The 108,345-nt window shown below is 65.1% G+C and carries 119 protein-coding genes and 1 tRNA gene (2 of these 120 only partly in view); 50 read left to right on the forward strand and 70 right to left on the reverse strand.

What is annotated here, in order from left to right:
- Positions 1 to 867 carry the 3' portion of a hemolysin family protein gene (locus AC2YJX_RS21730; RefSeq protein WP_055395363.1) on the forward strand. Its footprint begins 459 nt before the window's first position, so only the last 867 of its 1,326 coding nucleotides appear in the window; the start codon falls outside the window, past its left edge; its stop codon occupies positions 865 to 867.
- A 75-nt stretch (positions 868 to 942) separates the two neighbouring features.
- Here AC2YJX_RS21730 and AC2YJX_RS21735 read toward each other — a convergent pair whose 3' ends face one another.
- The 6 genes from AC2YJX_RS21735 to AC2YJX_RS21760 form a co-directional block, all read right to left on the reverse strand.
- Positions 943 to 2,277, reverse strand: coding sequence for an FIST signal transduction protein (locus AC2YJX_RS21735; protein ID WP_218301484.1), 1,335 nt, complete (start codon positions 2,275 to 2,277; stop codon positions 943 to 945).
- A gap of 78 nt (positions 2,278 to 2,355) precedes the next feature.
- Positions 2,356 to 3,228, reverse strand: a complete 873-nt coding sequence (locus AC2YJX_RS21740; RefSeq protein ID WP_218301483.1) for a PhaM family polyhydroxyalkanoate granule multifunctional regulatory protein — start codon at positions 3,226 to 3,228, stop codon at positions 2,356 to 2,358.
- Positions 3,229 to 3,315: 87 nt separating this feature from the next.
- The gene (locus tag AC2YJX_RS21745; RefSeq protein WP_055395359.1) at positions 3,316 to 3,813 is read right to left on the reverse strand and encodes a copper chaperone PCu(A)C; all 498 of its coding nucleotides are present in this window, start codon (positions 3,811 to 3,813) and stop codon (positions 3,316 to 3,318) included.
- An 81-nt stretch (positions 3,814 to 3,894) separates the two neighbouring features.
- Positions 3,895 to 4,455, reverse strand: a complete 561-nt coding sequence (locus AC2YJX_RS21750; RefSeq protein ID WP_199731276.1) for a YcnI family copper-binding membrane protein — start codon at positions 4,453 to 4,455, stop codon at positions 3,895 to 3,897.
- 14 nt (positions 4,456 to 4,469) lie between these two features.
- Positions 4,470 to 6,785 carry a TonB-dependent receptor gene (locus AC2YJX_RS21755; RefSeq protein ID WP_487257253.1) on the reverse strand — a complete coding sequence of 772 codons (2,316 nt, stop codon included), beginning with the start codon at positions 6,783 to 6,785 and terminating at the stop codon, positions 4,470 to 4,472.
- A gap of 80 nt (positions 6,786 to 6,865) precedes the next feature.
- Complete coding sequence (locus AC2YJX_RS21760; protein ID WP_055395352.1) at positions 6,866 to 7,231, reverse strand: DUF2946 family protein; 366 nt, start codon at positions 7,229 to 7,231, stop codon at positions 6,866 to 6,868.
- A 122-nt stretch (positions 7,232 to 7,353) separates the two neighbouring features.
- On the opposite strand from AC2YJX_RS21760, the gene AC2YJX_RS21765 reads away from it, so the two are divergent.
- From AC2YJX_RS21765 to AC2YJX_RS21785, 5 genes are all read left to right on the forward strand, one after another.
- Positions 7,354 to 8,001 carry a glutathione S-transferase gene (locus AC2YJX_RS21765; protein WP_055395350.1) on the forward strand — a complete coding sequence of 216 codons (648 nt, stop codon included), beginning with the start codon at positions 7,354 to 7,356 and terminating at the stop codon, positions 7,999 to 8,001.
- A gap of 117 nt (positions 8,002 to 8,118) precedes the next feature.
- On the forward strand, positions 8,119 to 8,490 hold the full coding sequence (locus AC2YJX_RS21770; protein ID WP_055395348.1) for a TraR/DksA family transcriptional regulator: 372 nt from the start codon (positions 8,119 to 8,121) through the stop codon (positions 8,488 to 8,490).
- A 71-nt stretch (positions 8,491 to 8,561) separates the two neighbouring features.
- Positions 8,562 to 8,936 carry a hypothetical protein gene (locus AC2YJX_RS21775; protein ID WP_055395346.1) on the forward strand — a complete coding sequence of 125 codons (375 nt, stop codon included), beginning with the start codon at positions 8,562 to 8,564 and terminating at the stop codon, positions 8,934 to 8,936.
- Positions 8,937 to 8,988: 52 nt separating this feature from the next.
- Complete coding sequence (locus AC2YJX_RS21780; RefSeq protein ID WP_055395344.1) at positions 8,989 to 9,402, forward strand: VOC family protein; 414 nt, start codon at positions 8,989 to 8,991, stop codon at positions 9,400 to 9,402.
- Positions 9,399 to 9,992, forward strand: coding sequence for a MarC family protein (locus AC2YJX_RS21785; RefSeq protein WP_055395343.1), 594 nt, complete (start codon positions 9,399 to 9,401; stop codon positions 9,990 to 9,992). The genes AC2YJX_RS21780 and AC2YJX_RS21785 overlap by 4 nt, the downstream gene beginning before the upstream one ends.
- A gap of 97 nt (positions 9,993 to 10,089) precedes the next feature.
- On the opposite strand, the gene AC2YJX_RS21790 is transcribed toward AC2YJX_RS21785, so the two are convergent.
- Positions 10,090 to 10,635, reverse strand: coding sequence for an Rrf2 family transcriptional regulator (locus AC2YJX_RS21790; RefSeq protein WP_055395341.1), 546 nt, complete (start codon positions 10,633 to 10,635; stop codon positions 10,090 to 10,092).
- A gap of 151 nt (positions 10,636 to 10,786) precedes the next feature.
- On the opposite strand from AC2YJX_RS21790, the gene nhaR reads away from it, so the two are divergent.
- A complete protein-coding gene (nhaR, locus tag AC2YJX_RS21795; RefSeq protein ID WP_055395375.1) occupies positions 10,787 to 11,683 on the forward strand; it encodes a transcriptional activator NhaR in 897 nt (298 codons plus the stop codon).
- A 365-nt stretch (positions 11,684 to 12,048) separates the two neighbouring features.
- Here the strand turns inward: nhaR and AC2YJX_RS21800 are convergent.
- The 25 genes from AC2YJX_RS21800 to AC2YJX_RS21920 all read right to left on the reverse strand — a co-directional run bounded on the left by AC2YJX_RS21800 (position 12,049) and on the right by AC2YJX_RS21920 (position 28,985).
- A tRNA-Met gene (locus AC2YJX_RS21800) sits at positions 12,049 to 12,125 on the reverse strand.
- A gap of 22 nt (positions 12,126 to 12,147) precedes the next feature.
- On the reverse strand, positions 12,148 to 12,540 hold the full coding sequence (rplQ, locus tag AC2YJX_RS21805; RefSeq protein WP_008906513.1) for a 50S ribosomal protein L17: 393 nt from the start codon (positions 12,538 to 12,540) through the stop codon (positions 12,148 to 12,150).
- Between the two features lie 87 nt (positions 12,541 to 12,627).
- On the reverse strand, positions 12,628 to 13,620 hold the full coding sequence (locus AC2YJX_RS21810; protein WP_008906514.1) for a DNA-directed RNA polymerase subunit alpha: 993 nt from the start codon (positions 13,618 to 13,620) through the stop codon (positions 12,628 to 12,630).
- 112 nt (positions 13,621 to 13,732) lie between these two features.
- On the reverse strand, positions 13,733 to 14,356 hold the full coding sequence (rpsD, locus tag AC2YJX_RS21815) for a 30S ribosomal protein S4 (RefSeq protein WP_055395681.1): 624 nt from the start codon (positions 14,354 to 14,356) through the stop codon (positions 13,733 to 13,735).
- Positions 14,357 to 14,446: 90 nt separating this feature from the next.
- Entirely contained in the window at positions 14,447 to 14,851 is a 405-nt protein-coding gene (gene rpsK / locus AC2YJX_RS21820; RefSeq protein WP_005793662.1) for a 30S ribosomal protein S11, read from the reverse strand.
- Between the two features lie 16 nt (positions 14,852 to 14,867).
- A complete protein-coding gene (gene rpsM, locus AC2YJX_RS21825) occupies positions 14,868 to 15,233 on the reverse strand; it encodes a 30S ribosomal protein S13 (protein ID WP_008906516.1) in 366 nt (121 codons plus the stop codon).
- 23 nt (positions 15,234 to 15,256) lie between these two features.
- Complete coding sequence (gene rpmJ / locus AC2YJX_RS21830) at positions 15,257 to 15,370, reverse strand: 50S ribosomal protein L36 (protein WP_005793651.1); 114 nt, start codon at positions 15,368 to 15,370, stop codon at positions 15,257 to 15,259.
- 145 nt (positions 15,371 to 15,515) lie between these two features.
- Positions 15,516 to 16,835, reverse strand: a complete 1,320-nt coding sequence (gene secY / locus AC2YJX_RS21835; protein WP_055395679.1) for a preprotein translocase subunit SecY — start codon at positions 16,833 to 16,835, stop codon at positions 15,516 to 15,518.
- Between the two features lie 24 nt (positions 16,836 to 16,859).
- Positions 16,860 to 17,291, reverse strand: coding sequence for a 50S ribosomal protein L15 (gene rplO, locus AC2YJX_RS21840; protein ID WP_055395677.1), 432 nt, complete (start codon positions 17,289 to 17,291; stop codon positions 16,860 to 16,862).
- 10 nt (positions 17,292 to 17,301) lie between these two features.
- A complete protein-coding gene (gene rpmD, locus AC2YJX_RS21845; protein WP_007861725.1) occupies positions 17,302 to 17,484 on the reverse strand; it encodes a 50S ribosomal protein L30 in 183 nt (60 codons plus the stop codon).
- 14 nt (positions 17,485 to 17,498) lie between these two features.
- Positions 17,499 to 18,017: a 30S ribosomal protein S5 gene (gene rpsE, locus AC2YJX_RS21850; protein WP_008906520.1), complete on the reverse strand. Its 519-nt coding sequence runs from the start codon at positions 18,015 to 18,017 to the stop codon at positions 17,499 to 17,501.
- A gap of 17 nt (positions 18,018 to 18,034) precedes the next feature.
- On the reverse strand, positions 18,035 to 18,400 hold the full coding sequence (rplR, locus tag AC2YJX_RS21855) for a 50S ribosomal protein L18 (RefSeq protein ID WP_005793639.1): 366 nt from the start codon (positions 18,398 to 18,400) through the stop codon (positions 18,035 to 18,037).
- Between the two features lie 11 nt (positions 18,401 to 18,411).
- A complete protein-coding gene (rplF, locus tag AC2YJX_RS21860) occupies positions 18,412 to 18,945 on the reverse strand; it encodes a 50S ribosomal protein L6 (protein WP_055395675.1) in 534 nt (177 codons plus the stop codon).
- 25 nt (positions 18,946 to 18,970) lie between these two features.
- Entirely contained in the window at positions 18,971 to 19,366 is a 396-nt protein-coding gene (gene rpsH / locus AC2YJX_RS21865; protein WP_008906523.1) for a 30S ribosomal protein S8, read from the reverse strand.
- 20 nt (positions 19,367 to 19,386) lie between these two features.
- Positions 19,387 to 19,692 (reverse strand): 30S ribosomal protein S14, encoded by a 306-nt coding sequence (gene rpsN / locus AC2YJX_RS21870; RefSeq protein WP_007861712.1) that lies wholly within the window; start codon positions 19,690 to 19,692, stop codon positions 19,387 to 19,389.
- Positions 19,693 to 19,700: 8 nt separating this feature from the next.
- Positions 19,701 to 20,240 carry a 50S ribosomal protein L5 gene (gene rplE, locus AC2YJX_RS21875; protein WP_055395671.1) on the reverse strand — a complete coding sequence of 180 codons (540 nt, stop codon included), beginning with the start codon at positions 20,238 to 20,240 and terminating at the stop codon, positions 19,701 to 19,703.
- A 9-nt stretch (positions 20,241 to 20,249) separates the two neighbouring features.
- Positions 20,250 to 20,570 carry a 50S ribosomal protein L24 gene (gene rplX / locus AC2YJX_RS21880; protein WP_055395669.1) on the reverse strand — a complete coding sequence of 107 codons (321 nt, stop codon included), beginning with the start codon at positions 20,568 to 20,570 and terminating at the stop codon, positions 20,250 to 20,252.
- 9 nt (positions 20,571 to 20,579) lie between these two features.
- Positions 20,580 to 20,948 (reverse strand): 50S ribosomal protein L14, encoded by a 369-nt coding sequence (gene rplN, locus AC2YJX_RS21885; protein ID WP_007861702.1) that lies wholly within the window; start codon positions 20,946 to 20,948, stop codon positions 20,580 to 20,582.
- 195 nt (positions 20,949 to 21,143) lie between these two features.
- Positions 21,144 to 22,736 (reverse strand): glycerol-3-phosphate dehydrogenase/oxidase, encoded by a 1,593-nt coding sequence (locus AC2YJX_RS21890; protein ID WP_487257254.1) that lies wholly within the window; start codon positions 22,734 to 22,736, stop codon positions 21,144 to 21,146.
- Between the two features lie 191 nt (positions 22,737 to 22,927).
- Entirely contained in the window at positions 22,928 to 24,661 is a 1,734-nt protein-coding gene (locus tag AC2YJX_RS21895) for an ABC transporter substrate-binding protein (protein WP_121508363.1), read from the reverse strand.
- A gap of 135 nt (positions 24,662 to 24,796) precedes the next feature.
- Positions 24,797 to 25,105 carry a DUF2160 domain-containing protein gene (locus tag AC2YJX_RS21900; protein WP_063462377.1) on the reverse strand — a complete coding sequence of 103 codons (309 nt, stop codon included), beginning with the start codon at positions 25,103 to 25,105 and terminating at the stop codon, positions 24,797 to 24,799.
- Positions 25,106 to 25,117: 12 nt separating this feature from the next.
- Positions 25,118 to 25,930 carry a carbohydrate ABC transporter permease gene (locus tag AC2YJX_RS21905; RefSeq protein ID WP_055395662.1) on the reverse strand — a complete coding sequence of 271 codons (813 nt, stop codon included), beginning with the start codon at positions 25,928 to 25,930 and terminating at the stop codon, positions 25,118 to 25,120.
- On the reverse strand, positions 25,923 to 26,819 hold the full coding sequence (locus tag AC2YJX_RS21910; RefSeq protein ID WP_100408926.1) for a carbohydrate ABC transporter permease: 897 nt from the start codon (positions 26,817 to 26,819) through the stop codon (positions 25,923 to 25,925). Before AC2YJX_RS21910 ends, AC2YJX_RS21905 begins: the two co-directional genes overlap by 8 nt.
- A complete protein-coding gene (locus AC2YJX_RS21915; protein WP_487257255.1) occupies positions 26,816 to 27,892 on the reverse strand; it encodes an ABC transporter ATP-binding protein in 1,077 nt (358 codons plus the stop codon). The genes AC2YJX_RS21910 and AC2YJX_RS21915 overlap by 4 nt, the downstream gene beginning before the upstream one ends.
- 1 nt (position 27,893) lies before the next feature.
- Positions 27,894 to 28,985 carry an ABC transporter ATP-binding protein gene (locus AC2YJX_RS21920; protein WP_218301478.1) on the reverse strand — a complete coding sequence of 364 codons (1,092 nt, stop codon included), beginning with the start codon at positions 28,983 to 28,985 and terminating at the stop codon, positions 27,894 to 27,896.
- A 191-nt stretch (positions 28,986 to 29,176) separates the two neighbouring features.
- On the opposite strand from AC2YJX_RS21920, the gene AC2YJX_RS21925 reads away from it, so the two are divergent.
- The 4 genes from AC2YJX_RS21925 to AC2YJX_RS21940 all read left to right on the forward strand — a co-directional run bounded on the left by AC2YJX_RS21925 (position 29,177) and on the right by AC2YJX_RS21940 (position 33,310).
- Positions 29,177 to 29,941 carry a DeoR/GlpR family DNA-binding transcription regulator gene (locus tag AC2YJX_RS21925; RefSeq protein WP_121422908.1) on the forward strand — a complete coding sequence of 255 codons (765 nt, stop codon included), beginning with the start codon at positions 29,177 to 29,179 and terminating at the stop codon, positions 29,939 to 29,941.
- Between the two features lie 160 nt (positions 29,942 to 30,101).
- Positions 30,102 to 31,595: a glycerol kinase GlpK gene (gene glpK, locus AC2YJX_RS21930; RefSeq protein WP_487257256.1), complete on the forward strand. Its 1,494-nt coding sequence runs from the start codon at positions 30,102 to 30,104 to the stop codon at positions 31,593 to 31,595.
- 191 nt (positions 31,596 to 31,786) lie between these two features.
- A complete protein-coding gene (proC, locus tag AC2YJX_RS21935; RefSeq protein ID WP_218301476.1) occupies positions 31,787 to 32,632 on the forward strand; it encodes a pyrroline-5-carboxylate reductase in 846 nt (281 codons plus the stop codon).
- 30 nt (positions 32,633 to 32,662) lie between these two features.
- Complete coding sequence (locus tag AC2YJX_RS21940; protein WP_487257257.1) at positions 32,663 to 33,310, forward strand: AraC family transcriptional regulator; 648 nt, start codon at positions 32,663 to 32,665, stop codon at positions 33,308 to 33,310.
- Here AC2YJX_RS21940 and AC2YJX_RS21945 read toward each other — a convergent pair.
- A complete protein-coding gene (locus tag AC2YJX_RS21945) occupies positions 33,285 to 33,653 on the reverse strand; it encodes a DUF1801 domain-containing protein (RefSeq protein WP_218301474.1) in 369 nt (122 codons plus the stop codon). The two genes, AC2YJX_RS21940 and AC2YJX_RS21945, sit on opposite strands and share 26 nt — an antisense overlap.
- 140 nt (positions 33,654 to 33,793) lie before the next feature.
- Positions 33,794 to 34,690: a 4-hydroxybenzoate octaprenyltransferase gene (gene ubiA, locus AC2YJX_RS21950; protein WP_487257258.1), complete on the reverse strand. Its 897-nt coding sequence runs from the start codon at positions 34,688 to 34,690 to the stop codon at positions 33,794 to 33,796.
- A 195-nt stretch (positions 34,691 to 34,885) separates the two neighbouring features.
- Here ubiA and AC2YJX_RS21955 point away from each other — a divergent pair, with 195 nt between their 5' ends.
- Genes AC2YJX_RS21955 through AC2YJX_RS21970 form a run of 4 tightly spaced genes read left to right on the forward strand, consistent with a single transcriptional unit; the run spans position 34,886 to position 40,971 of the window.
- Positions 34,886 to 38,329 (forward strand): response regulator, encoded by a 3,444-nt coding sequence (locus tag AC2YJX_RS21955; RefSeq protein WP_487257259.1) that lies wholly within the window; start codon positions 34,886 to 34,888, stop codon positions 38,327 to 38,329.
- 8 nt (positions 38,330 to 38,337) lie between these two features.
- A complete protein-coding gene (locus tag AC2YJX_RS21960) occupies positions 38,338 to 39,174 on the forward strand; it encodes a CheR family methyltransferase (RefSeq protein ID WP_487257260.1) in 837 nt (278 codons plus the stop codon).
- Complete coding sequence (locus AC2YJX_RS21965) at positions 39,171 to 39,794, forward strand: chemotaxis protein CheB (protein ID WP_056065346.1); 624 nt, start codon at positions 39,171 to 39,173, stop codon at positions 39,792 to 39,794. Before AC2YJX_RS21960 ends, AC2YJX_RS21965 begins: the two co-directional genes overlap by 4 nt.
- Before the next feature lie 52 nt (positions 39,795 to 39,846).
- Positions 39,847 to 40,971 (forward strand): hybrid sensor histidine kinase/response regulator, encoded by a 1,125-nt coding sequence (locus AC2YJX_RS21970; RefSeq protein WP_487257261.1) that lies wholly within the window; start codon positions 39,847 to 39,849, stop codon positions 40,969 to 40,971.
- Positions 40,972 to 41,068: 97 nt separating this feature from the next.
- On the opposite strand, the gene AC2YJX_RS21975 is transcribed toward AC2YJX_RS21970, so the two are convergent.
- From AC2YJX_RS21975 to recG, 4 genes are all read right to left on the reverse strand, one after another.
- Entirely contained in the window at positions 41,069 to 41,437 is a 369-nt protein-coding gene (locus tag AC2YJX_RS21975; protein WP_055395642.1) for a response regulator, read from the reverse strand.
- 170 nt (positions 41,438 to 41,607) lie between these two features.
- Positions 41,608 to 42,108 (reverse strand): Dps family protein, encoded by a 501-nt coding sequence (locus tag AC2YJX_RS21980; RefSeq protein WP_055395640.1) that lies wholly within the window; start codon positions 42,106 to 42,108, stop codon positions 41,608 to 41,610.
- Positions 42,109 to 42,287: 179 nt separating this feature from the next.
- Entirely contained in the window at positions 42,288 to 43,253 is a 966-nt protein-coding gene (locus AC2YJX_RS21985; protein WP_121421399.1) for a LysR substrate-binding domain-containing protein, read from the reverse strand.
- Positions 43,254 to 43,274: 21 nt separating this feature from the next.
- Positions 43,275 to 45,431, reverse strand: a complete 2,157-nt coding sequence (gene recG, locus AC2YJX_RS21990) for an ATP-dependent DNA helicase RecG (RefSeq protein WP_487257262.1) — start codon at positions 45,429 to 45,431, stop codon at positions 43,275 to 43,277.
- A gap of 103 nt (positions 45,432 to 45,534) precedes the next feature.
- On the opposite strand from recG, the gene AC2YJX_RS21995 reads away from it, so the two are divergent.
- From AC2YJX_RS21995 to AC2YJX_RS22010, 4 genes are all read left to right on the forward strand, one after another.
- Positions 45,535 to 46,815 carry a cyclic di-GMP phosphodiesterase gene (locus AC2YJX_RS21995; RefSeq protein WP_055395633.1) on the forward strand — a complete coding sequence of 427 codons (1,281 nt, stop codon included), beginning with the start codon at positions 45,535 to 45,537 and terminating at the stop codon, positions 46,813 to 46,815.
- A 4-nt stretch (positions 46,816 to 46,819) separates the two neighbouring features.
- A complete protein-coding gene (locus tag AC2YJX_RS22000) occupies positions 46,820 to 47,776 on the forward strand; it encodes a 1-phosphofructokinase family hexose kinase (RefSeq protein ID WP_487257263.1) in 957 nt (318 codons plus the stop codon).
- A gap of 90 nt (positions 47,777 to 47,866) precedes the next feature.
- Positions 47,867 to 49,012 carry a tRNA preQ1(34) S-adenosylmethionine ribosyltransferase-isomerase QueA gene (gene queA, locus AC2YJX_RS22005; protein WP_487257264.1) on the forward strand — a complete coding sequence of 382 codons (1,146 nt, stop codon included), beginning with the start codon at positions 47,867 to 47,869 and terminating at the stop codon, positions 49,010 to 49,012.
- Complete coding sequence (locus tag AC2YJX_RS22010; RefSeq protein WP_487257265.1) at positions 49,009 to 49,914, forward strand: DMT family transporter; 906 nt, start codon at positions 49,009 to 49,011, stop codon at positions 49,912 to 49,914. The genes queA and AC2YJX_RS22010 overlap by 4 nt, the downstream gene beginning before the upstream one ends.
- Positions 49,915 to 49,941: 27 nt before the next feature.
- On the opposite strand, the gene AC2YJX_RS22015 is transcribed toward AC2YJX_RS22010, so the two are convergent.
- The 3 genes from AC2YJX_RS22015 to AC2YJX_RS22025 all read right to left on the reverse strand — a co-directional run bounded on the left by AC2YJX_RS22015 (position 49,942) and on the right by AC2YJX_RS22025 (position 51,535).
- On the reverse strand, positions 49,942 to 50,556 hold the full coding sequence (locus AC2YJX_RS22015) for a hypothetical protein (RefSeq protein WP_487257266.1): 615 nt from the start codon (positions 50,554 to 50,556) through the stop codon (positions 49,942 to 49,944).
- An 85-nt stretch (positions 50,557 to 50,641) separates the two neighbouring features.
- The gene (locus AC2YJX_RS22020) at positions 50,642 to 50,911 is read right to left on the reverse strand and encodes a helix-turn-helix domain-containing protein (RefSeq protein ID WP_055395624.1); all 270 of its coding nucleotides are present in this window, start codon (positions 50,909 to 50,911) and stop codon (positions 50,642 to 50,644) included.
- 24 nt (positions 50,912 to 50,935) lie between these two features.
- Complete coding sequence (locus tag AC2YJX_RS22025; protein WP_121508346.1) at positions 50,936 to 51,535, reverse strand: DUF2975 domain-containing protein; 600 nt, start codon at positions 51,533 to 51,535, stop codon at positions 50,936 to 50,938.
- 59 nt (positions 51,536 to 51,594) lie between these two features.
- Between AC2YJX_RS22025 and AC2YJX_RS22030 the strand changes: the two genes are divergently transcribed.
- Complete coding sequence (locus tag AC2YJX_RS22030; RefSeq protein ID WP_487257267.1) at positions 51,595 to 52,233, forward strand: hypothetical protein; 639 nt, start codon at positions 51,595 to 51,597, stop codon at positions 52,231 to 52,233.
- A 29-nt stretch (positions 52,234 to 52,262) separates the two neighbouring features.
- Here the strand turns inward: AC2YJX_RS22030 and AC2YJX_RS22035 are convergent, their stop codons facing one another.
- Entirely contained in the window at positions 52,263 to 53,864 is a 1,602-nt protein-coding gene (locus tag AC2YJX_RS22035) for a gamma-glutamyltransferase family protein (protein ID WP_487257268.1), read from the reverse strand.
- A gap of 163 nt (positions 53,865 to 54,027) precedes the next feature.
- Positions 54,028 to 55,011 (reverse strand): Bug family tripartite tricarboxylate transporter substrate binding protein, encoded by a 984-nt coding sequence (locus tag AC2YJX_RS22040; protein WP_487257269.1) that lies wholly within the window; start codon positions 55,009 to 55,011, stop codon positions 54,028 to 54,030.
- Between the two features lie 151 nt (positions 55,012 to 55,162).
- On the opposite strand from AC2YJX_RS22040, the gene AC2YJX_RS22045 reads away from it, so the two are divergent.
- Entirely contained in the window at positions 55,163 to 56,074 is a 912-nt protein-coding gene (locus AC2YJX_RS22045; RefSeq protein ID WP_487257270.1) for a LysR family transcriptional regulator, read from the forward strand.
- Between the two features lie 128 nt (positions 56,075 to 56,202).
- Here AC2YJX_RS22045 and AC2YJX_RS22050 read toward each other — a convergent pair whose 3' ends face one another.
- The 9 genes from AC2YJX_RS22050 to trpE all read right to left on the reverse strand — a co-directional run bounded on the left by AC2YJX_RS22050 (position 56,203) and on the right by trpE (position 62,617).
- Positions 56,203 to 56,919 carry a uracil-DNA glycosylase gene (locus AC2YJX_RS22050; RefSeq protein ID WP_487257271.1) on the reverse strand — a complete coding sequence of 239 codons (717 nt, stop codon included), beginning with the start codon at positions 56,917 to 56,919 and terminating at the stop codon, positions 56,203 to 56,205.
- 70 nt (positions 56,920 to 56,989) lie between these two features.
- Positions 56,990 to 57,793 carry an indole-3-glycerol phosphate synthase TrpC gene (gene trpC, locus AC2YJX_RS22055; protein WP_056065300.1) on the reverse strand — a complete coding sequence of 268 codons (804 nt, stop codon included), beginning with the start codon at positions 57,791 to 57,793 and terminating at the stop codon, positions 56,990 to 56,992.
- A complete protein-coding gene (locus tag AC2YJX_RS22060) occupies positions 57,783 to 57,947 on the reverse strand; it encodes a hypothetical protein (protein ID WP_176887327.1) in 165 nt (54 codons plus the stop codon). Before AC2YJX_RS22060 ends, trpC begins: the two co-directional genes overlap by 11 nt.
- Positions 57,948 to 57,954: 7 nt before the next feature.
- Positions 57,955 to 58,992 carry an anthranilate phosphoribosyltransferase gene (gene trpD / locus AC2YJX_RS22065; protein WP_055395612.1) on the reverse strand — a complete coding sequence of 346 codons (1,038 nt, stop codon included), beginning with the start codon at positions 58,990 to 58,992 and terminating at the stop codon, positions 57,955 to 57,957.
- Positions 58,993 to 59,015: 23 nt separating this feature from the next.
- Positions 59,016 to 59,681: a LysE family translocator gene (locus AC2YJX_RS22070; RefSeq protein ID WP_487257272.1), complete on the reverse strand. Its 666-nt coding sequence runs from the start codon at positions 59,679 to 59,681 to the stop codon at positions 59,016 to 59,018.
- Positions 59,682 to 59,689: 8 nt separating this feature from the next.
- Complete coding sequence (locus AC2YJX_RS22075; protein ID WP_487257273.1) at positions 59,690 to 60,196, reverse strand: DinB family protein; 507 nt, start codon at positions 60,194 to 60,196, stop codon at positions 59,690 to 59,692.
- Positions 60,193 to 60,777 (reverse strand): aminodeoxychorismate/anthranilate synthase component II, encoded by a 585-nt coding sequence (locus AC2YJX_RS22080; RefSeq protein WP_487257274.1) that lies wholly within the window; start codon positions 60,775 to 60,777, stop codon positions 60,193 to 60,195. Before AC2YJX_RS22080 ends, AC2YJX_RS22075 begins: the two co-directional genes overlap by 4 nt.
- Positions 60,774 to 61,121 (reverse strand): chorismate mutase, encoded by a 348-nt coding sequence (locus tag AC2YJX_RS22085; RefSeq protein ID WP_176887331.1) that lies wholly within the window; start codon positions 61,119 to 61,121, stop codon positions 60,774 to 60,776. Before AC2YJX_RS22085 ends, AC2YJX_RS22080 begins: the two co-directional genes overlap by 4 nt.
- Positions 61,118 to 62,617, reverse strand: a complete 1,500-nt coding sequence (gene trpE / locus AC2YJX_RS22090; RefSeq protein ID WP_487257275.1) for an anthranilate synthase component I — start codon at positions 62,615 to 62,617, stop codon at positions 61,118 to 61,120. The genes AC2YJX_RS22085 and trpE overlap by 4 nt, the downstream gene beginning before the upstream one ends.
- A gap of 361 nt (positions 62,618 to 62,978) precedes the next feature.
- On the opposite strand from trpE, the gene AC2YJX_RS22095 reads away from it, so the two are divergent.
- A complete protein-coding gene (locus tag AC2YJX_RS22095) occupies positions 62,979 to 63,566 on the forward strand; it encodes a chalcone isomerase family protein (RefSeq protein WP_055395601.1) in 588 nt (195 codons plus the stop codon).
- Between the two features lie 261 nt (positions 63,567 to 63,827).
- On the forward strand, positions 63,828 to 65,477 hold the full coding sequence (locus tag AC2YJX_RS22100; RefSeq protein WP_121421415.1) for a methyl-accepting chemotaxis protein: 1,650 nt from the start codon (positions 63,828 to 63,830) through the stop codon (positions 65,475 to 65,477).
- 7 nt (positions 65,478 to 65,484) lie between these two features.
- Here the strand turns inward: AC2YJX_RS22100 and gph are convergent, their stop codons facing one another.
- From gph to AC2YJX_RS22115, 3 genes are all read right to left on the reverse strand, one after another.
- Complete coding sequence (gene gph, locus AC2YJX_RS22105) at positions 65,485 to 66,195, reverse strand: phosphoglycolate phosphatase (protein ID WP_487257276.1); 711 nt, start codon at positions 66,193 to 66,195, stop codon at positions 65,485 to 65,487.
- 80 nt (positions 66,196 to 66,275) lie between these two features.
- The gene (locus AC2YJX_RS22110) at positions 66,276 to 67,799 is read right to left on the reverse strand and encodes a hypothetical protein (RefSeq protein WP_487257277.1); all 1,524 of its coding nucleotides are present in this window, start codon (positions 67,797 to 67,799) and stop codon (positions 66,276 to 66,278) included.
- Between the two features lie 2 nt (positions 67,800 to 67,801).
- On the reverse strand, positions 67,802 to 69,160 hold the full coding sequence (locus AC2YJX_RS22115; RefSeq protein ID WP_487257278.1) for an SPFH domain-containing protein: 1,359 nt from the start codon (positions 69,158 to 69,160) through the stop codon (positions 67,802 to 67,804).
- A gap of 229 nt (positions 69,161 to 69,389) precedes the next feature.
- On the opposite strand from AC2YJX_RS22115, the gene AC2YJX_RS22120 reads away from it, so the two are divergent.
- The 3 genes from AC2YJX_RS22120 to AC2YJX_RS22130 all read left to right on the forward strand — a co-directional run bounded on the left by AC2YJX_RS22120 (position 69,390) and on the right by AC2YJX_RS22130 (position 72,735).
- On the forward strand, positions 69,390 to 70,088 hold the full coding sequence (locus AC2YJX_RS22120; protein WP_487257279.1) for a response regulator transcription factor: 699 nt from the start codon (positions 69,390 to 69,392) through the stop codon (positions 70,086 to 70,088).
- A 29-nt stretch (positions 70,089 to 70,117) separates the two neighbouring features.
- Positions 70,118 to 72,214 (forward strand): sensor histidine kinase, encoded by a 2,097-nt coding sequence (locus tag AC2YJX_RS22125; protein ID WP_487257316.1) that lies wholly within the window; start codon positions 70,118 to 70,120, stop codon positions 72,212 to 72,214.
- A gap of 128 nt (positions 72,215 to 72,342) precedes the next feature.
- A complete protein-coding gene (locus AC2YJX_RS22130) occupies positions 72,343 to 72,735 on the forward strand; it encodes a hypothetical protein (protein ID WP_218301452.1) in 393 nt (130 codons plus the stop codon).
- Between the two features lie 68 nt (positions 72,736 to 72,803).
- On the opposite strand, the gene rpe is transcribed toward AC2YJX_RS22130, so the two are convergent.
- Entirely contained in the window at positions 72,804 to 73,484 is a 681-nt protein-coding gene (gene rpe, locus AC2YJX_RS22135) for a ribulose-phosphate 3-epimerase (protein ID WP_487257280.1), read from the reverse strand.
- An 88-nt stretch (positions 73,485 to 73,572) separates the two neighbouring features.
- On the opposite strand from rpe, the gene apaG reads away from it, so the two are divergent.
- The 4 genes from apaG to AC2YJX_RS22155 all read left to right on the forward strand — a co-directional run bounded on the left by apaG (position 73,573) and on the right by AC2YJX_RS22155 (position 78,696).
- Positions 73,573 to 73,980 carry a Co2+/Mg2+ efflux protein ApaG gene (apaG, locus tag AC2YJX_RS22140; protein ID WP_121421421.1) on the forward strand — a complete coding sequence of 136 codons (408 nt, stop codon included), beginning with the start codon at positions 73,573 to 73,575 and terminating at the stop codon, positions 73,978 to 73,980.
- 165 nt (positions 73,981 to 74,145) lie between these two features.
- Positions 74,146 to 76,161: a site-specific recombinase gene (locus tag AC2YJX_RS22145; protein WP_487257281.1), complete on the forward strand. Its 2,016-nt coding sequence runs from the start codon at positions 74,146 to 74,148 to the stop codon at positions 76,159 to 76,161.
- 161 nt (positions 76,162 to 76,322) lie between these two features.
- Positions 76,323 to 77,582: a cation:proton antiporter gene (locus tag AC2YJX_RS22150; RefSeq protein WP_121421423.1), complete on the forward strand. Its 1,260-nt coding sequence runs from the start codon at positions 76,323 to 76,325 to the stop codon at positions 77,580 to 77,582.
- Entirely contained in the window at positions 77,572 to 78,696 is a 1,125-nt protein-coding gene (locus AC2YJX_RS22155; protein WP_055395579.1) for a YbdK family carboxylate-amine ligase, read from the forward strand. Before AC2YJX_RS22150 ends, AC2YJX_RS22155 begins: the two co-directional genes overlap by 11 nt.
- Before the next feature lie 21 nt (positions 78,697 to 78,717).
- On the opposite strand, the gene AC2YJX_RS22160 is transcribed toward AC2YJX_RS22155, so the two are convergent.
- Together AC2YJX_RS22160 and AC2YJX_RS22165 are read right to left on the reverse strand one after the other, a co-directional pair.
- Positions 78,718 to 79,116, reverse strand: coding sequence for a tautomerase family protein (locus tag AC2YJX_RS22160; protein ID WP_121508331.1), 399 nt, complete (start codon positions 79,114 to 79,116; stop codon positions 78,718 to 78,720).
- Positions 79,098 to 79,322, reverse strand: coding sequence for a hypothetical protein (locus AC2YJX_RS22165; RefSeq protein ID WP_487257282.1), 225 nt, complete (start codon positions 79,320 to 79,322; stop codon positions 79,098 to 79,100). The genes AC2YJX_RS22160 and AC2YJX_RS22165 overlap by 19 nt, the downstream gene beginning before the upstream one ends.
- 163 nt (positions 79,323 to 79,485) lie before the next feature.
- Between AC2YJX_RS22165 and AC2YJX_RS22170 the strand changes: the two genes are divergently transcribed.
- The 5 genes from AC2YJX_RS22170 (at position 79,486) to AC2YJX_RS22190 (ending at position 82,917) form a co-directional block, all read left to right on the forward strand.
- Positions 79,486 to 80,394, forward strand: a complete 909-nt coding sequence (locus AC2YJX_RS22170; protein WP_487257283.1) for a LysR family transcriptional regulator — start codon at positions 79,486 to 79,488, stop codon at positions 80,392 to 80,394.
- A gap of 45 nt (positions 80,395 to 80,439) precedes the next feature.
- Complete coding sequence (gene thiL, locus AC2YJX_RS22175; protein ID WP_487257284.1) at positions 80,440 to 81,423, forward strand: thiamine-phosphate kinase; 984 nt, start codon at positions 80,440 to 80,442, stop codon at positions 81,421 to 81,423.
- A 126-nt stretch (positions 81,424 to 81,549) separates the two neighbouring features.
- Positions 81,550 to 81,753: a YgaP family membrane protein gene (locus AC2YJX_RS22180; RefSeq protein ID WP_010466405.1), complete on the forward strand. Its 204-nt coding sequence runs from the start codon at positions 81,550 to 81,552 to the stop codon at positions 81,751 to 81,753.
- Between the two features lie 174 nt (positions 81,754 to 81,927).
- Positions 81,928 to 82,464 (forward strand): RNA polymerase sigma factor, encoded by a 537-nt coding sequence (locus AC2YJX_RS22185; RefSeq protein WP_121508328.1) that lies wholly within the window; start codon positions 81,928 to 81,930, stop codon positions 82,462 to 82,464.
- A gap of 99 nt (positions 82,465 to 82,563) precedes the next feature.
- Complete coding sequence (locus tag AC2YJX_RS22190) at positions 82,564 to 82,917, forward strand: hypothetical protein (protein WP_487257285.1); 354 nt, start codon at positions 82,564 to 82,566, stop codon at positions 82,915 to 82,917.
- 36 nt (positions 82,918 to 82,953) lie between these two features.
- Here the strand turns inward: AC2YJX_RS22190 and AC2YJX_RS22195 are convergent, their stop codons facing one another.
- Positions 82,954 to 83,103, reverse strand: coding sequence for a hypothetical protein (locus AC2YJX_RS22195; protein WP_487257286.1), 150 nt, complete (start codon positions 83,101 to 83,103; stop codon positions 82,954 to 82,956).
- On the opposite strand from AC2YJX_RS22195, the gene AC2YJX_RS22200 reads away from it, so the two are divergent.
- A complete protein-coding gene (locus tag AC2YJX_RS22200) occupies positions 83,098 to 83,241 on the forward strand; it encodes a hypothetical protein (RefSeq protein WP_487257287.1) in 144 nt (47 codons plus the stop codon). The two genes, AC2YJX_RS22195 and AC2YJX_RS22200, sit on opposite strands and share 6 nt — an antisense overlap.
- Positions 83,242 to 83,377: 136 nt before the next feature.
- Here the strand turns inward: AC2YJX_RS22200 and AC2YJX_RS22205 are convergent, their stop codons facing one another.
- The 3 genes from AC2YJX_RS22205 to AC2YJX_RS22215 form a co-directional block, all read right to left on the reverse strand.
- Positions 83,378 to 84,718 (reverse strand): ferredoxin reductase family protein, encoded by a 1,341-nt coding sequence (locus tag AC2YJX_RS22205; protein WP_487257288.1) that lies wholly within the window; start codon positions 84,716 to 84,718, stop codon positions 83,378 to 83,380.
- Between the two features lie 128 nt (positions 84,719 to 84,846).
- Positions 84,847 to 86,028, reverse strand: coding sequence for an Acg family FMN-binding oxidoreductase (locus tag AC2YJX_RS22210; protein ID WP_487257289.1), 1,182 nt, complete (start codon positions 86,026 to 86,028; stop codon positions 84,847 to 84,849).
- Positions 86,029 to 86,060: 32 nt separating this feature from the next.
- Complete coding sequence (locus tag AC2YJX_RS22215; protein WP_487257290.1) at positions 86,061 to 87,101, reverse strand: NAD-dependent epimerase/dehydratase family protein; 1,041 nt, start codon at positions 87,099 to 87,101, stop codon at positions 86,061 to 86,063.
- 142 nt (positions 87,102 to 87,243) lie between these two features.
- Between AC2YJX_RS22215 and AC2YJX_RS22220 the strand changes: the two genes are divergently transcribed.
- Positions 87,244 to 88,128 (forward strand): LysR family transcriptional regulator, encoded by an 885-nt coding sequence (locus AC2YJX_RS22220; RefSeq protein WP_055395561.1) that lies wholly within the window; start codon positions 87,244 to 87,246, stop codon positions 88,126 to 88,128.
- 21 nt (positions 88,129 to 88,149) lie between these two features.
- Here AC2YJX_RS22220 and AC2YJX_RS22225 read toward each other — a convergent pair whose 3' ends face one another.
- The gene (locus tag AC2YJX_RS22225) at positions 88,150 to 89,094 is read right to left on the reverse strand and encodes a LysR family transcriptional regulator (RefSeq protein ID WP_218301443.1); all 945 of its coding nucleotides are present in this window, start codon (positions 89,092 to 89,094) and stop codon (positions 88,150 to 88,152) included.
- Between the two features lie 119 nt (positions 89,095 to 89,213).
- Between AC2YJX_RS22225 and AC2YJX_RS22230 the strand changes: the two genes are divergently transcribed.
- The 9 genes from AC2YJX_RS22230 (at position 89,214) to AC2YJX_RS22270 (ending at position 97,227) form a co-directional block, all read left to right on the forward strand.
- Positions 89,214 to 89,630 (forward strand): tautomerase family protein, encoded by a 417-nt coding sequence (locus AC2YJX_RS22230; protein WP_218301442.1) that lies wholly within the window; start codon positions 89,214 to 89,216, stop codon positions 89,628 to 89,630.
- A gap of 83 nt (positions 89,631 to 89,713) precedes the next feature.
- A complete protein-coding gene (gloA, locus tag AC2YJX_RS22235; protein WP_487257291.1) occupies positions 89,714 to 90,154 on the forward strand; it encodes a lactoylglutathione lyase in 441 nt (146 codons plus the stop codon).
- A gap of 104 nt (positions 90,155 to 90,258) precedes the next feature.
- A complete protein-coding gene (locus AC2YJX_RS22240; protein ID WP_487257292.1) occupies positions 90,259 to 91,926 on the forward strand; it encodes a DUF4139 domain-containing protein in 1,668 nt (555 codons plus the stop codon).
- Positions 91,927 to 92,015: 89 nt separating this feature from the next.
- Complete coding sequence (locus tag AC2YJX_RS22245) at positions 92,016 to 92,492, forward strand: universal stress protein (RefSeq protein ID WP_487257293.1); 477 nt, start codon at positions 92,016 to 92,018, stop codon at positions 92,490 to 92,492.
- Positions 92,493 to 92,510: 18 nt separating this feature from the next.
- Complete coding sequence (locus tag AC2YJX_RS22250) at positions 92,511 to 93,038, forward strand: phosphatidylglycerophosphatase A family protein (protein ID WP_487257294.1); 528 nt, start codon at positions 92,511 to 92,513, stop codon at positions 93,036 to 93,038.
- Positions 93,035 to 93,562 (forward strand): CinA family protein, encoded by a 528-nt coding sequence (locus tag AC2YJX_RS22255; RefSeq protein ID WP_487257295.1) that lies wholly within the window; start codon positions 93,035 to 93,037, stop codon positions 93,560 to 93,562. The genes AC2YJX_RS22250 and AC2YJX_RS22255 overlap by 4 nt, the downstream gene beginning before the upstream one ends.
- An 80-nt stretch (positions 93,563 to 93,642) precedes the next feature.
- Entirely contained in the window at positions 93,643 to 94,545 is a 903-nt protein-coding gene (locus tag AC2YJX_RS22260) for an alpha/beta fold hydrolase (protein ID WP_487257296.1), read from the forward strand.
- 218 nt (positions 94,546 to 94,763) lie between these two features.
- The gene (locus AC2YJX_RS22265) at positions 94,764 to 96,653 is read left to right on the forward strand and encodes a patatin-like phospholipase family protein (protein ID WP_487257297.1); all 1,890 of its coding nucleotides are present in this window, start codon (positions 94,764 to 94,766) and stop codon (positions 96,651 to 96,653) included.
- Between the two features lie 85 nt (positions 96,654 to 96,738).
- On the forward strand, positions 96,739 to 97,227 hold the full coding sequence (locus AC2YJX_RS22270; RefSeq protein WP_487257298.1) for a nuclear transport factor 2 family protein: 489 nt from the start codon (positions 96,739 to 96,741) through the stop codon (positions 97,225 to 97,227).
- A gap of 517 nt (positions 97,228 to 97,744) precedes the next feature.
- On the opposite strand, the gene AC2YJX_RS22275 is transcribed toward AC2YJX_RS22270, so the two are convergent.
- The 4 genes from AC2YJX_RS22275 to AC2YJX_RS22290 form a co-directional block, all read right to left on the reverse strand.
- Entirely contained in the window at positions 97,745 to 98,167 is a 423-nt protein-coding gene (locus tag AC2YJX_RS22275; RefSeq protein ID WP_487257299.1) for a hypothetical protein, read from the reverse strand.
- A 428-nt stretch (positions 98,168 to 98,595) separates the two neighbouring features.
- Complete coding sequence (locus AC2YJX_RS22280; protein ID WP_487257317.1) at positions 98,596 to 98,676, reverse strand: SEC-C metal-binding domain-containing protein; 81 nt, start codon at positions 98,674 to 98,676, stop codon at positions 98,596 to 98,598.
- A 110-nt stretch (positions 98,677 to 98,786) separates the two neighbouring features.
- Positions 98,787 to 100,316 (reverse strand): SulP family inorganic anion transporter, encoded by a 1,530-nt coding sequence (locus AC2YJX_RS22285; protein WP_487257300.1) that lies wholly within the window; start codon positions 100,314 to 100,316, stop codon positions 98,787 to 98,789.
- 130 nt (positions 100,317 to 100,446) lie between these two features.
- Positions 100,447 to 101,304: a UPF0149 family protein gene (locus tag AC2YJX_RS22290; RefSeq protein ID WP_487257301.1), complete on the reverse strand. Its 858-nt coding sequence runs from the start codon at positions 101,302 to 101,304 to the stop codon at positions 100,447 to 100,449.
- Positions 101,305 to 101,519: 215 nt separating this feature from the next.
- Between AC2YJX_RS22290 and AC2YJX_RS22295 the strand changes: the two genes are divergently transcribed.
- The 4 genes from AC2YJX_RS22295 to AC2YJX_RS22310 all read left to right on the forward strand — a co-directional run bounded on the left by AC2YJX_RS22295 (position 101,520) and on the right by AC2YJX_RS22310 (position 106,576).
- Complete coding sequence (locus tag AC2YJX_RS22295) at positions 101,520 to 103,262, forward strand: FMN-binding glutamate synthase family protein (protein ID WP_487257302.1); 1,743 nt, start codon at positions 101,520 to 101,522, stop codon at positions 103,260 to 103,262.
- 8 nt (positions 103,263 to 103,270) lie between these two features.
- The gene (locus tag AC2YJX_RS22300; protein ID WP_487257303.1) at positions 103,271 to 104,092 is read left to right on the forward strand and encodes a BUD32 family EKC/KEOPS complex subunit; all 822 of its coding nucleotides are present in this window, start codon (positions 103,271 to 103,273) and stop codon (positions 104,090 to 104,092) included.
- 102 nt (positions 104,093 to 104,194) lie between these two features.
- Entirely contained in the window at positions 104,195 to 106,057 is a 1,863-nt protein-coding gene (locus AC2YJX_RS22305) for an ABC transporter ATP-binding protein/permease (protein WP_487257304.1), read from the forward strand.
- Positions 106,058 to 106,147: 90 nt separating this feature from the next.
- Entirely contained in the window at positions 106,148 to 106,576 is a 429-nt protein-coding gene (locus tag AC2YJX_RS22310; protein ID WP_487257305.1) for a GNAT family N-acetyltransferase, read from the forward strand.
- Positions 106,577 to 106,642: 66 nt separating this feature from the next.
- Here AC2YJX_RS22310 and AC2YJX_RS22315 read toward each other — a convergent pair whose 3' ends face one another.
- The 3 genes from AC2YJX_RS22315 to AC2YJX_RS22325 all read right to left on the reverse strand — a co-directional run.
- Positions 106,643 to 106,873 carry a hypothetical protein gene (locus AC2YJX_RS22315; protein WP_147433794.1) on the reverse strand — a complete coding sequence of 77 codons (231 nt, stop codon included), beginning with the start codon at positions 106,871 to 106,873 and terminating at the stop codon, positions 106,643 to 106,645.
- A gap of 307 nt (positions 106,874 to 107,180) precedes the next feature.
- On the reverse strand, positions 107,181 to 107,666 hold the full coding sequence (locus AC2YJX_RS22320; RefSeq protein WP_436130686.1) for a putative toxin-antitoxin system toxin component, PIN family: 486 nt from the start codon (positions 107,664 to 107,666) through the stop codon (positions 107,181 to 107,183).
- Positions 107,656 to 108,345 carry the 3' portion of a THUMP domain-containing class I SAM-dependent RNA methyltransferase gene (locus AC2YJX_RS22325; RefSeq protein ID WP_487257306.1) on the reverse strand. Its footprint extends 603 nt past the window's final position, so the window shows 690 of its 1,293 coding nt (coding positions 604-1,293); its start codon lies beyond the right edge, outside the window; it ends in the stop codon at positions 107,656 to 107,658. Before AC2YJX_RS22325 ends, AC2YJX_RS22320 begins: the two co-directional genes overlap by 11 nt.

A 108,345-nucleotide genomic window follows, 5' to 3' on the forward strand; every position in this document is an offset into this window, starting at 1 on the left:
TCCACCTCCACGCGCACGCTGCTGCGCCTGATGGGTGTGAAGGAAACCAGCGGCAGCCCGGTGACCGAAGAAGAGATCCACGCCATGCTGGTGGAGGGCACCACTGCGGGCGTGATCGAATCGCACGAGCACACCATGGTGCGCAATGTGTTCCGGCTGGACGACCGTCAGATCGGCTCGCTGATGGTGCCGCGTGGTGATGTGGTGTGTCTGGATATGGATGCGTCGTTTGAAGACAACCTCAAATGCATCGAGGAATCCGACCACGCACGCTTTCCGGTGGTGCGCGGCGGCATGGACAACATCCTGGGCGTGATCAACGCGCGCCAGTGGCTGTCGCGCACGCTGCGCGACAAGGCGCGCGGCGGCCTGGCCGACCAGCCGCTGCAGACAGCGCTGTATGTGCCCGAAACCATCACGGGCATGGAGCTGCTGGACAACTTCCGCCTGTCGGACGTCCACATGGCGTTTGTCATCGACGAATACGGCGAGGTGCAGGGCATCGTCACGCTGCAGGACCTGATCGAGGCCATCACCGGCGAGTTTCAGCCGCGCGACCCGGAGACCTCCTGGGCGCTGCAGCGCGAGGACGGCAGCTGGCTGCTGGACGGCCACATTCCCGTGCCCGAGCTGAAAGACCGCCTGAACCTGGATGCCGTGCCCGAGGAGGAACGCGGCCGCTACCACACGCTGAGCGGCATGATCATGCTGCTGACTGGCCGCCTGCCCAAGGTGACCGACACCGTGCAGTGGGAGGACTGGAAGCTGGAAGTGGTGGACATGGATGGCAAGACCATCGACAAGATCCTGGCCACGCGCCTGACCCCCGAGGAAAAGGCCGAAGCAGACGACAACGGCGCGGGCTGACCTGGCCCCTCCATGGAGCACCGTCTCCGCCAGGGCCCGCCCTGGCGTTCCCTGCGGGCAAAGCGGCTCAGCCGCTCAGCGGGCGTTCGGGTCGTCGTCAACGAAAACGGTGAGCACCCCGGTGTAACCATACAAGTGGTGGTGCGCAATTTCCCCACCGGCAAAGAACCCGGCCAGCGGCACGTCACCCAGCGCGTGGCGCACGATCTGCAGCTCGGCGCTGGGCCCGCCAAAATGCGGGCCGCCGCGGCCCGAGCAGCTCACATAGATAGCCCCACAGATTCGCCGCCCTGCCTGGGGCGCCGCGCTGGCGCCTGAGGCGCTGTTGGCAGCGGCCATCTCGCCATCCGCGCTGGACGACGACACCAGCGACGCGGGCTCCAGCTCTTCGGGCGAGAGTTCTTCGCGAATCTCGGCGCAGATGCGCATGAGGTCGGCACGCGCCGCTGCCACGTTGCGCTGACAGAACGCCAGGTGCATGCCCGGCTCCACATGGTCGGCCAGTGCCACGCCCCGGCGGCTGCCGTCCAGCCCCACGATGTGGCGCACGCGTGTGTCGGTACCAAAGTGGCCCGTGCGGCGCTGGCCCTGGGGCTGCTCGCCCGCGCTGACCAGCCCGGCCAGCGTGGCGCGCACCTTGCGCAGCGCGGGCTGCGGGTCGCCACCATCCAGCGACACCTGCAGCGTATCGAGCAGCACGTCCAGCGCGGGCTCGCCATCGAGCGCGAGCACCACGTTGTCCTGCGCGGCGGTGATCGTGCGCAGCGCGCCCACGGGCTGGCAGCCCTGCGTAACGCGCGACACCAGCGCCACCCCGGCACCAAACGCCACGCCCGACAGGCCACCGTCAAATACCCCGCTGGCACCACCCTGCCCGGCCATGTTGCCGTCGCCCCCCACGGCAAACTGCACACTGCTGGTGCGGCTGGCAGAGAGGCCACCAAACAGGTAGCCCGTGTCGGTGCGTGCAGCCATCTCGGTCAGCAGCTCGGCCAGTTCGGGCGTGCGGCCATCGGCATGCACCAGGGCGGTATGGGCCACAAACCCACTGCCCGGGTGTGGCGCATGCGTGGGCAGCGGCGCCACGCCCGAGAACACGCGGTACTGGTCTGCGGGCACATCCAGCAGCATGACCGACAGCGCGGGCTCGTCAAAGTACTCGGCGTTGTTGGCCGACACGCCCACCCCCACGGTGCCGCTCCAGTCGGTGACCTCAGGCAGTTCGCCGCTCAGGTAGTCGAGCAGCGCCTGGGCGTCGTTGCCATAGTGGTCGGTGATGTAAAGCAGGCCCAGGGTTGGCGCTGCAGCGTAGTCGGGCAACGCCATCTGGGCGCGCAGCTGCGCCAGCACCAGCGCGGCGGCCATGCGCCATTGGGGGTGGGTGGCATGGCCAGTGGGAAATAGTTTCATGGTGGTGATCTCCATGCCAGGGCGGTGGCGGGCAGATATTGCACCACCTGCGGGTTGTCACACCCGCCCACGTTGGCGTCAGCCCGCTCGCTTGCGGGCGGCTGGGCTGCGGGTGCTGCTGCTGGCCTTCTTGGCGGCGGGTTTTGCCGGGGTTTTGCGGACTGCAGGCTTCTTGGCAGCGGTGCTCTTCTTGGCGGTGCCCGATGCAGCGGCGCGCTTGGCACCGCCCTGCATGGTCTGCATGCCCTTGGCGGCAAACTGGCTGGCCATGCCGGTGGCTGTCTTGAGGGCTTCTTTGGCAAGGCCCGTGGCCATGTTCTTCGTGGTGTCGATGGCGGTCTGCTTGGCCGCATCCTTCATGGCGTTGGCGGCGATCTGCTGGAACTGACCGGTGAGTGCGCCCCACCACTGCATGGGGTCCACCACGGTAGGCGCGGCAGCGGCCGATGCCTTGCTGCCTTTTGTTTTGGCCTTGGCAGGCGGGGCAGCGGGTTCGGCGTCGTCACCCTCGTCTTCGGCTTCTTCTTCGGCTGCACTCACACGTCCCGTAGCGCGGGCGGCGGCACCAGCCACAGCCTCGGCGGCGCCCGTCACGGTGTCGGCGGCTTTCTGTACGCCGCTCATCACGGTGTCAGCCGTCTTGAGCTTGAAGGCGTTGGCCACGTCCCCCATGCTGAAGTTCATGCCCTTCAGGGTGGCCAGGGTCATCTTCTGCACTTCCAGCGCCTGGATGGTGGCGGCCAGCGCGCGCGAGTTCTGCTCCAGCCAGAACTGCACGGCCTTGAGTTCGTCGATGCGCTTTTCCAGCTCTTCGACGCTGATGGTGGGCGCCACCCAGTTGCTGAGGTTGGGCAACTGCGGAATGCTGCTGGACGCCCCCTTGGCCAGGCTCTGCAGAAAGTCAAAACCGGGGACAAGTTTGCCGAAACCGAAATTCGATGTATCGCTCATGGCCGCTCCGCAAGAGGTGGGTCTGTGGTGGAGTCACAGCTTACTCCAATGCGTTGCGCAGGCGAAGCGGCCGCAGATGCGGAGATGTCAGTGTTTATGCCCATTCATCATGGTGCCTGCGGTGGCACCACCGGGTGCTGCCGTGCCCACGGGCACGGTGAGGTCGAGCTTGCTTTCCACGCCCTTGGCGTCCTGAAACACCAGGGTGAGTGGCACCGAAGCGCCTTTGGCCAGCGGAGCCTTCAGGTCCAGCAGCATGACGTGGTAGCCACCGGGCTTGAGTTCCACCGTCTTACCCGCAGGCAGGTCCAGCGCAGGCACGGCGCGCATCTTCATGATGTCGCCTTCCATCTTCATCTCGTGCACTTCGGTGATGCCCGCAGCGGGCGACTCGGCGCGCACCAGGCGGGCGCCGTCCTGGGCGGTGAGGCGCATGAACGCACCGGTGGCCTTCTGGCCCTGCACGCTGGCGCGCGCCCAAGCACCTTCGACTTTGACGGCAGCGGTCTGTGCCCATGCGGGGGCGCTGGCGAGTACAGCGGCCAGTGTGGAAACCAGGGCGGCAGTGTGAAGCAGTTTTTTCATGATGGATGCCTTTCGGTGAGTGAGAGAACGAGAAGAAGGGAAGAGGGACGGGAGAGGGAGAACAGGCCGTGGGCCGGACTGTCAATGATGGTGGGCAGCGGCGCCGCCCGTGGGCAGAATCTCCAGCGCTGCGGCGGGGGACTTCAGGTCCGAGAGTTTTTGGCCCGCCTTGGGCACCTCGGTCCAGTCGTTTTTGCCTTCCGCACACACCTGGCGCACGGGCCAGTACACGGTGCCGGCCTGCTCGGGCGCCTGGGCCACGAGCACGAACTCATCGTAGTGCGCGCTTTGCAGCATGTCGTCCGGCGTCTTGGCCGTCCAGGTCACACGCACCACGTCTTCGGTGATGCTGCGGCCGTGGCTGGTATAGGGCTGGGCGAGCTTTTCGCGCTGTACATCGAGCGTCCAGCCCGGCTTGGGCATGGGGCGCGCGCCACGCATGCCCGCCGGGATGTCCACCGCGATCTGCCGCGTGGGCGACGCACCGCACCCGTGGCCCACCTTGAATGTGGCCTTGTAGCCTGCGCCCGCCGGGGCGACCTGGTATTCGAGCACCACATGAGCGGATGCAGAGCCAAAAAGGCCTCCTGCGCCTGACAGCAAAGCGATTACAGCTATCTTTTTCATAGTATTCAGAGACATGGGATGTATTCCTTTCAGAGACTGACCTTGAGCTCAGCGAGGTAAGTGCGCTGCGGGTAGGGGTGGAAGTTCCAGAACTGGTAGTTGTTCAGGTTGTCGATGCCCACGGCGGCACTCACCTGCTGGGTAATCTGGTAGCGCACGCGTATATCGGTGGTGAAGTAGCGGCTGGCGCCCTGGTAGGCAAAACCGTTCACGTCGGTGTTGTCCAGCGTGCTGTACTGCTTGCCGCTGTAGCGCGCGCCCAGTGTGTACGACCATTTGTCGTCCGGCCGGTAGGTGGCAACGGCACTCGCGCGCCACTCGGGGATGCGCGGCTGCCACTTGCCCACGCTGGCGGGGAACTTGTCGTTGCGGGTGATCTTGGAGTCCGTCCAGGTCAGGCTGCTGCCCAGCTCCAGCCCGCGCATGAAGACATTGGTTGCCTGGTACGACAGTTCCAAGCCCTTGGTGAGGATGGCGTCCACGTTCTGCACGTTGGTCACGTTGGGTGTGACGAGCACATTGGTCTGGGAATACAACGCGTCTTTCGTGCGCTCAAAGAACGCTGTGAGGCGCAGCAAACCGTTGCCCATGTCGCGCTCGGCGGTCAGCTCGGTGGTCCAGCTTTTTTCAGGCTTCAGGTTCGGGTCGTTGTTGATGAGCGTGCCGCTGCCACTGATGCCACCCTGGTACAGCTCAGACACGGTAGGCATGCGCACCGCACGGCCGGTGGAGGCCTTGAGCACCCACAGGTCATTGGCCTGCCAGGCCACGGCGGCCTTGGGCGAGAAGTACGTCTCGTTGCGCTCGGGGTGGCTCAGCGTGGTGGTGGCATTGCCGGTCTGGCCGTTGCTGGCGCTCCAGCGTTCGGCGCGTGCGCCGAGCACGGCCTTCCACTTCGGCGCGATCTTCCAGGTGTCTTGCGCCCACAGGCCCAGCAGTTGGGTGTCGCCGTTGAAGGCCTGGTTGCGCGCGCCCGCAGCGCCATTGATCCAGTTGCTGGTAGCGTTCTCCACCGTGCGCAGCTGGTAGCTGTCGCGCTGCAGGCCAAAGTCCACAATGTGCGCGCCTTGCACCCCATCGGGCCGCCAAGTGCCCTTGGCGGCCAACGTGTTCCAGCCCGTGCCCTTGCTGTTGACGATGCGGCCCGCGCCGCCGTTCAGCGCGACCGGCAGTGCCACGGTGGCTGCACGCAGTGTGTCGGTCTGGTAGTCATACAGGCTGGCAGCTACTTCCCAGTCGAACACGCCCTTGGTGTTGCTCTTGACCGAGAGCCCGTGCATAAAGTGCGTGAGGTTCTCGTTGGACACATTGAAGTCCGTGGGCGCGAGCGTGTACGAGCGGCCATTGATGTTGACCGTGCCGCCGTACACCGCATTGCCGTTGGCATCGCGCAGGTAGCTGGTGGGGCGCCCCTCGGATTCGTTGTGCCACCAGCCCAGGGTGTAGGCCGCGCGCACGGTGGGCGAGAAGTCGTAGGCGATCTTGGCCTTGATGTGGTCTTGCTGCGTGTGGTACTGGGTGGCAGTGCCCAGCAGGTACCAGGGCTGTTTGCTTCGGTTGTTGCCCAGCACAGCACCGGTCACGGGCGTGCCCGCGTTGCCCACGGTGCCGGCGGACACGAGGCGCGTGGGGAAGGTGAGCGGCTGGCCTTCGCTGTCGGTCTTGTTGAAGTTGAGGAACCAGGACCAGTCGCCGTTCTTGTTGCCGACGGATGCGCTGACCTGCTTGCCCGCATAGGTGGCACTGGTGCCGTACAGGTCGAAAGGCTGGTGCTGGACGCTGACCTGTCCGTGTGCCTCGAACCTTGTTGGCATGCGCGTGACGTAGTCCACCACCGCGCCCACCGAGTTACCTGCATACGCAGCTGAGAAGGGGCCGTAGAGCACATCCACGCGCTCGATCTCCTCGGGCGTGACCAGCATCCAGCGCGGCGCGTTGGTGGGGCCGTTGCCGAGGTAATTGCTCAGCAGAATGCCGTCGGCAAACACCATGGAGCGTGCCGGGTTGCCCGTGCCCGAGGCGCGCGTGGACAGCACGGCGTGGTTGTAGTCGCCGATGTAGCGCTTGCGCACCAGCAGGCTGGGCAGGTACTTGAGGGCGTCTTCGCTGTCGGTGGCGTTGATCGAATGCTCGATCTGCTCGCGCGTCACGCCCTCGATGGTGGTGGGAATCTGCGTGGGCAGCGAGGTGGGCTGGCCGCCGCTGATGGTGACAACGCCCAGTTCCTTGACGGGGGCATTGCTGTTGCCGGCGCTGTCGACGGTCTGGGCCAACGCGGAAACACCCACGCAGAGTGCGAGGGGAAAGGCACTGGCCACGGCCAGCGCCATGCGGCTTTTGCGCATGGGAACTCCTGAATTTCAAGTCAAATAGGCTGTCAGCGCTTATCTATCAAGCGCAAACAGCTATTAAAAATATAGCAATTTCAGGAGAAGGCCGGGGGCCCACGCGGCGGCAGCGGCGCGGCGGTGCGCGCAGCAATGTGCGCGGCAGGGATGGGGCGCAGGGCATGCGCCAGGGGGTGGACCACAGGCAGCTGGGCCTGCGACACGGGAGGCGGAGCGCCGACATGCGCGCAGAGGGGGCAGTCCAGCGTGTGGCTGGACATCTCCTTGGCACCGTCATCGGTCTTGACCAGCAGCTTGATGGCGCCCGAGCCCGAACAGATCAGTTCCATCGCCTGCGGATTGACCAGCGGCGACGCCACCGCCACCCCGATGGACAACACAAACCACGCCAGCACAAGGCGGGCGAGCCAGCGAAGGCTGCGAATGGTTTGCAGGGAGGGCATGGGTGCGAATTGTAGGGGGCCTGGGTGCGCACCCCTTGACCGGGGTCATCTGCGCGACGGACTGCGCCCCCGCCCCCACCTAGGATGCGTGCTGCATTCACCACCACAACGGAGACGCCACCATGCTCACACTCTGCGGCTTTTCGGCCAGCAACTACTACAACAAGATCAAACTCGCCTTGCTCGAAAAGGGCCTGCCCTTCACCGAAGAACTGGCCTGGGTGGGCGAGACCGACCGCAGCGCCAGCCCGCTGGGTAAGGTGCCCTACCTGCGCACGCCCGAGGGGCCGCTGTGCGAATCGGCCGTGATGGCGGACTACATCGAGGCAGCCCACCCACAGCCAGCGCTGATCCCTGCCAACCCCTACCAGGCCGCCAAGGTGCGCGAGCTGATCACCTTTCTGGAGTTGCATCTGGAGCTGGTGGCACGCAACCTGTATCCCCAGGCTTTTTTTGGCGGAACCGTGAGCGACACCGCCAAGGAAAAGGTGGGAGCGCAGCTTGAGAAAAACATTGCCGCCTTCGGTCAGCTTGCGAAGTTCAGCCCCTACGTAGGCGGCGACGCCTTCACCCTGGCCGACTGCGCAGCCATCGTGCACCTGCCGCTCGTCAGCTCGGCCACCAAGATCATCTATGGCCGCGACTACTTGGCCGATCTGCCTGTGCGCGAGTACCTCACGCGCATGGCAGAGCGCCCCCACGTGCAGCGCGTGAACGCCGATCGCAAGACCAACACCGCTGAAATGCTGGCGCGGCCGCCCAAGCGCTAAGACCCTGTTCTAAACCCGCCCCAGGCGCTGGGTCTTCATCCCTTGACCTTGGTCAACCGAGGTCATCGCGCACAAGCGCACCATGCAGGTATCCGATCACCCTTGAGGAGACACTGCATGGACAAGACCCAGGCCGCCCCATTCCGCCAACAATTGCTGGCCCAGCAATCCGAGCTGCTGGCCCAGTTGGCCGCGCAGCGCGGGGGCGTCATCGGCCGCGCCGAGGCCGCTGCCGACCACTTTGGTCAGCCCGAGGACCCGCGTGCCCAACTCGCCACCGAGCGTGAACTGGAGTTTGCGCTGGACGAGCGCGAAACCACCCACCTGGCCGCCGTGGAAGCCGCTTTGGCCCGCATTGAAGCGGGTACGTACGGCGAATGCACAGACTGTGGCACCCACATCACCGCCGCACGCCTGCACGCCACCCCCGAGGCCGCACGCTGCGTGCATTGCCAGGAAAAGGCCGAGCAACACCGCCGTGCTGCGTGAGTTCGCTCACGCATTCAGGCCCCTTTTCCCTTCTTTCCCCGTTTTTTTCGTCACTTCAAGAAAGCCGATTCATGAGCACTTTTCACGCAGTAGTTTGGATGGACCAGTCCGAAGCCCACGTGGTGATGTTCGACCGCGAGCATGCCGAGGCCCAGCGCATCAAGTCCCGCAGCCACCACAAGCACCAGGGCAAAGCCGACGACCTCACCGCTTTCTTTGCCGACGTCGCCCAGGCCTTGGCCGACACGCGTGAAGTGCTGCTGGCTGGCCCGGGCCTGGTACGCAACCAGTTCCGTGACTGGGCGACCAAGCACCATGCTGCGGTGGCCGATGTGGTGGTGGACTCTGTGGCTGCAGACCACCCGACCGACGCCCAGCTGGTGGCCATGGCGCGCCAGTATTTCAAGAAATTTGACAACATGGCCGCCGACCCGTCTGTCGCCTGACAGGCCTCCAGGCCACGCCCGCAGCGCAGCCTTGGCTGCTATCCTTTGCCGGATGCGCAGCCTCTTTCACCTCGCCTTTCACGTCACCGACCTGGATGCCGCGCGCCGCTTTTATGGCGGCGTGCTCGGTTGCCAGGAAGGCCGAAGCACCGATACCTGGGTGGACTTCGATTTTTTTGGCCACCAGATCTCGTTGCACTTGGGCACCCCGTTTGCCAGCGCCCGCACCGGCCATGTGGGCGATCACCTGGTACCCATGCCGCACTTTGGCGCCATCATGGAATTGCCCGACTGGCATGCGCTGGCCGCACGGCTGAAGGCCGCCGGCACCACCTTCGTGCTGGATCCGCAGGTGCGCTTTGAGGGCCAGCCCGGCGAACAGTGGACGATGTTCTTCCACGACCCCAGCGGCAATCCGATCGAGATCAAGGGCTTTCGCTCACTGGACGCGGTGTACGCATCGTGAGCTACACCTTCGCGTCCGCCACCATCCTGCTCCTGCTGATCACCGATCCGCTGGGCAACATCCCCATCTTTGCCAACGCCCTGCGCGGCGTGGCGCCCGAGCGCCGGGCACGGGTGATCCTGCGGGAGGTGCTGATTGCGTTTGCGCTGCTGCTGGTGTTTCTGTTTTTCGGGGCTCAGTTTCTGCAGGTGATGAACCTGAGCGATTTGTCGTTGCAGATTGCGGGTGCGGTGGTGCTGTTTCTGATCGCGCTGCGCATGATTTTTCCGTCGGCTGACGGCCCACAGGCGGAGTTGCCGGGCGAACCCTTGATCGTGCCGCTGGCCATCCCTGCCTTGGCGGGCCCCTCAGCGCTCGCCACTGTCATGCTGCTGGTGGCCCAGGCGCCGGAACGCCGCTGGGAATGGGTGGGCGCGCTGTGCGTCACCATGGCCGTGTGCGCCGTGGTGTTGCTGATGGCAGAACGCATCCAGCGCCTGGTGGGCGAACGCGTGGTGATGGCGTTTGAACGCCTGATGGGCCTGATCCTGGTCGCCATCTCGGTAGAGATGCTGATCCGGGGAATCAAGCAGCTCGCGCAGCAACTGTAGCCGCCCCGCGCACGCAAAACTGTTAGAGGGCGGGCCAAGGCCGCCCCCGGAGCACTGGCATGCGCCCGCAACTGCAGAGCGCAACCGGTGTGCGGTCTCAACGGCGTTGCAGCAGCGGGATCGAACCCAGTGCGAACACCGAGTTGGGCACGCCCACCCGCGCCATCAAGGGGCGTGGCTTGGCGCTCAGCTTGGGGCGAGGGGCTGCAGGGGCCATTTCCTCGGCCACCACACCCTTGGCATGCTGCTGCGCCACAAGGTCTTGCAAAGTCACCGACTGCAAGTACTCCATCACCCGTGCGTTGAAGGTGGACCAGAGTTCGCCCGTCATCGACTTGACTTGCGCAGCTTGGCCGGCACCCAGGCTTTGCAGATCGTCGGTCTTGAGGTTCTCGACCGCCAGGATGATCTCGGCCACTGAGATCTGGTCTGTGTTTCGGGCAAGGGTGTAACCGCCACCCGGGCCGCGTGTGCTGTCCACGAGCCCGGCACGGCGCAAGGCGCTGAACAGCTGCTCCAGGTACGACAGCGAGGTACCCTGCCGGGCGCTGATCGTCGAAAGCGCTACCGGCCGCATCTTCTGGCGCAGCGCCAGGTCGGTCATTGCCGATACCGCAAGTTGTCCTCGGGTGGTAATCCGCATCGTTGCTACTCCTTGTGAACGTTGACAGTTCCAGACCGCAGCACCAATGGCTGCGGAAAGGGGCCAAGCGTTCAATGTAGGCGGTTTAATACTTCGCGTATATTCGTTTTATCAACGTTGATTGATCGTTTTTTACGAAGCATTTATCACCATGAACTTCAAGCATCTGCGGTATTTCTGGACGGTTGCAAAGGCCGGAGGGGTGATGCGGGCAGGCGAGCAGCTGCACACCACGCCCCAGACGCTTTCTGGGCAGATCAAACAGCTGGAGGAATGGCTAGGCCACGACCTCTTTCGCAAGCGGGGGCGTGGGCTGGAGCTCACCAGCGAGGGTCGTGTCGCCCTGGGTTACGCGGAGCAGATTTTTACGCTGGGGGACGAGCTGGAAAAATCGATCCGCCTCTCCCGCGGCCACGCCAAACCGCTGGAATTTCGCGTGGGGGTTGCAGACTCGATCGCGAAGTCCGTGGCCTATCACCTTCTGGAACCCGCCTTGGGCATGCCTGAACAGGTGCACATGACCTGCCAGGAAGGAAAATTTCCAGAACTCATCGCCCAACTGAGCCTGCACAAACTCGATCTGGTGCTGGCCGATGAACCCGTTTCCAAAAAAATCGGCGTCAAGGCGTTCAACCACCCGCTAGGAACCAGTGGCATGAGTTTTTTTTGCGCTCCTGGCCTGAAGACGCAGCTACAGGGGTCCTTTCCCCAATGCCTCCAGGGCGCCCCCATGCTCATCCAAGGCCCCATGTCTTCCGTGCGCCAACAGCTCGATCACTGGTTTAACAAATACCAATTGCAGCCACGGCTCGTGGGTGAGTTCGACGACAGTGCGTTGATGAATGCTTTCGGCCGCGAAGGCCGTGGCGTTTTCACGTCCCCGACCGTTCTGGATGAGGAAACCACCGCACAGTTTGGTGTCGAAGTGATCGGCCGCACGACGGAACTGGTCGAGGAGTTTTTTGCGATTTCTGTGGAGCGACGCATCACGCACCCCTGCGTGGCAGCAATCACCAAGGCAGCCAAGGCAGATCTGTTCGGGAAATGAGTTTGCCGGGTGCCACCCCGCGCAGGACTCCACGATCGAAGGCCTCCAGGCGGGCTCAGGATCGCCGAGGGGTCAGGTTAAGGCAGCTTTTTGCAGCCTCTCAACAAAACTCGGCCTCAGTCAGCCAACTCATGGAGCTGCTGTGATCAGCCCTGCGGCAAACACCAAGGCTCCCCCGATAGCCCAGGGCCAGGCCCTCGTTTGTGAAAACATGCCATGCCGGATGACGGCGACATGAAAGGCCATTTGCCGGGTTGGAAGAAATCACCTGGAAAGCCAGAGTGCCAATTCCGCACGCCCCGAGAGGCCGAAACAAAAAAGCCCACTGTGTAGTGGGCTTTTTGTTCAGCAGAAGCCTGCTATGTTGGTTGCGCGAGAAGGATTTGAACCTCCGACCTTTGGGTTATGAGCCCAACGAGCTACCAGACTGCTCCATCGCGCGATAAGAAATAAATTATACCCTATTATTCAGCTGCTGCCGAATTATTTTCGGTTTCAGCAGCACGATCGACCAATTCGACCAGCGCCATGGGAGCGTTATCGCCCACACGGAAGCCCATCTTCAGAATACGGGTGTAGCCACCGGGACGCACCTTGAAACGAGGCCCCAGGTCATTGAAGAGCTTGGTCACGCTATCACGGTCGCGCAGGCGGTTGAATGCAAGACGGCGGTTCGCTACGGAATCTTCCTTGGCCAGGGTGATCATGGGCTCGATCACGCGGCGCAGTTCCTTGGCCTTGGGAACGGTGGTCTTGATGACTTCGTGCTCGATGAGCGAATTCATCATGTTCTGCAGCATCGCGAGGCGGTGCGAGCTGGTACGGTTGAGTTTGCGGAGGCCGTGTCCGTGGCGCATGGTGCTTTCCTTTGAGTAATTAAATCAGGCAGCCGTATCAGGTACTGCCCGAGGCACTGTTCCCGGCGGGGAACCAAAAATTATAACTTAACGCTTGTCCAAGCCAGCTGGTGGCCAGTTTTCCAGTTTCATGCCCAGCGTGAGACCACGCGATGCGAGCACTTCCTTGATCTCGTTGAGCGACTTGCGGCCCAGGTTAGGCGTCTTGAGCAGCTCGTTCTCGGTGCGCTGGATCAGGTCACCGATGTAGTAGATGTTCTCGGCCTTCAGGCAGTTGGCGGAACGCACGGTCAGTTCCAGCTCGTCCACAGGACGCAGCAGGATCGGATCGAACGTGGCATTGCCGCGCGGGCCTGCCGGTGCGTCGAACGCAGCCAGTTCGCCACCTTCGAGCTGTGCGAACACAGCCAGCTGTTCCACCAGGATCTTGGCCGAGGCGCGCACAGCGTCTTCAGCGGTGATGGCACCGTTGGTTTCGATCTCGACCACCAGCTTGTCCAGGTCGGTACGCTGCTCCACGCGGGCGCTTTCCACGGTGTAGCTCACGCGCTTGACGGGCGAGAACGAAGCATCCAGCACGATGCGGCCGATCGACTTGGTCGATTCGTCGGCATAACGGCGCAGGCTACCAGGCACATACCCACGGCCCTTTTCCACCTTGATCTGCATGTCCAGCTTGCCGCCTGCCGACAGGTTGGCAATCACGTGATCGGGGTTGACGATCTCGACGTCATGGGGCGTCTGGATGTCGCGCGCGGTGACCACGCCTTCGCCATCCTTGCGCAGGCTCAGCGTGACTTCGTCGCGGTTGTGCAGCTTGAACACCACGCCCTTGAGGTTCAAGAGGATGTTGACCACATCTTCCTGAACGCCATCGATGGACGAGTACTCGTGCAGAACGCCTGCAATGGTGACTTCCGTCGCTGCGTAACCCACCATGGACGAGAGCAGGACGCGCCGGATGGCGTTGCCCAGCGTGTGGCCGTACCCACGCTCGAACGGCTCCAGTGCGACCTTGGCACGATTGTGGCCAAGCTGCTCGACATTGATCGCCTTGGGTTTCAGCAAATTGGTTTGCATTCAGACTTCCTCTCAATACCCCCAGCTCGTTACACCGGTAAGGCTGGTGAAGCGCCTAAACCGCGATGCCTCGCGGTTTAGGGACGGTTTTCTCGAAATATGTACCGAGCGATTAGCGCGAATACAACTCAACGATCAGGGATTCGTTGATGTCGGCGCCAAACTCATCACGGTCAGGCACCTTCTTGAAGATGCCTTCAGCCTTGTCGGCATTCACTTCCACCCAGGCAGGCATACCCACTTGTGCGGCCAGTTGCAGGGCTTCCACAACGCGGTTTTGCTTCTTCGACTTTTCGCGCACAGCCACAACGTCACCCGTCTTCACGAGGTAGGAAGCAATGTTCACGGACTTGCCGTTCACGGTAATCGCCTTGTGCGACACCAGCTGACGGGCTTCAGCGCGGGTCGAACCGAAACCCATGCGGTACACGACGTTGTCGAGGCGGGATTCCAGCAGGAACAGCAGGTTGGCGCCGGTATTGCCCTTCTTGCCTTCAGCGGCTTCGAAGTAACGGCGGAATTGCTTTTCCAGCACGCCGTACATGCGCTTGACCTTCTGCTTTTCGCGCAGTTGCAGACCGTAGTCAGAGGTACGGGCACCCGAGGTGCGGCCGTGCTGACCAGGCTTGGAATCGAACTTGGACTTGTCGGCGATCGAGCGACGGGCGCTCTTCAGGAACAGGTCCGTGCCTTCACGGCGGGAGAGTTTGGCCTTGGGGCCGAGGTAACGTGCCACTTGAGCTTCCTTTGTGTCATCTGCCGCAAACCATTGCGGGAGCCGCCTGAGGCGCTTGCGCGTTCACAGGCGGCGGTGGGCTTAGAGAGATTAGATACGACGACGCTTCTGAGGGCGGCAGCCGTTGTGCGGCACTGGCGTCACGTCAGAAATCGACGTGATACGGATGCCCAGGGCACCCAGTGCGCGGACCGAAGATTCACGGCCAGGACCGGGACCCTTGATTTCAACGTCAAGGTTCTTGATACCTTGATCGATGGCAGCGCGGCCAGCCACTTCCGAAGCCACTTGGGCTGCGAATGGGGTGGACTTGCGCGAACCCTTGAAACCTTGTCCACCGGACGATGCCCACGACAAGGCATTGCCTTGGCGATCGGTGATCGTGATGATGGTGTTGTTGAACGAGGCGTGCACGTGTGCAATACCGTCCGAAACGTTCTTCCGGACCTTCTTGCGAACGCGCTGAGCTGCGTTATTGGCAGGAGACTTAGCCATGATGATCTTTCAATCTTTATTTCTTCAGTGCAGCTGCACCCTTGCGCGGACCCTTGCGAGTGCGAGCATTGGTACGGGTGCGCTGACCACGCATTGGCAGACCGCGGCGATGGCGGAAGCCACGATAGCAGCCGATGTCCATCAAACGCTTGATGTTCATCGTGGTTTCGCGGCGCAGGTCACCTTCAATGGTGAACTGCTCGATTTGCTCGCGAATTTTTTCCAGATCGCCGTCCGTCAGATCTTTGATCTTCTTGGAGTAAGCGATACCAGTTGCTTCGCAAATCTTGCGAGCGCGGGTGCGACCAATGCCAAAAATGGCGGTCAAACCGATTTCCGCGTGCTTGTGCGGCGGAATGTTAATGCCAGCGATACGTGCCATATGCGTCCTCTAATACTTTCCAATCAACCTTGGCGCTGCTTGTGACGCAGATCCGTGCAGATCACGCGCACCACACCCTTGCGGCGGATGATCTTGCAGTTGCGGCAGATTTTTTTGACCGAAGCCGAAACTCTCATTGCATTCTCCTAAAACTTTTCCATCCGTCCCGGCTGCTTCGCACGGAACACAATTTGTGCCCGCGAAAAATCGTGGGGCGCCAACTCAACCGATATTCAGTTCCTTGCAGGCAGTGTCGCAAGTGCAGCACTGCCTTCCTCATCATCAACCGCCTGCGTTGCCCTTGAAATTGGCTTTCTTGAGCAGCGACTCATACTGTTGCGACATCATGTAGTTCTGAACCTGGGCCATGAAATCCATGGTCACCACCACAATGATCAACAGCGAGGTTCCACCAAAGTAGAACGGAACGTTGTACTTCAAGATCAGGAACTCTGGCAGCAAGCACACAAAGGTGATGTACACAGCGCCTGCCAATGTCAGGCGCACCAGGATCTTGTCGATATAACGGGCCGTCTGTTCACCTGGGCGAATGCCTGGAATGAACGCACCGCTCTTCTTCAGGTTGTCTGCAGTTTCACGGCTGTTGAATACCAGAGCCGTGTAGAAAAAGCAGAAGAAGATGATGGCTGCAGCATAGAACATCACGTAGATGGGCTGACCAGGAGTCAACGCACCCGAGATATCCTTCAACCAGCGCATCGATTCACCTGCACTGAACCAGTTCACCACCGTTGCCGGCAGCAGAATGATCGACGAGGCAAAGATCGGAGGAATCACACCTGCCATGTTCAGCTTCAGGGGCAGGTGAGACGATTGACCACCATAAACCTTGTTGCCTACTTGCCGGCGAGCGTAATTCACCAGTATCTTGCGCTGACCCCGCTCGACAAACACCACGAAGTAAGTCACCAGACCAACGACGAGGACGATGAAGATAGCGGCCAGAATACTCATGGCACCCGTACGAACCAGCTCCAGAAGGCCACCGATCGAACTAGGCAAACCAGCGGCAATGCCCGCAAAGATCAGGATCGAGATCCCGTTCCCCAAGCCACGCTCTGTGATCTGCTCACCCAGCCACATCAGGAACATCGTGCCAGCCGTCAAGCTGACCACAGCGGTCATGCGGAACCCGAAACCGGGGCTCAGGACCAAACCAGCAGAGCTTTCCAGCGCTACGGCAATTCCCAGCGACTGGAACAGGGCCAAGCCCAAGGTGCCATAGCGGGTGTACTGAGTGATCTTCCTGCGACCGGCTTCGCCTTCCTTTTTCAACTGCTCGAATGTGGGAACCACATAGGTCATCAACTGCATGATGATCGACGCCGAAATGTACGGCATGATCCCCAGAGCGAAAACCGTGAAGCGCGACAGCGCACCACCGGAGAACATGTTGAACAGATTCAGGATGCCGCCTTGCTGGCCACTGAAGAGCTGCTGGAGTTGGGCTGGATCGATGCCTGGCACAGGGATATGAGCCCCAATGCGGTACACGACCAGCGCAAGCAACAGAAAAACCAGACGACGACGGAGGTCGCCAAATTTCCCGGTCTTTGCAATTTGAGCCGCGCTAGTAGCCACAGATGCCTTCCTTCAGAGCCACACTCAGGCGACGCTGCCGCCAGCAGCTTCAATCGCTGCTTTGGCACCAGCCGTAGCACCCACGCCATTGAGCTTGACAGCCTTGGTCAGGGAACCGCTCTTGATGACCTTCACCACCTTGGCCAATTCACCAACCAGGCCTGCTTGCTTCAGAGCGAGGACATCCACTTCGGCCAGGCCGAGTTGATCCAATGCCGTCAGCGTCACTTCTGCGTTGAACTTGAGCAAGTGCGACTTGAAACCACGCTTGGGCAAGCGGCGTTGCAAAGGCATTTGACCGCCTTCAAAACCAACCTTGTGGTAGCCACCGGCACGAGACTTCTGACCCTTGTGACCACGGCCAGCGGTCTTGCCCAGGCCGGAGCCGATACCACGGCCTACGCGGCGCTTGGCATGCTTGGCGCCGTCTGCGGGCTTGATGCTATTGAGTTCCATGATCTATCTCTCAGAGGACTTTGACCAGATAGCTGATCTTGTTAATCATGCCGCGCACTTCGGGCGAGTCCTGCAGTTCGCTCACGCTATTGAGCTTGCGCAGACCCAGGCCACGAACGGTGGCGCGGTGCGATTCCTTGGTGCCAATCGGGCTGCGCACCAGTTGAATCTTGACGGTTTGTTGCGTTGTCATTTTCAAGCTCCGGTTCAGGCGAAGATGTCTTCGACTGTCTTGCCGCGCTTGGCCGCCACATTCGACGGGGTGGTCGAATTGACGAGCGCGTCAAACGTTGCACGGACCATGTTGTAAGGGTTGGACGAACCATGGCTCTTGGCCACGATGTCAGTCACACCCAACACTTCAAAAACTGCACGCATAGGGCCGCCAGCGATGATGCCGGTACCCTTTGGAGCAGGTGCCATCATCACAACAGCAGCGCCATGGTGGCCGGTCACATTGTGGTGGATGGTGCCGTTCTTCAACGAGACCTTGACCATGTTGCGACGAGCTTCTTCCATAGCCTTTTGCACGGCAGCTGGCACTTCTTTCGACTTGCCCTTGCCCATGCCCACGCGGCCATCACCGTCGCCAACCACCGTCAGTGCGGCGAAACCGAGAATACGGCCACCCTTCACGACTTTGGTCACGCGGTTGACCGCGATCATTTTTTCGCGCAGACCGTCGTCTTGACCTTCGTTCTGCACTTTGGGTTGAAATTTAGCCATTTTGTATTCCGCTCCGCTTAGAACTGCAGGCCAGCTTCACGGGCTGCGTCGGCCAAAGCCTTGACGCGACCGTGGTAGGCAAAGCCTGCGCGATCAAATGCAACCTTCTCGACACCTGCAGCCTTCGCCTTTTCAGCGATACGCTTGCCGATGATCTGGGCTGCTGCGGCATTGCCACCCTTGCCCGAACCGCCGAGCGACTTGCGCACGTCGGCTTCCGCCGTGGATGCACTTGCCAGCACCTTGCTGCCGTCGCCGGAGATCACACTGGCGTAGATATGGAGGTTCGTACGGTTCACCGTGAGACGTGCCACGCCTTGCTGTGCAATGCGGATGCGGGTCTGGCGCGAACGACGAAGACGCTGCTCTTTCTTGGTCAACATGTTGCAGCTCCTTATTTCTTCTTGGTCTCTTTGATCGTGATCTTTTCGTCCGCGTAGCGGATACCCTTGCCCTTGTAGGGCTCAGGTGGACGAACAGCACGAATCTCAGCAGCGATCTGACCGACACGCTGACGATCTGCACCCTTGATCACCACTTCCGTGGGCGTCGGGGTGGCAACCGTGATGCCTGCGGGCATTTCGATATTGACCGGATGCGAATAGCCAACAGCCAGATTCAGCTTGGAGCCTGAGGCAGCGGCTTTGTAGCCCACACCGACCAGGCTCAGCTTCTTTTCAAAGCCTTTGCTGACACCGACCACCATGTTGTTGACCAACTGGCGAATCGTGCCGCTCATGGCATTGGCTTCGCGGGATTCGTTAGCAGGCTCAAAGCTGAGCTTGCCGTCATTGCTGGACACTTTCACCAGCGCGTTTTGCGCCAGCGACAGAGCGCCACCAGTACCCTTGACAGAGATCTGGTCATCTTTCACGGACACATCCACGCCTGCGGGGATGGTCACGGGCATTTTTCCTACTCGGGACATTTCAGTTTCTCCTCAATGCCGCGGGTTAGGCCACGTAGCAGAGCACTTCGCCACCGACACCGGTAGCACGCGCCTTGCGATCAGTCATCACGCCCTTGGGCGTCGTGACAATTGCCACACCCAGACCGTTCATGACTTGTGGAATGGAATCACGGCCTTTGTAGACACGCAGGCCAGGGCGGCTGACGCGCTCAATGCGCTCAATCACGGGGCGACCTGCGTAGTACTTCAGGGCAATTTCGAGTTCGGACTTGCCGGCTTCGGTTTTCACCTGGAAGCCGTCGATATAACCTTCGTCCTTCAGCACCTGGGCGATGGCAATCTTCACTTTGGAAGAAGGCACCAGAACCGTGGCCTTGGCGACCATCTGTGCATTACGGATGCGGGTCAGCAAGTCAGCGATGGGATCACTCATGCTCATGTTTAATCTCTCCTGCCTGCTTACCAGCTGGCTTTGGTGACACCGGGGATGTCGCCTGCAAAAGCCAGTTCGCGGATCTTGGCGCGAGCCAGACCGAATTGACGGAAGGTGCCACGTGGACGACCAGTGATTTCGCAACGGTTGCGCTGACGCGTCGGGTTGGCGTTGCGAGGGAGCTTTTGCAGGCCCAGGCGGGCTGCATCGCGCTCTTCGTCGCTGCGCTTGGCATCGCCAGCGATTGCCTTCAGTTCCGCATACTTGGTTGCGTACTTGGCTGCCAGTTTTTCGCGCTTCAGTTCGCGCTGGATCAAAGCTACTTTAGCCATGCTTCGCCTCAGTTCTTGAACGGGAAACGGAAACCAGCGAGAAGCGCCTTGGCTTCTTCGTCGGACTTGGCCGTCGTGGTGATGCTGATGTTGAGACCGCGCAAGGCATCGACCTTGTCGTACTCAATTTCAGGGAAGATGATCTGTTCTTTGACGCCGATGTTGTAGTTGCCACGACCGTCGAACGCGCGACCAGAGATACCACGGAAGTCACGAACGCGAGGCAGAGCCACGGTCACGAAACGGTCCAGGAACTCATACATCTGCACGCCACGCAGCGTGACCATGCAACCAATGGCCTGGCCTTCGCGGATCTTGAAACCAGCGATAGCCTTCTTGGCCTTGGTCACCACAGGCTTTTGACCAGCAATCTTGGTCAGGTCAGCCACAGCGTTGTCCATCACCTTCTTGTCCGAGACTGCCTCGCTCACGCCCATGTTCAGCGTGATCTTGGTCAGACGGGGAACCTGCATTGGCGAGGTGTAGCCGAACTGTTTGGCCAGTTCGGGAGCGATCTTGTCGCGGTAAATTTCTTGGAGTCGTGCCATGTTTACCCCTTAGGCCGCCTTGATTTCAGCACCGCTGGACTTGAACACGCGAATGCGCGAACCGTCAGCCTGCACCTTGATGCCCACGCGATCAGCCTTGCCCGTAGCGGCATTGAAGATGGCCACGTTGGACTGATGAATTGGCATGGACTTTTCAACGATGCCGCCCGTCGTACCCTTCATGGGGTTTGGCTTGGCGTGCTTCTTGACCAGATTGATGCCATCGATGACCACGTAGGAGTCATCCTTGCGCAGCGACACCGTGCCGCGCTTGCCCTTGTCACGGCCGGTCAGCACGATGACTTCGTCGCCCTTGCGAATCTTGTTCATGGCGCGTCCTTAGAGAACTTCAGGAGCCAGAGACACGATCTTCATGAACTTCTCGGTACGCAGCTCACGCGTCACGGGTCCAAAGATACGGGTGCCGATAGGCTCCAACTTTGCATTCAGCAACACTGCGGCGTTGCCATCGAATTTGACGAGCGAACCATCGCCGCGACGAATACCCTTCGCCGTGCGAACCACCACTGCACTGTAAACCTCGCCTTTTTTGACGCGGCCACGTGGAGCGGCTTCTTTGATGCTCACCTTGATGATGTCGCCAACGCTTGCATAGCGACGCTTCGAGCCACCCAGCACCTTGATGCAAAGGACGGACTTGGCGCCGGTATTGTCGGCAACCTCTAACCGAGATTCTGTCTGGATCATTTCAATATTCCCAACTTGCACCAGAAGACAACAGCCCCAGAGAACTTCTCAAGGGCTGCAAATCAGCCAGTCAGTCTTGGGCCCGTCGTCCGCACCGCAAACCATTTGCAGCACTTCCCGCTGGGCAGAAACTTCACGTAGGAAACGCGAAGCCCTCGATTATTGCAAAAGACTTTTACGAAGTCAAGCGCCCCATCAGGCCGGAACCTGCAAATACTGTTGCGCCAGCTCCAAAAAGGCATCCAGGTGGGGGTCGGCACCCAGCTCCGCACGCAGGATGTCAGCGACCGCTGGGGCTAGCTCGATGGCCTTGCGGGCATCGAGGAACAATAACCGGGAGCGGCGGGCCAACACATCCTCTACCGTGCAGGCGTATTCGTAGCGGGCGGCAAAGCGCACCATGGCTTCTGTCAGCCCCCCACCAAGATCGGTGTGCGCACCGGCAATGTCCCGGACAACCGCCGCCTCGCTCCCGTAGGAGTGCAGCCCCTGGGCATCACTGATGCGATGTTGAACAGCCCCTTCAGGGGTTCCCACCAAGGGCAAACGATTGGTCACACCCGACGGTTTTTCCGGCAGCAGGCCCGTGGTGAAGCATTTTTGCAACACATCTTCGGCCATGGCGCGGTAGGTGGTCCATTTGCCTCCCGTCACGGTGATCAGGCCACTGCGACTGGCGAGCACGGTGTGCTCGCGGCTGATTTTCTTGGTGTTGTCACCATCGTCGTCCTGAGGCTTCACCAGCGGGCGCAGGCCCACCCAGATACTCCGGATGTCTTCCACCTTGGGCGCACGGGTGAGGTAGCGCGCCGATTCGTCCAGGATGAACCGGACCTCTTCGCGGAAAGGCTGCGGCTCACGCACGATGTCCTGGCGCGGACTGTCAGTGGTCCCGAGAATGAGCTTTCCCAGCCACGGCACGGCGAAAAGAACCCGGCCATCGGCCGTCTTGGGAACCATCAGGGCATGGTCGGACGGGAGAAACTCCCGATCCACCACGATATGCACCCCCTGGCTGGGCGCCACAATGGGCTTGACGGGGCGGCCTATGGCCTCTCCGTCCATCTGGCGCAGGGCATCCACCCATACGCCGGTGGCATTCACAACCGTACGCGCGCGCACGGTGAACTGCTGGCCACTGTCTGCGTCTTCACACACAAAGCCTGCAACCTTGCCAGCTTCGTGAATCAACGACCGCGCAGGGCAGTAGTTGACCACCAGGGCGCCCAGGCTGGCAGCCGTTCGCGCCAAGGCCAGGGCCAGACGGGCGTCATCAAACTGTCCGTCCCAGTACTTGACGCCACCCTTGAGGCCTTCGGGGCGGGCCGTGGGCAGGCACTCCAATGTGCGTGCGCGCCCCATGAATTCGGTGGCGCCCAAACCCGCCTTCCCAGCCAAAGCGTCGTACATCTTGAGGCCGATACCGTAAAACGGCGTCTCCCAAAAGTGGTATGACGGCATCACAAACGGCAGGGGTTGCGCCAAGTGGGGCGCGTTGTGAAGCAAGGTAGTGCGCTCATGCAACGCCTCGCGCACCAGTGCGATGTTGCCTTGCGCCAGGTAACGAACACCGCCGTGTACCAATTTGGTCGCCCGGGACGAGGTTCCCTTGGCGAAGTCATGCGAGTCCACCAAGACCACGCTGAACCCTCGGGCCGCCGCATCCAGCGCCACCCCCAGGCCTGTAGCCCCACCGCCAATCACAGCCAGGTCATAGTGGTGGGACTGGGCCAAACGCGCCAAAAGGTCGGCACGCCGTGTGGGGAGGGGAGCAGAGGCAGTAGTCATGGGGTGATTGTCCATGGGCGAAGCAAAAAATAAGGGTTTACCCTTGAATTTTTGTCACTTCGGGGGGAGATCCGGCCCCAGGCCTCCAAAGGCACTGGGGACGGTCTTGAATGAAAAGGCAGCCAGAGACCTTGTGAGCCACGGCTGCCTGAAGCATCGTCACAGTAAGCAGGACGGCGGGTTAAACAGGCTTACCGCGCCTTGCCATCCTTCCAGGCCTGCAACAAGGTGCCGTACGCAATCGTCTGACCCTTTGGCTTCTCATTGGCCAACTTGGCCCATGGCGCTTGCTTGTCGCTCAGCCACTTGGCGGTGTCGCTCTTGGGGTTGAGCTTGGGAGCGCAATGGGCCATCCCAGCGCGTTCCAGACGGGCCATCACCTGGTCCATTTCGTCGGCCAGCGTGTCCATGGCGCCTTGGGGCGTCTTTTCACCCGTCACGGCCTGGGCTACGTTCTTCCACCAGAGCTGGGCCAGCTTGGGGTAGTCAGGCACATTGGTGCCAGTGGGCGACCACGCCACGCGGGCAGGGCTGCGGTAGAACTCCACCAGACCACCCAGCTTGGGCGCCATGTCGGTCATGGCCTTGGACTGGATGTCGGATTCGCGGATCGGCGTCAGGCCCACCATGGTCTTCTTCAGCGACGTGGTCTTGGCCGTCACGAACTGTGCGTAGAGCCAGGCGGCAGCCGTCTTGTTGGCATCGTGGTCCTTGAAGAAGGTCCAGCTGCCCACGTCCTGGTAGCCGTTTTGCATGCCTTGCTTCCAGTAGGGGCCGTTGGGGCCAGGGGCCATGCGCCACTTGGGCGTGCCGTCGGCATTCACCACGGGCAGGCCGGGCTTGGTCATGTCGGCCGTGAAGGCGGTGTACCAGAAGATCTGCTGCGCGATCTGGCCCTGGGCGGGCACGGGGCCGGCCTCGCCAAAGGTCATGCCCGTGGCTTCCTTGGGCGCGTATTTCTTCATCCAGTCCACGTACTTGGTGAGGGCGTAGACGGCTGCGGGCGAGTTGGTCGCACCGCCACGGGCCACGCTGGCGCCCACGGGCGTGCACTTGTCGTCGGCCACGCGGATGCCCCATTCGTCGATCGGCAGGCCATTGGGCGCACCGATGTCGGCCGTACCCGCCATGGACAGCCAGGCATCGGTGAAGCGCCAGCCCAGGGATGGGTCCTTCTTGCCGTAATCCATGTGGCCGTAGATGGGCTTGCCGTCGATGTTCTTCACGTCGTTGGTGAAGAACTCAGCGATGTCTTCGTAGGCGCTCCAGTTGAGCGGCACGCCCAGGTCGTAGCCGTACTTGGCCTTGAACTTGTCCTTGATGTCCTTGCGGTCGAACAAATCGGCACGGAACCAGTACAGGTTGGCAAACTGCTGGTCAGGCAGCTGGTACATCTTTCCATCGGGGCCGGTCGTGAACTTGGTACCGATGTAGTCCTTGAGGTCGATGCCGGGGTTGGTCCATTCCTTGCCCGCAGCGCCCATGTAGTCGGTCAGGTTCAGGATCTTGCCGTAGCGGTAGTGCGTGCCGATCAGGTCAGAGTCCGAGATCCATCCGTCATAGATGGACTTGCCCGACTGCATGGAGGTCTGCAGCTTCTCGACCACGTCGCCTTCCTGGATCAGGTCGTGCTTGACCTTAATGCCGGTGATTTCCTCGAACGCCTTGGCCAGCGTCTTGGACTCGTATTCGTGGGTGGTGATGGTTTCAGACACCACCGAGATTTCCTTCACGCCCTTGGCCTGGAGTTTTTTGGCTGCGTCGATGAACCACTTCATCTCGGCCATCTGCTGGTCTTTATTCAGCGTGGATGGCTGGAATTCGCTGTCGATCCACTTCTTGGCCTCGGCCTCGCCGGCCCAGGCAGCCTGCCCCATCGCCAGAGCCGCGGCGGCGAAAGCGATCGCCTTGAACTGCATCTTCATTGCTGTCTCCTCTCAGATTGAGACCCCCATTGGTAGACCGGCACCAACCCGGGGGGGAACCAGGCCAGGCCTTCGACACTACAAAAACAATAGCTACAAATGCTTGCCCATCAGGCGCAAACGGCCATTTTTTCCTTAACCCTTGCGCATGATCAGCGCCAGCAGCGCCATCGACACCACAAAGCTGATCCAGATCGACGGGTCGCCCTGCAGGCTGAACCACTGGGCCAGCTTGCCGCTGATGCCCACAAAGATCAGGTTCACGTAGGCGGCCGACAACAGCCCGATAAAAAGCCGGTCGCCGCGCGTGGTCTCCAGGGGCAGGAAACCCTTGCGCATGGTCGTGGGCGACTTGATCTCCCACACCGCCATGCCCACCAGCATCAGCACGATGCACGTAAAGAACACTGCCACCGGCAGCGTCCAGGCCATCCAGTCAAACATGTCGCTGCCTCCTCAAACCCGCCCCATCGCAAAGCCTTTTGCGATGTAGTGGCGAACAAACCAGATCACGATGGCACCCGGCACGATTGTCAGCACCCCCGCCGCCGCCAGCGTCGCCCAGTCCATGCCCGAGGCACTCACGGTGCGCGTCATGGTGGCCACGATGGGCTTGGCGTTCACGCTGGTCAGCGTGCGGGCCAGCAGCAGCTCCACCCAGCTGAACATGAAGCAGAAGAACGCCGCCACGCCCACACCGGCCTTGATCAGCGGCAGGAAGATGGTCATGAAAAAGCGCGGAAAGCTGTAGCCATCGATGTAGGCCGTCTCGTCGATCTCGCGCGGGATGCCACTCATGAAACCTTCCAGAATCCACACCGCCAGCGGCACGTTGAACAACAGATGGGCCAGCGCCACGGCAATGTGCGTGTCCATCAGCCCCACGGTGGTGTAGAGCTGGAAGAACGGCAGCAAGAACACGGCCGGGGGCGTCATGCGGTTGGTCAGCAGCCAGAAGAACACATGCTTGTCGCCCATGAACTGGTAGCGGCTGAACGCATAGGCTGCGGGCAGCGCCACCGTGAGCGAGATCACCGTGTTGATCGCCACATAGATCAGGCTGTTGATGTAGCCCGAGTACCAGGACGCATCGGTGAAGATGGTCTTGTAGTTGGCCCAGGTGAAGTTCTGCGGGAAGAACGAGAAGCTCGACAGGATCTCCTCGTTCGTCTTGAAGCTCATGTTGACCATCCAGTAGATGGGCAACAGCGCGAACAGCAGGTATGCGATCAGGAACAGCGTGCGCTTCTGGAAACGTTTTTCATTCATGGCCGGCTCCTTCGTCGCTGACGGTGCCCACGCGCTGCATCCAGTTGTAGAGGATGAAACACAGCAGCAGGATGATGAAGAAATAGATCAGCGAGAACGCTGCGGCAGGGCCCAGGTCGAACTGGCCGACCGCCTTGGTCGTGAGGTACTGGCTGAGGAACGTGGTGGCATTGCCCGGCCCGCCCCCCGTGAGCACGAAGGGCTCTGTGTAGATCATGAAACTGTCCATGAAGCGCAGCAGCACCGCAATCATCAGCACGCCGCGCATCTTGGGCAGCTGGATGTAGCGGAACACCGCGAACTTGCTCGCACCGTCGATGCGGGCTGCCTGGTAATACGCGTCGGGGATGGAACGCAACCCGGCAAAGGCCAGCAGCGCGACCAGCGGCGTCCAGTGCCACACATCCATCAGCAGCACCGTGAGCCACGCCTGCGTGGCGTTGCCGGTGTAGCTGTATTCAATGCCCATCTCCTGCAACATCCGGCCCATCAGGCCAATATCGGCACGGCCATAGATCTGCCAGATGGTGCCCACCACGTTCCAGGGGATCAACAGCGACAGCGCCACCACCACCAGCACGGCGGAAGACTTCCAGCCCTGAGCGGGCATGGACAGCGCCAGCAGGATGCCCAGCGGAATCTCCACCGCCAACACAGCCAGCGAGAAGGTGATCTGCCGCCACAAGGCCGCGTGCAGCTCCTCATCGCGCATCACGGCGGCAAACCATTCGGTGCCCACAAACACGCGGCGCTCGGGCGAGATGATGTCCTGCACCGAGTAGTTCACCACTGTCATCAATGGAAGAATGGCCGAGAAGGCCACGCAGATGATGACCGGCAGGATCAGGAACCAGGCCTTCTGGTTCACGGGCTTGGTCGTCGTGCTCATGCCAAAAGCTCCTCATTCTGGTAGTAGCAGGTGTGCTCACCCAGCACCTGCAGCCACACCGTGTCGCCCGCCGAGGGCAGTCGCGTCTCGGGGCTGAAGCGGGCCTTGAGCGTGTGCTCGCCCACCTTCGCGGTCAACATCAGGTAGGTGCCGATGTCCTGCACTTGCGCCACCGTGCAGGCAATGGCGCCGGGTTGCTCTGCTGATGCCAGCGCCAAGTATTCGGGCCGAATACCCACCTGCACCGTGCCCGTCGGCAAAGCACGTCCCACAGGGGCGTGCAGGCGGTGGCCCACGATGCTGAGCTGGCCTGCGTCCACCTGCGCGGGCAAAAAGTTCATGCCTGGGGAGCCAATGAAATGCCCCACAAACACATGCTGGGGCCGCTCGAACAGCGCATCGGCCGAGCCCACCTGCACAGCGCGGCCACGCGTCATGACCACCACCTGGTCCGCAAAGGTCAATGCCTCGACCTGGTCGTGCGTCACGTAGATCAGTGTGAGCTTGAGCTCGTGGTGGATCTGCTTGAGCTTGCGCCGCAGTTGCCACTTGAGGTGCGGGTCGATCACCGTGAGCGGCTCGTCGAACAGCACCGCCGCCACATCGGCGCGCACCAGGCCACGGCCCAGTGAAATCTTCTGTTTCTGGTCTGCTGAAAGCCCTGCGGCTCGCAGGTTCAGCTGATGGCTCATCTCCAGCATCTCGGCAATCACGCCCACGCGCTGCTTGATCTGCGCCTCGGGCACCTTGCGGTTCTTCAGCGGAAACGCCAGGTTCTCGGCCACCGTCATGGTGTCGTAGATCACCGGGAACTGGAACACCTGCGCAATGTTGCGCTCCTGCGGGCTGGCACGGGTCACGTCGCGGCCATCAAACAGTACCTTGCCGTGCGAGGGCACGAGCAGACCCGACATGATGTTGAGCATGGTCGTCTTGCCGCAGCCCGAAGGACCCAGCAGCGCATAGGCACCGCCATCCTCGAACTCCATCTTGAGGGGCAGCAGCGCGTAGTCGCTGTCCTGCTGCGGGTTCGGCTTGTACGAATGCGCCAAGTCCAGACTGATGCGGGCCATCTCAACGCCCTCCTTGTACAGCGTTCGGGCGCGCGGGCGCCCATGCCAGTCGGCCGTCAGCACCAAACACATAGGCCTGAGCCGGGTCCAGGTGCAGCGTGATGGGCGTGCCCAGTTCAAAGTAATGCACCCCGGTCAACTGCGCCACCAAATCGCCCCAGGGCGTGGCCGCGTGCACAAAGGTGTCCGAGCCCGAAATTTCGGCCAGCTCGACCACTCCGCCCACGCTGATGTCGCCCGGGCGAGCCACCACGCGCAGCGCACTGGCGCGCACACCCACCGTGAGCCCTGCCGCCGTGGCCACACCTTGGGACAGGGGCACGGCCAGTTCGGCGCCGCCCTCCAAGCGCACACCCCCTGGGACCGCCGATGCGGCAATGAGATTCATGGGCGGGTCGCTGAAGGCACGCGCCACACGCAGCGAGTTGGGCGCATGGAACACCTCGGCCGTGGGGCCGTACTGCAGCAACTGACCTTCGTCGAGCACAGCGGTGTAGCCGCCGAGCAGCAGGGCCTCGCCCGGCTCGGTGGTGGCATACACCACGGTGGACTGGCCTGCAGCAAACAGTTGGGTCAGTTCTTCGCGCAACTCTTCACGCAGCTTGTAGTCCAGGTTCACCAGCGGTTCGTCCAGCAGCATCAGCGGCGCACCCTTGGCCAAGGCGCGGGCCAGTGCCACGCGCTGCTGCTGCCCACCCGACAGCTCGGCCGGGTAGCGGTCGAGAAACATGTCGATATGCAGGCGGCTCGCAATTTCGCGCACGCGGGCGTCGATGTTCTTTTCGCCGCGCAGCTTCAGGGGCGACGCAATATTGGCCGCAACCTTCATGGAGGGATAGTTGATGAACTGCTGGTACACCATGGCCACGTTGCGGTCGCGCACTGGCATGCCGGTCACGTCCACACCATCCACCATCACGCGCCCGGCCGTGGGCGTATCGAGCCCCGCCATGATGCGCATCAGGCTGGTCTTGCCCGCCTGCGTGGCGCCCAGCAGCACCGTGACGGCGCCGCTATGCAGCGCCAGGCTCATGTCGTGGAGCCAAGTCTGCGGCCCTACCTTCTTGCTGATGCTGTCCAGTGCCAGCTGCATCACGCAACCTTTCTAATGGCCCCCTGGGGGCTGTGTGGATCTGGCTTTCTGCTGCACACGCAGCAAAGTGCCTCGTTTTCGATTGCGTTCATTTTTGTTCTTTTTTGATCGTATCGAATCAAGGTTTACCCTTAATGAGTTCCTTTTTGTTCGATTTAAAGTATCTCCACCCCATAAGCCGATTGATTCGCGTGAATACGAACCCCCGACAACTGCTGCTTCTCGAAGAAGTCCGCGCGCGCAAATCCGCCACGGTGGAACAACTGGCAGACACCCTGGGCGTGACCCTGCAGACCGTGCGACGTGACGTGCAGCGCCTGGCCGAGTCCGGCCTGCTCACGCGCTTTCATGGTGGCGTGCGCGTGCCCAGCTCCACGGTGGAAAACCTGGCCCACACCCAGCGCGAGACACTGCACGCCGAAGGAAAGGCCCGCATCGCGCGCGCTGTGGCCGAACAAGTGCCCAACGACTGCTCGCTGATCCTGAACATCGGCACCACCACCGAGGCCATCGCCAAAGCCCTGCTGCACCACCGCGGCCTGCGCGTGATCACCAACAACCTGAACGTGGCCGCCATCCTGAGCGGCAACCCCGAGTGCGAGGTCATCGTGGCCGGCGGCGTGGTGCGCGCCCGCGACCGGGGCATCGTCGGCGAAGCGGCGGTGGACTTCATCCGCCAGTTCAAGGTGGACATTGCGCTCATCGGCATCTCGGGCATCGAGCCCGATGGCTCCCTGCGCGACTTCGACTACCGCGAAGTGAAGGTGGCGCAAACCATCATCGAACACGCACGCGAGGTCTGGCTGGCGGCCGACTTCAGCAAGTTCAACCGCCCAGCCATGGTGCAACTGGCCACACTGGCGCAAATCGACCGCCTGTTCACCGACGCGCCGCCGCCTGAGCCCTTCCCGGCCCTGCTGCAAGATGCTGAAGTCATCTGCACGGTAGCTGCATGACAGAAGGCCCTCCCGAGTCGCCTGCGGCGCCTTCCCCCGGTGGGGGACGATGCCCTCGCTGCGGGGAGGCCCTTGCACAGCGTCCGCTGGTCTGGGCCGCGCGCTGATCGACCGCTGTGGACACTACGTGGATTCATACATTTCGGAGCCCCTCGTCACCATGACCTACCTGCTCGCCCTCGACCAAGGCACCTCCAGCTCCCGCAGCATCGTTTTCGACGAAGGCGGCCACATCGTGGCGCAGGCCCAGTTGGAGCTGCCGCAGATCTACCCCCAGCCCGGCTGGGTGGAGCACGACCCGCTGGAGATCTGGCGCACCCAGCTCGCCACCGCACGCGATGCTCTGGCCAAGGCGGGCATTGCCGCGAGCGCCGTGCGCGCCGTGGGCATCACCAACCAGCGCGAAACCACGGTGCTATGGAACCGCCAAACCGGCCAGCCCGTGCACCACGCCATCGTATGGCAAGACCGGCGTGCCGAGCCCGCCTGCGCCCAGTTGCGCGAGCAAGGCCATGCCGCCACCATCCAGGCCAAGACGGGCCTGCTGGTGGATGCCTACTTCTCCGGCACCAAGCTGCAGTGGCTGCTGGACCATGTGCCCAGCGCCCGTGAAGCCGCAGAGCGCGGCGAGCTGGCCTTTGGCACGGTGGACAGCTGGCTGATGTGGAAGCTGACCCACGGCAAGGTGCACGTCACGGATGTGAGCAACGCCTCGCGCACCATGCTGTTCAATGTGCACACCAACCAGTGGGACGACGAGCTGCTGGCGCTGCTGCGCATTCCCAAGGCGCTGATGCCCGAGGTACTGCCATCCAGCGCCCACTTTGGCGACATCGCGGCCGACCTGCTGGGCCACAGCATCCGCATCGGCGGCGTGGCGGGCGACCAGCAAAGCGCGCTTTTCGGCCAGGCCTGCTTCACCGCCGGCATGGCCAAGAACACCTACGGCACGGGCTGCTTCATGCTCATGCACACAGGCGGCACGTTCCAGACCTCGCAGAACGGCCTGCTCACCACCAGTGCCGCACAGGCCACGGTGCAGCCGGAGTTCGCCATGGAAGGCAGCGTTTTTGTGGGTGGTGCCGTGGTGCAGTGGCTGCGCGACGGACTGCGAGCCATCTCCACCAGCAACGAAGTCGAATCGCTGGCGCAGAGCGTGCCCGATTCGGGCGGGGTGATGATGGTGCCCGCCTTCACCGGCCTGGGCGCTCCGTACTGGAAACCCGACTCGCGCGGCACCATCACCGGCCTCACACGCGGCACCACGCTGGGCCACATCGCCCGCGCGGCGCTGGAGAGCATTGCCTACCAGAGCGCCGCCCTGCTGCTGGCCATGAGCCGCGACGCCGTGGCCGCTGGCGGTGCGCCCGTGAGCGAACTGCGCGTGGACGGCGGCGCCTGCATCAACGACCTGCTGATGCAGTTCCAGGCCGACCTGCTGGGCATTCCGGTGGTACGGCCTGCCGTCATCGAGACCACGGCGCTCGGGGCCGCGTACCTGGCCGGGCTGTCGAGCGGCGTGTACCGCAGCACGGATGAACTCTCGCGGCTGTGGCGCGCCGACCGGCGCTTTGTGCCCACGCTCAGCAGCGCGCGTGCGCAGGAGCTGATGGCGAACTGGGAACACGCCGTTCGCCAAACAGTAGCTGAGTAGCTCCCCCTGAGGCGCTGCGCGCCTTCCCCCTCTCTGCTTCGCTTTGCTCGCGGAGGGAGACGCTGCCAGCGCGGCGGGGCGGCCCTTGCGCGGGAGCACTGGCTTTGGCCACGCCGGTTGCACGAGTGTTCGAGCAACTCATAGGTCTAGCGGCGCTACCATCGGCTCTCCCTTTCCAGCCTGCCCGCAAAATGACCTCCCCCGCTCCAGCCACAGCAAACTCCTCCCTTCCCACCATCGCCTTCATCGGCGGCGGCAACATGGCCAGCGCCATCATCGGCGGGCTGATCCGCCAGGGCCACCCGGCCAGCCAGATCGAGGTGGTCGAACCCTGGGCCGATGCGCGCGCTGCGCTGCAAAAGAACTACGGGATCGAAGCCCAGCCTGAAGCGGGCCCTGCCCTGCAGCGCGCCCGCATCGTGGTGTGGGCCGTCAAGCCCCAGACCTTCAAAGATGCCGCCGCGCAGGCAAAAGCTCACACGCAACAGGCCTTGCACCTGAGCGTGGCCGCCGGCATCCGCTCCGACAGCATTGCCCAATGGCTCTCCACCGAGCGCATCGTGCGCACCATGCCCAACACGCCAGCGCTGGTGGGCAAGGGCATGAGCGCGCTGTACGCCCGCCCTGCCGTGGACGCGGCCGAACGCGCACAAGTCGAAGCCATCATGGCGTCCACCGGCGAGTTCCTTTGGGTGGAGTCTGAAAAGCAGCTTGACGCCGTCACCGCCCTGTCGGGCTCTGGCCCCGCCTACGTTTTCTACTTCCTGGAAGCCATGACACGCGCGGGCACCGACATGGGCCTGACCGAGCAGCAGGCGCACCAGTTGGCCGTGGGCACATTTGTCGGCGCATCAGAACTGGCACGCCGCTCCGACGAGCCCCCGGCCGTGCTGCGCCAGCGCGTCACGTCCAAGGGCGGCACGACCTATGCTGCCTTGCAATCCATGGAATCGGCCGGCGTCGCTGCTGCCTTTGAACGCGCCATGGAGGCCGCACGCCAGCGCGCCGATGAACTGGGGAATGAATTCGGGGGGTAGTGCACTGAGTCAGTGCAATCGGTGCTCTCCATGCCCCAGCTCCTGCAGCCCTTTGAAGCCTGGCACCACACATCGGCCTCGGCCGACAGCACGGTGGTGGTTCCTGATGGGTGCCGTGACCTGATCCTGCATGCCCTCCCCCACCAGCCGCCCACCTGGTTTGTGACCGACCTGGCAGACACCACCTACACCGTGTCGGGCATGGTGGGCGAGCGCTACTGGGGATTTCGCATGCAGCCGGGCGCGCAGGTGGATGCCAAGCGCCTGCTGGCCTTGTTGCACAAACGCTCCATGAACGACGCCCACGATGCCCTGCCCCTGCTGCACGACTGCATGGTGCTGGATGCGCGGGTGGCCGATGCGCTGCAAAGCCTGGCGCGCCACAGCCAGGTGGCCCAGGCAGCGCGGCAACTGGGCGTGTCGGAGCGCACCCTGCAGCGGCTGGTGCAGGTCGCCACCGGGCGCCCCCCGGCTTATTGGAAGTGCCTGGCCCGCGTGCGCCGTGCTGCGCAGGCGCTGCCGGAGGCACCCTCGCTCGCGGAGTGCGCAGCGGACCATGGCTACACCGACCAGGCCCACATGACCCGCGAATTTGGGCGCTGGTTGGGCCGCACGCCCGCAGCAGTGGTGGCCTCGCCCCAGTGGCAGGCGGCTATTGGCGCTTCGGGCTATTGCTGAGGGAGCACGCCAATCCCAGGTAGTGGGCCACCTGCTTGGCAGCCAGGTCTTCTGGCGTGTGCAGTTTGATGTGCCTGCGCTGTTTGCCAGCGCCCTCCAGCACCTTGAATTCGTCCGCCAGCTGGGCGCCATCACCGAACTCCAGCGACACATGCTGGGTGTACGCAAACAGGCCGCAAAAAGACGCTGGTGCCGAAAAGAGGATGCCGCCGTATTTGACCTCCTCGCGCACATCCGGCCCCAGGGCAAGAACAAGGGCGCGGGCGCCCTGCAGCACGCTGTATTGATCTGGATGGCGCTGCCGGATGTCCTGCAGCAGTTTATGGACGCGGTCTTCGGCCATGGATGAAGGGGAGCAAAAATGGGTTTGAATGAAAACTGCAGGCGGGCTCGCGGCTTCCAATCAATGTAGCGAATGGCGTGGAAACCGGCTTGTAAAAACCCGCCACAACCATCACAGACAATCCCGGCCGCGCGCCGTAGTCAGCCCGTCAGCCCCAGCCACCGCAGCAGATAGCTGCCCGCAATGCCGGCAAACACCGTGGCGCCCAGCCAGTGGTTGACGCGGAACGCGTTGAAACACCCTTCGCGCGAGCGGGTCCGGATCAGCGTAAAGTGCCACAGCACCTGCGCCAGCGCAACGGCAATTGCTATATAAAATATAGCATTCAGTGCATATGGATAAAGCGCTAGGGCCCAAATAGACAAAAAAAGCAGATAGAACGCCACGATGGCCGGCACATCCCAGCGCCCCAGCGTGATGGCCGAGGTCTTGATGCCGATCTTGAGGTCGTCATCCCGGTCCACCATGGCGTATTCGGTGTCGTAGGCCAGCACCCAGAACAGGTTGCCCAGCCACATCCACCAGGCCACGGCGGGCACGCTGCCCTGCACGGCGGCAAAGGCGATGACGATGCCGAAATTGAACGCAATGCCCAGCACCGCCTGGGGCATGGAAATGATGCGTTTGGTGAACGGGTAGGCAATGGCCACCAGCACGGCGGGCACCGACCAGGCGATGGCGGCCTGGTTGGTGGTGAGCACCAGGCCAAACGACACCAGCGCCAGCACCGCGCCCAGGCTCAGCGCCTCTTTCACCGACACCGCACCGGTCGTGACGGGCCGCTGCGCCGTGCGTTTGACGTGTTTGTCAAAGTCGCGGTCGGCCACGTCGTTCACGCAGCAGCCTGCGCTGCGCATGAGGAAGGTGCCCAGCACAAACACCACCAGCAGGTGCCAGCCCGGAAAGCCGTCGGCTGCAATCCACAGCGCGCTCAGCGTCGGCCACAGGCACACCAGCCAGCCGGCGGGGCGGTCCCAGCGGATCAGGTCGAGATAGAGCGAAAAACGGCTGCGGGGGGAAACAGGGGACGACGACATGATGGGACCATTACAAGAACAGGCTCAGCAGCAAGACGCTGCGGCGGGTGGCGGGCCACGGGCGCACAGAATGTAGCAGCAGCGCCGCGACCGGGACACGCATCACGAGGCCAGGTAACCGCCCCAGCGCGCGCAAAAAACCCGTTAAAGTCTCCGCTCGTTCCCCCAACGTACCGCCCTCTGGGGCACCAACGCATGCCCCATACATCGACCTCCCAGGCCGCCACGCGTTTTGCTGTCCCCCGCGGAATGCTGGTGGGATTTGTGATTGCTGCCCTCGCCACGGTGCTGATCGCGCTGGTGAACTTCCGCACCGCCCAGGTGCGCTCGCACGCTGTGGAAGCCATGGACGAGACCACGGTGACCATGCGCCACCTCAACCTGTTCGTGTCTTCGCTGAAAGACGCCGAGACCGGGCAACGCGGCTATCTGCTGACGGGGGACGACACCTATCTGCAGCCCTACAACCTGTCCCTGGGCGCCATGGAGCGCAACATGGCGCGCCTCAAGGAGCTGACGGACGACAGCGCCGTGCAGCGCCGCCTGGTGCTGCAGATCGACGACCTGCGCCACGAAAAACTGCGCGAGCTGGGCGAGACCATTGAACTGCGCCGCTCGAAGGGCCAGGAAGCCGCCGTGGCCGTGACCCGCAGTGATGCCGGCCGGGTGCTGATGGACCGCATCCGCGACCTGGCGTCGGACCTGTCCACACTGCTGAACCAGCAGCTGGAAAACGAACGCAAGCAATGGGTGGAGGCGGCGGCCATGTCCACCTACTACTCCTGGGGCGGATCGTTCGTGCTGCTGGTGCTCATCTGCCTGTCGGCCGCCGCCAATGCGCGGGAGTACCGCCTCAAGGCCCAGCAGTCGTGGGTGGCGGCCGGCCTCAACGGGCTGAGCCAGCGCATCCAGGGCGACCACCGGCTGGAGGACCTGGGCCAGCTCACGCTCGAATACTTGGCGCAATACCTGCGCGCGGCCGTGGGGGCAGGCTATGTGGCCGACTGCAACGGCGCGCTCACCCTGTTTGGTGGCTACGCCCTGCCCCGCGAACGGCTGGAGCAGCGCCTGCTGCCCGGCGAAGGCCTGGTGGGCCAGGTCGCGCGCTCGCGCCAGATGCTGCATGTGCGCGATGTGCCCGCCGGGCACCTGATGGTGTCGTCCAGCACCGGCCAGTCCGCACCGACCGAGCTGCTGCTGGCGCCCGCAATCGAGAACGGCGAAGTGTTTGCCGTGATCGAACTGGGCTTTCATCGCCCTCTGACCGAGCCTGAGCGCACCCTGATGGAACGCGCCTCGGGCATTCTGGCGGTGGCGATCCGCGCTGGGATTGACCGCAACCGCCTGGAAGCCTTGCTGGAAGAAACCCAGCGCCAGTCCGAAGAGCTGCAGACCCAGCAAGAAGAGCTGCGTGTGAGCAACGAGGAGCTGGAGCAGCAAAGCCGCATCCTGCAAGAGTCGCAGGCCCAGATGGAGGTGCAGCAGACCGAGCTGGAGCAGACCAACGCCCACCTGGAGGCGCAGACCCAGCAGCTGGAATACCAGCGCGAGCAACTGCTGCGCGCCCAAAGCGCCATGACGGACAAGGCGCGCGAACTGGAGCTGGCCAGCCAGTACAAGAGCGAGTTCCTGGCCAACATGAGCCACGAGCTGCGCACACCGCTCAACTCCACCCTGATCCTCGCCAAACTGCTGTCCGACAACAAGCCTGGCAACCTGAGCGCCGAGCAGGTGAAGTACGCGCAGACCATCTACGCGGCGGGCAACGACCTGCTGGCACTCATCAACGACATCCTCGACCTGTCCAAGATCGAGGCTGGCCAGGCCACCGTGTCGGTGGAAACGGTGACGCTGTCCAAGGCCCTGCAAACCCTGATCGACCCGCTGCGCCCGCTGGCGCAAGAGAAGGGCTTGACGCTCACGGCCACCGTCGCCCCCGACGCACCGGCCACGCTGGACACCGACCCGCAGCGCCTGGGGCAGGTGCTCAAGAACCTGCTGTCCAACGCGCTCAAGTTCACCGAGAAGGGCTCGGTGGCGCTGCATGTGTCGCGCAACCCGGACGACACGCTGTCGTTTGCCGTCAAGGACACCGGCATCGGCATTCCGGCGCACCAGCAGGAGCTGATTTTCGAAGCCTTCCGCCAGGCCGATGGCAGCACCCACCGCAAGTACGGCGGCACGGGCCTGGGCCTGTCGATCTCGCGCGATCTGGCGCAGTTGCTGGGCGGATCGATCCACGTGCACAGCACGCCGGGCGAGGGCAGCGTATTCACCCTGATCCTGCCCCAGAAGCTGCTGCCTTCGTCGCCTGAAGCTGAACCCGCAATGCCGCTGGCGGCGCCTGCGCCAGCCCACGCGAAGGCACCGGTCGTCGCACCGGTTCCTTCGGCCCCCGCGTTGCCACCCGTGGCGGCCCCCACCGCACCCGCAGCCCCGCGCCGCGCGAGCGCGCGCAGCATTCTGGTGATTGAGGACGACGTGCGCTTTGCGCAGATCCTGAGCGACCTGGCCGGTGAGATGGACTTTGACTGCCACCTGGCCCACAACGCAGCGGATGGCCTGGCCTACGCCGTACACAGCCTGCCCAGCGCCATCGTGCTGGACGTGAACCTGCCCGACTTCTCGGGCCTGGGCGTGCTCGACCAGCTCAAGCGCAACCCGGCCACGCGCCACATTCCGGTGCACGTGGTCTCGGTGGCCGACTACTCGCAAGAGGCCTTGGGCCGGGGCGCCGTGGGCTACGCCCTCAAGCCCGTCAAGCGCGACGAACTGGTGCATGCCCTGCAGCGGCTGGAAGCCAAGTTCACCCAGAACCTGCGGCGCGTGCTGGTGGTGGAAGACGACGAACGCCAGCGCGAGAGCGTGCGCCACCTGCTCACCAACGACGACGTGGAGATCGTGGGCGCCGGCACGGCAGCCGAGGCGCTGGCGCACCTGCGCGGCTCCACCTTCGACTGCATGGTGATGGACCTCAACCTGCCCGACCTGAGCGGCTACGAATTGCTGCAGCAGATGACGGAGCAGGACGGCGTCTCCTTCCCGCCCGTCATCGTGTACACAGGCCGCGCCCTGTCGCGCGACGAGGAGCAGCAGCTGCGCCGGTTTTCCAAGTCCATCATCATCAAGGACGCCCGCTCCCCCGAGCGGCTGCTCGACGAGGTCACGCTGTTCCTGCACCAGGTGGAGTCGGAGCTGTCGGCAGAGCACCGCCAGATGCTGCAGGTGGCCCGCAACCGCGAGACTGCCCTGGAAGGCCACAACGTGCTGGTGGTGGAAGACGATGTACGCAACGTGTTTGCGCTCTCCAGCATCCTGGAGCCCACCGGCATCCGCGTGGAGATCGCGCGCAACGGCCTGGAGGCCCTGCAGGCGCTGGAACGCGCCGGCAGCGGCGGCCACCCTGCGATTGACCTGGTGCTGATGGACATCATGATGCCGGAGATGGACGGCTACACCGCCATGCGCGAGATCCGCAACCGCCCCGAGTGGCGCCGCCTGCCCATCATCGCGTTGACCGCCAAGGCCATGAAGGACGATCAGGAAAAATGCCTGGCCGCCGGGGCCAATGACTACATCGCCAAACCGCTGGACGTGGAGAAGCTGCTGTCCCTGGTGCGGGTGTGGATGCCCAAGTAGGCCCCGCCATGCCCCATCGCAAGGCCCGCACCGCCGACATCGAGCAGCGCCTGCTGATCGATGCCATCTACCACCGCTACCACTACGACTTCCGGGGCTACGCACAGGCGTCGCTCAAGCGGCGGCTGGCGTCGGCGTTGGTGCAGTTTGACTGCAAGACGCTGTCGCAGCTGCAGGACCGCGTGCTGCACGAACCCGCCGTGTTCCCTGCGCTGCTCGAATACCTCACCGTGCAGGTGAGCGACATGTTCCGCGACCCCAGCTACTTCCAGGCGCTGCGCCAGGAGGTGGTGCCGCTGCTGCGCACCTACCCGTCGCTCAAGATCTGGGTGGCCGGGTGCAGCGCGGGAGAAGAGGTTTATTCGCTGGCCGTCCTGCTGCAGGAAGAAGGCCTGCTGGACCGCACACTGATCTACGCCACGGACATCAACCCGCACGCGCTGCGCGCGGCAGAGTCTGGAGTGTTCGACGTGTCGCGGGTGGCGGCTTTTACCGAGAACCATGCGCGCTCCGGCGCCCGCAGCTCGTTGTCGGACTACTACGCTGCCGGCTATGGCCGCGTGGTGTTCGACAAGGGCTTGCGCGAGCACATGGTGTTCTCTGACCACAGCCTGGCCACCGACAGCGTGTTTGCCGAGGTTCATCTGGTGTCCTGCCGCAATGTGCTCATCTACTTCGAGCGCGACCTGCAAGACCGCGCCCTGGGGCTGTTCCGCGAGTCGCTGTGCCATCGGGGGTTTCTGGGTCTGGGGTCCAAGGAGTCTCTGCGGTTTTCAGCGCACACCGATGCCTTCGAGGACTTTGTGAAGGAAGACCGCATTTACCGCAAAAAGGCCGGGCTGTGAGCACCACCGACCTCGCGCCCAGACCAGCACCTTCCGGGGGCTACGCAGCCATCGTGGTGGGCGGTTCCTCGGGCGGTATCGACGCCTTGCTGGAACTGCTGCCCGCGCTGCCCGCCACGCTGCAGGCGGCTGTGCTAGTGGTGCTGCACCTGCCCCGGGACCGGCGCAGCCTGCTGGTAGATATTTTTCAGCCCCGCTGCGCAATGCCGATGCGCGAGGCTCAGGACAAGGATGCCATCACTCTGGGCTCGGTGAGCTTTGCGCCACCGGACTACCACCTACTGGTCGATGCTGGGCCCCAAGGCCCGCATGTGGGGCTGTCGGTAGACCCTCCCCTGCATTTTTCCCGCCCCTCCATCGACGTGCTGTTCGAATCGGCGGCAGACCACTACGGCCCCCGGCTGGTGGGCGTCCTGCTGTCGGGCGCCAATGAAGACGGTGTGCACGGCCTGCAAGCCATTCAGGCGGGGGGCGGCCTCACCATCGTGCAAGACCCCGCCAGCGCCAGCATGCCCACCATGCCGCAGGCGGCCATCGCGGCCTTGGCGGTTGACCACATCCTGCCCCCTGAAGGCATTGCCAGGCTGCTGGTGGACCTGCACCGCCGCCAGCAGCTTTGATACGGGCATATGCGTCCTTCCTTGAGAACCCCATCCACCCTCCCCACCGCCCATGCCCCAGACCGACCGCACCAAATGCCTGCTCGTTGACGATGTCGAGGAAAACCTGATCGCCCTGGAGGCGCTGCTGCAACGCGACGGGCTGGACATCCTCAAGGCCCAGTCGGGCCCCGAGGCCCTGGAACTGCTGCTGGCGCATGACGACGTGGCCCTGGCCTTGCTGGACGTGCAAATGCCCGAGATGAACGGCTTCGAGCTGGCGGAACTGATCCGGGGCAGCGAGCGCACCCGGCACATTCCGCTCATCTTCATGACGGCGGGCTCACGCGAGCAGAACTGGCAGTTCCGGGGGTACGAAAGCGGGGCGGTGGACTTTCTGTACAAACCCATCGACCCGCACATGCTCACCAACAAGGCGAGCGTGTTCTTTGAACTGCACCGGCGCAAGCAGGCGCTGGCGCACGAGCTGCGCGCGCGCACCGAGGCCTTGCGCATCAACGAAATGTTCATGGCAGTGCTGAGCCACGACCTGCGCACACCACTGCAGTCCATCGTCGCGGCGGCCACCGTGCTCAAGCGCCAGCCGCCCCCCGACAAGGCGGTGCTGATGGCCGACCGGGTGCTGGGCGCCAGCCAGCGCATGGGCCACATGATCGAAGACCTGCTGGACGTGACCCGCATTCGCCAGGCGGGCGGGCTGGCGCTGCAGCTGGGCTCCACCCACATGCAGGCGCTGGTGCAGCGCACGCTGGATGAGGTGGCCACCAGCCACCCGGAACGCTATATCGGGTCCACCCTGCAAGGCGACCTGGCCGGCACCTGGGATGCCGAACGCCTGTGTCAGGTGATCACCAACCTGGTTGGCAACGCCCTGCACCACGGCAGAGTCGACCACCCTGTGCAGATTGCAGTGGACGGTACCAGCCCTGAGGAGGTGAGCATCACGGTGTCCAACGGCGGCACCATTCCCTCTGCGCTGCTGCCGCATTTGTTCGACCCGTTCCGGGGTGGAGAGCGTGAGCCCGGCCGCCACCAAGGGCTGGGGCTGGGGCTCTTCATTGCGCACCAGATCGTGCGGGCCCACCATGGAACCATCGAGGCCCAGTCACTGGACGATGTCACGACCTTTCGGGTGAGACTGCCGCGCCACTCGCCAGTACGCAGCCCCCGCAATTGACTGCGCGCAGCCCAGCACAACAGCGCAGGTCACCACGACCAGGCGGGTGGCGTGATGAAGTAAAGTATGAACAGCGAGCGATCGGCGCTAGCAAGCCTCAGCCGGCGGCTGAAGCCAGCGCTGTCTGGATGGACTCGAGCAGCTGCTCCAGCTCTTCCAGCTCAAAAGGTTTGAGCAATGCGCGCACGTTGGGCCCCCAACTGCGCGGGTGGCTACCCAGCTCGTAGCCGGAGCACAGCACCACCCACCGCTGCGGATCATCCGCCAGCAGCTGGCGGGCCAGTTCCGTGCCCGAAAGGCCGGGCAGGCTGACATCGGTCACCACCACATCAAAGACGTCCCCAGCATCCAGAGCCAGCGCCTCCTCGGCAGTGGCGCAGGGCGTGACCGTCCGGCCTTCACCTTCCATAAGCATGCCGATGGTCTCGCGCAGCTCCGGGTTGTCTTCAACGTACAGGATTCGCATACATCAGAGGGGATTGATACGCCATGCCGCCCTGCGAAGAAGGGAGCATGACCAAAACACGCATCATGCGCAGGCGATGGAACTGCGCCATGTAGGACAAGGCGCTCTTCTTCGCTGTGCAGCAGTGTTCTGCGCCCCTCGGGTAATGCGCGTGGAAGCTGCGAACCCTTTTACTCTTCGAGCAGCGAGCGCAGCATCCACGCCGTCTGCTCGTGCACCGTGAGGCGCTGCGTCAGCAGGTCGGCCGTGGGCTCGTCGCTGGCCTTGTCGGCCAGGGGGAACAGGCTGCGCGCGGTGCGGGCCACGGCCTCATGGCCTTCGACCAGCACGCGCACCATCTCCAGTGCCTTGGGCGGCTTGGCGGGCGCATCGGGCACCGTGGCCAGCTTGCCGAATTCGGCATAGGAGCCCGGCGCCACATGGCCCAGCGAGCGGATGCGCTCGGCAATCGGGTCCACGGCATTCCACAGCTCGGTGTACTGCGCCATGAACATGGTGTGCAGCGTGTTGAACATGGGGCCCGTCACGTTCCAGTGGAAGTTGTGGGTGGTGAGGTACAGCGTGTAGGTGTCGGCCAGCAGGCGCGACAGGCCCTGGGCGATGGCAGCGCGGTCCTTGTCGCTGATGCCGATGTTGATGGTGGGGGCGGTGGTCTTGGAGGCCTTGGCCATGTCATTGCTCCTGAAGTGAAGATGGATTCGACAGCAGATGCCCGCCGACCCGTCGGACCTGGAGGCATCGCACCAAAAACACTGTAGCGCAAGGCCATGACCAGCGAGCCTGACCTGCGTCAGAGCCACACCACGGCAGCAGGACATCGCCCGCCAGCGCGGCGCAGGCCAGGCCGGCCTTATGACAGCCGCTTGACCCCCGGCAGCTCGCAGGCATACACCGCGTTGCGCAATGACGCAATGGCTTCATACCGGGTAAAGCTGCGCCGCCATGCCAGCACCACGCGGCGCATGGGTGGCGGGCCGCCGTCCTCTTCGCGGATGGGCAGGTAGCGGATATAGCTTTCGTCGCTCTTACGGCGGCGTGACACGGTGAGCAGCGCATCGCGCGGCACCGAAAGGCGCGGCACCAGCGTCACGCCCATGCCTGCGGCCACCATGTGCTTGATGGTTTCGAGCGAAGAGCCTTCAAACGACTTGCGGATGCCCTCGGCATTGCTCGCAAAGCGCGCAAATTCGGGGCAGACCTCCAGCACATGGTCGCGAAAACAATGGCCCGCACCCAGCAGCAGCATGGTCTCGCTCTTGAGTTCGGCCGCCGTCACAGACTTCTTCGCCGCCAGCGGGTGCGTGCTGGGCACAGCCGCCATGAAGGGCTCGTCATACAGCGGCGCCATGGCCAGGCCCGTGTCGGGGAAAGGTTCGGCCAGGATGGCGCAGTCGATCTCGCCGGTACGCAGCATCTCCAGCAGCTTGACGGTGAAGTTCTCCTGCAGCATCAGCGGCATCTGCGGCGTGCGCGTGATGGACTGGCGCACCAGCTCGGGCAACAGATAGGGCCCGATGGTGTAGATGACCCCCAGGGTGAGCGGCCCCGCCAGCGGGTCCTTGCCGCGCTTGGCAATCTCCTTGATGGCCGCCGCCTGCTCCAGCACGCTCTGCGCCTGGCGCACGATCTCTTCGCCCAGCGGCGTCACCGAAACCTCACCCGCGCTGCGCTCGAAGAGCTTCACATCCAGCTCTTCTTCCAGCTTCTTGATGGCCACCGACAGTGTGGGCTGCGACACGTAGCAGGCATCGGCCGCATGACCAAAGTGCTTCTCCCGCGCTACGGCAACGATGTACTTGAGTTCGGTGAGGGTCATGGTGTGTTCCAGCAGGCCGTGTCATGCCTTGAGATAGTCGGATTTTCCACCCAACCAGCGCGCGACGTGCTTTGCGGCCAGGTCAGGATACCGGTCCAGCATCTGCGGCGCCAGTTCGCGCGCCCATTCGAGCAGGTGGGTGTCGGTCGCCAGGTCGGCAAAGCGCAGCAGCGCATCCCCCGACTGGCGCGCGCCCAGAAACTCGCCGGGGCCGCGAATCTCCAGATCGCGCCGGGCGATCTCGAAGCCGTCGTTGGTTTCGGCCATCGCGCGCAGGCGCTCCTTGGCGGTTTCGCCCACGCGGCCGCTGTCGTTGGTGGCGTACAGCAGCACACAGGCCGAGGCGGCCGCGCCCCGGCCCACCCGGCCGCGCAGCTGGTGCAGCTGGCTCAGCCCAAAACGCTCGGCATGTTCAATGACCATGAGCGAGGCATTGGGCACGTCCACCCCCACCTCGATCACGGTGGTGCTGACCAGCACGCCCATCTGGCCGCTGGTGAAGAGTGCCATCACGGCCTTCTTCTCGGCCGTGGGCATGCGCGAGTGCAGCAGACCGACCATGCAGCCCGGCAAGGCCTCGCTCAGATCGGCGTGGGTGGCGGTGGCGTTACTCAGATCCAGCGCCTCGCTCTCTTCGATCAGCGGGCACACCCAGTACACCTGCCGCCCGGCCTCTACCTGCGCGCCGATGCGTGCGATCACCTCGTCCTTGCGGCTGTCGGCAATGAGTTTGGTGACGATGGGCGTGCGGCCCGGGGGCAGCTCATCGATGACCGACACATCGAGGTCGGCGTAGTAGCTCATGGCCAGCGTGCGCGGGATAGGGGTGGCACTCATCATGAGCATGTGGGGCTCCATGCCATGGGCAGCGAGTTTCTGCCGCAAGGCAAGCCGCTGCGCCACGCCAAAACGGTGCTGCTCGTCGATGATGGCCAGCGCCAGGTTCTTGAACTGCACCTGCTCCTGGATCACGGCGTGGGTGCCCACCACCAGCGCGGCCTCGCCGCTGGCCACCAGCGCCAGCATGGCGGCGCGGTCCTTTTTCTTTTGCCCGCCCACCAGCCAGGCCACCTTGCGGCCGCGCTCGGCCAGCAGGGGTTCGAGCCAGCCGATCATCTTGGCGAAATGCTGCTCGGCCAGGATTTCGGTCGGCGCCATGAGCGCGCACTGCCAACCCGCGTCCATCGCCAGACAGGCGGCCAGGGCCGAGACCACGGTTTTGCCCGAGCCCACATCGCCCTGCAGCAGCCGATGCATGGGCACCTGGCGGGCCAGGTCGGCGGCAATTTCTTCGCCCACGCGGCGCTGGGCGGGGGTGAGGCTGAAGGGCAGCACGGCCAGCAACTGCTCATGCAGCGGCAAGGCACCGTCTGCGGCTTTTTGGGCGCGCAACACGGGTGCACGCAGCATGTCGCGTGCTCGGCGCGACTGCTGCTGCGACAGCTGCTGGGCCAGCAACTCCTCGGCCTTGAGGCGCTGCCACGCGGGGTGGCTGTGGTCCTCCAGCGTGGACAGCGCCACATCGGGCGTGGGGTGGTGCAAAAAAGTGAGCGCCTCGCGCAGGCTGAATAAGCGCTGGAGGCCATTTTGGCCATAAACCCGAGTCACCGGCGGCTCGGCACCGGGTGGCAGGGTGTCTGACAAGTCCACCCGCGTCAGCGCGCCCACCACCGCACGGCGCAGGTAGGGCTGGGGCAAACCGGCGGTGGTGGGGTAGACGGGCGTCAACGCCGCAGGCAGCTCGCCGCCCGCCACGCGGAACGCCGGGTGCATCATCTGCCGCCCCCAGAAGCCGCCCTTGATCTCACCCCGGATGCGCAGGCGCGCACCCACGGCCAGGGTTTTCTGGTGCGAGGGGTAGAAGCTGAAGAAGCGCAGCTCGCACGAGCCGGTGTCGTCCTCCACCTGCACCAGCAGCTGGCGGCGCGGCCGTAGCTGAATTTCGCTCGCAGTCACCGTGGCTTCGATCTGCACCATCTGCCCGTCGCGCGCATTGGCCAGCGGGGTGATGCGGGTTTCATCCTCGTAGCGCAGGGGCAGGTGCAGGGCGAGGTCGATGTCACGTTGGAGCCCCAGCTTTTGCAGCGCCTTTTGCGCTACCGACGCGCCGCCTTTGGCCGCAGCAGGGGCTGCCGAAGCCTTGGCGCTAAGGGAAACTCTGGGGGCTGCGGCGGGCATGTAGCGGGTTCTGCGAACGACAAGGGCGGGGCAAAAAGGCTACCATGGTTACCGTTGATTACGCCTAAAGACGGGCGTTTATTCAGAGTTCAGGTCCCCTACCATGCTCAAGCGCATTCACATTCAGCATCTCACCCTGGGCATGTATCTGCACGAGTTCTGCGGGTCGTGGATGGACCACCCGTTCTGGCGGGCCAAGTTCTTGCTCAAAGACCCCGGGGACCTGGCCCGGATACAAGCCACTGCCATCCAGGAAATCTGGATTGACACCGACAAGGGGCTGGACGTGGCGGCGGGCACCGCGTCGGTGTCGCGCGAGGAGGCCGACGCGCAGATTGACACCGACTTCAGCCGCCTGGAGGACCTGCCGCCCATCAAAGTCACGCTGCCATCCCCACCGCCGCCGCCCAAGCGCAACCGCAATCCTGCGGACATGCACAGCGAACTCAAGATGGCCGCTGCCATCTGCGTGAAATCCAAAGAAGCCGTGGTCTCGATGTTCAACGAGGCCCGCATGGGCCGCGCGGTGGACTCGGCGAGTGCACAGAGCCTGGTGGAAGAAATTTCGGATTCCGTCACCCGCAACCCCGGCGCGCTCATCAGCCTGGCGCGCCTGAAAACGGCCGACGACTACACCTACATGCACTCGGTGGCGGTGTGCGCGCTGATGGTGGCCCTGGCCAAGCAGCTCAAGCTCAAGGACGACCAGCAGCGGCTGGCGGGCATGGCAGGCCTGCTACACGATCTGGGCAAGGCGGCCATCCCGCTGGCCGTGCTCAACAAGCCCGGCAAGCTCACTGACCAGGAATTCACCGTGGTGCGCAGCCACCCGGTGGAGGGCTACCACATGCTCAAGGAGGGCGGCAACGTGCCCGACGCCGTGCTGGACGCCTGTCTGCACCACCATGAAAAAGTCGATGGCTCCGGCTACCCCGACAAGCTGCAGGGCGAAGGCATCAGCGTGATCGCGCGCATGACGGCCATTTGCGACGTGTACGACGCCATCACCTCCGACCGGCCCTACAAGCGTGGATGGGACCCCGCCGAGTCACTGCGCCGCATGGCCGAGTGGACCAAGGACCATTTCGACGCCCGCATCTTCCAGGCCTTTGTCAAAAGTATCGGCATCTACCCTGTGGGCTCGCTCGTGCGCCTGACCTCGGGCCGCATCGGCGTGGTCACCGAGCAATCGGCCGCCGCACTCACCGCCCCCATGGTCAAGGTGTTCTTCTCGACCAAGTCCGACCTGCGCATCCCCCCCGAAATGGTGGACCTGTCTGCCCCGGGCTGCACCGAGAAGATCGTGGCGCGCGAAGACCCCGACAAGTGGCGCTTTCCGGACCTGAACGAGCTATGGTCAGGCTTTGCCGAAAAGGTCTGGTAGCCCGATGCCCGCACTGATCACCCTCACGCTGAACCCCGCCCTCGACCTGGCCACCACCACCGACCACGTTGCGCCCACCCACAAGCTGCGCTGCGGTCCGGCGCAGCGCTTTGCGGGTGGCGGCGGCATCAACGTGGCGCGGGTGCTGCACCGCCTGGGTGCGGACGTGTGCGCCTGGGCGCTGGCGGGCGGCGCGGCGGGTGCACAGGTGCAGCAGTTGCTGGCCGACGAGGGCGTGCCCACGCGACTGCAGCGCATTGCGGGCGATACGCGCGAGAACTTCTCGGTGGTCGAGACCACCACAAGCCAGGAGTTTCGTTTTGTGCTGCCCGGCCCCACGCTGCAACCCGCCGAGTGGCAGGCCTGCCTGGATGCGCTGGCTACCCACACACCGCCACCCCGCTGGCTGATTGCCAGCGGCAGCCTGCCGCCTGGCACGCCGGACGACTTCTACGCCCAGCTGGCGCGCGCCGCATCCGGCCGGGGCGTGCGGGTAGCCGTCGACACCTCGGGGCCGCCGCTGGCGGCGGCATTGCAGGCCGGGGTGGCGCTGGTCAAGCCCAGCCTGCGCGAGCTGCGCGACGTGATGCAAAAGCCGCTGGAACATGCGGCCGACTGGTGCACCGCCGCCAAGTCGCTGGTGCACAGCGGCGCTGCCGACATCGTGGCGTTGTCAGTGGGCGAACAAGGCGCCGTGCTAGCCACGCGCGAGGGCGTGTGGCAAGCGCCAGCCCTCAACGTACCCGCCACCTCCGGCACCACGGGCGCGGGCGACTGTTTTCTGGCGGCCCTGGTCTGGGCGCTGGACCGGGGCGATGCGCCGGCCGAGGCCCTGCGCTGGGGCGTGGCGGCCGGAGCGGCCGCGCTGCTGCACCCTGGCACCACGCTCGCACAGGCGGATGACGTGCGGCGGCTGGTGCGCAGTGTGCCCGCGCCGATGGCGTTCACCCCCCAGCCATAGCACCGCGCCTGCAGCGCCCGCACCCGCGTGTGACAATCGCGCCTTCCGCAATTTTTACCTTGGCACGGGCCCGTTCGGCCCTCAAGCACGATGACTGATCTCTCCAGCGGCGCAGCCAGCGCCCCCACAACACCCCGCGTGTTCACCCTCAGCGACTTCGACTTCTCGCTGCCCCCCGAACTCATTGCCCAGCACCCCGCGCCCGAGCGCAGCGCCTCGCGCCTGCTCGATGGCCGCGCCATGCAGCCGGTAGACCGCATCTTTCGCGAGCTGCCCGGACTGCTGCGCGAAGGCGACCTGCTGGTGTTCAACGACACGCGCGTGGTCAAGGCGCGCATCTTTGGCGAGAAGGCCAGCGGCGGCAAGCTGGAGCTGCTGATCGAACGCGTGCTGCCCGTCGAGGCTGGCAACCCGGGCAACGAAGTCGTGGCCCACATGAAGGTCAGCAAGAAGCCCCTGCCCGGCAGCGTGGTGCACATGGCCGGTGGCCGCAAGGCGGGCGGCTTTGACGCGCAGTTGCTGGGCCGCTGGCCCACCGAGGACGGCCCGCTGTTCCGCTTTGCGCTGCACGGCCCCGCAGGCGAATCGCCCTGGGAGCTGATGGACCGCCACGGCCACCTGCCGCTACCGCCCTACATCGAGCGCCACCAGAACAGCGACCACGACCCCGACGAGGCCGAGGACAGCCAGCGCTACCAGACCGTGTTTGCCCGCAACCCCGGCGCCGTGGCCGCGCCCACGGCCGCGCTGCATTTTGACGAGGGCGTGCTGGCCGACCTGGCTGCACGCGGCATCGAACGCGCCAGCGTCACGCTGCACGTGGGCGCGGGTACCTTCCAGCCTTGCAAGACCGAAAACCTGGCCGAGCACCAGATGCACAGCGAGTGGTACGAGGTGCCCCTGGCCACGCTGGCCGCGCTGGAGCGCTGCCGCCAGCGCGGCGGCCGTGTGGTGGCCGTGGGTACCACCACCGTGCGCACACTCGAATCCTGGGCGAAGACGGGCCAGGCCTCTGGCGACACTAACATCTTCATCACACCGGGCTTTGCATTCCAGGTAGTGGATGTGCTGATCACCAACTTCCACCTGCCCAAAAGCACGCTGATGATGCTGGTGAGCGCCTTTGCGGGCTACGCCCACATCATGGGCCTGTACCGGCACGCCATTGCGCAGCAGTACCGCTTCTTCAGCTATGGCGACGCGATGCTGCTGGAGCGTGCACGCAGCACGCCGTGAGTTCCTCAGGCCCTGCGACGTCGACCAGCCCCGCAGCCCGCCGGCGTGCGGCGCTGGCGGGCATCGCGCTTGCCGTCACGGCCTGCGCGTTCTTTGCGCTGCTGGACACCGCAAGCAAGCTGGTCAGCGTGGGCGTACCCATCGTCATGGCGCTGTGGATGCGCTATGTGTTCCAGTCGCTGCTGACCACGGCCTTCGTGCTGCAACGGGCGGGGCGCCCTGCCCTGCGCACCACACAGCCCCGCTTCCAGGCCTTGCGCGGCGCGCTGTTCGCCATGACCAGCCTGTTCGGCTTCATCAGCCTCACGGCCTTGCCGCTGGCGGAGTTCACGGCCATCGTGGCCACGGTGCCGCTGTGTGTGACGGTGGTGGCGGCCCTGTGGCTGCACCAGCCCGTGAGCGCGGTGCGCTGGCTGCTGGTGGTCACCGGCCTGGCGGGTACGCTGGCCATCATCCGGCCCGGTGGCGAGGCCTTCACCTGGGCGCTGCTGTGGCCGCTGTGCATGCTGGCTGCGGGCACGGGCTACCAGGTGTTGAGCAGCAAGATGGCAGGCCAGGAGAGCCCCGCCACCACGCAGCTCTACACCAGCTGGATCGCCACCGCGCTGGTGTCGCTGGGCGTGCCGTTCTTCTGGCAGCCGGTGAGCGACCCGTGGCTATGGGCGGGCATGTTCACCATGGGCCTGTCGAGCGCGGTGGGCCACATGCTGCTGCTCCATGCCTATGCGCGCACCACGCCGGTGACGATCGCGCCGTTCCTGTATTCGCAGATCGGGTTTGCCATGCTGGCGGGCTGGCTGGTGTACCGCCATGTGCCCGATGGCTGGTCGATGGCCGGGATCGCCGCGATCGTGCTCAGCGGCGCGGCCAGCACCTGGCTGACCGTGCGGGAAACGCGCTGACGGCACTGCCCAGCGCCGCCCCAGCATTCAGCGGCAGGTGCTGGTTGGCGCAACGCGGGGCGCGGCCCCCATGGCCGGAGGCTGGTTGGCCGAAGGCAACTCCACACAGTAGGTGCCCCAGGGACCCGCAGCCTGAACCATGCGCCGGCCCTCTGCGCCGCGCAGGTCGCGCTCGGCAATGCCAGATCCCAAGGCACCCGCTGGAGCGACTTCCCAGCGCTGATGCAGCGGCTGTGGTTGCTGTGCCCCTTGCCGGCGCTGCCAGGCTCGCTCGCGCTGGAGCGCCCATGCCACATCGTCCATGCTGGGAGCAGCCCGTGCGGCATCACCCGGCCCGGATGCCGGCGCCTGCGGCGCGGGCGCAACCGGCAGGGCGGCGGTCAAGCCCTCCACGCTGCCATCAGGCGCAGCAGACTCCACAGCGATCGGCCGCCCGCTGCGGGTAACGGCCTGCTTTGGGCCCTGCCCGCTGGCAACGGGTGTGGCGCTCCGGGTTGGAGCGGCAGGCTGGGGAACGGCAGCTGGCAACGGCTCGCTGGGTGCCGTAGACGCGGGCAGCGGCGCCAGCGTCACCCATACCATGGCAGGTGCATCGCTGCGCTCGGGCGAAGTTCGCAGAGCACCATCGCTTCTGCTCAGCATCGCCAGAACCAATCCATGCAGCAACAGCGCCCCACCTACTGCCCAGGCCAGTCGCGGGCCGAAGCCGCGCGTGCCTCGCACTGCCCTAGTCGCCCTGGGCCAAGCCACCAGCCTCGCCACGCGAAGGCGCCTCGCTATCCTTCGTGTCCGCATCGGGCACCCAGGCCAGCAGGTCTGCCGGCTGGCACTGCAGATAACTGCAGATGGCGGACAGGGTCTCGAAACGCACGCCCTTGACCTTTCCGCTCTTGAGCAGGGACAGGTTGGCCTCGGTGATGCCCACATGGGCCGCCAGATCGCGCGACTTGACCTTGCGGCGCGCGAGCATTTCATCCAGGGTCACGACAATCGCCATGGGAATTCCTTCGCTGGCGAGTTGCTAAACAAACGCATCCGCTTCGGCTTGCAGGCGGTGGCCCTCGGCCAGCACGTGCCCCAGGAGCAACATCATCAGTCCCACGACCAATACGCTCATTTCAAACGGCCCCACGCCCAGCGCCACCAGGCCGTTCTGCTGGCCGGAAGCCAGCCAGGACAGCAGCGCCGTCACCCCCGCCTGGTAGACGAGTGAAGTCACGAACATCGCCAAAAAGCCCCAGCCCACGCCACGGAACCCGTGCACCACCACTGGCCCGAACACGGCCCCGGCCAGAAAGGACCGGCAGATGCGATGCACGCACAGCACCGCATACAGCATGGCTGCAGCGGGAATGCACTCCAGCGCCACGCCCACCCAGCGCCAATGGGTCTCCATGGAGGGCGGCGGTGTGAGGCCAACCAACAAGGCCTGCGAGGGCACCACCGAAAGCGGCATCCAGCCACCCCAACCCGTTTCATGCCCGATGGCCGCCCAGCGCGCCATCGACAACACCAGCGATACCAGGGCACACGCCCAGCTGGCCGCGAGAAGGCCCCAGGCCAGGCGGCGAAACGAGGGGCTGTGAACAGAAGATACCGATGGGGGTAAATGTTGCGTCATGGTTGGTGAATTTTTCTGTAAAACAATAATAATATACCGTCAAACAGAAATTTACTACCATGCTTTTTTTCCTAACGCCCCTGCGCCCTTTGGCTTTTCTCCGTGCTTTCTCGTGTTTTTTGGCCCTGGTGCTGCTGTCGGCCTGTGGCAGTGTGCCGGTGTCATCACTGTGGAAGCTGCGGCAGCTCCAGCTGGAGACGCTGGACCCCGCCGCGCTGCGCGCCGCCGTGGTACACAGCCCGGGCCTGCAGCTTCATGGCAACGCACTGGAGCTCACAGTGAGCGTTTCGCGCACGCTGCGCAAGCCCGGGGGAGCCATCGCCACCGAGCGCCTGGAAGAAAAATTGCCCCTGCAGGAGCTGCGCAGCACGGCCGATCGCAGCGTGCTCGCGGAATATGAAACGTCCCGGACCCATGTGCAGGTCTGGCGGATCGACCCCGCCGCCCTGCCGCGCCTGCAGGCTCTGCGAGAGCGGGCCATGGGCTGGAAAGGCACGGACGATGGTTCCCGTCAGTTGGGCCTGGGGCTGGAACTGTCGGGCTGTCAACAAGGCGGCTCCGGCAGCCGCGTCGTGACCACCCTCTTGCGATTCACCGACACAGGGGAATACATCCCGCTGGTACGCAACCTCGACCTTGCGGAGACGATGCCAGCGCACGAGCTCGCCAAGCGGTTTCCGGCCTGCACAACGCGCTGAGCCGCCTCAGTGCGCTGCGCGCAAGGCCGTCAGAACGCTACCGCGTGCCCGTCCTTGCGCGGGTCGGAGCCTGCGATGTAGCTGTTGCCGTTCTTCAGCACCAGCTGGGCGCCGCCAAAGGCGAACACGCCGTTGCCCTCTTCCACCGTCACTTCGTGCCCGCGCGCGCGCAGCGCGGCGACCACGGCAGGGTCAAAGCCTGGCTCCACGGCCACACCCTTGCCGCCCGTCACACGCCAGCGGGGCGCATCAGCCGCCGCCTGCGGGTTCTGGCCGTAGCGCAGCACGCGCAGTGCCATCTGGGTGTGGCCCTGGCTCTGCATCGGCCCGCCCATCACGCCAAACGCCATCTGGGGCGTGCCGTCGGCATGCATGGCAAAGGCCGGGATGATGGTGTGCGAGGGGCGCTTGCGCGGCGCCACCTGGTTGGCGTGGCCCGGGATCAGGTTGAAGCCGTGGCCCCGGTTCTGCAGGCTGATGCCCGTGCCCGGCACCACCACGCCCGAGCCAAAGCCCATGTAGTTGGACTGGATGAACGAGACCATCATGCCGGACGCGTCGGCCGCCGCCAGGTACACCGTGCCGCCGGGGCGCGGGGCGCCGTAGCCAGGATCGCCAGCGCGCGTGGTGTCCATCAGCGCGGCGCGGCCGCGCAGGTAGTCGGGGTTCAGCAGCGCATCGGGCTTGACGTGCATGGCGTCGATGTCGGCGTTGTACTGGTGCAGGTCGGCAAACGCGAGCTTCATGGCCTCGATGCTGGCGTGCACGGTCTCCACATCGTCCACCGGGTGAGCGCCGATGCCATGCGCGTCGAGCATGCCCAGCGCCATCAGTGCGGCAATGCCCTGGCCGTTGGGCGGAATCTCATGGACCACCGACTCGCCAAACCGCTGCTGGACGGTGCCAACCCAGTCGGCCTGGTGCGCGGCCAGGTCGGCCAGCGTCAAGGCACCGCCATTCGCCTGCGCATGCGCCGCGATGCGCTCGGCGATCACGCCGCGGTAGAAAGCCTCGCCCTCGGTCTCGGCAATCAGCTCCAGCGTGCGCGCATGGGCTTCGCTGCGGAAGATTTCGCCCGCCTGGGGCACGCGACCATTCGGCATGAAGCACTCGGCAAACCCGGGCTGCGTGCCCAGCTTGGCCGCGCCCAGCGCCCACAGGCGGGCGATGGTGGGCGAAACCGGGAAGCCATTGCGCGCATATTCGATGGCGGGCTGGGCCAGTTGTGCAAACGGCAGCTTGCCCAGGCGCTTGGAGAGCGCCACCCAGGCCGACACGGCACCGGGCACGGTGACGGCGTTCCAGCCCGTCTCGGGGATGCCGCCCAGCTTCTCGAAGTATTCAGGCGTCCATGCCGCAGGCGAGCGGCCCGAAGCATTGAGGCCGTGCAGCTCCTTGCCATCCCACACGATGGCAAACCCGTCGCTGCCCAGGCCGCAGCCCGTGGGCTCCACCACCGTGAGGGCCATGGCGGCGGCAATGGCGGCGTCCACCGCGTTGCCACCGGCCAGCAGCATGCGCAGCCCCGCCTGCGCCGCCAGTGGTTGCGACGTGGAGACCACATTGCGGCCCATCACCGCGCTGCGGTGGGAGGCGTAGGGAAGGGACCAGTCGAGGGCTTGGGGGTTCATGTGATGGGACTCCATGGCGGGCCAGGACCCGCTCGGATGAAAACTGGCGTGTCCGAGGAAAAGGACACCGAGGAAGGGCCGCCCCGCACCGAGGGTGTCGTCCCCTCGCCCGCATCGCGCAGCGGTGCGAGAGCGGGGGGAAGGCGCGCAGCGCCTCAGGGGGTTATTCAATGCTTATTTTGTGTTGGCGAATCACCGTCGCCCAGCGGTTGCTGTCCGCCTGCACCATGGCACCAAACTGCGCGGGTGTGCGCGGCGCGGCGGGCTCCACGCCCAGCTTGGCCAGGCTCTCGGCCACCTCGGACGCCTGCACGGCCTTGGCAAAAGCCTTGTGCACGCGGTCCACCAAGGCGGGGGGAGCCCCGGCGGGCAGGTACACGCCAAACCAGGTCACCGACGAATAGCCGGGCAGGCCAGATTCGGCCAGCGTGGGCAGCTCGGGCGCCAGGGTGCTGCGCTTTTCGCTGGTGACAGCCAGCGCGCGCAGGCGGCCCGCCTTGGCGTGGGGCATGCCCGTGGGCAGCGAATCGAACAGCACATGCGTCTGCCCGGCTATCAGGTCGGGGATGGCCAGGGCCGTGCCCTTGTAGGGGATGTGCGTCATCTCCACACCCGCCTGGGCGCTGAAGGCGGCCGTGTTCAGGTGCACGATGGTGCCATTGCCGCTGGTGGCGTAGTTGAGCTTGCCGGGGTGGGCCTTGGCGTAGGCAATCAGTTCGCCCACGGTCTTGACCGGCAGGCTGTTGGTGACCAGCAGCACGCTGGGTGCGTCGGCCACATGGGCCACCGGCGTGAAGTCCTTGCGCGGGTCATAAGCCAGCTTGGGCATGAGGTGGGGCGAGATGGCATGTGTACTGCTGGTGGTCAGCAGCAGGGTGTAGCCGTCGGGTGCGGCCTTGGCCGCCTCGGCCGTGCCCAGGGTGCCGCCGGCGCCGGGCTTGTTGTCCACCACCAGTTGCTGGCCCAGGTCGGCCGCCACGCGCTGGGTGACCACGCGGGCCACCAGGTCGGTCGCGCCGCTGGCTGGGAAGGGCACGATCACCCGCACGGGGCGATCCGGCCAATTGGCTTGTGCCTGCGCGGCAGATGCCAGCACCAGCAGGCCGGCCAGGCCCCAGACACCACGGCCCCAGGAAAGTAGACGCATACAGAGCACTCCCGCAAAGAAATCGGACACAAAGAGGATGGAACCATCTTAGGAAGCTGCGCCTTGCTTGACCAACAGCATTTCAGCAAGCTGCTTTGCCATCACGGCAAACCGGCGCATACTGAACACCTCCCTCTCCGCCCCTTCCTCCATGCGTCCCCACCTGCTGCAAGACACCACCCTGCGCTACTTTCTGGCCGTGGCGCAGAGTGGATCGCTCACCGAGGCCTCGGCTCGGCTGCATGTGGCTGCTTCGGCCCTCAGCCGGCAGATCGCGGGGCTGGAGGCCCAGCTGGGCACGCCCCTCTTTGAGCGCCACCCGCGCGGCATGGTGCTGACAGCGGCGGGCGAGATCCTGGCCGTGCACGCCCGCCGCACGGTGCTGGACGCCGAGCGCGCACTGGGCGAGATCGGCGCGCTGCAGGGCCTGCGCGCGGGGCAGGTGCGCCTGGCCACCTCCGACGCATTTGCCAACGAGCTGGTGCCGCGCCTGTGCGTGGAGTTCCAGCGCACCTATACCGGGGTGCAGTTCAGCGTGATCGCCCTGCCCACGGCCCAGGTGCCCGACGCCGTGCGCAGCGGCACGGCCGACATCGGCCTGTGCTTCAGCCGCGCGCCGCACAAGGACATCGACGTGGCCTACCGCCAGAGCGCCCCGGTGCTGGCCCTGCTGCCGCCCGGCCACCCGTTGGCCAGCGCAGGCAGCGTGACCCTGGCGCAGGTGGCCGAATACCCCTTGGCGCTGCCCCCGCCCGAGACCACGGTGCGCCAGATGATCGACATCGTCTGTAGCCGCCAGGGCCTGCAGCTCGACGCCGTGCTCATCAGCAACCATGCCAAGACGGTGGTCAACTTTGTGCTGCTGGGCGGCGGCCTGTCCGTGGCCAGCGAGATCGCCGTGCGCCACCTGGTGGCCGAGGGTGCCATCGTGGCCCTGCCCATCAGCGACCCCGGCATGGACCTGCGCGACATCGAAATCCAGACCCTGGCCGGGCGCAGCCTGCCGGTGGCGGCGCAGGCGTTTCTGGAGCTGCTCAAGGAGCGGCTACCGCAGCAGTGGTAGCCCTTGGCATCGGTTATCCGGCGTGCTGGTCATCACCCGGCAGCCCCAGGCGAATCGGCCCCCCGGGCACCGTGGCATCCACTGGCACCCCACCGCGCGTTACGCGCAGGCGGTGCTGCAAACCCTGCTCAGTAACCGTGCTGCGCGCGAAAATCCCGCGCCTTGCCAAAGTGCCCGTTGCCAATAAAAGGGACAGGCGGGCGCAGTGCCGACAGGGGCGAGGGGTGGTTGGATGTGAGCACCAGGTGCCCGCGGTCTGCGGGAATCCACGCGCGCTTGGACTGGGCGTGCGAGCCCCAGAGCATGAACACCACCGGGCGCGGGCCTTCGGCCACATGGCGGATGACGGTGTCGGTCAGTTCCTCCCAGCCCTTGCCTGCATGGCTGGCGGCCTGACCCTCTTCCACCGTGAGGCAGGTGTTGAGCAGCAGCACGCCGTTCTTCGCCCACTTGACCAGGCTGCCGCCGGGGTTCGGGAACGGGGGGAAGGCCACCCCCAGGTCGCGCTGCATTTCCTTGAAGATGTTCTGCAGCGAGGGCGGCAGGCGCACGCCCGGCGCCACCGAAAACGCCAACCCCTCGGCCTGGCCCCGGCCGTGGTACGGGTCCTGCCCCAGGATGACCACACGCACGTCTTCGGGTGACGTCAGCTCCAGCGCCCGCAGCGGCTGGGGCGGAAAGATCGCCGCACCCGCCTGCAGCCGCGCCTGCAAGAACGCGAGCAACGCCTGCCCGCGTGCGCCGGCGAAAAAGGCGTCCGCCAACGGCTGCCAGCCGGGCGCCACGGGCCAGTCGGCGGGGTTGGCGCTTTGGAGTTGGGCCGGGGTCTGGGAAGTTGAATTCATGGTCAAAATAGGCTTTAGCGCTTTACCATCAAGCGCAAGCAGCTATTAAAACAGGAGTTTTCGCCCTCTCTCACCCAAAGAGCTTGGCCAAGGCCAGGCCCGGATCATCCGCCCGCATAAAGGCTTCGCCCACCAAGAAGGCGTGCACACCAGCGTCGCGCATGGCCTTCACATCGGCAGGCTTCAAGATGCCCGACTCGGTGACCAGAAGCCGGTCCGCAGGCACGTCCTTGAGCATGGAGAGCGTGGTGTCCAGCGTGACCTCGAACGTGCGCAGGTTGCGGTTGTTGATGCCGACCAGCGGAGTCTTGAGCTTCAGGGCGCGCTCCAGCTCGGGCCGGTCATGCACCTCCACCAGCACCGCCATGTCCAGGCTGCGTGCAATGGCCTCGAAGTCGGCCATCTGGGCGTCGTCCAGGCTGGCCGCAATCAGCAGGATGGCGTCGGCGCCCATGGCGCGCGATTCGTAGATCTGGTACGCATCCACCATGAAATCCTTGCGCAGCACAGGAAGCAACGTGCTGGCGCGGGCTTGTTTCAGGTAGTCGGGCTGGCCCTGAAAGAACTGCCGGTCGGTCAGTACCGACAGGCAGGCCGCGCTCACCTTGCCATCGCCTTCCATATAGCTCTGGGCAATGTCAGCGGGCTCGAAGTCGGCGCGCAGCACCCCCTTGCTGGGGCTGGCCTTCTTGATCTCGGCAATCACCGCCGCCTGGCCCTTGGCGATCTTGGCGCGCAGCGCGCCTTCAAAGTCGCGCGTGAGCACACGGCTCTCGGCGTCGGCGCGCATGGCTTCAAAGGACAGGCGCTTTTTTGCTGCCGCTACTTCTTCGTGCTTGACGGCGACGATTTTGTTGAGGATGTCACTGCTCATGGTGCGCGGCCTTTGGGTTGTCGGTTTCGGTGTCGTCGGACTCAGGGGAGCCCTGTTTCAGAATTTTGGTGAACACGCGGTGCATCACAAACCCGGCCACGATGAAAAGGGCAGAGATGCCCAGTGCAATCCAGGTGCCAGGGTCGCGCCACATGGCCGTGTCAGGCCGCCGTGGCCAGCGCGTGCGTGCGCGTGACCACCTGCTCCAGCTTGGCCAGCGCGGCGCCCGACGCAATCACGGCACGGGCCTTGGCCAAGCCTGCGGGCACCGAATCGACCACATTGGCGGCATACAGTGCCACGCCCGCGTTCAGGCACACGATGTCTTGCGCGGCGCCAGGCTCGCCCTTGAGCACGCCGATCAGCATCTCCCGCGACTGCTCGGGCGTCTCAACCTTGAGCGCGCGATTGCTCGCCATCGGCAGGCCAAAGTCCTCAGGGTGGATTTCGTACTCGGTGATCTGGCCGTTTTTCAACTCACCCACCAAAGTGGCAGCGCCCAAGCTGACTTCGTCCATGCCATCACGGCCGTACACCACCAGCGCGTGCTCGGCGCCCAGGCGCTGCAGCGCGCGCACCTGGATACCGACGAGGTCGGGGTGGAACACGCCCATCAGGATGTTGGGAGCCCCGGCCGGGTTGGTGAGCGGGCCCAGGATGTTGAAGATGGTGCGTACGCCCAGCTCCTTGCGCACCGGGGCCACGTTCTTCATGGCCGGATGGTGGTTGGGCGCAAACATGAAGCCGATGCCGACTTCTGCAATGCACTGGGCGATCTGCTCGGGCTTCAGGTTGATGTGGATGCCCAGGGCCTCCATCACATCGGCGCTGCCGCTTTTGCTCGACACACCGCGCCCGCCATGCTTGCTGACCTTGGCACCGGCGGCGGCGGCCACGAACATGGAGCAGGTGGAGATATTGAAGGTGTTGGCACCGTCGCCGCCCGTGCCCACGATGTCCACCATGTGGGTCGCGTCCTTGACGTGGACCTTGGTACTGAACTCGCGCATCACCTGCGCAGCGGCGGTGATCTCGCCGATGGTTTCCTTCTTCACGCGCAAGCCGGTGATGATGGCTGCGGTCATGACGGGCGACAGCTCGCCATTCATGATGAGCCGCATCAGATGCAGCATTTCGTCATGGAAGATTTCGCGGTGCTCGATGGTGCGCTGCAGCGCTTCCTGGGGGGTGATGGGCATGACGGTGTCTCCTGGGGTGGCGGTCAAGCCGCCGGTTGATCAGTAAAGGCCAGCTTGAGTCCGAAGCCGATGAACATGGCGCCTGCCAAGCGGTCCAGCCAGTGCATGCCGCGCTGGATGGCTGTGGCACGGCGCGCCATCCACGAGGCCGCCAGCGCCCACCCCACGTTGACGGGGATGGCGTTCACGTTGAACAGCACGCCCAGCAGCACAAAGGCCAGCGCCTTGTTGTCGGTGCCCGGCGCGATGAACTGCGGCACAAAGGCCAGGAAGAAGATGGCGACCTTGGGGTTGAGCACATTGGTCCAGAAGCCCCCCAGGAACACCTTGCGAAGTGGCGTGTGCTGCACAGGGGCGGCCTGCGCCGCCGCCAGCGCGGCCGTGTTGCCATTGTCGGCGCCAGGTTTGGACAGCAGCATGCGCACGCCCATCCACATCAGGTACGCCGCGCCGATCCACTTGAGCACCGTGAATGCCGTGGCCGACGTGGCCAGCAGCGCGCCCACGCCCACGGCGGCCGCGAAGATGTGCACAAAACAACCGGCCGTGATGCCCAGGCCCGCCACGATGCCCGCGCGCGTGCCGGAACGCAGCGCGTTGGTAACGATGTAGAGCACATCGGGCCCGGGCGTGAGGTTGAGCAGCCAGCCTGCCGCGATGAACATGAGCAGTTGATGAAGTTCGGGCATGGGTGTGTCTACCAGCGTCGGTCAGGTTCCAGTCGATGCAGGAAGGTCGTCAGCGAATCGCGCGGAGGCTGCACCGCATGCGCGGCCAGGATGCGCCCTGCTGCCCCCCGGTGGTACGTGCCATGCACAACCAAGTGGTTCAGGATCTCGCTGCGCGACATGCGCCCCGTGTCGCCGTCGGTGAAGCGGAACGCCACCGGTTCGGCCAGCTGCGCATCATCCAGCCCGCCCACGTACTGCACATACCAGTCGTCCGACGCGCGCACGGTATCGCTCAGGGTTGCCAGCTCCGGCGTTTCATCGGTGTTGGTGGCCCGGTAGGTGGTCTGGGGCAGGCCCTGCAGGTGGCTGGCAAAGATGCGGTCCACCACGTAGGTGTGGTTCAGGATGCGCACAAACAGACGGTAGTCGTCGGCAGGCAGCGCGCCTTGCGATGCCGCGCCCAGTGCCAGCAGTTCCTGGTTGGCCCAACGCTTGTACTGGAAAAGCTGGGCCAGGCCCTGGGGGGCTGTCATGCGCGCTGCTCCAGAAAGTTCTTGAGCATGGCGTGGCCGTGTTCGGTGAGGATGCTTTCGGGGTGGAACTGCACGCCTTCGATCGGCAGCGTCTTGTGGCGCACGCCCATGATTTCGCCGTCGTCGGTCCAGGCGGTCACTTCGAGCACATCCGGGCAGGTGGCACGCTCGATGGCCAGCGAGTGGTAACGGTTGACGGCGAATTGCTCCGGCAGACCCGCAAACACGCCCTTTTGTGTGGTGGTGATCACGCTGGTCTTGCCATGCATGAGCTCCTGCGCACGGATGATGGTGCCGCCAAAGGCTGCACCAATGGCTTGATGACCCAGGCACACGCCCAGGATGGGCAGCTTGCCGGCAAAGTGCTGGATCGCTGCCACCGAGATACCGGCCTCTGCAGGTGAGCAAGGCCCGGGCGAGATGACCAGGCGGTCAAGCTGGCCCGCGTTCAGGCGCGCCTCGATCTCGGCCACGGTGATCTCGTCGTTGCGGAACACCTCGACCTCGGCGCCCAGTTCACCAAAGTACTGGACGATGTTGTAGGTAAAGCTGTCGTAGTTATCGACCATCAAGAGTTTCATGCGGCGCTCCCGGCAGTGGCGGGCTCGCGCAGGCGGGCGAACTCGCGGTGTTCATAGGCAATGCAGACTTCCATGAGGCTGCGGTAGATGGCTTCGATCACGTCGGCATCGCCGCCTTCCGCCTGGGCACGTTCGCGCACACGGTCCACGATGGCCTGGATGCGCGCTTCGTCGCGCACCTGTTCCACGCCTTGCTTGATGCGCGCGGCCTGGGTCATGTAGCCCACGCGCTCCACCAGCAGGGGCACCAGCACGTCGTCCAGCGCGTTCACTTCGCGGCGCACGTCCTGCATGGTGGTGCAGGCCTTCACTTTGGCGATGGCCTTGGGGTCACGGATCGTCATTCCAGGCCCTCCTCAACCAGTTCGGCGGCGCGCAGCAGCGCGCGGGCCTTGTGCTCGGTTTCTTTCCATTCCAGCTCGGGCACCGAATCGGCCACCACACCGGCAGCCGCCTGCACGTAGAGCGTGCCGTTCTTGATGATGCCGGTGCGGATGGCAATGGCCACATCCATGTCGCCCGCATAGCTCAGGTAGCCGCAGGCGCCGCCATACAGGCCGCGTTTGGTGGGTTCGAGCTGGTCGATGAGTTCCATGGCGTGCACCTTGGGCGCGCCGGTGAGCGTGCCTGCGGGGAAGGTGGCCTTGAGCACATCCATGCTGGTCATGCCCTCGTTCAGGATGCCTTCGACGTTGCTCACGATGTGCATCACGTGGCTGTAGCGCTCCACGGCAAAGGCTTCGGTCACCTTCACGGTGCCAGTTTTGGCGATGCGGCCGATGTCGTTGCGCGCCAGGTCGATCAGCATCACGTGTTCGGCACGCTCCTTGGGGTCGTTGATGAGTTCGACCTCGGTGGCCTTGTCCTTCTCGGGCGTGGCGCCGCGCGGGCGAGTGCCGGCCAGGGGGCGGATGGTGACCTTGGTGCCCTCGTCGGTCTTCTCCTGGCGCACCAGGATCTCGGGGCTGGCGCCCACCACATGGAAGTCGCCAAAGTCGTAGAAGTACATGTACGGCGACGGGTTCAGCGAACGCAGCGCGCGGTACAGGCTCAGGGGGCTTTCGGTGTAGCGCTTGTGGATGCGCTGGCCCACCTGCACCTGCATGAAGTCACCCGCAGCAATCAGCTCCTTGGCGCGGTTCACAGCGGCCAGGTAGTCGGCCTTGGCAAAGTCGCGCTGGGCGGGGTGGCTTTCGGTGGCCTTGACCACGGGGGCACTCACCGAATACTTGAGCTGCTCTTTCAGCTCACGCAGGCGCTTCTTGGCGCGGGTGTAGGCCTCAGGCTGGGCCGGGTCGGCGTAGACGATGAGGTAGAGCTTGCCCGAGAGGTTGTCGATGACCGCCAGTTCTTCGCACTGCAGCAACAGGATGTCGGGGCACCCCAGGGTGTCGGGCGGACAGGTGGTCTCCAGCTTCTTTTCGATGTAGCGCACCGCGTCGTAGCCAAAGTAGCCCGCCAGGCCGCCACAAAAGCGCGGCAGGCCGGGGCGCAGCGCCACCTTGAACCGCTTTTGGTATGCCTCAATGAAGTCGAGCGGATTGCCCTGGGCGGTTTCGACCACCTGGCCGTCCGTCACGACCTCGGTTTTGGCCTGCGCCCCAAAGCCGCTGGCCCGCAGCAGCGTGCGTGCGGGCAGGCCGATGAAACTGTAGCGCCCGAAGCGCTCGCCACCCACCACGGATTCGAGCAGGAAGCTGTGCTTGCCCCCGTCCTTGGTGTGCGCCAGCTTCAGGTACAACGAGAGCGGGGTTTCCAGGTCCGCAAAGGCCTCGACCATGAGCGGAATACGGTTGTAGCCTTCGCTGGCCAGGCTTTTGAATTCAAGTTCTGTGATCACGGGGAGGGCTCCCAGCTGTCGCAGCGCGTGTCCCTGTCAATGAAAAAGGGGCGCTGCGGTCCATTCAATCGGCCTCACCGCATCGGGGTGGAGGCCACGGGTGCACGCTGGGGCTGCTGCCCAGGTGCCATCAGGCGTTCAAAGCGACAGGCTGACGCCAGGGCCAGGCTCCCCGGTCGCTGCAACCTGTGATGAACACGTGGTGAATGAACATGGGCCAAAGTGTAGCAAAGCTTTTTTCAGGGCCTGAGTTGACGACTCTCAAGGCGAGATCGCACAACCACTCGAAAACCCTGTTGCGGCCCGGCAGGAGCACTGCAACAATTTGAAACGAACGACCGTTCTTTTTTAGGAGTTGCGCATGAAGTTTCTCCAGCGATGTGCCGCAGCAGCCGTGGCCTGCCTGTTGGCGGCCGGTGCTATTGCCCAGCCCATCACCGTGGCCGACGTCAAGTATGAAGAGACGAGCAGCCTGAGTGGCAGCAGCCTTCAGCTCAATGGCGCAGGGGTTCGCTACAAGGCCGTGTTCAAGGTGTACACCGCAGGCCTGTACCTTGAAAAGAAGGCCTCGACTCCCGCTGAAATCATGGCCCTGAAGGGCCCCAAGCGCATGAGCATCACCATGCTGCGCGAGATCGACTCCACCGAGCTGGGCAAGCTGTTCTCGCGCGGCATGGAGGACAACATGGACCGCGCAGCGTTCTCCAAGCTCATCCCGGGCGTGCTGCGCATGAGCCAGATCTTCTCGGACCACAAGAAGCTGCAGGCGGGCGACCAGTTCATGATCGACTGGATACCAGGTACCGGCACGGTGATCACGGTCAAGGGCAAGCCCCAGGGCGAGCCTTTCAAGGAGCCGGAGTTCTTCAACGCGCTGCTGGGCATCTGGCTGGGCAATGTGCCCGCCGACTGGAAGCTCAAGGACGCCCTTCTGGGCAAGCCTGCGTAACCCCCTGGGACAAACCCCGAGGCACTTCCGCCCGGGGCTGTCCCGCGCCCGACAGACGCGCTCCCTACTCGGGAGTAGCCTTTGGACCAACGAGCACACCCGCCCCTCACTGACGAAACAACGGCCTCTTGCTGCGCGCACCCCGCAGTCACTGATGCCACGGCCTGAACCGAGTTTTTCGCGCTACCCGCGCCCCGCAACGAGCCGTCTGTAACGCCCCCATTTTCTGCCCCCAGATACCTTTTTGCGCCAGACCCCACCATGAAACTCAGCAACCTTTCCGTCGGCCTGCGCCTGGGCGCGTCGTTCGGTGCCATCCTGCTCATCACCGCGTTGATTGCCGCCACCGGCATGTGGCGCATCGCGAGCCTGCAAGGCGCCAGCGAACGCGTGGCCACCCAGGAGATCGAGCAGCAGACCCTGGTGGAGAACTGGGCGTCAGACATCCGCCTGAACTGGGTGCGCACCGAGGCCTTCCTCAAGGCCATTGACCGCGACTACATGGAAAAGCTCACGGCCGACACGCAGGCCACAGCCAAAGGCATCGAGGGCAAGGTCCAGCGCATCGAAGGCCTGGTACAGGGAGACAAGAACCGTGCGCAACTGGCCACCATTGCCGCCGCCAGCAAGGCCTACAACGACAAACTCGCCGAGATCCGCGAACTGCACCGTGGCGGCGAGCCCAATGTGCCCACGCTGGTGGACAAGGACTTGCGCCCTCTGGCGGACAAGTACCTCCAATCCCTCGACGACCTGCGCACTGCCATGGCCGCGCAGCTGGCCGACAGCCAGGGCGACACCAGCACGCTGGCCAAGGCCAGCCAGGTGTTGCTGGGCGTGGGCACACTGATAGCCGTGGCACTGGGGGCACTATTGGCCTTCACCGTCACACGCTCCATCGTGCAACCTGTGCAGCGGGGCAAGCAGGCGGCGGAGAGCATTGCCGATGGCGACCTGACCCACCCCATCGAAGCCAGCGGCAATGACGAAACCGGCCAACTGCTGCAGGCGCTGGCCACCATGCAATCGCGCCTGGCCACCATCGTCGGCAATGTGCGCCACAACGCAGAAGGCGTGGCCACCGCCAGCGTCGAAATTGCTTCCGGCAACAATGACCTCTCGGCACGCACGGAACAGCAAGCCTCAGCCTTGCAGCAGACCGCCGCATCCATGGAAGAACTTGGCTCCACTGTGCGCCAGAACGCCGACAACGCGCGCACGGCCAATCAGCTCGCCATGAGCGCATCCACCGTGGCCCAACAGGGAGGCGATGTGGTGGCCGAAGTGGTCGAGACCATGAAGGGCATCAACGACAGCAGCCGCAAGATCGCCGACATCATCAGCGTCATCGACGGCATCGCCTTCCAGACCAACATCCTGGCCCTGAATGCTGCCGTGGAGGCTGCGCGCGCGGGCGAACAGGGGCGCGGCTTTGCCGTGGTGGCCGGGGAAGTGCGCAGCCTCGCTGGACGCAGCGCTGAAGCCGCCAAGGAGATCAAGGGTCTGATCGGCACCAGCGTGGAGCGCGTGGAGCGCGGCACAGCCCTGGTGGACAAGGCCGGCGCCACCATGAGCGAAGTGGTTGCATCGATCCGCCGCGTGACGGAGATCATGGGCGAGATCAGCGCAGCCAGCAGCGAACAGAGTCAGGGTGTCTCGCAGGTGGGCGAAGCCATCACGCAGATGGACCAGGCCACGCAGCAGAACGCGGCCCTGGTAGAGCAAAGCGCAGCAGCGGCCGACAGCCTCAAGACACAGGCGGGGCAGCTGGTGGATGCGGTGGCGGTCTTCCGCCTCTCAGCCAACACCACCCGCCACGGCGATGCAACGCCCGCCCCTGTGCGCGGCAGCAGCATCAGCGCATCGCGACTGGACTACCGCGCCGTCGCGCCACGCCAGTTACCCGCCTGAGAGCGGCTCAGGTCAGCTGCGCCAGCGAATCCACAAAACCGTCGGCATCCACGGCCCGAACGGGCGCGCCGTGGTTGTAGCCGTAGGTGACCAGCACCACGGGGCACCCGGCCGCGCGGGCAGCCTGCGCGTCGTTGCTGGAATCGCCCAGCATCAGCGTGCGCGCGGGGGCAGTGCCCAGCGCTTCGCAGGTCTTGAGGAGGGGCAGAGGATCGGGCTTCTTGCGCTCGAAGGCGTCACCGCCAAACACTTTCTCGAAATACCCATCGAGGCCCTTGGACTTCAGAAGCGGCAGCGCAAATTCCGTGGGTTTGTTGGTCAGGCAGGCCAGGCGCAGCCCCCGGGCACGCAGCGCCTTCAGACCGTCCTCTACACCCCGGTAAACCCCTGCAAACTGGCCATTGATCGCCAGGTAGTGGCGCTGGTAGCTGGCCCAGGCTGCAGGATAGTATGCTTCGCTTTTTATAGCATCTTGCGCAATACCATCAAGCGCTAGCACGTGTTTTAACACTGATCGCAGCAAATGCTCCGAGCCTTTGCCCACCATGTGTTCGATGTGCAGGGCCTCGATGGCCGGCAGGGCCAGCTCACGGAGCATGCGATTGATCGCCTCGTTGAAATCCCCCATGGTGTCCACCATGGTGCCGTCCAGGTCCACGATGACGGCATCTACACGGGACAGCAGAGAAGACAACATGGGGTCGGCGGCGTGGGACATAAGGCAGAAAGACGGAAGAGGAAAAAGTTGCCCAAGTTTAAGGAACCGATGAAGCCTTCTTCCTCCCGCCCACCCTGCACTTAGCGCAAGCTCAGCGTCTGCCGCTTCCACGCAGGGTCTTGCCAGCGCTGAAACAAAGGCAGCGCCGCCACATCCCCTGTGACCCGCTCAGTGGTCAGGCCGTCCAACCGCACCACCTCAAAGCTCTTGCGGTAGCGCCCCTGGCCCCGCGCCTCGCGTGCCACCAGCATCTGCTGTCCGCCAGGCACCCATCCGGCCCACTCGGCCACGCCGGTTTCTGGCGTGGTGGCCGCTGGCGGCAGCACATCGGCGAGCCAGCCGCCTTCGGTCTTGCGCAGCACCCACAGCTCGCGCCAGCCTTCCAGGGGTTGCACGGCCAGGGCCACCGCCGTGCCTTCGCGGTTGGTGCTGGCCGACGCAGACCAGACCACGCCATAGGTGCAACGGCGCAGCAGCGGGGCCTGGGCCGTGTGCTGGGCATCCACCAGCAGCACACAGGTTTCGCCGGGAGCGCCGGGCTCGGTCACCAGGGTCGGGCGGGCTGCTTTGGACGGGGCCGCTGGCGCGGTAGTGGGCACCAGTGCCCAGCGCACCGCACTCACCCGCATGGCAGCGTCGTTGTAGGTGCTTTGATCCTCGTCGGGCAGGTCGGCCTTGCTCACGCCGGTGAACTCGGTCAGCGCGCGCGCAGCAGCGGCAGCCACCGCTGGATCTGCAACATTTTTGCGCGCCTGCTCGAAAGCCGTGGCGCCCCACACGCTGGCGCGGCGCATCTGTACGCGGTTGCGCAGGTAGGGCGGCAAGCCGGCAACGTCCACACGCTCCAGCACATCGACCTGCCAGGCGTGCACCTTGGCGCGTTCGTGGGCTGGCAGGTCGGGGTTGATGCACTCTGGCCGCGTCAGCGCCAGGGCGGCGCGGGCGCGCTGGGCGGCATCGGCCACCGGCATGGCCAGCACGCGGCGAAAGGCTTCGCCTTCATAGCAAACCTGCATGCGGCCCTCCACCTCATAGGTGGCAAAACGCACGCCGTAGGCATTGGCCACATCCAGGTGCGCGGACAGCGTGGCCCCCGAAGCCTTGCCCGGCACAGCCACCGAGGCGCGACGTGCAAGCCGGTCGGCGAACGTGCCCAGCGCATCAAAAGCCTGCGCGCCCTCGACACCCGCCAGCAGCTGGCCGGGAGCCGCCTGCAGGTACGCGGCGGTGAGGCCAATCCCCAGCGCCTCAGCACCCGGCGTGTCTTGCATGAAACGCAGCACAGCCAGCAACGCGGGGCCTTCGGCCTCGGTCAGTGCCATGTGGCGCACATCGCTGGCGCGGATGAAGCCGCCGCGCTCACGCTTGTGGTCCCACACCTGCAGGTAATCCAGGCGCTCGCCGCGCACCTCCAGCACCTCGCCCTGCCACAGGCTGGCCTGCTGCTGGGCGCCATCGCGCGGCGCGGCACGCAGGCTGGCCTGGTCCTGCACCACGATGGCACTGCCCAGGGTATTGACCGAAGCAGGAGGCACGGCGGCAGAGGCCACCGTGACTGCAGCGCTGGCGACCGCTGCGATGAAAGTCAAGGTCGTGAGATTCATGTTCACTGCTCCACAGCCTGGACGGTGGAGGTGTCGTCGGCCACGCCCGCAGCCTGCACGACACCGGCTTGCGCATTGCGGTTGCCGCCCAGCAGCGCCGCGCCGATGAAATCACCGTTGGTCGGAGGCGGCGCGATGATGACCTGGATCTTGTCGGAGAGCTTGTCGGCCAGCGTCTTCTGGATGAGCAGCGGATGCTTGGTGACCAGCGCTCCTTCGCGCGCCATCTGCTCGGCGTTCACCTTGCCAATGCGGTCCATGCGGTAGGCCTCGGCCTCAGCCAGCTTCTGGCGGGCATCCGCCTCGCCGTTGGCTTCGATGCGGCGGGCCTGGGCGCTGCCCTCGGCGGCCTTGATGCGCGATACCTTTTCGGCCTCGGCCTCCAGCTGGCGCTGCTCGATCTGGCGCTGCTTGAAGGGCAGCACATGCTTCATCGCCTCTTCCTGGGCGCGGGCGGCGATCACCTGCTCGCGGGCCGCAGCTTCAGCAGCCACCTCGCGGCGCACCTTGTCGGCATTGGCGTCGAGTTCGGTCTCCTTCACACGCTTGTCTTTCAGCTCCAGCGTGTAGCGCATCTTCTCGGAAGCCAGTTCCTCGGCCAGCAGGCTGTCCATGCCGCGGCGGTACTCGGCGGGCAGGTCCACCTTGCCGATCTGCACGTGGCGCAGCAGCACGCCATCGGCGGCCAGGCGCGTGCGCAGTTCGGTCTCGATGATTTGTGCGATCTCGGCACGCTTGGACGAGAAAATTTCACGCACGGTGTAGCGGGCAAACACCTTGTAGACCAACCCCTGCACGGCAGGTGCCACGATGTCGGCGTCCACATCATCGGGCAGGCGGCCAGCCTTGACGGTTTCGGAGGCAGGATCGAGTGCGTAGCGCACGCTCAGGTCAAGCCCGAACGACAGTCCTTCCACCGATTGCAAGGGTGCGCTGCCATTGGCCTGGCGCATGGCTTCAGGGCGGTAGCTCTGGTCCCGCAGAGAGAAGATGCGCACGCTGTGCAGGCCCGGAACCACCCACATGCTGCCATCACGCCACTGGCTCACCGAACCGGTGAACTGGTTCATGCGGACCGCCAGCTCCCCCTGGCCCAGCTGCTGCACCGGCGGGTGGCGAAGCACAAGCCCCCCTGCACCGACCACCACGGCACCGGCCACCATCCAGCGCACCGTGCTGGCCGTGGGCAGCAGGTATGCCCAGTGGATGCGCCCTGCGTCCACGTCTGCGGATGCTGGCATGGCAGCTTCCGTCTGCAAAGGTGCCGCGTCTTGCGGCCATTCGCCGCCGGCGTCCAGCGGGCGGGGAGCGGCATTGCGACCACGCAGGGCTTGTACGATGCGGTTCCAGGCGGTTTTCATGGGGTTTCTCTCTCTCGGTAGGGTGTGATTTGTTGTCTGCTTCTGAGCGGCCTCACCGGGCTGCTCATTGGGGACTGATTCTTCGGCTTCACCCCGGAAGCAACAACACAGCGCGCACCCCAAAGCCCTCACACCCACCGCACAAACCCTCCGGGCCCGGAAGAAACCTTCACACCGGGCAAGCAAGGCGCCCCGGATAATCGACGCACCCTTACTCCGCGCCCCGCCCATGACCCGCATCGCCGTGATCGAAGACGACCTGCCCACCAGCAACCAGCTGGCGGGCTGGATTGCCAGTGCGAAGAGCGGCATCGTGATTGACCAGTGGTTCACGCGCGACGACGCCGAAGCCGCCCTGGCGCGCGAGCACTACGACGCCGTGGTCCTTGACATCGAACTGGGCCGTGAGCGCCATGCGGGCGTGGCGCTCATCAACGCCATCAACAAGCGCCGTCAGGGCACACCGGTGCTGGTGGTGTCGGCCATGCCTGCGGCCATCTACCGCAGCATCATGAAGGCGCTGGACGCGTGGGACTACCTGCAAAAGACCACGTTTGAGGAGGCCGACTTCATCGAGACCTTTCTCGACATCCTGCGCACCACGCAGGCACAGACTCCGACCCGCGCAGCACCCGCCCCGGTGGGCGATGCGCTGGTGCTGGACCCGCTGTGGCAGCGCTCTCCCACCTGGCGCGGCGAGCGCATCAACCTGCCGCTGACGGCCCAGCGCATCCTGGCCACGCTGCACCAGCGCAGTGGCGAGGTGGTGTCGTACGACGAACTTTTTGAGGTGGTGAAAAGCGGGCGCAACCGCGATAACGTGCGCAAGCACGTCAGCACCATCCGCGAGGCCCTGCGCGAGGTGGACCCCAGCTTTGAAGGCATCGAGAACGTGCCCATGCGCGGCTTTCGCTGGACTGGCAAGTGAAGCGTCTGCTCCGCCACCCCGCGCTGGAGATGCCCCGCCTGGGCCTACCCGCCTTCCGGTTGCGGATTCTGGTGCGCGGTGTGTTTGTGCTGCTGGCGCTAGCCACCGTCGCGCTGAGCGTGGTGCTGCTCAAGGAAGAAAAGGAGCGTGGCTGGCAAAGCTACCAGCATGGCTTCGCGCGCAGCCAGTCCGAGGTCATGGCCCGTCTGCGCCACCCCTCTGGGCAGTTGGCTTTGCTCAATGCTGGCAACCGTGGCGCCGCCCCCGCGCCGCTGGCGCCCCTGCTGCTGCCCTATGCGGCGCTAGATTTCGACGACCAAAACAAGGCCCAACAGGCCGTGGAAATGGCGGGCTGCGCGGTGCAGTACCCCGACGGTTCGTCGGTCTGCGCGGCCATCGGCAACAACCCCTATGCAGGGGGCTTCATCTACCTGGTGGGCAGCTTCTACGCGGGCGAGCTGGTGCCCCGCGAACGTGGCGCACTGGATGTGCAGGCCGTGCACCGCGCCCGCATCACGCTGGACATGCGCGGCGCTACCTACCGCTGGGTGGCGCCTTTTGAAGCACTGCCACCCCAGGGCACGATCAGCACCCGGGGCCGCCTGACAGGATTCGTGGACAGCGGAGAAGAGTCCCTGGATGCCCGGGCGCGGCCAGTGCGGGATTTTCGCGGCTGGCTCTGGCAGAACGGCCAGTGCCGGGATCTGGCGGGCGCCGTGCCCGATTGCCTGCGCCGCACCTTCTACTCCATCCGCCTGCCGGTGGAGCTGTTCCGCGAAGCGCTGTTTGACAAGCAGCGCCTGGTCTGGCCGCCACAGGATCTTGGCAACATGCGCGTGCGGGTGGAAATGCTGGCGCCCGGCACAGGCGCGGCGCTGTTCGACAGCAATGCCCCCGGTGCCCAGGCTGCGGCTTCGCTGGCGGATGTGGCGCGCACCCTGCTGCCCGGCGAACAGGTGCAGATCCGCAAGCTGGGCACGAGCGACAGCGAAGCGATCACGCTCAAGGGTTCCGAAGTGCAGGCAGACCCGTCGGCGCCCTGGCTGCTGCGCCTTATCAGCTGGCTGCCGCTGGAGTGGCAAGCCGCTGGCGATCATCAGGCGCAGCCGGTACCGGCCGGCCTCGACATTCTGGACACCCCGGCGGGCAACTATGCCGTCACCTTTACCGGCAACCTGCGCGGCGTGGAGCAGGGCCTTGCCGCCGTGGCCACCCGCATGTCGTGGTACCTGGGCGCCATGCTCGCGGCCATCGCGCTGGCCTGGCTGGTGGTGGAGGTGGGCCTCATCCGCCGCGTGACCGCCCTCACCCGCCGCGCGGCAGCGGTTTCGTACAACGTGCAGGACGGGCACATCGGCCCCCGCCTGGGCGACCTGGACGTGTCGGACCTGCGCGGGTCGGACGAGCTGGGCATTCTGGCTGGCGGCCTGGCCGACCTGCTCCAGCGCGTCAAAGACGATATCCAGCGCGAACAGTTGCGCGCCCAGCAGGAGCGCGACATGTGGCATGCCGTGGGGCACGAGATCATGTCCCCCTTGCAATCGCTCATGGTGCTGCACGGCAGCGCCGACGACCCGGGCCACCGCTACATCCAGCGCATGCAACAGGCCGTGCATGTGCTGTATGGCACGGCCTCCCCTGCGGAGGCGTTGCAGGCGGCCGACGTGCCGCAGGGTCGACTGGACCTGGATGCCTTCCTGCGCCACGTGGCCAACAACGCGCACTTTGCAGGCATCGACAACGTGGTCTATGAAGGAGGGGCGGGCCCGGTCATCGTTCGGGCGGACGAATTTGCATTGGAAGACGTGGTGACCCACATCCTGCGCAATGCCGACCGCTACCGCCCGCCGGGCACGGCCATCACACTGACGCTGGCGGCCTCCGAATCGACTGCCAGCGCCACGCTGCGCAACCAGGGTGTCACCATTGCCGAGGATCTGCTGGGGCGCATCTTTGAGCTGGGTGTGTCCGACCCCAGCCTTCCCATGCCCGACGGCGAGAGCGGGCACCGGGGCCAGGGCCTGTTCGTGGCCAAGACCTACATGGCCAAGATGGGCGGCACAATCAACGCGCGCAATACGGCCGACGGCGTGGCCTTCGTCCTGACTTTTCAGCGCCTGGGCTGACCAGGCCCGAAACGCGCGCCCCGCGCACGGCAGGGGGCGGCACTGTCCGACAGGGACGCGCAGCAGGGGGGCCTACCCTGCAGGCATACGTTCAGACCACCGTCTGCGATTGCCCCAGGAGCCCTTTCATGAACCGCATTCCCTTTGCCACCCCCCTCTTCACCGCCGCCTTGTTGCTGGCATGCGCGGGTGTATCCGCACAAACGCCGCCACAGGATGCGCGGGCACGCTATGAGCAGGAGCGGGAAAAGTGCATGACCAACAACACCCAGGACAGTCTGGCCACCTGCCTGCGCGAGGCCAACAACGCGCTGGATGCTTCGCGCAAGGGCGATCTGAGCAACCCTGGAGCCGCCGCAAACGACAACGCCACACAGCGTTGTGCTGCGTTCCAGACGGCTGCCGACCAAGCTGATTGCATGCGCCGTGTGCAAAGCAGCCCGGCGAGTGGCTCGGTGTCCGGCGGCGGCGTGTTGCGTGAATCGACCACCACGACGATCACCGTCCCTGCGCAACAATAACCAAGCTCCAGGAAGGGGTGGTCTGTGAAAACGGCCACCGCGCAAAGTCTGCGCAGCGGCTCGGGAGATCACTCCAGTTCTGCGCGCATCGCGTCGATGACGCCTTGGTAGTTGGGCTTGCCAAAGATGGCGCTGCCCGCCACAAAGGTGTCAGCACCCGCATCGGCCACGCGGCGGATGTTGTCGGTCTTGATGCCGCCATCCACTTCCAGGCGGATGTCCTTGCCCGAGGCGTCGATGCGCTTGCGCACAGCTTCGATCTTGCGCAGGGCCGAGTCGATGAAGCTCTGGCCGCCAAAGCCGGGGTTCACGCTCATGATGAGGATGAGGTCGATGTCGTCGATTACCCAGTCGAGAACGTCCAGCGGCTCCGCCGGATTGAACACCAGGCCGGGCTTGACGCCCTTGGAACGGATGGCCTGGATGCTGCGGTGCACATGGCCCGAGGCGTCGGGGTGAAAGCTGATGTAGTCCGCACCCGCGTCGGCAAACGCGGCGGCCAGGGCGTCCACCGGCTGGATCATCAGGTGCACATCGATCGGTACGGCCACACCGGCGGCGGTCTTGGCATGGGGCTTGAGCGCCTGGCACACCATGGGGCCGAAGGTGAGGTTGGGCACGTAATGGTTGTCCATCACGTCGAAGTGGATCCAGTCTGCGCCAGCGGCAATGACATTGCCCACCTCTTCACCCAAGCGGGCGAAGTCGGCGGAGAGGATGGAGGGGGCGATTCGGAATGTGCGGCTCATCCTCCGATTGTCGCAAAGCGCAGAAGCCCTGGGGTTTTACCCCACGGGCATGCACTTTTTACGAATCTCCACGGTTACCATTCGCCCCATGCCAAAGTACCAGTTTGACGTGGAAGTGCTGCCCGAATACCTGCCCGAGCAGTCTGCGCCGGACACGGGGGTGTTCAGCTTCGCTTACACCATCACCATCACCAATTCCGGGGAAACGCCTGCGCAGCTGATTTCGCGCCACTGGATCATCAGTGACTCCCGGGGCCACACCGAAGAGGTCAAGGGCCTGGGCGTGGTGGGCCACCAGCCGCTGCTCAAGCCGGGCGAATCGTTCCAGTACACCAGCGGTTGCCGGCTTCGCACCTCCAGCGGGACCATGCACGGCACCTTTCACTGCGTGGCCGAAGATGGCGAGCCCTTCAACAGCCCGGTGCCGTTGTTCGTGCTGGAGGCGATCAGCCACGGCCCTTCGGGCGAACCTTTGAGCGGCCGGGTGCTGCATTGAAGCGCTATTGCCCCCGCGCTCCCCACTTCGTGTGGTCGCTGCCCCCCAAGGGGGCCGCTTTTCATCTTGGGGCGGCCCGGCGATGAAGCATTACCCCCACGCTCCCCACTTCGTGTGGTCGCTGCCCCCCAAGGGGGCCGCTTTTCATCTTGGGGCGGCCCGGCGATGAAAAACACCCCCCATTCCGACCTGGCCAGCATTCTGGCGGCTCTCGACCCGGCCGCTGACCTGGCCCATCGCCATCTGTGGCTCATCCACCTGCTGGACTGGGTGCGCGGCAAGCGCGATTCGGTGCCTGCCGCTGTGGGCCGGGTGCAGCTTTTCATCGATGCGGTCGCGGCACGGCCCGATCTCCGGCAGCGGCTGCAAGCCTGGTGGGCCACCTTGGTGGGCCAGGTCGATATCACCACCTTGCTGGCCGATTTTGGCTTTGCGCCCCGCACTGCGCTGGTCAGCGAGATGGCGGAACGCCTGCGCACCAAGCTGCTGCCGGGCAGCCCAGAGACCATCGACGCGTCCGAGCTTTTCATGCTGGCGCTGCCCAGCGCTTTTGACGCCCAGTGGCTCGCGGCGCTCGACGAAGCCCAGCTGAACCGGCTGGTGGAGTTGCTGGCTTCCCCGGGTGGCAACAACAGCCCCGGTGGCGCCACGCGCTGGCACCGCGCCCTGCTCGACGCCATCACCTACTGCGCGGGGCAGATTCTCTCGACCGGCTTTGCCCCCGAACTCCGGTTGCGCATGAGCGAATCCGCGCGCGAGGCGCAGCCCTTTCATGCACTGATCCGCGATGTGGAAAGCCTGCGCGTGGAGGTGCTGCATGCGCTGCGCACGCCTGACCGGCTCAACGAGTCGGCCCAGCGCCTGCGCGAGCGCCTGGAGGCCTGCCGCGCGGCGGCGGCCACCGTGTACACGCATTTCGAAGACAACGGCATTTCAGTGGGCCTGGTCTTTCGCCTGCGGCAGCTGCGCGAGCGCATCCTGCGCGTGCGCGAATTGCTCGACTGCCTGCTGTCGGCCCAACCAGCCGTCACGGCGGCGCAGCTCATGGCGCACCTGGTGATGGTGGGACAGGAGCGGCGCAGCCTGCGCGCGTTGCTGGCGTCCAACTCCTCGCTGCTGGCAGCCAAGGTGGCCGAGCGCAGCGCCGAGACGGGCGAGCACTACATCACCCGCACAGGCACCGAATACCGCGCCATGCTGCGCAAGGCGGCGGGCGGCGGTGCGCTGATGGCGTTCACCACACTGACCAAGTTCGGCCTCCATGCGCTGGCGCTGTCGGCGTTCTGGGGCGGATTCATGGCGGGGGTCAACTACGCCGTGAGCTTTGTGCTGATCCAGCTGTTGCATTTCACGGTGGCCACCAAACAACCGGCCATGACGGCGCCGGCCATGGCAGCCAAGCTCAAGGAGCTGGGCTCGGGCGGCGCGATCGAGGCGTTTGTGGATGAGATCACGCACCTGGTGCGCTCCCAGGTGGCGGCCGTGCTGGGCAATGTGCTGGTGGTGTTTCCCGCCGTGCTGGTGCTGGCCACGCTGATTGCCCTGGCCACGGGCGGCCCCGCCATCAGCGTGAAGGAGGCAGAGCATGTGCTCGCATCCTTGCACCTGCTCGGGCCTTCGCTTTTTTTTGCGGCCTTTACCGGGGTGCTGCTGTTTGCATCCAGCATCATTGCGGGCTGGACGGAGAACTGGTTTGTGCTCCACCGCATGGACTCAGCCCTGCACTACAACCCGCGCATCACCGGGCTGCTGGGCGCCGAGCGCGCCGCGCGCTGGGCCCGCTTCCTGCGCGAAAACCTCTCGGGCCTTGCGGCCAATGTCTCGCTGGGTTTCATGCTCGGCCTGGTGCCCGCGTTTGCCTCGTTTTTTGGGCTGGGGCTCGATGTGCGCCACGTCACGCTGTCCACCGGCCAGGTGGCTGCCGCCAGCGCCGCACTGGGCCCGCAGGTACTGCATTTGCCCGCATTCTGGTGGGCCGTGGCCTCGCTGCCCTTTCTGGGTGCGCTGAATGTGTCGGTCAGTTTTTATCTGGCCTTCAGCCTCGCGCTGCGCGCGCAAAACGTGAGCGGTGTAGACCGCTCGCGCATCTACGCCGCCATTCGCGCCCGCCTGCGCAGCGCGCCCCTGAGCTTTTTTGTGCCAGCGCGGCAAGCCAGCGTTGGTGTATCGTCGCAGGCCTGACGGCGGGCAACCGCCGCATCTGTCCTACATGGCCGGAATGTTTCCGCCTGTAAATTCGGGGCACCAACGCCCAAGCGCACCCCCTCCCATCTGCGGAGGGCCTGTGCGCGGGCCCTTTCACACCAACGGGCACCGCCCGTCTGACGCAGAGGTTCCATGACATGAACGAAATCCTGACCTTCTGGGCGCAGTGGCTGCGCCCCTCGGCCGGGTTGCCCACGGTGCAATGGTCGCTGCTGCTGGCCGTGGCCGCCATGGCGGGCTATCTCACGCAGCGCCACACGGGCCTGCCCAAGGTGCTCGGCTATTCGCTGGTAGGCACCGCCGCCGGGCTGGCCGGGTTCAGCGGTGCCGTGTGGCCGCTGCAGGGCATTGGCCTGTTCCTGCTGGAGCTGGGCATTGCCCTGGTGCTCTTTGAATGTGGTGGCCGCATTCCGCTGCGCTGGTTCCGCCACAACCCGATGGTGCTGGTGCAGAGCATTGCCGAATCGGTGCTGACCTATTTCGCCGTGTACTGGGTGCTGGTGTGGCTGAACCTGCCCACGCAGGTGGCCGGGCCGCTGGCCCTGGTGGCGCTCGCGGCTTCACCCGCCGTGCTCACGCGCGTGGTGGCCGACACCCGCGCCGCCGGGCCCGTGACGGAACGCGCCATCGTGCTCACCACGCTCTCTACGCTATACGCGCTGACACTGGGCAGCGCCAAGGCCGAGCTGATCAACCGCCAAAGCGTCACCATGGTGGAGACCGTGTACCCCGTGATGGTGGTGCTGGGCGTCTCCATCATCGTGGCCGCCGTGCTGGCCCTGGTGCTGCGCATGGCGTTGCGCTTCATGAGCCCCACGAGCGAAAACACCTCCATGCTGTTTCTGGCATTGGTCGCGGCGGGCACCGCCGTGGCAGCGCACATGGGGGGCTCGGCGCCGCTGGCCGCACTACTGGGCGGCATGCTGCTCAAGCAACTCAACCCGCGCCCCTGGGCCTGGCCCCGCCAGCTGGGCAATGCGTCGTCACTGCTCACCATGCTGATGTTTGTGCTGGTCTCTACCGTGGCGGCGCAGGCCGACTGGAGCGCCCCGGTGGCCGGCGTGGTGCTGGCCCTGATTGCCGTGCGCCTCGTGGCCAAGGCCACCGGCGTGGCACTGGGCAACGTGGGCAGCGGTGCGAGCTGGAAGCAGGCGCTGTGGGTGGGCTGCGCGATGACACCGATGTCGTCCATCGCACTCTTGATCGCCTCGCAGTTCGTGCTGGCCTCGCCTTCCACCGGCCATGTGATTGCCGGTGTGGCGCTGCCGGCCATCTTGCTGATGGAGGTGCTGGGCGCCGTGATCGCCACCGTGGCCATTTACCGTGCGGGCGAAAGCTCCAAACCCTGGGCGCCATTGACCCGCAGCAACAACGGAGAAAACAGCCGTGAGTCTTGAAGCCTTCAACCATTCCGAACCGCTGACGCTGGGTGTTGAGCTGGAGCTACAGCTCGTCAACACCAACGACTACGACCTGGCCCCCTATGCCGAGGACATGCTGCGCCTCATGAAGAAAACCCCGCTGCCCGGCAGCGTGGTGCCCGAGATGACGAACAGCATGATCGAGATCTCCACCGGCATCTGCCACTCGGCCAGCGAAGTGCTGGGCCAGCTCACGCCCATCCGCGATGCGCTGGTCAAAAGCGCTGACAAGCTCAACATCGCCGTGGTGGGCGGCGGCACGCACCCCTTCCAGCAGTGGCACGAGCGGCGCATCTACGACAAGCCGCGTTTTCGTGAGCTGTCCGAGCTGTATGGCTACCTGTCCAAGCAGTTCACCATCTTCGGCCAGCACGTGCACATCGGCTGCCCCGACGCGAACGCCGCGCTGCTCATGCTGCACCGCATGTCGCGCTACATACCTCACTTCATCGCACTGTCGGCATCGAGCCCCTATGTGCAGGGCCAGGATACGGCCTTCGACTCGGCACGCCTGAACTCGGTGTTTGCGTTTCCGCTGTCAGGCCGCGCCCCCATGGCCCTGACCTGGGATGACTTCACGGTTTACTTCGACAAGATGACGCGCACCGGCGTGGTCAAGAGCATGAAGGACTTCTACTGGGACATTCGCCCCAAGCCCGAGTTCGGCACCATCGAGATCCGCGTGTTCGACACGCCACTGACCATTGAGCGCGCTGCCGCACTCGCGGGCTACGTGCAGTCGCTGGGCGCATGGTTTCTGGCCGACCAGCCCTTCATGCCCGCCGAAGACGACTACCTTGTGTACACCTACAACCGCTTCCAGGCCTGCCGTTTTGGCATGGATGCGGTGTATGTAGACCCGGCTACGGGCGACCACATGCCGCTGCGCGAGCACATCCTCAAGACCATGGACAAGATCGCCGGACACGCCGCCGTGCAAGGCGCATCAAGCGCCATGCACATGCTGCGCACCGAAGCGGAAGCGGGCCAGAACGACGCGCGCTGGCTGCGCGAGCGTCAACGCGAAGAGCAATTGCTGGCCGAGGTCAGCCGCCAGGCAGCGCAGCGCTTTCGCGGCGCACCAGCCTGAGCGCGCCTCGCACCCGCACCTTCACGCCGCCAGCGCCAGCTTGCGCGCCTGCTGCGTGCGCCCGCCATAGCCCCAGTCGCTGGCGGGCAGCTCCCGCACCACCACGTAGCTGGCCGTGGCCAGCGCGCCGTCACCGGCCAGCTGGCGCTGCAGTTCAGCAAATGCGGCCTGGATGAAGGCGGCCTTCTCTTCCCGTGTGTTCGTACCCTCTGTGATGCTGATCTCCAGCAGTGCCGTGGGCTGCTCGATGGGCGCACCGCCGATGTGCCAACGCGCGGCGGGCAGGTCGTCGATGACCACCGCCGTCACCTCGCGGCGCTTGCCCAGCAGGTCCACGGTCAAGTCGGTCAGCGCGCTGGCCAGCTGCCGGTAGCGCTCGGGGTTTTGTAGCGGGGCGAGTTTCAGAACAAGGGTTGGCATGGTGTTTTCAGCTCCGGGGTGGAAGGATTCATGGGCGCAGCTTCAGTGCGCGCGAGGTGGAAAGCCCGGCGGACCATGCGCAGGAACCCACGCGCCACCCAGGTGTGGGCTTCGCGAATCGCTTCCTGCCGCAGCTGCAGCGCGTGGCGCTTGGCCTCGTCGCGCAGTCGCTGGTAGTCATCGGGGTGCAGGTGCTGTGGGTACATGCTCATTTCCTTTCAGGGTGAAGCCACTGTAGGCAGCACCGGGCACGGCGGAAACCGCCTGCGCTGCAAGGCCGTTTTGCACAGATTGCAAGGGGCCTGTGCGCGCATCGAGCGCGACGATTCGTGCAGAGGCTCCCCAGCCCCCCGCCGTTACCATTGCCCGATGCGCGATATCCGCTTTGAAGACATGCACCTGTTCGTGCGCGTGACCGATCTGGGCTCGCTCTCGGCGGTAGCGCGCGAGCGCGATGCGCCGGTGAGCCAGGTCTCGCGCACGCTGGCGCGCATCGAGAAAGCCTGCGGCGCACGGCTGCTGCACCGCACGACCCACGGCCTCACTCCCACACCCGAGGGGCTGACCTTTCTGGACTACTGCCGCCGCATCACCGGCACGCTCGACGAGCTGGAGGGCGAGTTCGCCCAGCAAAGTGGCCAGCCCAGCGGCTGGGTGCGCGTGGCGTCCAGCTCGGTGGTGGCCGAACACCTGCTGATCCCCAGCTTCGACAGCCTGCAGCACAAGCACCCGCAACTGCGTGTGGAACTGGTAGTGGACGACCGCATGGCCGACATGGCGCGCGATGGCATCGACATCGCCATCCGCACCGGCCCGCCGCTGACCGACACCGTGGTGGCGCGCCCGCTGGGCACGCTGGCACGCGCGCTGTACGCCACACCCGGCTACCTGCAGACACACGGCGTGCCCCAGCGCCCCGACGATCTGCGCCAGCACCGGCTCATCACCAACAGCGCGGTGGCGTTTCTGAACCACTGGCCTTTCCAGATCAATGGCGAACCGCATGTGCTGGTGGCCGAGGGCCACTGGCGCTCGGGCAGCACGGCGATCACGGCGCGTTTGGCGCTGCAGGGCCTGGGCATTGCGCGCCTGGCAACGGTGGTGGCGGAGCCCCTGGTGCGCCAGGGCCTGCTGGCACAGGTACTGGCCGATTGCGTGGACCTGCAGCCCAGCCCCATCCACGCCATCACCCTCACCCGCAAGCACCGTCTGCCCAAGATCCAGGCCTGCATCGACCATTGGGCGCAGTGGTTTGCCGCCGCAGAGCCGAGCGCCTGAGCGGGTTCGCGCCGTTTTCTTCCTCCAATTCTTTAGGACCGCACCGTGGGTGAATTCGACCTGATTGCACGTTACTTCACGCGCCCCGCGCGCCCGGGCTGTGCCGTGGCCCTGGGCGTGGGCGACGACTGCGCGCTGCTCGCGCCCACACCCGGCATGCAGCTGGCCATCTCCAGCGACATGCTGGTAGAGGGCCGCCACTTCTTCGCAGACGTGGACCCGGAAGCCCTGGGCCACAAGGCGCTGGCCGTGAACCTGTCTGACCTGGCGGCCTGTGGAGCGCGCCCGCTGGCGTTTACCCTGGCCTTGTCACTACCCCGGGTGGATGAGGCCTGGCTGGAAGGCTTCTCGCGCGGGATGTGGACGCTGGCCGATGCCCACGGCTGCGAGCTGGTGGGGGGCGACACCACGCAGGGCCCGCTCAATATTTGCATCACCGTGTTTGGCGAGGTGCCCCCCGGCCAGGCCCTGCTGCGCAGCGGTGCGCGGCCCGGCGACGACATCTACGTGAGCGGCACGCTGGGCGACGCCCGCCTGGCGCTGGAGGCACTGCTGGGCCACACCCCCCTGCCCGCCGACGTGCTGGCCCGCGCGCGCCAGCGGCTGGAGCGCCCCACCCCGCGTGTGGGCCTGGGCCTGGCCCTGCGCGGCGTGGCCAGCAGCGCCATGGATGTGAGCGACGGGCTGCTGGGCGACCTGTCGCACATCCTCAAGGCCTCAGGCGTAGGGGCCCGGATCGACACGCACATCACTTCAAAACTGATAGCTGCTAGCGCTTATCCATCAAGCGCTGGATCCCTATTTGATGCTGAATTGATTCGCCAATGCACGTTGGCAGGTGGCGACGACTACGAGTTGGCCTTCACCGCCCCGCCCACGCAGCGTGACGCGGTGGCCGCCGCGTCGCAGGCAAGCAGCACGCCCGTCGCCCGCATCGGCACGGTGCTGGCCACACCTGGACTGCAACTGGTGGATGCACAGGGCCAACCGGTAGACAAGCGCTACGCCTCGTTTGACCATTTCCGGTAACGGGCAGCCGTGACTGGCCGCGACTTTTTTTCGCAAACCATGAATCCTTTTGCGATACCCGCAGCTCTTGGTGGTGGAGGCGCCCTGTGTTGGCACCTCCTTCAACCGACCAAGGAGCCCATTCCCATGCTGTACCGCAAAAACATCACCCGCCCCGAAAGCCTGCTGCGCGTTGTGGGGGGCGTCGCCCTCATCGCTGCGGGCCTGTGGTGGCTGGCCGCATCGCCCCTGGGCCTGGCACTGGCTGCCTCGGGCGTTGGCAGCATCCTGAGCGGCGCATTTGGCTACTGCCCCGCCTGCGCCATGGTGGGCCGCAAGCCTGTCGAATGACATGAAACAACACCCCCTGAGTCGCTTCGCGCCTTCACCCCCTGCTCTCATGCTGTGCGTGGGCAGGGGGACGCAGCCAGCGCGGCGGGGCGGCCCTTGCGCGGCTGCCCGCGCAGGGGTCGCACCGGCTTCACAGGCTGCGGGTGGCGCAATGCACTGTGGAGGACTAAAACCATGACCGCACCCACACTCGCCCAGCTGCTTCCCGCCGCGCGCAGCGGCGACGCCGTGGCGATGGAGCAGCTGCTGCGCCTCACCCGCCCCGACATCCGCCGCTATGCGCTGCGCCACTGCGCAGCCACCACGGCCACCGACGACGTGGTGCAGGAGGCGCTCATCATCGTGTACCGCCGCGTGGGCGCGCTGCGCGAGGTGGCGGCGTTTGGTGGCTGGGTGGTGCGCATCGTGCAGCGCCTGTGCATGCGGCCGATGCTGGCGTGGCTCAAGGCCGAGCCGCTGGCGCAAGTCGAAGACAACCTCGCCTGGTCGCACCGCCCCGACCACGAGCTGCGCCACGACCTGGCCCTGGCCATCGACTCACTGCCGCCCCTGTACCGCGAGGCCCTCCTGCTGCGCGACTTCGAGGAGCTGACCATCGAGGAGATGGCGCAGCGGCTTGGGGTGACGCGCGAGGCCGCCAAAAGCCGACTGCACCGGGCCAGGGCCCTGGTGCGCGAGTACCTGGTGCCATCGGCGCCTGCGGCTCGCTGAGCCCCGCTGTGCACGCAATCTAGCGGGCTGCGCAATAGTTCACGCAGCACGCTGCAGGCTTGTGCGTGGCCCGTGCAACAAGGTGCAACATCGCGCTCCATGGCTTATACCTACCTGTTCTTTCAGCCTGCACGGTTGCCGCTGTCCACCGACGAGCTCTCACCCGACACGGTGCTGGTGCTGCGCGACATCCATCACATCAAAACATCGCTCGCGCAGATGGTGCCGGGCCTGGAGTGGGCCCTGCCCACCTGGGGCCACGCCACGGTGCTCGGGCATGGCGTGGAATTTCATCTGCCCGACAACGCGTCCGAAGGCCCGCTCGCCATGCACTGTTCGCTGCGCACCGACTACACCGCCTGGGTGCAGGCGCTGTGCGACGCGCTCGGCTGGCTGGCCTTCGATGAACGGCCCATGTGCCTGCAGCCCCACGGCCCATCGTTTCCCGCCTGAGAGTCCGCCCTGCGGGGCAGGTGCCGAAGACCCCGGCTACTTCGCAATGATGGTCAGCAACGCTTCACGCGAGGACTGCGCGCCCGCATCGGCAAAGGCCATGCGGTTCTGGGCCGAAAGCTTGCCCCACGGGGTGATGCAAACCAGATGGAGGCCTACCGCAGCACGCATGTGGGCGATGTGCATGACACCTCGCCCTACCCGGCCGACAACCCACCGGACATCGAGCCCTGTGTGAAGAGAGACAAGCCCCAGTTCATCTTCACCGCAGACTGGATACGGCGCATGGGCAGGCTGATCGCGTTCGTAGCGCTGGGGGCATGAGCACCTCACGGCCAACATTACGGGCACCATTTGCTACATTTTCAATAGCTATTTGCACTTACCTGTAAAGCGCTGAGTGGCAATTGGACCCATTTTTCCTCAGCCCCACCCGGAGCGCCGGGGAGAAAACCCCGCCTCAACGCATCTGGAACAGCTCCTGGTGAAAGCGCGCAGGCGAGCGCCCCAGCTGCTGCATGCCCAGGCGCACCGCCTCGGCAAAACCCTGCGGCCCACAGAACCACGCACTCGCCGCCGGGCTGGTGCCCGCCAGCAGCGCTGTGGGTGTCACGGGCCCAGCATCGTCGCTGTAGTGGATCTCCAGCGTCACGCTGGGCAGGCGCGCGCACAGCGCGGCCATGCGCTCGGCAAACACCGCCTCGCCCGCATGGCGCACGCAGTAGTGCAGGTGCACCCGGGGCGCCAGCGCGGGCGTGGACTGCATCGACTCCAGCCAGGCCATGAACGGCGTGGCGCCAATGCCTGCGGCCACCCACACCTGCTCGGTGGCGCTGTCGCTGCGAAAGTCAAAGCAGCCATACGGCCCCTCGATGCTCACCGTCTGGCCCGGCTGCACCTGCAGGGGCAGCTGCCCCGTGTGGTCGCCCAGCGCCTTGATGGCAAACCGCAGCGCGCCGTCGCCCTTGTCGGCGTTGAGCAGGGTGAAGGGGTGCGCCCCCTCGGCACGGCCAAAGGTGACAAACGCAAACTGACCGGCCGCATGCTTCCAGCGACTGGCAGGGCTCACCTGGCAGGTCACTTCCAGCACCCCAGCCCCTTGGGGCGACACGCTCACCACACGGGCCGCATGGCGGCGGCTGCGCCCGATGGCCCCGGCCAGCGAGCGCACTGCGCACAGCACCCCCACCAGCGTGCACAGGCCCACCAGCACACCCGCAGGCTGCTGCCACCAAGCAGGCGGTGTGAGCACCACAGCATGGAAGGCCAGCACCAGGTACACCACGGCCAGCAGCTTGTGCAGGTAGCGCCACACGTGGTACGGAAACCGCTGCCACAGCGTGATGACCAGCATGGCCGCGAGGAACCACACGGCCCATTCCCCCATCTCCTCGGCCAGGTGGCGGAAGGTGTTCAGCCACCAATCCGCGCGCGGCGTGCGCACCGGGCGGCCTACCCAGTCAGCCAGCAGGCTGCGCGACAGCTGCAGCCCGTAGTGCAGCAACGCCAGCACAATCGCGCCGATACCCGCCCACTTGTGCAGGCGGTAGCTCTTGTCCAGGCCACCGAGCGGCTTTTCCAGCCACGCGGGCCGCACGGCCAGCACCATGATCAGCGACATCAGCGCCCAGGCTGCCACCCCGGTGAGCAGGATCAGCTGGTTACGCCACCACCAGACATCGCCCCACGCGGGCGGTGCAGGCTGGGGCACGATCAAAGCCAACATCCACACGCCCATGGCCACCGCCAGAGTTCCCCCCAAAACCTTCTTCCACATCACCAGCCCCACTAATTGTTGCAACGCAGCAACTGTAGAAACCCGCGATGAACGCCACCTGAACAGTGTGTGAAGCAGCGGCAAAGCGCGCCAGCTTGTGGCCGGAGGTTGATCTGCATCAGCCCTTTGCGCAGGTGCTGTCCTCCTCCGAATCAAGCCTGCACAAAACGCGCAAGCGGCCTGCGCGGCGTGGCAGGCACCTCGCCCTGCGGGTAACCCATGCGGCAGAACATCTGCACGGTGGGCTCCTGGGGCGTGCGCGGCGCTGGACGCCCCAGCACCAGCTGGTGCACGCGCTCGAAGTGCGGGGCCATCTCGGCAAACTCCTGCACCGCCTGGCTCATGGGGTGCATGCCCACACCCAGCGCCGTGGCCTGCAACTGCTGGCGCACATACAGGCGCCCGGTATGGATCTGGTCGCTGCGGGTGTTGGGGCCGGTGATCCACACAAAACCCATGGCCGTGCGGCTGTGGCCTTCAAAGCGGCCCATGGCATTTTTGTACGCCGCGCTGCCTTCGGCGGGTGGTGCGGAGCGGTCGAACAGGCCAAGGGCCGACACCGCGCGCACAAAGGGCGAGTTGATCGAGATGCCATCGCGGTGCTGCAGGATCTCGGCCGGGCCCACGCGGGTGAGCTGGATGCTTTCCATCATCGTGCGCGGCGTGAGCAGCTCTACCCGGGCGGACTCCCAGCACAGCGTGCGCAGCGCAGGCAACTGGTCTGCACTGACGGTACCGCCAACGCTGAGCGGGGCTTGAGCCGAGGCGCTGCCCAGCAACCGGGCCAGCAACTCGGGCGCCACGGGGCGGGTGGTGTCGAAATCGGTCTTGGGCGTGTGGCGCAGCAGCACCTGGGCAAACAGCGGGTCGGGCTGGCCACCGGGTTTCAAGGTGATGCGCGCCACGGGACGGTCGTCCCAGTCCTTCAGGGCCGCAGGCAGCTCGCCCTGCGGCCACAGCAGCACCTCGCTGGCCACGCCTTGCTGGGCCAGCGCCATCACCAGCAGCTCCAGGAAGGCGCCGTGGCCGATGAGTATCTGGCGCCCCCACGGGTCGGTCTGTGGCAGCACCCGCGCAGGGTCGGTGCGCAGGGTGATGACACCGCTCTCGCGCAAGTCCACCAGCCAGGGCTGCAGGTTGTGCGAATTGGGCGCGGTGATGGCGTAGGCCACCGCCCGGCGGCGCACATCGGTCTCGCCCACAGGGCCCTGCCAGGCCTCGACCGCCTCGGCGGGATAGTTCGAGCTCACGGCGCCGCAGGCGACCAGCGTGCCGGTGGTGGCGGCGGCGATGGTGCCACCCCCTGCCAAACGAATGAAGTTGCGACGGTTCATGAGAAGACTCCGGTGGTTCAAAGGTTGTGCCGTCAGGCCAGCGCAGCGCGGGTCGCACGCAAGGCCACGAGCCCCAAATCTGCCAGCGCCTGGCGCACGGCCTGATCGAAGGGGGTGTGGGGCTCGTCGCCGATGAGCGCGCGCAGGCGGGTGTTGTCCAGACGGTGGGGCGTGCGCCACAGATAGCGCATGTCCGCCAGCGCAGCGAACGTGGGGGCCACCAGCCCCATCACGCGCAGCAGCGGCCACGGCAACTGGCCCACCCGCAGCGCGCCCGCATCGGGCAACCAGCCTTGCTCTGCTGCAATAGCCGTGAAGCTGTGCAGCCACTGCTGCGCGGTGACGTGGTGCCCAGCGAAATGCAGGCACTCGAAGGGGGCCAGCCGATCCCGCTCTTGCGCCACGCGCACGAAGGTGCGGGCGAGGTCGGGCAGATAGGCCCAGGGCGTGGCTACGTCCAGCGGGCCGGGCCAGGTGATGCGGCCCCGGGGCAGGTCCTTGGCAATGGCCTGGTCCAGCCAGCTGCCGGTGCCACTGCCAAAGAAGTCCCCGGCGCGCAGCACCACGGCGCGCATGTCGCCCCCTTGCGTGGCAGCCTGCAGGCGCAGCTCCAGTTGCACCCGCATGCGGCCCTTGAAGCCCGTGGCGGCCTGGGGTGTATCTTCGTGCAGCACGGGCGGCATGGATTCGCCAAAGTTGTAGACGTTGCCGGGCAGCATCAGCGTGGCGCGCAGCTGGCGGGTGACGGCAATGGCAGATTCCATCAACGCGGGCGCCTCTTCGCGCCAGGCCTTGTGCGTGTAGGCGGGGTTGAGCGCATGCACCACCACCTGCGCGCCTTGCGCCTGGGCCGCCAGTGCGGCGGTGTCCTCCACCGCCACGGGCATCCACCATACACCGGCGATAGCGGGCAGCGCAGGCCCGCGCGCACCGGGCCGCACCTGGGCCAGCACTTGCCAGCCGGCCTGGGCAAAGGCCCGGGCCGCCGCCAGTCCCAGCCGGCCCCGGGCGCCCAGGATCAACACAGTGGAAGGGTTGTCCGTGCAGGGCGGAAAACGGGGGTGGGTGGTCATGTCAGGGCTCCATTCACAAGGGATGTATCGATTGTGGAAACGCAGAGCCCGTTACACAATTGGCTAAGCATCCATAACAGCAATGCAAATTTGAATACCTCCAACCACCCTGCTGTTACCCCGTTGCAGGCACGCTATCGCCATGAACCAAACCTTTGACTGGAGCCTGGTGCAGTCCTTTCTGGCCGCGCTGGACCAGGGCAGCCTGCTGGGCGCAGCCCGGGTGCTCAACGCCAGCCAGCCCACCATTGGTCGCCACATTGCCGAACTCGAATCGCAGCTGGGCGTGGTGCTGTTTGAGCGCACCGGGCGCGGCCTGCTGCCCACGGCCACGGCGTTGCGGCTGGCCGAATCGGCCCGCGCCATGGAGATGGGCGCCCACCAGCTGGCACGCAGCGTGTCGGGCGCTGAGGAAGGCGTGAGCGGCACCGTGCGCATCACCGCCAGCCAGCCCGTGGCCTGCGTGCTGCTGCCGCCCGTACTGGCGCGCATGCGCCAGGCGCTGCCCGAGGTGCAGGTCGAGCTGGTGGCCAGCAACCAAGTCACCAACCTGCTGCGCCGCGAGGCCGACATTGCGCTGCGCATGGTGCGCCCCGACCAGGCCAGCCTGGTGGCCAAACGCATCGGCGCGGTCACGCTGGGCGCCTATGCCCACCGCGACTACCTGCGCCGCAAAGGCACACCCCGGCAGCCGCCCGACCTGCTGCAGCACGAGCTGGTGGGCAACGACCGGCACGAGGACATCCTGCAAGGCTTTGCCGCCATGGGCTACCCGGTGGAGCGCCAGCACTTCGCGTTTCGCACCGACGACCTCATGGCGTATTGGGAAGCCGTGCGCGCAGGATTGGGCATCGGCTTTGTGGGCAACTACATGGCCCGCACCGACCCAAACGTGGTGGCGGTGCTGCCCCAGCTTGCGTTGCCCGAGCTGCCTATCTGGCTCACGGTGCACCGCGAGATCCGCACCAGCCGCAGGATTCGGGCGGTGTATGACTTTTTGGCGGCGCAAGTGCCCGGGGTGTTGTAGCCCCGTGCCTGCGCTGCACGCCTACCCCCTGTCGGGGCGCAACAGCATGCCGGGTTCACCCGATGGTTTTGCAAACGACGCAAAGCAGGTCTGCAAATAGTCCATGGTGGCCAGCACTTTGGGCGCGCGGTGCCGGGTGCTCAGAATCACCGCAAATATGGGATGGCTCCCGCGTTCCACGGCCTGTGGCAAGACCGGCAAGAGCTTGCCCTGGTCCACCAGCGCCTGGCCAATCACGTCGTTCATGCGTGCAATGCCCGCGCCACCCAGGGCGAGGGAGATCACCGCTGCGCTGCTGTTGACCTGCACTTTGCCCTTCACCATCAGCATGGTGGGCTCGCCGTTCACCCGAAAATCCCATTGGTTGTGCGACGGGGTGGAGGCGTTGGATATGAGCCGATGCGCAGCCAAATCCTGCACGGATATCGGAGCTCCGTACGTTTGCACATACCCAGGTGATGCATAGAGTGCACGGCCATGGCTGCCCAGCGACCGCGCCACGGATGCCTGTGCCGGGTCGACGCCAGCGCGAATCGCAATATCAATCGACTCATCGGCCATGTCCACCACACGGTCTTCCACCTGAAGTTCGACCGTCAGCCCCGGATACTGGGCCCCCAGAAGGTGCAGCTTGGGAATCAAGACATATTCAGCGAGCAGCTGGCTGACACTGATGCGCACCGTGCCGCCAATGTGCAGCGAACGCCCACCAAATCCGTCTCGCAACTGGGCATATTCGCCCAGAATCCGCCGCGCGTGCTCCAGGAACATTTCGCCCTCTTCCGTGAGCGACAGGCTGTGGGTGGTGCGGTGGGCCAGACGCAAGCCGCAGGCCGCCTCGATGCGGGCCATGCCGCGCGAGACGTGGCTTGCAGCCACGTTGCGCTCGCGTGCCACGGTTGAAAACGAGTGTGCCGAGGCAATTTGCACAAACAAGGCGAAGTCATCCAGCGTGAGGTTGTCCATGGTTGTGCATTTTCTGCACAAGCGCTGTGTCCGGCCAGCAGTTTCCGAAGTCTTTGCGATTCGCGACAGTCCGGGTGTGCGGATGGTCCGCACCAAGCCATCAACTTTCTGAAGCTGCTATGCCCCTCACACTCATCATCACCGAAGGCATCCTGCCCAAAAACCGCCAGCAAAGCACCATGGCACGCCTGTCGGAGGCCTTTCTCAAGCTGCACGGCTTGGCTGGCAACAAGTTCTTCACACCCAACGTCATTGGGCATATTTCAGAGCTCCCTGAGGGCAGCACCTACGCGGGAACAAGCCCGACCAACGTCGCCATCGTGGAATGGCTCACGCCCTCATTTGCATTTGCCACGCGGGAAGTGCAAACCGCCTATGTCGCCGAGGCCACCGAGATCCTCTTTGAAGCCTGCGGCGGCAAGCAGCCCCGCGAAAACATCTGGGTCAACCTGAAATACGCGGTGGACGGCATGTGGGGCATTGGCGGCAAGGCCTACACCAACCAGGAGCTGGGCGAAGCAGCATCCCACGGGTAAATCCAGCACGCCTCAACACGGTGTGTGCGACTGTATCGCCCCACATTGCCACACCGTGTGTTCAAACCACCCCAAGGCTCACCATGACGACTGTTGACGATGAAGGACTGAGCCCCCGGCCCACACGATTGCTGCATACCATGTTGCGGGTGGCAGATCTGGAGCGGTCCATCGAGTTCTACACCAACAAACTGGGGATGCGCCTGCACCGCCAGGAGCGCTTCCCCCAAGGCCGCTTCACCTTGGCTTTTGTCGGCTATGGCCACGAGTCCACCGACGCCAGCATTGAACTGACCTACAACTGGGACCAGTCTGCCTATCAACGTGGGACGGCCTACGGACACATCGCGTTGGCCGTTCACAGTGTGGCCAAAAGCTGCGACAGCCTGCAAGCCGCCGGGGTTTCGGTAGTTCGCGAGGCGGGACCCATGCAGTCCCTCTCTCCGGACCGGACTTCAGCAGAAAACATTGCCTTCATTGAAGACCCTGACGGCTATCAGATAGAGCTGATTGAGCGGCGGTAGCGCGATCCCCCCACGAATCACCGGAGGCACACCACGCGGGGGCACTGCATCCGCAGCTCGGGCTGCTAGCATCCTTCGCTGTCCATCCACGCCCAAGGAGTCCCGTGATTCATAGCCCCAATATCCCGCGCCTGCACCGTACCTTGGGCCTTTTGAGCACAGCACTGCTCTCCATCGCGGCCTCGTCGGCCCACGCCCAGGACACCTCCCGTATCGCCCGCGTCACCGTCTACCCCGGCAGCGCCACGGTGGAGCGTGTGGCCAAGGTGCCTGCGGGCGCGCGCAGCCTCACGCTGGCCTGCCTGCCCGCGTCGCTGGATGCACAAAGCCTGCAGATCAACGCCGACCCTGCCGTGCGTGTGGGCGAGTTCAACGTGCTCACCGAGGACCGCGATGTGGCGGCAGGCTGCGCGAGCCCGCTGGACGGCCGCATCCGCGAGCTGGAGGACCAGATCGCGGGGGTGAAGGCCGAGGCCTCGGCCCTGCAACTGGTGGATGGTTACCTGCGCAGCGTGGCACAAACCGGCAATGGCCAGGAGGCGGCAGCACCTGCTACAAGCGCCCTCCGTGTCGCCACCCCTACGCCCGCACAGATCACCGCTACCGCCGATGTACTGCGCAAGTCTGGCCAAGACAGCTTTGCACGCGCGCACCAACTGCAACGCAAGCAGGAGGCGCTGGAGCTGGCCCTCAAGCCTCTGGTGGCCGAGCGCGACCGCGTGGCCAGCCAGCGTGCGCGGGTGGTTTCCGTCACCATCAACCTGGCCGCCGAGCGCGAGGCCGAGCTGCGCCTGTCTTACCAGGTACGCGGCCCTGGCTGGCAACCCACCTACCGTGCCACGCTGGATGCCACCAAATCCACCGTGCTGATCGAGCGCCAGGCGCTGGTGGCGCAAAACAGTGGCGAAGACTGGAGCAACGTTCAACTGACCCTGTCCACCGGCCAACCAGGCCGCGCCACGCAGGGCCGCTTGCCGCGCGAATGGACGCTGGATGTAGCCCCGCCGCCGCGTCCCATGCCCGCCGCCGCCCCCGCCGTTGCGATGGCCATGGCGGCAGCGCCTTCGCCCGTAGCACGCTCGCGCAACGCGGTCGAGGAGGCCATGCCCACCTTCGATGTCAGCACCCTCGACAAGGGTTTTGCCACCGAGTTCGCCGTGCCGCAGCGCATCACCGTGCCATCGAGCGGCCAGCGCGTGACGCTGGCGCTGGGCAACCACACGGCCCCCGCCACGCTGATCACCCGCACAGCCCCCGCCGTGGAAGAAGCCGCCTACCTGGTGGCCCACATGGCCCAGCCGCCCGGCGTGTGGCCCGCAGGGCCAGCAGGCCTGTACCGCGACGGCGCGTTTGTGGGCAACGGGCGCATCGACTTCTCCACCCCCAGCGCGGGCGCACCCGAGGGCAGCGCCAGCCTGTCATTTGGCCGCGATGAACTCGTCACCGTGCGCGCCGAGCCCGCGCAGGACCTGACGGGCAGCACCGGCTTTACCGGCTCGCGCACCGAGCGCAAGACCCGCCGCGCCTACAGCGTGGAGAACCGCCACAAGACCGGCATCACGCTGCAGGTGCTGCATGCCGCGCCGGTATCGCGCAACGAGAAGATCGAGGTCGAATCGCGCTACCAGCCCCAGCCCACCGACACGGCCTGGAACCGCACGCCCGGCACCGTGGCCTGGCAGCAGCCGCTGGCCGCAGGCGCCACGGCGCAGTTCAGCGCCGAGCACACCATCCGCTACCCCAAGGATGTGGAGCTGCAAGAACGCCAGTGAACCGGCAACTGCAGCCCGCACTCACCCACAACAGTCGTTCACAATCGACAACAGCGCCCCACGAAAGAGCCCGAGGAGCCAGCCCCACCATGAGTTACCAACACATCCTCGTTGCCGTTGACGGCAGCCCCACCTCGGACCACGCCGTGGCCCAGGCCACCAGCCTCGCGCAATCCACGGGCGGCCGCATCCGGCTGCTGAATGTGATGGACCCGGTGGCCCACATCAGCGGCTTTGAGCAGCCCGAGGTCTACAGCCAGGAGGTACTGCCCCGCCTGCGCAAGGCCGGCGAAGCCCTGCTGCGCCAGGCCCAGGAGCGCGTGGCGCAACGCGGTGTACCGGTAGACACTGTGCTGATTGAAAACCTGGACGCCCGCGTGGCGCAGCTGGTGGTGGAGCATGCCCAGGCCTGGGGGGCCGACCTGATCGTGCTGGGCACGCACGGGCGCCGTGGCCTGGCCCGCGTGCTGATGGGCAGCGATGCCGAGCAGATTGCACGCACCGCGCCCGTGCCCGTGTTGCTGGTGCGCCTGCCCGCAGGGGCAGACGTGGCCGCCAGCGCCTGACAGCCCCTCCCTCGTGCCATGACCGTTTCCGAGCCCCCGCAGCCCCTGCCCTCCCGCCGCCCTACCGTGGCGTTCATGTTTTCCCACCCGGCCCACTTCATCGCACTGGGTTTTGGCGCCGGGCTGTCGCGCGTGGCGCCGGGCACCGTGGGCACGCTGTGGGCCTGGCTCAGCTACCTTGCACTGCAGCAATGGCTGTCACCCCAACACATGGGCCTGCTGATTGCCGCCAGCACCGTAGTGGGCTGGTGGGCCTGCACCACCACCGCGCGCAACATGGCCGTGGCCGACCCCGGCAGCATCGTGTGGGACGAGGTGGTGGCCTTCTGGCTGGTGCTGTGGCTGGCCATGCCCATGGGCTGGTGGGGGCAGCTGGTGGCGTTTGGGCTGTTCCGATTCTTTGACGCGGCCAAACCCGGCCCGGTGGGCTGGGCCGACAGCCTGTTCAAGGGCTTTGGCTGGCGCGGCGGCTGGGGTATCTTGTGGGACGACTTTGTGGCAGCCTTCTGTACCCTGCTGGTCATTGCAGTGTGGAGGTTCGCATGACAACCGCATCGCTATCAAATAAAGAGCTGCTAGCGCTTGATACATCAGCGCTAGAGGCCAATTTGACCCAAATTTCTCTGGAATTGCTCAAACACAGCCACCTGCTGGCCACGGCCGAGAGCTGCTCGGGCGGCATGATCGCAGCGGCCTGCACCGACCTGGCGGGCTCCAGCCAGTGGTTCGAGCGCGGCTTTGTCACCTACTCCAACGCCGCCAAGGTCGAGATGCTGGGCGTGCCCGCCGCACTCATTGAGCAGGAAGGCGCCGTGAGTGAGGCCGTGGCCCGTGCGATGGCCGATGGGGCGCTGACCCATTCCCAGGCGCACGTCAGCTTGGCCGTAACCGGCGTGGCCGGCCCTACAGGAGGCAGCGAGGCCAAGCCCGTGGGCACCGTGTGGTTTGCCTGGTGCGTGAATGGCGAAACCCACAGCGAGATGCAGCACTTTGCCGGCGACCGCGCCGCCATCCGTGCGGCCACGGTGCGCTACGCACTGCAGCGGCTGCTGGGCTTTTTGCTGGCCTGACCCCTGGGTGGGCGCCTGACTGGGCGCACACGCCAATTCAGCCTGTCGCTCCAACGCAATCAACCATCGCCGCATCCCGCATGACCTCACCTACCTGGTTTGAAGGCTTCACCACCCAGCGCATCACCACCGCTGGCGCCGAGATTTTTGTCCGCACCGGCGGCACTGTGGGTGCACCGCCCCTGCTGTTGCTGCACGGCTTTCCGCAAACGCATGCGCTGTGGCACCGCGTGGCGCAGCAACTGGCGCGCGACTACTTTCTGGTGATGCCCGATTTACGCGGCTATGGCGACTCGTCCCACGCACCCGGCCAACCCGACCACGGCAACTACAGCAAACGCGCCATGGCGCAGGACATGGCCGAGGTGATGACCGCGCTGGGTCACGACGCGTTCTTTCTGTGCGGCCACGACCGGGGCGGCCGCGTGGCGCACCGCCTGGCGCTGGACCATGCGCCGCGCGTGAAGAAGCTGTGCGTGATCGACATCGCCCCCACGCTCGACATGTACGCCCGCACCGACATGGACTTTGCGCGCGCCTACTACCACTGGTTCCACCTGATCCAGCCCGCGCCGCTGCCCGAGACCATGATTGGCGGCAACGCCCCCGCCTACCTGCACGCCAAGCTGGGCGGCTGGGGCAGCGCGGGCCTGGCCCACATCGAGCCCCAGGCGCTGGCCGACTACGAGCGCTGCTTTTGCACGCCCGAGGCCATCCACACCGCGTGCGAAGACTACCGCGCCAGCGCAGGCATCGACCTGGAGCATGACCGCGAAAGCCGCGCGCGCGGCGAGAAGATCGCGTGCGACACGCTGGTGATCTGGGGCGAACACGGCGTAGTTCACCGCCTGTTCGACCCACTGGCTCTGTGGCAGGCGCAATGCGCGGGCGTGGTGACGGGCCAGGCCGTGCCTGCAGGGCACTTCATCCCTGAGCAATTGCCTGTGGTCACGGCCCACGCGCTGAGCGCCTTCATGCGCTGACGACCGGTTCCGCATCGGCACGGAAGGGCAATCGCAAGGGCCCGCCGTGCATTTGTTCACGCGCTGCCCGGCCACCATGCCTTGCACAGTGCGCACAGGTGCCCTTGCGTTCCTAGAATCCGCCGCTTCGCACGCTGCGGAACCCATCGCAAACACGACGTGTTGGCGAGCCCCCCGCTTTCCGCAGCGCCCCACCGAGCCTTGCCGATTGCGTGACCATGCCCCCTTTTACCGCCACCCAGAACCAACTGCTCACCGAGCACCTGCGCAGCTTTCTGCCAGGCATCGAACCCGAAGCGCTGGAGCTGCTGCGCGCCCAGCTGGAGTGGGTGGAGGTGCCCGGCGGCAGCACGCTGATGGCGCAGGGCGAGCCCGGCGAGTCGATGTACCTCACCGTGAGCGGCCGCCTGCGTGCCTATGTGCGCAGCGATGACGGTAGCAGCGGCCCGCAGCGCCGTGTGGCCGATATGGGCCGGGGCCAGGTGATTGGCGAGATCAGCCTGTTCACCGACGCACCGCGCGCCGCCACCGTGGTCGCCGTGCGCGACTCGGTGCTGGTGCGCCTGACCAAGGATGTGTTCAAGACCCTGCTGGCCAGCAGCGTCCAGGTGTCGATTGCCCTCACGCGCCAGATCATCCAGCGCCTGCAAACGGGCACCGCCGCCCACACGGCCGCACAGGAGCGGCCCGTGGCCATGGGCCTGCTGCCCGTGAGCAGCGGCGTAGACCTGCAGGGCTTTGGCCAGAGCCTGGCGCGCCAGCTGGGCACCATCGGCCGCGTGCGTGTGGTCGACTCCGCCACCGTGGACGCAGAGCTGCATGAGCCCGGCATTGCCCAGCGCGAAGGCGCCGACGCCACGGCCAACCGGCGCATCGCCATGCTGCTCGACGAGATCGAGGCCCGCAACGACTTCGTGCTGCTGCTGGCCGACCCCGAGCCCACGCCCTGGACACGGCGCGTGAGCCGCCACTGCGACGAGTTGCTGCTGCTGGCCGACGCGCAGGCCGAGCCCGCCATCCACCCCATCGAAGAAAACTGCCTGCTGCGCCGCGCGCCCCTGGCCGAGGCCGCCGAGATCCTGGTACTGCTGCACCCGGGAGGCACGCAGTGCCCGCGCGGCACCCAGCAATGGCTGGACCGCCGCCCCGTGGCCGACCATGTGCATGTGCGCCCCACCCTCGACCGCGACATGGCGCGCCTGGCCCGCATCCAGAGCCGCACCGCCGTGGGCCTCGTGCTGGCGGGCGGGGGCGCGCGCGGCTTTGCGCACCTGGGCATCTACCGCGCGCTGCAGGAGGAAGGCGTGGAGATCGACTGCGTTGGTGGCACCAGCATCGGATCGGTCATGGCCGCGTATGTGGCATCCGACCAGCCGCTGGCGACGGTCATGGCCAACGCCCGCGAGGCGTTTCGCACCAACCCCACGGGAGACTTCAACCTGCTGCCGCTGATGTCGCTCATCAAGGGCCGCCGACTGCGCCACATCCTGCACGAGGCCGTGGGGAGCCTGGTGGGCTTCCCGGCCCAGGTGGAAGACCTGTGGAAGAACTATTACTGCGTGGCCACCAACTACTCGCGCGCCAGCGAACAGGTGGTGCGCCGTGGCAACCTGGTGAAGTCGCTGCTGGCCAGCATCTCCATCCCCGGTGCATTGCCGCCCGTGGTGCACGAGGGCGACCTGCTGTGCGACGGTGGCACGTTCAACAACTTTCCGGTGGACGTGATGCGCAGCAGCATGCGCGGCGTGGGCACGGTGATCGGCGTGGACCTGAACTTCCGCAAGCCGCGCCGCATTGAGCTGGACGACATCCCCACCAGCTGGGCCCTGCTGCGCGACAAGCTGCGCCCGCGCGCCCAGCGCCGCTACAAGCTGCCCTCGCTGGCCAGCTACCTCATGCAGGTCACCATCCTGTACAGCATGTCGCGCCAGCGCCAGTCCCAGCAGCTCACTGACCTGTACTTCAACCCCCCCATGGACCGCGTGGGCATGCTGCAGTGGAACCGCTTCGAGCAGATCGTGCAGCAGGGGTATGCACATGGCATCCAGGTGCTGGACGGACTGGATGACATCAAGCGCCGGCGCATCGGCGGGCTGCGCACCCGTTGAGAACGCACCACACGGCCCGGTCGCCCAAGCGGCATGCAACAGGCAGGCACCGGTGTAGCATGGGCGCCCTTGAGGAGGAGACCCCATGCACCCCAACGCCCAGACCCTGCAGCGCTTCTACACCGCGTTTGCGCAGCTTGACCACGCCGCCATGGCCGCCTGCTATGCGCCCAACGCCACGTTCGACGACGAGGCCTTTTCCCTGAAGGGCCGCGACCAGATCGGCGGCATGTGGCGCATGCTATGCACCGCCACCAAAAAGCCCGGCGCGGCCGAGCACTGGAAGCTCACGTTCAGCGGTATCGAAGCCGACGCGGCCGGCGCCAAGGCGCATTGGGAGGCGCACTACCTCTTCAGCGCCACGGGGCGCAAAGTGCACAACATCATCGACGGCACCTTCACCTTCACGCCCGACGGGCTGATCGCCACCCACCGCGACCGCTTCAACTTCTGGCGCTGGGCACGGCAGGCGCTGGGGGCGCCAGGGCTGCTGCTGGGCTGGTCGCCATCGCTCAAGCGCAAGGTGCGGAGTACGGCGGCGGGGAATTTGAAGAAGTTTTTGGCGCAGGGGTGAGGGGTGGTGTTGCGGTGACGCAGATCGCTCAACGCATTGGGAACTGCGGCTCTCGGCCAGAAGCAGCCGGTCGCGACTGGTGAAAGCGGACTCTCAACGTTTTGGAGTTGACCGGCACGCGGCGGCATTGCGCCACCAGTTAGACCGCGTCGCGCCCAGCATCAGTCTTCCTCAACTTCGAAGTTGCGCCTACCACCCAGCAAATCAGCACGGCTAAGCCTGCGAACACGGCGGCACACGGGACGAAGTACAGCAAGAACCATATTGCAAGGTGCGCGGCCGGGACAGAATTCGAGAGGGCAAGTGCCGCTGCGGTCGAAGCGAGCAGGGTAGGCAACGCATAGACGCGCGTCGCCTGCCTCGCCGAGTGGATGCAAAGCATTAGGAAGGCAGCCAAGCCCAATGCCGCCACAAAGTAAACGAGGATCTCAGGTCCCATCGCGCGGTCTAACGATTGACATGAGCGGCATCCAACGTTAGGCGAAGCCCGCCGTTGGCTGTCCGCTCGATTGATGCGTTAGAGGTCACTTTCATACCTCTTTAGCCAGCGGCGAACATTGGTCACTTCAACTCGTTCCACATCACCAGCCGTGCCAGCGAAAAACTCTACCCTCTTGCCTTCTTCCCGCAACGGCCCGACCTCTAGCCAATACGTGCACTCCAGCCGATTGGAGGCGGTGCGCTTGCAATCTTCATCTCGCATGGAACTGGGCGGGGATAGGTTCGCAAGGCTGGCTCCCCTGAACTTTTTGCTTGCTGCCGCCTTAATGGCATGGGTGGTCATGTCTTGTGGCAATGCATACGCAGGCGGGGCAAACATCTCCAACTCCCACCCCAGTTGCATAACTGGCGTTTCACAGCCACAGCTAGGCGACGACACAGACAAGAGCAGCGCCGACATCACACCAGTTGCAGCAACCGCGAAGAGCTTGGCTTTCACGTGATCTCAACGAATAGCGTATCTCGCAGAACTTGCGGGATACGCTGGACCGTGCGGGATATTCTGGACACTGTTTCCTCCTGAAAGCGGCTTGCAGCCTGGGTTTGCAAGCGTAGGGCAGTGGAAACGTTCACATATAGAGATTCCCGCAAACCCCGCAAGCTTTAGCTGAGCAAACTATAGCCTGCGAACGCGCAAAGGCAGGCGTGCCGACGCTCAAGTTTGGGCCGCAAGCAGAACAAATGACCGGATTGGAGCGCTGCGCTCAACGTCGCCTTCGGGCCCAAAGCGCCCTATCACTGTGCTCGATCAGCGAAAGGCAGCCACCCACCTTGAACCCCGCCCTTGCATCTGCAACGGGGAGCAGTGAAAAAATGAAGCCCAATTGGCCTCTAGCGCCTATCCAATAAGCGCCAACAGCTATCAAATCAGCAGCATCCACCAAAACCCGTAGTACTCTTGTACTTCTTGCCACTGCCGCAATGGCACGGAGCATTGCGGCAGGACATGTGGCGATGCTGTGCACGGCGACAAAAAGGCCGACAGCCAAGCGCTGGGCCTGCTGGGTGTGCTGCGGGGCTGGTCGCCTTGGCTAAAACGCCAGCGGCCCTCTCCCCGCTCAACCGCCCACCCCTCCTTTCGCACGGGCCGGAGCGACATCGCTCCCCATCCGATCAATCAGCACCGCGCTGGCTTCGTTAAGCCCCAGCACCTGCACCGTGCAGCCATGGTGCCTCAAGCGTTCCACCACCTTGTCGAGTGCGGCCACGGCGGTGATGTCCCAGAAGTGGGCGTGCGTCACGTCGATGACCACCGCGCGGCCTTCGGCGCCCAGCACGTCGAACGCCTCGATGAACGCATCGGCCGAGGCAAAAAACACCTGGCCGGACACGCGCCAGGTGCGCTGGCCCAAGGCCGTGGCGCCATCCGCATCGTCGTGCACGCGCACCTCCAGCATGTGCGAGACCTTGAACGCAAAGAACACCCCGCTGAGTACCACGCCCACGGCCACGCCAGCCGCCAGGTTGTGCGTGGCGATGGTGACGGCCACGGTGGCCAGCATGGCGGCGCTGGACAGGCGCGGGTGGCGCACCAGGGCGCCGAGCGATTTCCAGTCGAACGTCTCGGCCGACACCATGACCATGATGGCCACCAGCGCAATCACCGGTACCTTGGATACCCAGTCTTTCAGTGCCACCATGAGGATCAGCAAAAACACCCCGGCAAACAACGTGGACAGGCGCCCGCGCCCGCCGTACTTCACATTGCCCACGGCCTGGCCGATCATTCCGCAGCCCGCAATGCCACCGAACAGGCTGGCCGCGATGTTGGCCACGCCCAGCCCCGCGCACTCGCGGTTCTTGTCGCTGGGGGTGCCGGTCAGCTCATCGACCACGGCGGCGGTGAGCACTGATTCAAGCAGGCCCACCATGGCGATCGCCAGCGCGGGCAGCAGGATGATGCGCAGGGTGTCGAGCGACGCGGGCACCTGCGGCAGCGCAAACACAGGCAACGCGTCGGGCAGTTTGCCCAGGTCACCCACCGTGGGCAGGTGCAGCCCCAGCGCCGAAGCCAGCACCGTGAGCACCACCACGCAGATCAGCGGTGACGGAATGGCGGTGAGCGCAGGCCATGCCAGCCGCTGGCCCAGCCACGGCAGGCCGTAGATGAGCGCCAGCCCCAACGCCAGCGCCCCCCAGGTGGCAGTGCTGGCGCCGTGCAGGTGCGGCAGTTGCGCGGCAAAGATCAGGATGGCCAGCGCATTGACGAAGCCCGTGCGCACCGAGCTGGACACGAAGCGCATCAACACGCCCAGCTTCATCAGCCCAAACGCCACCTGCACCGCGCCTGCCAGCAGCCCCGCCGCCAGCAGGTAGCCCAGCCCGTGCGACTGCACCAGCGGCGCAGCCACCAGCGCCACCGAGCCTGCCGCCGCCGACACCATCGCAGGCCGCCCGCCGGTGAAGGCGATGACCAGGCTGATGACAAACGAGGCGAAGAGCCCCACCGAAGGGTCCACGCCCGCCACGAAGGAGAAGGCGATGACTTCGGGGATGAGCGCAAACGTGGCCACAGCCCCGGCCAGCAGCTCGCGCGGAATGCTGGGCGCCCATTCGGCGCGCAGACGGTTCAGGGTGGAAGGGTTCATGCGGTGTGCCCTGCAAAAAACAAAGCGCGCCCGAAGGCGCGCTGCGAGGAATTTCAGATCAAAACAGGCTCTAGCGCTTATTCTGCAAGCGCCAATAGCTATTCAATCAATAGCAAATTACCCAACAAAATCAAGCCCCGTGGCACTTCTTGTACTTCTTGCCGCTGCCGCAGTGGCACGGGTCATTGCGCCCCGGCTCGGGCGCCTTGCGCACCGTCTCCACGCGCGGGCCCATGCTCTTCCACAGCTGGCGCAGGTCGTACACGGCCCAGATGGCTTCGCCGAAGGCCTCGACGCGCGCCTGGCTGGTGCTGGGTGGGCCGTCTTCGTCGTACATGCAGACTTCGGGCTTGCCGGTGTCGTCTTCGGTCAGGGCAACGATGCGCTCCAGCGCGTCGTCCAGCCACTTGGCGGCTTCCTTGTCGCGCGGGGCGGCCCAGTCTTCGGGCCAGTTTTCCACCGCAAACATGAAGCCCAGGGCCCACACCTGGCCGAAGGACGGGATCTCCTGGTCGTCGCCCATTTCGGCGCGCTGCTCGTCGGTCAGGCTGGCCACGGCGCCGCGCATGTCCATGGCTTCGGGCTGGAAGGTGCGGTCGTCGTCCAGCGTCTTCACGTCGGTGTCGAGCTGGGTCACGATTTCGGCCCAGCGGCGGCTCCACAGCTCTAAAAAGCGCGCCTGCTGGGCGGCGTCAGCAAAGGCTGGCAACTGCGGCAGCGGGTCGCCTTGGGCAATATCCAGCTCGGCGCCGTCGCCCAGCAGCATGGGCAGGTACTCGGCCGGGGCGATGGGGCGGCGGCTGCAGATCAGCGCGGTCATGAAGCCATCGCAGAACTCCCACTGCGGGATTTCCTCGCCGCGCGAGCGCAGGTCGTCGAGGATGTTGTCGATCTCTTCCAGCTCTTCAGGGCCCAGTGCGGCGGCCGGGGCGCCCGCGGGGTCATCAAGATCGTCGGTGGAGGGCGTGGGCGATGTGGGTTCGGTCATGGGGGCTCCGGTCGTCAAGCGAGAAAGCGGGGGCGGTAAAACATTGTTTTACTTTTATGATGCGCAGGCCTTGTGCCGTGGCGCTGGTGTAGCGGCGGAGGTACGGCGACCCGGGGTGGTGCCGGGCCTCAAAAGCGCCTTGCGCAATATGGCAACCCGATAAAAAGGCGGTCAGTGTAGCCCCCTCTCGCACCGCCACCAGAACCAGGACCCCCATGCTCCACCAACTGAACTCCCTGTACCCGGTGCGCTACACGGCCTTTGCGCTGTGCGTTTTCGGGCTGCTGCTGTCGCTGTTTGCGCTGGTGGCTTTTCACGTGGGGTTGCCCGTGGTGCTGGTGTTTGCTGCCCTGGTAGCAGTGGGCGTGTACGACCTGCAGCAGTCGCGCCACGCCATTTTGCGCAACTACCCGGTCATCGGGCACATCCGCTTCATGCTCGAATATGTGCGGCCCGAGGTGCGCCAGTATTTCATCGAGAGCGACAGCGAGGCCGCGCCGTTTTCGCGCGCTCAGCGCTCGCTGGTGTACCAGCGCGCCAAGGGCGACCCGGACAACCGCCCCTTCGGCACGCACCTGGACGTGGGCGCGCAGGGTTATGAATGGGTGAACCACTCGCTCGCACCCACACAGCTGCCGTCGCATGACTTTCGCGTGTGGATCGGCGGCAGCCCCGATGCGCCGTCGCAGTCCGTGGCGCCTTGCACCCAGCCTTACCACGCGAGCGTGTTCAACATCTCGGCCATGAGCTTTGGTGCGCTGTCGGCCAATGCGATCCTTGCTTTGAACCAGGGTGCAAAAAAAGGCGGCTTCGCGCACGACACGGGCGAGGGCAGTATCAGCCAGCACCACCGCGTGCACGGCGGCGACCTGATTTGGGAAATCGGCTCGGGCTACTTTGGCTGCCGCAACCCCGATGGCACGTTCAGCGAAGAGCGTTTTGCGGCCAGCGCCACCGACCCGCAGGTCAAGATGATCGAGCTGAAGCTCAGCCAGGGCGCCAAGCCCGGCCATGGCGGCGTGCTGCCCGGCGCGAAGGTGACTGCCGAGATCGCCGCTGCGCGCGGTGTGAAAGAGGGCGAAGCCTGCATCTCGCCCGCCAGCCACAGTGCGTTCAGCAACCCGGTGGAAATGATGCAGTTCATCGCGCGGCTGCGCACCCTGTCGGGCGGCAAGCCCACGGGCTTCAAGTTCTGCCTGGGACACCCGTGGGAATGGTTTGCCATCGTCAAGGCCATGCTGGTCACCGGCATCACGCCTGATTTCATCGTGGTCGATGGCGCCGAGGGCGGTACGGGCGCGGCGCCCGTCGAATTCACCGACCACGTGGGCGCCCCGCTGCAAGAAGGCCTGCTGCTGGTGCACAACACCCTGGTGGGCGTGAACCTGCGCGACCGCGTGCGCATTGGCTGCGCGGGCAAGGTGATCAGCGCCTTCGACATCGCTCGCATGATGGCGCTGGGCGCCGACTGGTGCAACGCGGGGCGTGGTTTCATGATGGCGCTCGGCTGTATCCAGGCGCAAAACTGCCACACCGGGCACTGCCCCACGGGCGTGACCACCCAGGACCCGCTGCGCCAGCAGGCCCTGGTGGTGCCCGACAAGGCCACGCGCGTGGCGCAGTTTCACCGCAGCACGCTGCACGCGCTGCAGGAGCTGGTGCAGGCCGCCGGGCTGCGTCACCCCAAGGACATCACGGCCCACCACATCGTGCGCCGCATCAGCGACACCGAGGTGCGCCTGCTGTCCAACCTGATCACGCGCATGCAACCGGGCGCGCTGCTGGGCCCGCTCGACGCGCAGCACAACGTGTTCCGCCTGTACTGGCCCTTGGCCAGCGCGCACAGCTTTCAGGCCAGCGAGCCTGCACTGGAACCCTCCATCCCCCACCATGTCGAGCTGGTGCACGCAGCAGCCGTCGGCACCGCTGCTGCGGTGGCAGGGGATGCCGCTGTATGAATTTGACGATGGACGCATCCGCCCCCACCCACACCACCGCCCCGGACTACGCCGCCTTTTTGCAGCAGCAACTGGCCACCCAGCCCCACAACGTGATGGCCCATGTGCTGGGCCACGAACAGATCTGGATCAAGCGCGCCGGCGCGCCCCACGGCACGGGCCGCTACCGCGCCATGGCCGTGCTGGCCGCCCTGCTGCGGCTGGACGCCCTGCGCCCCGTGCCCAACCCCGGCGGCCCTGCGGCCATTGCCACCGAAGTGCAGCGCCTGCGTGACCTGGCCGTGCGCGGCATCCGCGTGCCCGTGGTGCTGGCCGCCTTGCCCCATGGTTTTGCCATGCGCCACCTGGGCCACACGGGGGAAGAGATTCATTCGCTGGGCAACGAGATCGACCATGCCGTGCAGGCGGGCGACACGGCCACCGTGCTGGCGCTGTGGCAGCAGGGGCTGGACACGCTGGCCCAGGTGCACCGCCAAGGCACGTGCCTGAGCCAGGCCTTTGCTCGCAACATGGTGCGCTGCCCCGATGGCGAAGTGGCCTGCATCGACTTTGAGGACGACCCCGCCGCCGTGCTGCCCCTGGCGGTGTGCCATGTGCGCGATGCGCTGTGCTACGCGCACTCCACCGCGATCTACCTGCACACCAGCGGCACGCTGACCAAGGGGCGCGAGCGCTGGGTGGCGTGGGTGGCGCAGGAGAGCGCGGAGATGCGGGCGGTGCTGGCGACCAGTGTCCGGCGGATGGGGTGGATGGGGCTTTTGCCGGCAAGCCGCAGGCTGGGGCGGGATTTGCAGCGGGTGCGAGCGGCGTACGAGTTGCTAAGCAGATGAAACGCGGCCGTTCCTATCAAGCTGTGGTTGTCCGCTGACAGCGCCAAGCGCGCTCATCGCCTATCGTTCAGGTGGCGCTTCCTCCAGCCCTCCCTTCTTTCCATGCCACTGCCCGCCGCTGCCAGCCCAGCCGCTCCTGAGCCCACGCCCTTGCCCACCACCTCCGACAAGACCCGCCGCAGCCGACCGCCCACCCTGTCGCGGGCTGCCTGGAAGCAGTTCATGGGCGTGGCCCGGCCCTACTGGGCAGGCGACAAGAAACGCACTGCCTGGGGCCTGCTGGCACTGCTGATCGCCCTGATGGTGTGCGAGACCCAGCTGGCCGTCATGCTGATCGACAAGACGGGGGAGATGACGTCGGCCCTGGCGGCCAAGCAGGCCGACCGCTTCTGGATCGCGGTGCGCACCAGCCTTGTTGTTCTGGCATTCGCGGTGCCGGTGTACGCCTTTTATTACTACATGCGCGATGCGTTTTCCAACCACTGGCGGCGCTGGCTCACCCACCGTTTCCTGGATGGCTATCTGAGCGAACGCAAGTACTACGAGATCGGCGCGGGCGGCGACATCGACAACCCCGACCAGCGCATCAGCGAAGACATCAACACCTTCACAAGCCGGTCCACGCACTTCCTGCTGATTTTCATCGGCTCCCTGATGCAGCTGGTGGCGTTCAGCGCGGTGTTGTGGTCCATCTCCAAGACGCTGGTGGCTTTTTTGGCGGTGTATGCCCTGCTGGGCACCTTCGGGGCGCTGTACTTTTTTGGCGCGCCGCTGATCCGGCTGAACTTCTGGCAGATCCGCCGCGAGGCAGACTTCCGGTTCGGGCTGATGCGGCTGCGCGAAAACGCCGAATCCATCGCCTTCTACCGGGGCGAACCCCAGGAGCGCGTGCAGATCGACCACCGGTTCGAGGCTGCGTTTACCAACTTCGCCCGGCTCATCAAAAAGCAGCTCTCGCTCAACCTGTACCAGCGCTCTTTCAGCCAGCTCACCTTGATCCTGCCCAGCATCCTCCTGGCCAATGCGGTGCTGTCGGGTGAGCTGGAGGTGGGCCGGGCCATCCAGGCGGCAGGCGCTTTTGCCGCCGTGCTGGGCGCCATCTCGCTCATCGTGGACAACTTCGAGAGCCTGAGCCGGTTTGTGGCGGGCATCGACCGGCTCCATACCCTGTCGCAGGTCGTGCTCAAAACCCCTGCCGCGCCCACCCCCTGGGCCGAGTCCGCCCCAGCAGGCCAACCTGCGGACGATGCGACGCCCGCGATCAACGCCCACGACCCCTCCGAGCCCCCACCGCAAATCACCACCCGCATCGGCGACACGCTGGCCATCGAAGGGCTCTCGCTTTACACCCCCCACTTCGGTCGCCTGCTCGTGGCCGACCTCTCGCTGCAGCTACAGCCCGGCGACGCGCTGCTCATCACCGGCCCCAGCGGCTGCGGCAAAAGCTCGCTCTTGCGTGCCATTGCCGGCCTGTGGCACACGGGCAGCGGCACCGTGCAGCACCCGCCCCTGGAAGACATGTTCTTCCTGCCCCAGCGCCCCTACATGCAGATTGACACACTGCGCAGCCAGATCATCTACCCGAGCAAGCAGACGGCGCTGAGCGACGAACGCCTGCTGGAGCTGCTGCAGGAGGTGCACCTCGAAACACTGTCCGAGCGTGTGGGTGGGCTCAATGCGTCCTACGACTGGGAGAAACTGCTGTCCGTTGGCGAGCAACAGCGCCTGGCCTTTGCCCGCGTGCTGGCGCGCCAGCCCAGCATCGTCATCCTGGATGAAGCCACCAGCGCGCTGGACAGCGCCAACGAAACCGCCCTCTACGAATGCCTGCGCGCCAGCGGAACCACCCTCATCAGCATCGCCCACCGCCCCGCTGTGCTCAAACACCACACGCACGTGCTGGAGTTCAAGGGCGAAGGGGCTTGGGAGCTGCACGCGGCAGCGGACTTCAGATTTGATAGCTGAGCGCGGCGGCTCAAGCGACGGCGGGGCAGCTTCGCCCGATGAGAGCAGGTCGGGTTACGCTTCGCCAACCCGACCTACATGACTTCCGCAATGACCGACTTTGAGATCTACACACCCACAGCAGAAGAAGTTCACTCCGGCGTCTTAGGCCGTCGGATACGGCAATTCAACTACCGGTTCGTCGGTGAGTACGGCCAGTCCCAGCCGGTGTGGGTGAGCGCGCGTGACACCCAGGGCGAATTGGTGGGCGGGCTGCGCGGATTCGTGTTTTTGGAATGGCTGAACGTGGAACTGCTGTTTGTGGACGAAGCCGCCCGGCACCATGGAGTGGGCCGCAACCTGCTGGCCACGGCAGAACAGAAAGCCCGCAACCTGGGCGCGCACAGCGTGACGCTGAACACCTTTGAGTGGCAGGCGCGCGAGTTCTATCTTAAACAGGGCTATGAGGAGTTTGGGCACATCGACAACTACATCCAGGGATTTCAGCTGGTGTATTTGAAGAAGGTTTTGACGTCCTGATTTCCAGGGCTTGGATTGCCAACGTGGCAGGTCCGACTGCGCCCACCCACCCCACCAAACTTACGATCAACTTCCCAGCAGCATTTCGTACCTTGGCGTGTCTGACAACGGATCTGCAGACAGCACCAGCCCCTCAAAAAAATGGTGATCCTGGTCAGCCAGCAGGTGCGCGGCCTCCTGGTGCAAAAGGAACAGCACCTCTGCATAGGTTGGGTTGTGGTCCCTGCGAATCTGAACCGTAGCGCTCAATTCGGTCCAAACGCCACCGTTATCCCGAACCCAGTACGCATAGGTCACGTCCAACGTCCTGCCCGGAAACTGCCTCTGGAGCTCCTGCTCATCCAGGCTGTGTCCAATGCTCCTGCTGTACTCACGCAGGGCTGAGAGCAAAGTCTCCACATCCTGGCAAGACGGCTCAGAAAAAGACCAGGGGAGATCACGAAGGATTGACGACGGAAGACTTTGAGCCAAAGACGGCCTCGCAAAAAATGCGACAGCGCCAGCGGTATGCCAGAGGAAGTGCCGCCTTGAACTCATGTGCGGTGACAAACGATCATCGGAGGGTAACAGTCCCCACGATCTTGTCGAAGACTTGGCAGGACTATCAAACCGCAAGTGCTGCTACCCTCGCCTCCAGCACCAGCGCAGTCGCCACATCCGCCCCGAAATTCATCAAGCGCTTGCGCATACAGATCACCGCCTTGTCCTTGCTCAGCAAAATCGCCCGGTGTGCCGCCGCCAGGTCGATGAACTTCTGGTCGTCCGCGTCCTTGCAGACATAGGGCACCTTGGGCGCGATCTCCACCAGCCGCGCCTGCGCATCAAATGCAGCGAGTACCTGCGCTGCATCCACGCGGTAGTAGTCCATGCGCCCAACGATGTGCGGATAGGCCAGCACGCGCTCCAGTTCGTCGCGCATGACCTGGGTCGCTATCCAGGCCAGGCGCCCTTGGGCCAGCAGTGCGCGCAGGGGGGCGGTGCGCGGGTCGCTGAAGATCAGCAGGTCGAGCGCGACGTTGGTGTCCACCACCACAGGGCGAGCGGGTTCGCCCGGTGCGGCCTCGGCGGGCAGGCGCAGTTCAACCTGCATTGCGCGGGTCGTTGTCAGGGGCGGGTTTTGCAGCACGGTCGCGCACCGCGCCCTTCATCATGTCGAAGCGGAAGAGGCGGCATTCGATGGGGCCGTTCCACATCGGCACGCGGCGCGATTCTTTCAGGCGCATCTTGCCGGGCAGCTTGAGGTCGGGTGTGAGCATCCAGGCCTGCCAACCAGCGTAGTTCTTCTTCCAGTGCGAGGCCAGCTGGCTGAAGAATTCGCCGCCATCCTCGGTCTGCGCCTCTTCGCGGCCCACGGCCATGCCCTGGGCACGGTCGGCGGCGCGCTCGCTGGCGTTGCGGCCTGCGCTGCCTGCAGCAGCAATGCGCTCGCCATAGGGCGGGTTCAGCAGCATCACGCCGGGCTGCTCGCAGGGCGGCATGCGCTGCAGGGCGTCGCCGCCGCGCAGCTGCACGGCATCGGCCACGCCTGCGCGCTCAGCATTGCGCTGCGCAAAATCGACCATGCGGAAGGCCACATCACTGCCAAACAGGGGCACAGCGCTTGTCTGTATTGCGCTTTCAGCTTCTTTTTTAATAGCATCCCAGACATGGGCCTGGAACGGCAGCAGCTTCTCGAACGCAAAACGCCGCAGCATGCCGGCCGGAATGCGGCAGGCGATCTGCGCGGCCTCGATCACGATGGTGCCGCTGCCGCAGCAGGGGTCGTACAG

Source organism: Acidovorax sp. SRI_002, assembly GCF_057586455.1.

Bases quoted from the DNA above. Each gene is read 5' to 3' on its own strand.
- AC2YJX_RS21735 (WP_218301484.1), bottom strand. From the start codon at position 2,277: ATGAAACTATTTCCCACTGGCCATGCCACCCACCCCCAATGGCGCATG.
- AC2YJX_RS21740 (WP_218301483.1), bottom strand. From the start codon at position 3,228: ATGAGCGATACATCGAATTTCGGTTTCGGCAAACTTGTCCCCGGTTTT.
- AC2YJX_RS21745 (WP_055395359.1), bottom strand. From the start codon at position 3,813: ATGAAAAAACTGCTTCACACTGCCGCCCTGGTTTCCACACTGGCCGCT.
- AC2YJX_RS21750 (WP_199731276.1), bottom strand. From the start codon at position 4,455: ATGTCTCTGAATACTATGAAAAAGATAGCTGTAATCGCTTTGCTGTCA.
- AC2YJX_RS21755 (WP_487257253.1), bottom strand. From the start codon at position 6,785: ATGCGCAAAAGCCGCATGGCGCTGGCCGTGGCCAGTGCCTTTCCCCTC.
- AC2YJX_RS21760 (WP_055395352.1), bottom strand. From the start codon at position 7,231: ATGCCCTCCCTGCAAACCATTCGCAGCCTTCGCTGGCTCGCCCGCCTT.
- AC2YJX_RS21765 (WP_055395350.1), top strand. From the start codon at position 7,354: ATGCTCACACTCTGCGGCTTTTCGGCCAGCAACTACTACAACAAGATC.
- AC2YJX_RS21770 (WP_055395348.1), top strand. From the start codon at position 8,119: ATGGACAAGACCCAGGCCGCCCCATTCCGCCAACAATTGCTGGCCCAG.
- AC2YJX_RS21775 (WP_055395346.1), top strand. From the start codon at position 8,562: ATGAGCACTTTTCACGCAGTAGTTTGGATGGACCAGTCCGAAGCCCAC.
- AC2YJX_RS21780 (WP_055395344.1), top strand. From the start codon at position 8,989: ATGCGCAGCCTCTTTCACCTCGCCTTTCACGTCACCGACCTGGATGCC.
- AC2YJX_RS21790 (WP_055395341.1), bottom strand. From the start codon at position 10,635: ATGCGGATTACCACCCGAGGACAACTTGCGGTATCGGCAATGACCGAC.
- nhaR (WP_055395375.1), top strand. From the start codon at position 10,787: ATGAACTTCAAGCATCTGCGGTATTTCTGGACGGTTGCAAAGGCCGGA.
- rplQ (WP_008906513.1), bottom strand. From the start codon at position 12,540: ATGCGCCACGGACACGGCCTCCGCAAACTCAACCGTACCAGCTCGCAC.
- AC2YJX_RS21810 (WP_008906514.1), bottom strand. From the start codon at position 13,620: ATGCAAACCAATTTGCTGAAACCCAAGGCGATCAATGTCGAGCAGCTT.
- rpsK (WP_005793662.1), bottom strand. From the start codon at position 14,851: ATGGCTAAGTCTCCTGCCAATAACGCAGCTCAGCGCGTTCGCAAGAAG.
- rpsM (WP_008906516.1), bottom strand. From the start codon at position 15,233: ATGGCACGTATCGCTGGCATTAACATTCCGCCGCACAAGCACGCGGAA.
- rpmJ (WP_005793651.1), bottom strand. From the start codon at position 15,370: ATGAGAGTTTCGGCTTCGGTCAAAAAAATCTGCCGCAACTGCAAGATC.
- rplO (WP_055395677.1), bottom strand. From the start codon at position 17,291: ATGGAACTCAATAGCATCAAGCCCGCAGACGGCGCCAAGCATGCCAAG.
- rpmD (WP_007861725.1), bottom strand. From the start codon at position 17,484: ATGACAACGCAACAAACCGTCAAGATTCAACTGGTGCGCAGCCCGATT.
- rpsE (WP_008906520.1), bottom strand. From the start codon at position 18,017: ATGGCTAAATTTCAACCCAAAGTGCAGAACGAAGGTCAAGACGACGGT.
- rplR (WP_005793639.1), bottom strand. From the start codon at position 18,400: ATGTTGACCAAGAAAGAGCAGCGTCTTCGTCGTTCGCGCCAGACCCGC.
- rplF (WP_055395675.1), bottom strand. From the start codon at position 18,945: ATGTCCCGAGTAGGAAAAATGCCCGTGACCATCCCCGCAGGCGTGGAT.
- rpsH (WP_008906523.1), bottom strand. From the start codon at position 19,366: ATGAGCATGAGTGATCCCATCGCTGACTTGCTGACCCGCATCCGTAAT.
- rpsN (WP_007861712.1), bottom strand. From the start codon at position 19,692: ATGGCTAAAGTAGCTTTGATCCAGCGCGAACTGAAGCGCGAAAAACTG.
- rplE (WP_055395671.1), bottom strand. From the start codon at position 20,240: ATGGCACGACTCCAAGAAATTTACCGCGACAAGATCGCTCCCGAACTG.
- rplX (WP_055395669.1), bottom strand. From the start codon at position 20,570: ATGAACAAGATTCGCAAGGGCGACGAAGTCATCGTGCTGACCGGCCGT.
- rplN (WP_007861702.1), bottom strand. From the start codon at position 20,948: ATGATCCAGACAGAATCTCGGTTAGAGGTTGCCGACAATACCGGCGCC.
- AC2YJX_RS21890 (WP_487257254.1), bottom strand. From the start codon at position 22,736: ATGACTACTGCCTCTGCTCCCCTCCCCACACGGCGTGCCGACCTTTTG.
- AC2YJX_RS21895 (WP_121508363.1), bottom strand. From the start codon at position 24,661: ATGAAGATGCAGTTCAAGGCGATCGCTTTCGCCGCCGCGGCTCTGGCG.
- AC2YJX_RS21900 (WP_063462377.1), bottom strand. From the start codon at position 25,105: ATGTTTGACTGGATGGCCTGGACGCTGCCGGTGGCAGTGTTCTTTACG.
- AC2YJX_RS21905 (WP_055395662.1), bottom strand. From the start codon at position 25,930: ATGAATGAAAAACGTTTCCAGAAGCGCACGCTGTTCCTGATCGCATAC.
- AC2YJX_RS21910 (WP_100408926.1), bottom strand. From the start codon at position 26,819: ATGAGCACGACGACCAAGCCCGTGAACCAGAAGGCCTGGTTCCTGATC.
- AC2YJX_RS21915 (WP_487257255.1), bottom strand. From the start codon at position 27,892: ATGGCCCGCATCAGTCTGGACTTGGCGCATTCGTACAAGCCGAACCCG.
- AC2YJX_RS21920 (WP_218301478.1), bottom strand. From the start codon at position 28,985: ATGCAGCTGGCACTGGACAGCATCAGCAAGAAGGTAGGGCCGCAGACT.
- glpK (WP_487257256.1), top strand. From the start codon at position 30,102: ATGACCTACCTGCTCGCCCTCGACCAAGGCACCTCCAGCTCCCGCAGC.
- proC (WP_218301476.1), top strand. From the start codon at position 31,787: ATGACCTCCCCCGCTCCAGCCACAGCAAACTCCTCCCTTCCCACCATC.
- AC2YJX_RS21940 (WP_487257257.1), top strand. From the start codon at position 32,663: ATGCCCCAGCTCCTGCAGCCCTTTGAAGCCTGGCACCACACATCGGCC.
- AC2YJX_RS21945 (WP_218301474.1), bottom strand. From the start codon at position 33,653: ATGGCCGAAGACCGCGTCCATAAACTGCTGCAGGACATCCGGCAGCGC.
- ubiA (WP_487257258.1), bottom strand. From the start codon at position 34,690: ATGTCGTCGTCCCCTGTTTCCCCCCGCAGCCGTTTTTCGCTCTATCTC.
- AC2YJX_RS21955 (WP_487257259.1), top strand. From the start codon at position 34,886: ATGCCCCATACATCGACCTCCCAGGCCGCCACGCGTTTTGCTGTCCCC.
- AC2YJX_RS21960 (WP_487257260.1), top strand. From the start codon at position 38,338: ATGCCCCATCGCAAGGCCCGCACCGCCGACATCGAGCAGCGCCTGCTG.
- AC2YJX_RS21970 (WP_487257261.1), top strand. From the start codon at position 39,847: ATGCCCCAGACCGACCGCACCAAATGCCTGCTCGTTGACGATGTCGAG.
- AC2YJX_RS21975 (WP_055395642.1), bottom strand. From the start codon at position 41,437: ATGCGAATCCTGTACGTTGAAGACAACCCGGAGCTGCGCGAGACCATC.
- AC2YJX_RS21980 (WP_055395640.1), bottom strand. From the start codon at position 42,108: ATGGCCAAGGCCTCCAAGACCACCGCCCCCACCATCAACATCGGCATC.
- AC2YJX_RS21985 (WP_121421399.1), bottom strand. From the start codon at position 43,253: ATGACCCTCACCGAACTCAAGTACATCGTTGCCGTAGCGCGGGAGAAG.
- recG (WP_487257262.1), bottom strand. From the start codon at position 45,431: ATGCCCGCCGCAGCCCCCAGAGTTTCCCTTAGCGCCAAGGCTTCGGCA.
- AC2YJX_RS21995 (WP_055395633.1), top strand. From the start codon at position 45,535: ATGCTCAAGCGCATTCACATTCAGCATCTCACCCTGGGCATGTATCTG.
- AC2YJX_RS22000 (WP_487257263.1), top strand. From the start codon at position 46,820: ATGCCCGCACTGATCACCCTCACGCTGAACCCCGCCCTCGACCTGGCC.
- queA (WP_487257264.1), top strand. From the start codon at position 47,867: ATGACTGATCTCTCCAGCGGCGCAGCCAGCGCCCCCACAACACCCCGC.
- AC2YJX_RS22015 (WP_487257266.1), bottom strand. From the start codon at position 50,556: ATGCTGAGCAGAAGCGATGGTGCTCTGCGAACTTCGCCCGAGCGCAGC.
- AC2YJX_RS22020 (WP_055395624.1), bottom strand. From the start codon at position 50,911: ATGGCGATTGTCGTGACCCTGGATGAAATGCTCGCGCGCCGCAAGGTC.
- AC2YJX_RS22025 (WP_121508346.1), bottom strand. From the start codon at position 51,535: ATGACGCAACATTTACCCCCATCGGTATCTTCTGTTCACAGCCCCTCG.
- AC2YJX_RS22030 (WP_487257267.1), top strand. From the start codon at position 51,595: ATGCTTTTTTTCCTAACGCCCCTGCGCCCTTTGGCTTTTCTCCGTGCT.
- AC2YJX_RS22035 (WP_487257268.1), bottom strand. From the start codon at position 53,864: ATGAACCCCCAAGCCCTCGACTGGTCCCTTCCCTACGCCTCCCACCGC.
- AC2YJX_RS22040 (WP_487257269.1), bottom strand. From the start codon at position 55,011: ATGCGTCTACTTTCCTGGGGCCGTGGTGTCTGGGGCCTGGCCGGCCTG.
- AC2YJX_RS22045 (WP_487257270.1), top strand. From the start codon at position 55,163: ATGCGTCCCCACCTGCTGCAAGACACCACCCTGCGCTACTTTCTGGCC.
- AC2YJX_RS22050 (WP_487257271.1), bottom strand. From the start codon at position 56,919: ATGAATTCAACTTCCCAGACCCCGGCCCAACTCCAAAGCGCCAACCCC.
- trpC (WP_056065300.1), bottom strand. From the start codon at position 57,793: ATGAGCAGTGACATCCTCAACAAAATCGTCGCCGTCAAGCACGAAGAA.
- AC2YJX_RS22060 (WP_176887327.1), bottom strand. From the start codon at position 57,947: ATGTGGCGCGACCCTGGCACCTGGATTGCACTGGGCATCTCTGCCCTT.
- trpD (WP_055395612.1), bottom strand. From the start codon at position 58,992: ATGCCCATCACCCCCCAGGAAGCGCTGCAGCGCACCATCGAGCACCGC.
- AC2YJX_RS22070 (WP_487257272.1), bottom strand. From the start codon at position 59,681: ATGCCCGAACTTCATCAACTGCTCATGTTCATCGCGGCAGGCTGGCTG.
- AC2YJX_RS22075 (WP_487257273.1), bottom strand. From the start codon at position 60,196: ATGACAGCCCCCCAGGGCCTGGCCCAGCTTTTCCAGTACAAGCGTTGG.
- AC2YJX_RS22080 (WP_487257274.1), bottom strand. From the start codon at position 60,777: ATGAAACTCTTGATGGTCGATAACTACGACAGCTTTACCTACAACATC.
- AC2YJX_RS22085 (WP_176887331.1), bottom strand. From the start codon at position 61,121: ATGACGATCCGTGACCCCAAGGCCATCGCCAAAGTGAAGGCCTGCACC.
- AC2YJX_RS22095 (WP_055395601.1), top strand. From the start codon at position 62,979: ATGAAGTTTCTCCAGCGATGTGCCGCAGCAGCCGTGGCCTGCCTGTTG.
- AC2YJX_RS22100 (WP_121421415.1), top strand. From the start codon at position 63,828: ATGAAACTCAGCAACCTTTCCGTCGGCCTGCGCCTGGGCGCGTCGTTC.
- gph (WP_487257276.1), bottom strand. From the start codon at position 66,195: ATGTCCCACGCCGCCGACCCCATGTTGTCTTCTCTGCTGTCCCGTGTA.
- AC2YJX_RS22110 (WP_487257277.1), bottom strand. From the start codon at position 67,799: ATGAATCTCACGACCTTGACTTTCATCGCAGCGGTCGCCAGCGCTGCA.
- AC2YJX_RS22115 (WP_487257278.1), bottom strand. From the start codon at position 69,160: ATGAAAACCGCCTGGAACCGCATCGTACAAGCCCTGCGTGGTCGCAAT.
- AC2YJX_RS22120 (WP_487257279.1), top strand. From the start codon at position 69,390: ATGACCCGCATCGCCGTGATCGAAGACGACCTGCCCACCAGCAACCAG.
- AC2YJX_RS22125 (WP_487257316.1), top strand. From the start codon at position 70,118: ATGCCCCGCCTGGGCCTACCCGCCTTCCGGTTGCGGATTCTGGTGCGC.
- AC2YJX_RS22130 (WP_218301452.1), top strand. From the start codon at position 72,343: ATGAACCGCATTCCCTTTGCCACCCCCCTCTTCACCGCCGCCTTGTTG.
- rpe (WP_487257280.1), bottom strand. From the start codon at position 73,484: ATGAGCCGCACATTCCGAATCGCCCCCTCCATCCTCTCCGCCGACTTC.
- apaG (WP_121421421.1), top strand. From the start codon at position 73,573: ATGCCAAAGTACCAGTTTGACGTGGAAGTGCTGCCCGAATACCTGCCC.
- AC2YJX_RS22145 (WP_487257281.1), top strand. From the start codon at position 74,146: ATGAAAAACACCCCCCATTCCGACCTGGCCAGCATTCTGGCGGCTCTC.
- AC2YJX_RS22150 (WP_121421423.1), top strand. From the start codon at position 76,323: ATGAACGAAATCCTGACCTTCTGGGCGCAGTGGCTGCGCCCCTCGGCC.
- AC2YJX_RS22160 (WP_121508331.1), bottom strand. From the start codon at position 79,116: ATGCCAACCCTTGTTCTGAAACTCGCCCCGCTACAAAACCCCGAGCGC.
- AC2YJX_RS22165 (WP_487257282.1), bottom strand. From the start codon at position 79,322: ATGTACCCACAGCACCTGCACCCCGATGACTACCAGCGACTGCGCGAC.
- AC2YJX_RS22170 (WP_487257283.1), top strand. From the start codon at position 79,486: ATGCGCGATATCCGCTTTGAAGACATGCACCTGTTCGTGCGCGTGACC.
- AC2YJX_RS22180 (WP_010466405.1), top strand. From the start codon at position 81,550: ATGCTGTACCGCAAAAACATCACCCGCCCCGAAAGCCTGCTGCGCGTT.
- AC2YJX_RS22185 (WP_121508328.1), top strand. From the start codon at position 81,928: ATGACCGCACCCACACTCGCCCAGCTGCTTCCCGCCGCGCGCAGCGGC.
- AC2YJX_RS22190 (WP_487257285.1), top strand. From the start codon at position 82,564: ATGGCTTATACCTACCTGTTCTTTCAGCCTGCACGGTTGCCGCTGTCC.
- AC2YJX_RS22195 (WP_487257286.1), bottom strand. From the start codon at position 83,103: ATGCACATCGCCCACATGCGTGCTGCGGTAGGCCTCCATCTGGTTTGC.
- AC2YJX_RS22210 (WP_487257289.1), bottom strand. From the start codon at position 86,028: ATGAACCGTCGCAACTTCATTCGTTTGGCAGGGGGTGGCACCATCGCC.
- AC2YJX_RS22215 (WP_487257290.1), bottom strand. From the start codon at position 87,101: ATGACCACCCACCCCCGTTTTCCGCCCTGCACGGACAACCCTTCCACT.
- AC2YJX_RS22220 (WP_055395561.1), top strand. From the start codon at position 87,244: ATGAACCAAACCTTTGACTGGAGCCTGGTGCAGTCCTTTCTGGCCGCG.
- AC2YJX_RS22225 (WP_218301443.1), bottom strand. From the start codon at position 89,094: ATGGACAACCTCACGCTGGATGACTTCGCCTTGTTTGTGCAAATTGCC.
- AC2YJX_RS22230 (WP_218301442.1), top strand. From the start codon at position 89,214: ATGCCCCTCACACTCATCATCACCGAAGGCATCCTGCCCAAAAACCGC.
- gloA (WP_487257291.1), top strand. From the start codon at position 89,714: ATGACGACTGTTGACGATGAAGGACTGAGCCCCCGGCCCACACGATTG.
- AC2YJX_RS22245 (WP_487257293.1), top strand. From the start codon at position 92,016: ATGAGTTACCAACACATCCTCGTTGCCGTTGACGGCAGCCCCACCTCG.
- AC2YJX_RS22250 (WP_487257294.1), top strand. From the start codon at position 92,511: ATGACCGTTTCCGAGCCCCCGCAGCCCCTGCCCTCCCGCCGCCCTACC.
- AC2YJX_RS22255 (WP_487257295.1), top strand. From the start codon at position 93,035: ATGACAACCGCATCGCTATCAAATAAAGAGCTGCTAGCGCTTGATACA.
- AC2YJX_RS22260 (WP_487257296.1), top strand. From the start codon at position 93,643: ATGACCTCACCTACCTGGTTTGAAGGCTTCACCACCCAGCGCATCACC.
- AC2YJX_RS22265 (WP_487257297.1), top strand. From the start codon at position 94,764: ATGCCCCCTTTTACCGCCACCCAGAACCAACTGCTCACCGAGCACCTG.
- AC2YJX_RS22270 (WP_487257298.1), top strand. From the start codon at position 96,739: ATGCACCCCAACGCCCAGACCCTGCAGCGCTTCTACACCGCGTTTGCG.
- AC2YJX_RS22280 (WP_487257317.1), bottom strand. From the start codon at position 98,676: ATGTCCTGCCGCAATGCTCCGTGCCATTGCGGCAGTGGCAAGAAGTAC.
- AC2YJX_RS22285 (WP_487257300.1), bottom strand. From the start codon at position 100,316: ATGAACCCTTCCACCCTGAACCGTCTGCGCGCCGAATGGGCGCCCAGC.
- AC2YJX_RS22290 (WP_487257301.1), bottom strand. From the start codon at position 101,304: ATGACCGAACCCACATCGCCCACGCCCTCCACCGACGATCTTGATGAC.
- AC2YJX_RS22295 (WP_487257302.1), top strand. From the start codon at position 101,520: ATGCTCCACCAACTGAACTCCCTGTACCCGGTGCGCTACACGGCCTTT.
- AC2YJX_RS22300 (WP_487257303.1), top strand. From the start codon at position 103,271: ATGGACGCATCCGCCCCCACCCACACCACCGCCCCGGACTACGCCGCC.
- AC2YJX_RS22305 (WP_487257304.1), top strand. From the start codon at position 104,195: ATGCCACTGCCCGCCGCTGCCAGCCCAGCCGCTCCTGAGCCCACGCCC.
- AC2YJX_RS22310 (WP_487257305.1), top strand. From the start codon at position 106,148: ATGACCGACTTTGAGATCTACACACCCACAGCAGAAGAAGTTCACTCC.
- AC2YJX_RS22320 (WP_436130686.1), bottom strand. From the start codon at position 107,666: ATGCAGGTTGAACTGCGCCTGCCCGCCGAGGCCGCACCGGGCGAACCC.